Source organism: Pseudomonas sp. SDO52101_S400 (assembly GCF_054071635.1).
Genome location: NZ_JBSVWF010000008.1, coordinates 54,476 through 164,217, shown reverse-complemented (window position 1 = coordinate 164,217; position 109,742 = coordinate 54,476). Strand labels below are relative to the sequence as shown.

106 protein-coding genes, 1 tRNA gene and 1 riboswitch (1 of these 108 cut by a window edge) are annotated in these 109,742 nt (G+C 60.7%); of the genes, 53 read left to right on the top strand and 54 right to left on the bottom strand.

Features of this window, described 5'->3' with window-relative positions; all coding sequences use genetic code 11:
* Positions 1–30: 30 nt before the first annotated feature.
* A complete protein-coding gene (locus ACW9HX_RS06465; protein WP_457379929.1) occupies positions 31–2,232 on the bottom strand; it encodes a hypothetical protein in 2,202 nt (733 codons plus the stop codon).
* Positions 2,233–2,429: 197 nt separating this feature from the next.
* Here ACW9HX_RS06465 and ACW9HX_RS06460 point away from each other — a divergent pair, with 197 nt between their 5' ends.
* A complete protein-coding gene (locus ACW9HX_RS06460; protein ID WP_457379928.1) occupies positions 2,430–3,326 on the top strand; it encodes an NAD(P)-dependent oxidoreductase in 897 nt (298 codons plus the stop codon).
* Here the strand turns inward: ACW9HX_RS06460 and ACW9HX_RS06455 are convergent.
* Entirely contained in the window at positions 3,217–5,499 is a 2,283-nt protein-coding gene (locus ACW9HX_RS06455; protein ID WP_457379927.1) for a putative bifunctional diguanylate cyclase/phosphodiesterase, read from the bottom strand. The two genes, ACW9HX_RS06460 and ACW9HX_RS06455, sit on opposite strands and share 110 nt — an antisense overlap.
* A 164-nt stretch (positions 5,500–5,663) precedes the next feature.
* Positions 5,664–6,017 (bottom strand): YkgJ family cysteine cluster protein, encoded by a 354-nt coding sequence (locus ACW9HX_RS06450; protein ID WP_085605386.1) that lies wholly within the window; start codon positions 6,015–6,017, stop codon positions 5,664–5,666.
* Between the two features lie 303 nt (positions 6,018–6,320).
* Here ACW9HX_RS06450 and ACW9HX_RS06445 point away from each other — a divergent pair, with 303 nt between their 5' ends.
* Positions 6,321–7,670: a spinster family MFS transporter gene (locus ACW9HX_RS06445; protein WP_457379926.1), complete on the top strand. Its 1,350-nt coding sequence runs from the start codon at positions 6,321–6,323 to the stop codon at positions 7,668–7,670.
* Positions 7,671–7,851: 181 nt separating this feature from the next.
* Here the strand turns inward: ACW9HX_RS06445 and rapA are convergent, their stop codons facing one another.
* Positions 7,852–10,698, bottom strand: a complete 2,847-nt coding sequence (rapA, locus tag ACW9HX_RS06440; protein ID WP_457379925.1) for an RNA polymerase-associated protein RapA — start codon at positions 10,696–10,698, stop codon at positions 7,852–7,854.
* A gap of 241 nt (positions 10,699–10,939) precedes the next feature.
* Between rapA and ACW9HX_RS06435 the strand changes: the two genes are divergently transcribed.
* On the top strand, positions 10,940–11,281 hold the full coding sequence (locus ACW9HX_RS06435; protein ID WP_457379924.1) for an aspartate-semialdehyde dehydrogenase: 342 nt from the start codon (positions 10,940–10,942) through the stop codon (positions 11,279–11,281).
* Here ACW9HX_RS06435 and ACW9HX_RS06430 read toward each other — a convergent pair.
* The 3 genes from ACW9HX_RS06430 to ACW9HX_RS06420 form a co-directional block, all read right to left on the bottom strand.
* A complete protein-coding gene (locus ACW9HX_RS06430; RefSeq protein ID WP_457379923.1) occupies positions 11,251–12,462 on the bottom strand; it encodes an aminotransferase class V-fold PLP-dependent enzyme in 1,212 nt (403 codons plus the stop codon). The genes ACW9HX_RS06435 and ACW9HX_RS06430 overlap by 31 nt on opposite strands.
* The gene (locus ACW9HX_RS06425) at positions 12,459–12,929 is read right to left on the bottom strand and encodes a RidA family protein (RefSeq protein ID WP_457379922.1); all 471 of its coding nucleotides are present in this window, start codon (positions 12,927–12,929) and stop codon (positions 12,459–12,461) included. Before ACW9HX_RS06425 ends, ACW9HX_RS06430 begins: the two co-directional genes overlap by 4 nt.
* A gap of 88 nt (positions 12,930–13,017) precedes the next feature.
* Positions 13,018–13,884 carry a LysR substrate-binding domain-containing protein gene (locus ACW9HX_RS06420; RefSeq protein WP_457379921.1) on the bottom strand — a complete coding sequence of 289 codons (867 nt, stop codon included), beginning with the start codon at positions 13,882–13,884 and terminating at the stop codon, positions 13,018–13,020.
* Positions 13,885–14,067: 183 nt separating this feature from the next.
* Between ACW9HX_RS06420 and ACW9HX_RS06415 the strand changes: the two genes are divergently transcribed.
* Together ACW9HX_RS06415 and ccoM are read left to right on the top strand one after the other, a co-directional pair.
* The gene (locus ACW9HX_RS06415; RefSeq protein ID WP_457379920.1) at positions 14,068–14,229 is read left to right on the top strand and encodes a hypothetical protein; all 162 of its coding nucleotides are present in this window, start codon (positions 14,068–14,070) and stop codon (positions 14,227–14,229) included.
* Between the two features lie 145 nt (positions 14,230–14,374).
* Positions 14,375–14,491: a cytochrome c oxidase subunit CcoM gene (gene ccoM, locus ACW9HX_RS06410; protein ID WP_007959205.1), complete on the top strand. Its 117-nt coding sequence runs from the start codon at positions 14,375–14,377 to the stop codon at positions 14,489–14,491.
* Positions 14,492–15,151: 660 nt separating this feature from the next.
* Here ccoM and ACW9HX_RS06405 read toward each other — a convergent pair.
* Complete coding sequence (locus tag ACW9HX_RS06405; RefSeq protein WP_457379919.1) at positions 15,152–16,627, bottom strand: inorganic phosphate transporter; 1,476 nt, start codon at positions 16,625–16,627, stop codon at positions 15,152–15,154.
* A 375-nt stretch (positions 16,628–17,002) separates the two neighbouring features.
* Positions 17,003–17,203: a hypothetical protein gene (locus tag ACW9HX_RS06400; RefSeq protein ID WP_007986337.1), complete on the bottom strand. Its 201-nt coding sequence runs from the start codon at positions 17,201–17,203 to the stop codon at positions 17,003–17,005.
* A gap of 644 nt (positions 17,204–17,847) precedes the next feature.
* On the opposite strand from ACW9HX_RS06400, the gene pcaR reads away from it, so the two are divergent.
* From pcaR to pcaC, 11 genes are all read left to right on the top strand, one after another.
* Entirely contained in the window at positions 17,848–18,690 is an 843-nt protein-coding gene (gene pcaR / locus ACW9HX_RS06395) for a pca regulon transcriptional regulator PcaR (RefSeq protein ID WP_249485080.1), read from the top strand.
* Positions 18,691–18,985: 295 nt separating this feature from the next.
* Positions 18,986–20,332 (top strand): aromatic acid/H+ symport family MFS transporter, encoded by a 1,347-nt coding sequence (locus tag ACW9HX_RS06390; RefSeq protein ID WP_457379918.1) that lies wholly within the window; start codon positions 18,986–18,988, stop codon positions 20,330–20,332.
* 287 nt (positions 20,333–20,619) lie between these two features.
* On the top strand, positions 20,620–21,477 hold the full coding sequence (locus ACW9HX_RS06385) for a CoA transferase subunit A (protein WP_457379917.1): 858 nt from the start codon (positions 20,620–20,622) through the stop codon (positions 21,475–21,477).
* Positions 21,477–22,256 carry a CoA-transferase subunit beta gene (locus tag ACW9HX_RS06380; protein WP_457379916.1) on the top strand — a complete coding sequence of 260 codons (780 nt, stop codon included), beginning with the start codon at positions 21,477–21,479 and terminating at the stop codon, positions 22,254–22,256. The genes ACW9HX_RS06385 and ACW9HX_RS06380 overlap by 1 nt, the downstream gene beginning before the upstream one ends.
* Positions 22,253–23,458: a 3-oxoadipyl-CoA thiolase gene (pcaF, locus tag ACW9HX_RS06375; protein WP_457379915.1), complete on the top strand. Its 1,206-nt coding sequence runs from the start codon at positions 22,253–22,255 to the stop codon at positions 23,456–23,458. The genes ACW9HX_RS06380 and pcaF overlap by 4 nt, the downstream gene beginning before the upstream one ends.
* A 36-nt stretch (positions 23,459–23,494) precedes the next feature.
* Complete coding sequence (gene pcaH / locus ACW9HX_RS06370) at positions 23,495–24,199, top strand: protocatechuate 3,4-dioxygenase subunit beta (protein ID WP_007957831.1); 705 nt, start codon at positions 23,495–23,497, stop codon at positions 24,197–24,199.
* A 1-nt stretch (position 24,200) separates the two neighbouring features.
* The gene (pcaG, locus tag ACW9HX_RS06365) at positions 24,201–24,767 is read left to right on the top strand and encodes a protocatechuate 3,4-dioxygenase subunit alpha (protein ID WP_457379914.1); all 567 of its coding nucleotides are present in this window, start codon (positions 24,201–24,203) and stop codon (positions 24,765–24,767) included.
* Positions 24,768–24,959: 192 nt separating this feature from the next.
* On the top strand, positions 24,960–26,255 hold the full coding sequence (locus ACW9HX_RS06360) for an MFS family transporter (RefSeq protein WP_457379913.1): 1,296 nt from the start codon (positions 24,960–24,962) through the stop codon (positions 26,253–26,255).
* Positions 26,256–26,301: 46 nt separating this feature from the next.
* Positions 26,302–27,666 (top strand): 3-carboxy-cis,cis-muconate cycloisomerase, encoded by a 1,365-nt coding sequence (locus ACW9HX_RS06355; protein ID WP_457379912.1) that lies wholly within the window; start codon positions 26,302–26,304, stop codon positions 27,664–27,666.
* A gap of 12 nt (positions 27,667–27,678) precedes the next feature.
* On the top strand, positions 27,679–28,470 hold the full coding sequence (gene pcaD / locus ACW9HX_RS06350) for a 3-oxoadipate enol-lactonase (protein ID WP_457379911.1): 792 nt from the start codon (positions 27,679–27,681) through the stop codon (positions 28,468–28,470).
* 10 nt (positions 28,471–28,480) lie between these two features.
* On the top strand, positions 28,481–28,873 hold the full coding sequence (gene pcaC / locus ACW9HX_RS06345) for a 4-carboxymuconolactone decarboxylase (protein WP_007957838.1): 393 nt from the start codon (positions 28,481–28,483) through the stop codon (positions 28,871–28,873).
* A 107-nt stretch (positions 28,874–28,980) separates the two neighbouring features.
* Here the strand turns inward: pcaC and ACW9HX_RS06340 are convergent, their stop codons facing one another.
* Positions 28,981–29,787 (bottom strand): methyltransferase domain-containing protein, encoded by an 807-nt coding sequence (locus tag ACW9HX_RS06340; RefSeq protein ID WP_457379910.1) that lies wholly within the window; start codon positions 29,785–29,787, stop codon positions 28,981–28,983.
* Positions 29,788–29,963: 176 nt separating this feature from the next.
* Entirely contained in the window at positions 29,964–31,223 is a 1,260-nt protein-coding gene (locus tag ACW9HX_RS06335; RefSeq protein WP_457379909.1) for an OprD family porin, read from the bottom strand.
* Positions 31,224–31,811: 588 nt separating this feature from the next.
* On the opposite strand from ACW9HX_RS06335, the gene ACW9HX_RS06330 reads away from it, so the two are divergent.
* From ACW9HX_RS06330 to ACW9HX_RS06315, 4 genes are all read left to right on the top strand, one after another.
* Positions 31,812–32,072, top strand: coding sequence for an Os1348 family RiPP precursor (locus tag ACW9HX_RS06330; protein WP_096819482.1), 261 nt, complete (start codon positions 31,812–31,814; stop codon positions 32,070–32,072).
* Between the two features lie 99 nt (positions 32,073–32,171).
* Complete coding sequence (locus tag ACW9HX_RS06325; protein WP_457379908.1) at positions 32,172–32,648, top strand: GNAT family N-acetyltransferase; 477 nt, start codon at positions 32,172–32,174, stop codon at positions 32,646–32,648.
* Between the two features lie 15 nt (positions 32,649–32,663).
* Positions 32,664–33,824, top strand: coding sequence for an aKG-HExxH-type peptide beta-hydroxylase (locus ACW9HX_RS06320; RefSeq protein WP_457379907.1), 1,161 nt, complete (start codon positions 32,664–32,666; stop codon positions 33,822–33,824).
* 15 nt (positions 33,825–33,839) lie between these two features.
* The gene (locus tag ACW9HX_RS06315) at positions 33,840–35,789 is read left to right on the top strand and encodes a multinuclear nonheme iron-dependent oxidase (RefSeq protein ID WP_457379906.1); all 1,950 of its coding nucleotides are present in this window, start codon (positions 33,840–33,842) and stop codon (positions 35,787–35,789) included.
* Between the two features lie 62 nt (positions 35,790–35,851).
* Here the strand turns inward: ACW9HX_RS06315 and emhC are convergent, their stop codons facing one another.
* From emhC to emhA, 3 genes are read right to left on the bottom strand one after another with little or no spacing between them, the layout of a single operon-like run.
* Entirely contained in the window at positions 35,852–37,312 is a 1,461-nt protein-coding gene (gene emhC, locus ACW9HX_RS06310) for an efflux RND transporter outer membrane subunit EmhC (protein WP_457379905.1), read from the bottom strand.
* Positions 37,309–40,458 (bottom strand): efflux RND transporter permease subunit EmhB, encoded by a 3,150-nt coding sequence (gene emhB / locus ACW9HX_RS06305; protein WP_457379904.1) that lies wholly within the window; start codon positions 40,456–40,458, stop codon positions 37,309–37,311. The genes emhC and emhB overlap by 4 nt, the downstream gene beginning before the upstream one ends.
* A gap of 3 nt (positions 40,459–40,461) precedes the next feature.
* Positions 40,462–41,616: an efflux RND transporter periplasmic adaptor subunit EmhA gene (gene emhA, locus ACW9HX_RS06300; protein WP_457379903.1), complete on the bottom strand. Its 1,155-nt coding sequence runs from the start codon at positions 41,614–41,616 to the stop codon at positions 40,462–40,464.
* 267 nt (positions 41,617–41,883) lie between these two features.
* On the opposite strand from emhA, the gene emhR reads away from it, so the two are divergent.
* Positions 41,884–42,516: an efflux system transcriptional repressor EmhR gene (emhR, locus tag ACW9HX_RS06295; RefSeq protein ID WP_457379902.1), complete on the top strand. Its 633-nt coding sequence runs from the start codon at positions 41,884–41,886 to the stop codon at positions 42,514–42,516.
* A gap of 251 nt (positions 42,517–42,767) precedes the next feature.
* Here emhR and ACW9HX_RS06290 read toward each other — a convergent pair whose 3' ends face one another.
* From ACW9HX_RS06290 to ACW9HX_RS06280, 3 genes are read right to left on the bottom strand one after another with little or no spacing between them, the layout of a single operon-like run.
* Complete coding sequence (locus ACW9HX_RS06290; protein WP_457379901.1) at positions 42,768–43,817, bottom strand: alkene reductase; 1,050 nt, start codon at positions 43,815–43,817, stop codon at positions 42,768–42,770.
* A gap of 32 nt (positions 43,818–43,849) precedes the next feature.
* Positions 43,850–45,013, bottom strand: coding sequence for an MFS transporter (locus ACW9HX_RS06285; RefSeq protein ID WP_119427271.1), 1,164 nt, complete (start codon positions 45,011–45,013; stop codon positions 43,850–43,852).
* A 33-nt stretch (positions 45,014–45,046) separates the two neighbouring features.
* Positions 45,047–45,349: an ArsR/SmtB family transcription factor gene (locus ACW9HX_RS06280; RefSeq protein ID WP_007957866.1), complete on the bottom strand. Its 303-nt coding sequence runs from the start codon at positions 45,347–45,349 to the stop codon at positions 45,047–45,049.
* Between the two features lie 171 nt (positions 45,350–45,520).
* Between ACW9HX_RS06280 and ACW9HX_RS06275 the strand changes: the two genes are divergently transcribed.
* Complete coding sequence (locus tag ACW9HX_RS06275) at positions 45,521–46,093, top strand: acyl carrier protein phosphodiesterase (RefSeq protein ID WP_457379900.1); 573 nt, start codon at positions 45,521–45,523, stop codon at positions 46,091–46,093.
* 14 nt (positions 46,094–46,107) lie between these two features.
* Here ACW9HX_RS06275 and ACW9HX_RS06270 read toward each other — a convergent pair whose 3' ends face one another.
* Complete coding sequence (locus tag ACW9HX_RS06270; protein WP_457379899.1) at positions 46,108–46,902, bottom strand: lysophospholipid acyltransferase family protein; 795 nt, start codon at positions 46,900–46,902, stop codon at positions 46,108–46,110.
* Complete coding sequence (gene olsB / locus ACW9HX_RS06265; protein WP_457379898.1) at positions 46,902–47,657, bottom strand: L-ornithine N(alpha)-acyltransferase; 756 nt, start codon at positions 47,655–47,657, stop codon at positions 46,902–46,904. The genes ACW9HX_RS06270 and olsB overlap by 1 nt, the downstream gene beginning before the upstream one ends.
* Positions 47,658–47,810: 153 nt before the next feature.
* Here olsB and ACW9HX_RS06260 point away from each other — a divergent pair, with 153 nt between their 5' ends.
* The 5 genes from ACW9HX_RS06260 (at position 47,811) to ACW9HX_RS06240 (ending at position 51,948) form a co-directional block, all read left to right on the top strand.
* Positions 47,811–48,716 (top strand): acyl-CoA dehydrogenase, encoded by a 906-nt coding sequence (locus ACW9HX_RS06260; protein ID WP_457379897.1) that lies wholly within the window; start codon positions 47,811–47,813, stop codon positions 48,714–48,716.
* Between the two features lie 31 nt (positions 48,717–48,747).
* Positions 48,748–49,827, top strand: a complete 1,080-nt coding sequence (locus ACW9HX_RS06255) for a serine hydrolase domain-containing protein (RefSeq protein ID WP_457379896.1) — start codon at positions 48,748–48,750, stop codon at positions 49,825–49,827.
* Positions 49,824–50,129: an amidase gene (locus ACW9HX_RS06250; RefSeq protein ID WP_457379895.1), complete on the top strand. Its 306-nt coding sequence runs from the start codon at positions 49,824–49,826 to the stop codon at positions 50,127–50,129. Before ACW9HX_RS06255 ends, ACW9HX_RS06250 begins: the two co-directional genes overlap by 4 nt.
* 69 nt (positions 50,130–50,198) lie before the next feature.
* Complete coding sequence (locus tag ACW9HX_RS06245) at positions 50,199–50,789, top strand: YceI family protein (protein ID WP_457379894.1); 591 nt, start codon at positions 50,199–50,201, stop codon at positions 50,787–50,789.
* A 1-nt stretch (position 50,790) separates the two neighbouring features.
* Positions 50,791–51,948, top strand: a complete 1,158-nt coding sequence (locus ACW9HX_RS06240) for a phospholipase D-like domain-containing protein (protein ID WP_457379893.1) — start codon at positions 50,791–50,793, stop codon at positions 51,946–51,948.
* A 150-nt stretch (positions 51,949–52,098) separates the two neighbouring features.
* On the opposite strand, the gene bglX is transcribed toward ACW9HX_RS06240, so the two are convergent.
* Positions 52,099–54,390, bottom strand: coding sequence for a beta-glucosidase BglX (gene bglX / locus ACW9HX_RS06235; RefSeq protein WP_457379892.1), 2,292 nt, complete (start codon positions 54,388–54,390; stop codon positions 52,099–52,101).
* Positions 54,391–54,650: 260 nt separating this feature from the next.
* Here bglX and ACW9HX_RS06230 point away from each other — a divergent pair, with 260 nt between their 5' ends.
* From ACW9HX_RS06230 to ACW9HX_RS06215, 4 genes are all read left to right on the top strand, one after another.
* A complete protein-coding gene (locus ACW9HX_RS06230) occupies positions 54,651–55,259 on the top strand; it encodes a LemA family protein (RefSeq protein ID WP_457379891.1) in 609 nt (202 codons plus the stop codon).
* A gap of 13 nt (positions 55,260–55,272) precedes the next feature.
* Entirely contained in the window at positions 55,273–56,025 is a 753-nt protein-coding gene (locus ACW9HX_RS06225; RefSeq protein WP_457379890.1) for a TPM domain-containing protein, read from the top strand.
* A gap of 30 nt (positions 56,026–56,055) precedes the next feature.
* Positions 56,056–56,673, top strand: a complete 618-nt coding sequence (locus ACW9HX_RS06220) for a TPM domain-containing protein (RefSeq protein ID WP_457379889.1) — start codon at positions 56,056–56,058, stop codon at positions 56,671–56,673.
* Between the two features lie 311 nt (positions 56,674–56,984).
* Positions 56,985–58,202 (top strand): class I SAM-dependent methyltransferase, encoded by a 1,218-nt coding sequence (locus tag ACW9HX_RS06215; RefSeq protein ID WP_457379888.1) that lies wholly within the window; start codon positions 56,985–56,987, stop codon positions 58,200–58,202.
* On the opposite strand, the gene ACW9HX_RS06210 is transcribed toward ACW9HX_RS06215, so the two are convergent.
* A complete protein-coding gene (locus ACW9HX_RS06210) occupies positions 58,192–59,106 on the bottom strand; it encodes a DMT family transporter (RefSeq protein WP_129972890.1) in 915 nt (304 codons plus the stop codon). The genes ACW9HX_RS06215 and ACW9HX_RS06210 overlap by 11 nt on opposite strands.
* Before the next feature lie 169 nt (positions 59,107–59,275).
* On the opposite strand from ACW9HX_RS06210, the gene ACW9HX_RS06205 reads away from it, so the two are divergent.
* The gene (locus tag ACW9HX_RS06205; protein WP_457379887.1) at positions 59,276–59,857 is read left to right on the top strand and encodes a DJ-1/PfpI family protein; all 582 of its coding nucleotides are present in this window, start codon (positions 59,276–59,278) and stop codon (positions 59,855–59,857) included.
* A 22-nt stretch (positions 59,858–59,879) separates the two neighbouring features.
* The gene (locus tag ACW9HX_RS06200) at positions 59,880–60,224 is read left to right on the top strand and encodes a YegP family protein (protein WP_457379886.1); all 345 of its coding nucleotides are present in this window, start codon (positions 59,880–59,882) and stop codon (positions 60,222–60,224) included.
* A 73-nt stretch (positions 60,225–60,297) separates the two neighbouring features.
* On the opposite strand, the gene ACW9HX_RS06195 is transcribed toward ACW9HX_RS06200, so the two are convergent.
* Entirely contained in the window at positions 60,298–61,179 is an 882-nt protein-coding gene (locus ACW9HX_RS06195) for a dihydrodipicolinate synthase family protein (protein WP_457379885.1), read from the bottom strand.
* 25 nt (positions 61,180–61,204) lie between these two features.
* Positions 61,205–61,987, bottom strand: coding sequence for an aldolase (locus ACW9HX_RS06190; protein WP_457379884.1), 783 nt, complete (start codon positions 61,985–61,987; stop codon positions 61,205–61,207).
* A gap of 108 nt (positions 61,988–62,095) precedes the next feature.
* Between ACW9HX_RS06190 and ACW9HX_RS06185 the strand changes: the two genes are divergently transcribed.
* A complete protein-coding gene (locus tag ACW9HX_RS06185; protein ID WP_457379883.1) occupies positions 62,096–62,638 on the top strand; it encodes a helix-turn-helix domain-containing protein in 543 nt (180 codons plus the stop codon).
* Here ACW9HX_RS06185 and ACW9HX_RS06180 read toward each other — a convergent pair whose 3' ends face one another.
* Complete coding sequence (locus ACW9HX_RS06180) at positions 62,639–63,658, bottom strand: DUF4917 family protein (protein WP_457379882.1); 1,020 nt, start codon at positions 63,656–63,658, stop codon at positions 62,639–62,641.
* Positions 63,659–63,813: 155 nt separating this feature from the next.
* On the opposite strand from ACW9HX_RS06180, the gene yiaY reads away from it, so the two are divergent.
* Positions 63,814–64,962 (top strand): L-threonine dehydrogenase, encoded by a 1,149-nt coding sequence (gene yiaY, locus ACW9HX_RS06175; RefSeq protein WP_457379881.1) that lies wholly within the window; start codon positions 63,814–63,816, stop codon positions 64,960–64,962.
* Here the strand turns inward: yiaY and ACW9HX_RS06170 are convergent.
* The 3 genes from ACW9HX_RS06170 to ACW9HX_RS06160 all read right to left on the bottom strand — a co-directional run bounded on the left by ACW9HX_RS06170 (position 64,959) and on the right by ACW9HX_RS06160 (position 68,075).
* The gene (locus ACW9HX_RS06170; protein WP_457379880.1) at positions 64,959–66,125 is read right to left on the bottom strand and encodes a multidrug effflux MFS transporter; all 1,167 of its coding nucleotides are present in this window, start codon (positions 66,123–66,125) and stop codon (positions 64,959–64,961) included. The two genes, yiaY and ACW9HX_RS06170, sit on opposite strands and share 4 nt — an antisense overlap.
* Positions 66,126–66,142: 17 nt before the next feature.
* On the bottom strand, positions 66,143–67,378 hold the full coding sequence (locus tag ACW9HX_RS06165; protein WP_457379879.1) for an aminotransferase class I/II-fold pyridoxal phosphate-dependent enzyme: 1,236 nt from the start codon (positions 67,376–67,378) through the stop codon (positions 66,143–66,145).
* Positions 67,379–67,586: 208 nt separating this feature from the next.
* Entirely contained in the window at positions 67,587–68,075 is a 489-nt protein-coding gene (locus ACW9HX_RS06160; protein WP_457379878.1) for a DMT family transporter, read from the bottom strand.
* A 78-nt stretch (positions 68,076–68,153) separates the two neighbouring features.
* On the opposite strand from ACW9HX_RS06160, the gene ACW9HX_RS06155 reads away from it, so the two are divergent.
* The 8 genes from ACW9HX_RS06155 to ACW9HX_RS06120 all read left to right on the top strand — a co-directional run bounded on the left by ACW9HX_RS06155 (position 68,154) and on the right by ACW9HX_RS06120 (position 73,976).
* Positions 68,154–69,065 carry a LysR family transcriptional regulator gene (locus ACW9HX_RS06155; RefSeq protein WP_457379877.1) on the top strand — a complete coding sequence of 304 codons (912 nt, stop codon included), beginning with the start codon at positions 68,154–68,156 and terminating at the stop codon, positions 69,063–69,065.
* A 20-nt stretch (positions 69,066–69,085) separates the two neighbouring features.
* Positions 69,086–69,823 carry a PA3715 family protein gene (locus tag ACW9HX_RS06150; protein WP_457379876.1) on the top strand — a complete coding sequence of 246 codons (738 nt, stop codon included), beginning with the start codon at positions 69,086–69,088 and terminating at the stop codon, positions 69,821–69,823.
* 35 nt (positions 69,824–69,858) lie between these two features.
* Positions 69,859–70,578: a PA3715 family protein gene (locus tag ACW9HX_RS06145; protein WP_457379875.1), complete on the top strand. Its 720-nt coding sequence runs from the start codon at positions 69,859–69,861 to the stop codon at positions 70,576–70,578.
* A 3-nt stretch (positions 70,579–70,581) separates the two neighbouring features.
* Positions 70,582–70,998 (top strand): fosfomycin resistance glutathione transferase, encoded by a 417-nt coding sequence (gene fos / locus ACW9HX_RS06140; RefSeq protein WP_457379874.1) that lies wholly within the window; start codon positions 70,582–70,584, stop codon positions 70,996–70,998.
* Positions 70,999–71,058: 60 nt separating this feature from the next.
* Positions 71,059–71,697: a LysE family translocator gene (locus ACW9HX_RS06135; RefSeq protein WP_457379873.1), complete on the top strand. Its 639-nt coding sequence runs from the start codon at positions 71,059–71,061 to the stop codon at positions 71,695–71,697.
* 77 nt (positions 71,698–71,774) lie between these two features.
* Positions 71,775–73,124, top strand: a complete 1,350-nt coding sequence (locus tag ACW9HX_RS06130; RefSeq protein ID WP_457379872.1) for a diguanylate cyclase domain-containing protein — start codon at positions 71,775–71,777, stop codon at positions 73,122–73,124.
* A gap of 117 nt (positions 73,125–73,241) precedes the next feature.
* Positions 73,242–73,397 (top strand): KGG domain-containing protein, encoded by a 156-nt coding sequence (locus ACW9HX_RS06125; RefSeq protein ID WP_077045875.1) that lies wholly within the window; start codon positions 73,242–73,244, stop codon positions 73,395–73,397.
* A 75-nt stretch (positions 73,398–73,472) separates the two neighbouring features.
* On the top strand, positions 73,473–73,976 hold the full coding sequence (locus ACW9HX_RS06120; RefSeq protein WP_457379871.1) for a DUF4142 domain-containing protein: 504 nt from the start codon (positions 73,473–73,475) through the stop codon (positions 73,974–73,976).
* 48 nt (positions 73,977–74,024) lie between these two features.
* Here the strand turns inward: ACW9HX_RS06120 and ACW9HX_RS06115 are convergent, their stop codons facing one another.
* Entirely contained in the window at positions 74,025–74,435 is a 411-nt protein-coding gene (locus ACW9HX_RS06115; protein ID WP_457379870.1) for a low affinity iron permease family protein, read from the bottom strand.
* Between the two features lie 216 nt (positions 74,436–74,651).
* Between ACW9HX_RS06115 and tam the strand changes: the two genes are divergently transcribed.
* The gene (gene tam, locus ACW9HX_RS06110) at positions 74,652–75,422 is read left to right on the top strand and encodes a trans-aconitate 2-methyltransferase (protein ID WP_457379869.1); all 771 of its coding nucleotides are present in this window, start codon (positions 74,652–74,654) and stop codon (positions 75,420–75,422) included.
* 41 nt (positions 75,423–75,463) lie between these two features.
* On the opposite strand, the gene ACW9HX_RS06105 is transcribed toward tam, so the two are convergent.
* Positions 75,464–76,192, bottom strand: a complete 729-nt coding sequence (locus tag ACW9HX_RS06105; RefSeq protein WP_457379868.1) for a class I SAM-dependent methyltransferase — start codon at positions 76,190–76,192, stop codon at positions 75,464–75,466.
* Positions 76,193–76,710: 518 nt separating this feature from the next.
* Here ACW9HX_RS06105 and ACW9HX_RS06100 point away from each other — a divergent pair.
* Positions 76,711–77,079 (top strand): DUF6124 family protein, encoded by a 369-nt coding sequence (locus tag ACW9HX_RS06100; RefSeq protein ID WP_457379867.1) that lies wholly within the window; start codon positions 76,711–76,713, stop codon positions 77,077–77,079.
* Between the two features lie 220 nt (positions 77,080–77,299).
* Here the strand turns inward: ACW9HX_RS06100 and ACW9HX_RS06095 are convergent, their stop codons facing one another.
* The 16 genes from ACW9HX_RS06095 to ACW9HX_RS06020 form a co-directional block, all read right to left on the bottom strand.
* A complete protein-coding gene (locus tag ACW9HX_RS06095) occupies positions 77,300–77,707 on the bottom strand; it encodes a type II toxin-antitoxin system HicB family antitoxin (RefSeq protein WP_007957951.1) in 408 nt (135 codons plus the stop codon).
* A gap of 34 nt (positions 77,708–77,741) precedes the next feature.
* Positions 77,742–77,903 carry a type II toxin-antitoxin system HicA family toxin gene (locus ACW9HX_RS06090; protein ID WP_457379934.1) on the bottom strand — a complete coding sequence of 54 codons (162 nt, stop codon included), beginning with the start codon at positions 77,901–77,903 and terminating at the stop codon, positions 77,742–77,744.
* 538 nt (positions 77,904–78,441) lie between these two features.
* Complete coding sequence (locus tag ACW9HX_RS06085; protein ID WP_167443763.1) at positions 78,442–78,609, bottom strand: hypothetical protein; 168 nt, start codon at positions 78,607–78,609, stop codon at positions 78,442–78,444.
* Positions 78,597–79,331 (bottom strand): zeta toxin family protein, encoded by a 735-nt coding sequence (locus ACW9HX_RS06080; RefSeq protein ID WP_457379933.1) that lies wholly within the window; start codon positions 79,329–79,331, stop codon positions 78,597–78,599. The genes ACW9HX_RS06085 and ACW9HX_RS06080 overlap by 13 nt, the downstream gene beginning before the upstream one ends.
* Positions 79,332–79,672: 341 nt before the next feature.
* A tRNA-Gly gene (locus tag ACW9HX_RS06075) sits at positions 79,673–79,746 on the bottom strand.
* 170 nt (positions 79,747–79,916) lie between these two features.
* Entirely contained in the window at positions 79,917–80,801 is an 885-nt protein-coding gene (locus tag ACW9HX_RS06070; RefSeq protein ID WP_457379866.1) for an alpha/beta fold hydrolase, read from the bottom strand.
* A gap of 317 nt (positions 80,802–81,118) precedes the next feature.
* Positions 81,119–81,811 carry a pseudouridine synthase gene (locus ACW9HX_RS06065; RefSeq protein WP_457379865.1) on the bottom strand — a complete coding sequence of 231 codons (693 nt, stop codon included), beginning with the start codon at positions 81,809–81,811 and terminating at the stop codon, positions 81,119–81,121.
* 33 nt (positions 81,812–81,844) lie between these two features.
* A complete protein-coding gene (locus ACW9HX_RS06060) occupies positions 81,845–82,063 on the bottom strand; it encodes a cysteine-rich CWC family protein (protein ID WP_007957955.1) in 219 nt (72 codons plus the stop codon).
* A 5-nt stretch (positions 82,064–82,068) separates the two neighbouring features.
* The gene (locus tag ACW9HX_RS06055) at positions 82,069–83,556 is read right to left on the bottom strand and encodes a sensor domain-containing diguanylate cyclase (protein WP_457379864.1); all 1,488 of its coding nucleotides are present in this window, start codon (positions 83,554–83,556) and stop codon (positions 82,069–82,071) included.
* Positions 83,557–83,724: 168 nt separating this feature from the next.
* Positions 83,725–85,497: an allophanate hydrolase gene (gene atzF, locus ACW9HX_RS06050; protein WP_457379863.1), complete on the bottom strand. Its 1,773-nt coding sequence runs from the start codon at positions 85,495–85,497 to the stop codon at positions 83,725–83,727.
* A 24-nt stretch (positions 85,498–85,521) separates the two neighbouring features.
* Positions 85,522–89,154 carry an urea carboxylase gene (gene uca / locus ACW9HX_RS06045; RefSeq protein WP_457379862.1) on the bottom strand — a complete coding sequence of 1,211 codons (3,633 nt, stop codon included), beginning with the start codon at positions 89,152–89,154 and terminating at the stop codon, positions 85,522–85,524.
* A 280-nt stretch (positions 89,155–89,434) separates the two neighbouring features.
* Positions 89,435–90,076, bottom strand: a complete 642-nt coding sequence (locus tag ACW9HX_RS06040) for an urea amidolyase associated protein UAAP2 (RefSeq protein WP_457379861.1) — start codon at positions 90,074–90,076, stop codon at positions 89,435–89,437.
* Between the two features lie 11 nt (positions 90,077–90,087).
* Positions 90,088–90,813 (bottom strand): urea amidolyase associated protein UAAP1, encoded by a 726-nt coding sequence (locus tag ACW9HX_RS06035; protein WP_457379860.1) that lies wholly within the window; start codon positions 90,811–90,813, stop codon positions 90,088–90,090.
* A gap of 13 nt (positions 90,814–90,826) precedes the next feature.
* The gene (locus tag ACW9HX_RS06030) at positions 90,827–91,615 is read right to left on the bottom strand and encodes an ABC transporter ATP-binding protein (protein ID WP_457379859.1); all 789 of its coding nucleotides are present in this window, start codon (positions 91,613–91,615) and stop codon (positions 90,827–90,829) included.
* Positions 91,612–92,427 carry an ABC transporter permease gene (locus ACW9HX_RS06025; protein ID WP_457379858.1) on the bottom strand — a complete coding sequence of 272 codons (816 nt, stop codon included), beginning with the start codon at positions 92,425–92,427 and terminating at the stop codon, positions 91,612–91,614. The genes ACW9HX_RS06030 and ACW9HX_RS06025 overlap by 4 nt, the downstream gene beginning before the upstream one ends.
* A gap of 18 nt (positions 92,428–92,445) precedes the next feature.
* Complete coding sequence (locus tag ACW9HX_RS06020; protein WP_457379857.1) at positions 92,446–93,513, bottom strand: putative urea ABC transporter substrate-binding protein; 1,068 nt, start codon at positions 93,511–93,513, stop codon at positions 92,446–92,448.
* 63 nt (positions 93,514–93,576) lie between these two features.
* Positions 93,577–93,677, bottom strand: a riboswitch (guanidine-I (ykkC/yxkD leader).
* Positions 93,678–93,960: 283 nt separating this feature from the next.
* On the opposite strand from ACW9HX_RS06020, the gene ACW9HX_RS06015 reads away from it, so the two are divergent.
* Together ACW9HX_RS06015 and ACW9HX_RS06010 are read left to right on the top strand one after the other, a co-directional pair.
* Positions 93,961–94,224 (top strand): hypothetical protein, encoded by a 264-nt coding sequence (locus ACW9HX_RS06015; protein ID WP_457379856.1) that lies wholly within the window; start codon positions 93,961–93,963, stop codon positions 94,222–94,224.
* Positions 94,225–94,402: 178 nt separating this feature from the next.
* Positions 94,403–94,804, top strand: coding sequence for a hypothetical protein (locus tag ACW9HX_RS06010; RefSeq protein WP_096819427.1), 402 nt, complete (start codon positions 94,403–94,405; stop codon positions 94,802–94,804).
* A 51-nt stretch (positions 94,805–94,855) separates the two neighbouring features.
* On the opposite strand, the gene ACW9HX_RS06005 is transcribed toward ACW9HX_RS06010, so the two are convergent.
* Positions 94,856–95,968, bottom strand: coding sequence for an enoyl-CoA hydratase/isomerase family protein (locus ACW9HX_RS06005; protein ID WP_457379855.1), 1,113 nt, complete (start codon positions 95,966–95,968; stop codon positions 94,856–94,858).
* A gap of 132 nt (positions 95,969–96,100) precedes the next feature.
* Between ACW9HX_RS06005 and ung the strand changes: the two genes are divergently transcribed.
* A complete protein-coding gene (gene ung / locus ACW9HX_RS06000) occupies positions 96,101–96,793 on the top strand; it encodes a uracil-DNA glycosylase (RefSeq protein WP_457379854.1) in 693 nt (230 codons plus the stop codon).
* A gap of 120 nt (positions 96,794–96,913) precedes the next feature.
* Here the strand turns inward: ung and ACW9HX_RS05995 are convergent, their stop codons facing one another.
* The 5 genes from ACW9HX_RS05995 to ACW9HX_RS05975 are packed head-to-tail and all read right to left on the bottom strand — an operon-like array spanning position 96,914 to position 102,281.
* Positions 96,914–97,948, bottom strand: a complete 1,035-nt coding sequence (locus ACW9HX_RS05995; protein ID WP_457379853.1) for an AbrB family transcriptional regulator — start codon at positions 97,946–97,948, stop codon at positions 96,914–96,916.
* Complete coding sequence (locus ACW9HX_RS05990; protein WP_025110679.1) at positions 97,941–99,455, bottom strand: tripartite tricarboxylate transporter permease; 1,515 nt, start codon at positions 99,453–99,455, stop codon at positions 97,941–97,943. Before ACW9HX_RS05990 ends, ACW9HX_RS05995 begins: the two co-directional genes overlap by 8 nt.
* A gap of 1 nt (position 99,456) precedes the next feature.
* Positions 99,457–99,915, bottom strand: a complete 459-nt coding sequence (locus ACW9HX_RS05985) for a tripartite tricarboxylate transporter TctB family protein (protein WP_457379852.1) — start codon at positions 99,913–99,915, stop codon at positions 99,457–99,459.
* Between the two features lie 56 nt (positions 99,916–99,971).
* Positions 99,972–100,949 carry a Bug family tripartite tricarboxylate transporter substrate binding protein gene (locus ACW9HX_RS05980; RefSeq protein WP_457379851.1) on the bottom strand — a complete coding sequence of 326 codons (978 nt, stop codon included), beginning with the start codon at positions 100,947–100,949 and terminating at the stop codon, positions 99,972–99,974.
* Between the two features lie 39 nt (positions 100,950–100,988).
* Positions 100,989–102,281, bottom strand: a complete 1,293-nt coding sequence (locus tag ACW9HX_RS05975; protein ID WP_457379850.1) for an OprD family porin — start codon at positions 102,279–102,281, stop codon at positions 100,989–100,991.
* 237 nt (positions 102,282–102,518) lie between these two features.
* On the opposite strand from ACW9HX_RS05975, the gene ACW9HX_RS05970 reads away from it, so the two are divergent.
* Both ACW9HX_RS05970 and ACW9HX_RS05965 read left to right on the top strand, forming a co-directional pair.
* Positions 102,519–103,190: a response regulator gene (locus ACW9HX_RS05970; RefSeq protein ID WP_457379849.1), complete on the top strand. Its 672-nt coding sequence runs from the start codon at positions 102,519–102,521 to the stop codon at positions 103,188–103,190.
* Entirely contained in the window at positions 103,183–104,568 is a 1,386-nt protein-coding gene (locus tag ACW9HX_RS05965; protein ID WP_249485008.1) for a sensor histidine kinase, read from the top strand. The genes ACW9HX_RS05970 and ACW9HX_RS05965 overlap by 8 nt, the downstream gene beginning before the upstream one ends.
* Positions 104,569–104,571: 3 nt before the next feature.
* On the opposite strand, the gene ACW9HX_RS05960 is transcribed toward ACW9HX_RS05965, so the two are convergent.
* Both ACW9HX_RS05960 and ygfZ read right to left on the bottom strand, forming a co-directional pair.
* Positions 104,572–105,393, bottom strand: coding sequence for an HDOD domain-containing protein (locus ACW9HX_RS05960; RefSeq protein WP_457379848.1), 822 nt, complete (start codon positions 105,391–105,393; stop codon positions 104,572–104,574).
* 35 nt (positions 105,394–105,428) lie between these two features.
* Positions 105,429–106,370, bottom strand: coding sequence for a CAF17-like 4Fe-4S cluster assembly/insertion protein YgfZ (gene ygfZ / locus ACW9HX_RS05955; protein ID WP_457379847.1), 942 nt, complete (start codon positions 106,368–106,370; stop codon positions 105,429–105,431).
* 149 nt (positions 106,371–106,519) lie between these two features.
* Here ygfZ and ACW9HX_RS05950 point away from each other — a divergent pair, with 149 nt between their 5' ends.
* Positions 106,520–106,774, top strand: a complete 255-nt coding sequence (locus ACW9HX_RS05950) for an FAD assembly factor SdhE (RefSeq protein WP_007957989.1) — start codon at positions 106,520–106,522, stop codon at positions 106,772–106,774.
* A complete protein-coding gene (locus ACW9HX_RS05945; RefSeq protein ID WP_457379846.1) occupies positions 106,758–107,210 on the top strand; it encodes a protein YgfX in 453 nt (150 codons plus the stop codon). Before ACW9HX_RS05950 ends, ACW9HX_RS05945 begins: the two co-directional genes overlap by 17 nt.
* On the opposite strand, the gene nadB is transcribed toward ACW9HX_RS05945, so the two are convergent.
* Positions 107,179–108,795 carry an L-aspartate oxidase gene (gene nadB / locus ACW9HX_RS05940; RefSeq protein ID WP_457379845.1) on the bottom strand — a complete coding sequence of 539 codons (1,617 nt, stop codon included), beginning with the start codon at positions 108,793–108,795 and terminating at the stop codon, positions 107,179–107,181. The genes ACW9HX_RS05945 and nadB overlap by 32 nt on opposite strands.
* A gap of 557 nt (positions 108,796–109,352) precedes the next feature.
* Between nadB and rpoE the strand changes: the two genes are divergently transcribed.
* Positions 109,353–109,742, top strand: the 5' portion of a protein-coding gene (gene rpoE, locus ACW9HX_RS05935; RefSeq protein ID WP_003172477.1) for an RNA polymerase sigma factor RpoE. 192 nt of this gene lie beyond the right edge of the window; 390 of the gene's 582 nt are visible here — the first part of the coding sequence; the start codon lies at positions 109,353–109,355; its stop codon lies beyond the right edge, outside the window.

The window sequence follows — 109,742 nt, the reverse complement described above, 5'->3', positions numbered from 1 at the left end:
TGCTCGCGATGGGGTCGCCTCGGTCTGGTGTCAGACCGAGTAAGTCTTGCCAGTGTGGTTATTGAGGGAAATAACCTTGGTCTTGCCGATCCGGTGACGGTAGATCTCGCGCAGGTACTTGATCGACTTCTTCACGCAATCACGCGACAGACGGATGTCGTTGATCGAGACAAACTTCTCTTTGTCATTGATCAGCTCGCGGTACTTCTTCTCGTACATCGGCTTGATCGCGTACCAGTTGGTATCGAGGATCTTCGCCGGGTTCTCGAATTCGTTGAGCAGTTCGTCGATACGGTCTTCGTCGAATTCTTCATTGATGATGAAGTCGAGGATCGAGTTGTCCAGAGTCTCGTCGAAACGGTACGGGTTCTTCGCGAAGCAACGCTTGATGAACGCCACGATCAGGGTCAGGAAATCGTCCGACAGGCACGGGCTCTTGGCGATCAGGGTGGTCAGCGACAGGTTGGCCGAGGCGCCGATCACCAGCGCGTAGCGCTTGAGCGTGGTGTTGGGGAACAGGCTGTTGAGGTGGGTCTTCAACCGGTTCAGGTCCATGTACGACAGCTTGTAGTCTTTCGGCAGCGAAACGATCGAGACCACCGACGAGCAGTTCTTGAAGAAGTGCAGGTCGTGCAGCGCAGCCGCGTCGTAGCCGGAGTTCTTGTACTGCTCGAGCGAGGCGCGATAACGCTTGGATTCGATCGGCAGCAGGCTGATGCCTTCGATGGCCTGGGTGACCTTGTTGAAGTGCGGCAGATCGATGGAGCGGAAGAACAGGTCGTCGATGTTCAGGCGCTGTGGCTCTTTGTCGAACACCTTGAATTTGTCACTGCTCGGCGGTGGCGTTTCCGGCACCACCGATTCAGCGTAGGCAATGGCGACCGGGCCGGCCAGGCTCATGAACAGGTCGTTGGCATCCAGGCGAATGGTCTCGCCGATGTCGATGCCGGCGCGACGGAAATAGTTCTGGTCGTAGTCGGTCGTAACCGCCTGGGCCGTCAGAATGTTGAAGATCTGCTGCGAGATGTACTGGTTGGCGTGCTTTTCCATCGCATTGACATCAATGTTCTGGATGTTGCCGTCATCGCTTTCTTCGGCGTAACGCATGATGTCGTTGGAGATCAGCATCATCGCGTTCCATGGGCGGATACGGCCCATGACGCTGGCTTCGCTGCTGTCTTCGTTGGCGAAGTTGTACGAGAAATCCCATTCTTCCGACAGGTATTTGCAAAGCAGGCGACCGGCGTTGATGTGCAGCGCCTCGGACATTTCGCTGCGGTGGTCGGAAATGTTCGGCAGCACGCAGATGCCGCTGGTGAAGATCGGCTCGAACACGAACGAATGACCGCTCTTGCCGTCATGTTCGTCCATCGGCTTGGTATCGAACGTCTTGTTCATGTACGAGTGCTGCTGGGCCAGGCCGAATTCCGAGGCCATGCCCGAACCGGTACCGCCGCCGGCACTGAAGATCGAGAAATACAGGCGCGACTGGTTGGCCTTGATGCCGCAACTGTCGATCAGGTACGAGTGAATCATTTTCCAGTCAGGGCTGGAGAAACGCTGGGTGTCCTTGTTCAGGATGATCTTCGCCAGGTACTGGCCGAGGATCGGCGCGTTACCGGCGCCACCGGCGTGGACTTCGGACAAGTCCATGATCTTCATTTTGCTGTAGTCGCGCAGGAAGCCGCTCTTCTCGCCCTTGCGCGAGAAGCGAATGCGTCCGGCAATGTCTTTGTCCAGATCGCCGAGCATCACCAGCGGCTCGACCAGGAACACCGGTTTGGTCGACTTGTTCGGGCCGATCCGCAGGTTCTGCTTGATCCACTGGGCCGGGCTGTAGCCTTTGTCGGAGGCCAGGCGACGGTCAGCTGCGCGGTCTTCGTTGTTGAATTCGTTGAGGTAGAACTTGCGTGCGTTGTACACCAGCTCCGCCACGTCGAGGGCGATGTTGGAGCCACAGCGACCGAGGCCGATCAGACACACCGACGGGAATTCCTGATCGTTGTGCTGTTCGTTATCGCCTTCCAGGTGCGGCGGGCGTGGGAACACAAGGTCACGCAGTCCGTCGAGATTATCGAGGATGCGGTCGGTGTTGGTTTCGGTGAAGTACAGGTATTGCTGGGTGCCCAACGGGCGCGAAGGAGGCAATGGCTTCATCGGGGCAGGGCTGTTCGCTGCCGGGCTCAGGGTCAGATCGGATACCGCAGTGGCCGGATTGTTTTTAGAAGTCATTGTGCGCCATATGCCTGGACTGGTTGGTTCGGCGACCTGTGTCGTCGAGCCTCACGGAATGGGAATCTCGCGTCTTTTTACTGCGCGTATTTGGCCCGTGCGTCAGGGTTCTGGCCTGAGTGCCGCGCGGGGGAATCCTTTCCTGATCGTTGATGAATCGGCCATTATTCGGCGATCTTTAATCAAAAGGAGGCTAAATGATGTCAACGCTACCTTCGTTGGGGTTTGCCGGAATCGGTCTGATGGGCCTGCCGATGTGCCGGCGTCTGCTGGCAGCGGGTTATCCGCTGACCGTGTGGAACCGCAACCCGGACAAATGCGCGCCGCTGGTCGAGGCCGGCGCCCGGCAGGTGGCGACGCCCTCCGAGCTGTGCCGGCACGCCGATGTGGTGATGCTGTGCCTGGCCGATACGGCGGTGGTGCACGAGGTAGTGTTTGGCTCGGCCGGGATCGCCGAGGGAGCCCAAAAAGGTCAGTTGCTGGTGGATTTCTCCAGCCTCGAACCGACTGCAACCCGTGAGATGGCGGCTGAGCTGGCCGGCAAGACTGGCATGACCTGGCTCGATTCACCGGTTTCCGGCGGCGTGGTCGGGGCCGAGGCCGGCAGTCTGGCGATCATGGTCGGTGGTGACGCCGCGGATCTGCAGCGTGTGCGCCCGGTGTTGCTCGCCCTCGGTCAGCGCGTCACGCACATGGGCGGCGTCGGCGCCGGTCAGGTGACCAAAGCCTGCAACCAGATGATCGTCGCGTGCAATGCGCTGGTGATTGCCGAAGTGGTCGCGCTGGCCGAGCAGTCCGGGGTCGACGCCAGCCTGATTGCCGAGGCACTGGCCGGTGGTTTTGCCGATTCGAAGCCGCTGCAGATCCTCGCCCCACAAATGGCTGAAAGCCGTTTCGAACCGGTGAAGTGGCACGTGCGCACGCTGCTCAAGGATCTCGACACGGCGGTGAAGTTTTCTCGCGAAGTGGGCTCGGCCACGCCGATCAGCGGATTGGCCGCACAACTGATGCGCCTGCATGGGGCACAGGGCTTTTTGGCGAAAGATCCTTCGACACTGGTGAAAATGTACCGCGAGCCAGACTCAGCGGATTGACCGGGTGGGCGTGTTTGCGCTGATTGATCTCTTCGAGAACCGGGCGCAGTTCCTCCAGCGGTACCGGACGGCTGAGCAGGTAGCCCTGAATGAAGTCGCAGCCCGAACGCTCGAGAAATTCGTACTGCTCCAGGCTTTCCACGCCTTCGGTGACCACCTGCAAATGCAGGGTGTGGGCCATGACGATGATCGCCTGGACAATCTCCATGTCGGCGGTGGCCTTGGGAATGTCGAGGATGAAGGAGCGATCGACCTTCAGGGTGTTGAGCGGCAAACGCTTGAGGTAGGCCAGCGACGAATAGCCGGTGCCGAAATCATCGATCGACAGCGACACGCCCAAGGCGCGGATCTGCCGTAACAGCACCAGCGTGTTGGCGATGTTGCCCATCAGGGCGTTCTCGGTCACTTCCAGTTCCAGTCGTTCGGGAGCGACTCCGGCGCTGCGCAAGGCGTATTCGATTTCATTGGCCAGTTCTTCCCGGGACAGATTCAGCGGTGAGCAGTTCCAGGCGATCTTCAGGTCATCGCAGCCATGACGTGACAGTTCGCCAAGGTCTTCACAGGCCTTGCGCAACACCCAGTTGTCCAGTTCGGCAATCAGGCCGTTGTTTTCGGCGATCGCGATAAAACGATCCGGGGTCAACAGGCCGTGTACCGGGTGCTGCCAGCGAATCAGCGCCTCAAGCTTGGTGACCTTGCCGGTCTTAAGTTCGAAGATCGGTTGGTAATACAGCATCAGCCCGTTCTCCTCACGCAGGGCATGACGCAGTTCTTCCTCCAGTTGCAGTTCCAGGCTGGCACGGTTTTTCAGGTTGGAATCGAAAAAATGCACGCCGTTGCGCCCGGCGCCCTTGGATTGATACAGCGCCAGGTCCGCGTGTTTGAGCAGTTCATCGCAGGTGGTGCCGTCTTCGGGGAACAGGCTGATACCGATGCTGGTGGTCATCACCATGCGCCGCCCGGCCAATTCGATCGGTTCCTTCATCTTGAGCATGATGCGCTGGGCCAGGTTGCGTGCTTCTTCGCGGTCGCGCAGGCCGATCAGGATGCAGAATTCGTCCCCGCCGAAACGGGCGACCACGTCTTCATGGCCGCGTACCGAGCCTTTGATGTGCTGGGCGATGACTTTGAGCAGTTCATCGCCGGCATCGTGGCCGAGGCTGTCGTTGATGCGTTTGAAGTGGTCGATGTCGAGAAACATCACCGCGAGCATGCCGCCCTCGGTGGATTTCTGGCTGAGCTTTTCAGCGAAGAGCTGGTTGAAACCGCGACGGTTGATCAGGTTGGTCAAGGCGTCGTAATTGGCCGCCTGTTGCAGCGACATCCGCGCCTGGTCGAGCTGGCTGAGCAGCATGTTGACCCGACGCAAGTCCTGTTCCTTGTTCTGCAGTTTCTTGTCGGCCAGTGCGGCGCTGATGGCGCTGCCGAGGATCAGCAGGGTGATGAAGGCGACGGTGAGCCCCAGTTGCAAGTGGCTGGAATCGACCTTCAGTGTGGGAATGCTTCCCTCCGGGACGACCAGTTGCAACGCCGCCATGCCGGTGAAATGCATGCTGATGATGCCGGCCCCGAGAATCAGTGTGGCCACGTATTTGAGCATCTGATTGTGCAGGCCGCTGCCTTCACGCAAATTCCCGGCCACCCACAGCGCAGCGAAACTGGCACCGATGGCAATCAGGATCGACAGTCCGAACAGCGTCGGTTCGTAGTAGGCGGTGGCGGCGGATTGCATGGCGGCCATGCCGACGTAATGCATGCCGGCAATGCCCAGGCCGATGACGATGGCGGTCTTGAGGTATTGCAGCAGACTGGGTTGGGGCTCGCTCAGAGTGTGCATCGCCAGCCAGGAGGCCAGCACGGCGATTACCAGGGAAAACAGGGTGATGGACTGGTCATACTGGATGTCGATCGGTGTCTGGAACGCCAGCATGCTGATGAAATGCATGGCCCAGATGCCACCGGCCAGGCAGGTGGCCCCGATCCAGCGCCAGATCCTGCGCGATCCGGAGTCTTCGGCATGGCCGACGCGTTCCGCCATGTCGAGGGTAGCGAAACTCGCGGCGCACGCCACCAGATAGGCGATCAGCACCAGCAAGGGATTGTGTGTGCAATTGAGAATGACCTGCCCGCTCTCCGGCAGCTCGGCAACAAACTGCAAACCAAGCCACTCCATAGCATGCCCCGTCTCTGAGTGCTTCCTTACTGCGTCATCAACGCAGGCGAATGAATGCAGTATAGAGGCCGATTTCGGGGCGCAAGTGGTGGTGGCACATTGGTTCTAATGATTTTGGCATGAGCGTCATAGCGATTGGCGCTAAGCGTCAAAAACACCGGAACTCAGGCGACTTCGTTCCAGTGCGGTTGCAGTGGCGGCAGGCCGAAACGGGCTCGCGCCTTGTCGCAGTCGGTGTTTTGCTCACCGTTTTCCCACGACGCCTCGAACTCGCGGCAGGGGCTGGAACGCTTTTCGTAGATCGTGCAGGCCACCGATTTTCCGACTTCGCCTTCCAGCGCGGTGCAGCGTGGCGCCTTGCGGTCGGTACCGATCATCGCCACCCGGCTGGGCGTGATCTGGGTGACCAGTTCATCGGGCACGGTCCCGCCGGAGGAGGCGCATTCACCCCAGAAAAAAGAAACACGAAAATGGGAACAGCAGGCACCGCAATTCAGACACGGACTGACTTCGGACATGGGCGGGGGCATCAAAGGGATTGATCGGCTGGATCCGGACGGATCCGGCGGCCATTCTAGGCTTTGCCACGGCGTTGGGAAGGGGGGCGCGAAAGTATTTTTTCATTGCCGGATTTTTCCGCTAAACCCCCGGTTTTCGGGGGAATCGAAGCATTTCAAGGGCTTACGTTTCGTTACAGTGCCATGGCCCGGTATCAGGCTGACGAATGATCACAGACAGTCCCGACGAGCGTGACTAGATTGCAGGTTCCGGGCTCGGATGCGTCGGCAGTGAAGCCCTATAACAATAAAAGAGACGGACCCATGCAGAACTCGACCCAAGCGGCGAATGCCTGGCGCATTCTGTTCCTGCTGTTCCTCGCCAACCTGTTCAATTTCTTCGATCGCACCATCCCCGCGATCATCATCGAGCCGATCCGCATGGAATGGCACCTCAGCGACTTTCAGCTGGGGATCGTCGGCACCGCGTTCACAATCGTCTATGCCATTGCCGGCCTGCCGCTGGGGCGCATGGCCGACACCGGCTCGCGCAGCAAACTGATGGGCTGGGGGCTGGCGACCTGGAGCGCGTTGACGGCGGTCAACGGTCTGGTCGGCAGTTTCTGGAGTTTTCTGCTGGTGCGCATGGGCATCGGCATCGGTGAGGCCAGTTACGCGCCGGCCGCCAACTCGCTGATCGGCGACCTGTTCCCGGCCCACCGCCGGGCACGGGCCATGGGCATCTTTATGCTGGGCTTGCCGCTGGGGCTGCTGCTGGCGTTTTTCACCATCGGCGCGATGGTCAAGGCGTTCGACAGTTGGCGCGCGCCGTTCTTTATCGCTGCCGTGCCGGGATTGCTGCTGGCAGTGTTCATGTTCTTCATCAAGGAACCCAAGCGCGGCGCGGCGGAAACGGTGCAAGTGTCGCAGGAGAAAGTCGACAAGCCGATCCGCCGCATTCTCGCGGTGCCGACTTTTCTGTGGCTGGTGATGGCCGGGTTGTGCTTCAACTTCGCCACCTATGCCTGTAACTCGTTTCTGGTGCCGATGCTCCAGCGCTATTTTCTGCTGCCATTGCAGGAAGCAGCTGTGGCCACGGGGCTGATCGTCGGCGTGACCGGACTGATCGGCCTGACCCTGGGCGGCTGGATCGCCGACAAGATCCATCAGCGTGTGGCGAACGGGCGGCTGTTGTTTGCAGCGTTCAGCCTGATCATTTCGACCGTGTGCACCGCCTGGGCACTGCACGCCGGGCGGATCGAGATCGGTGTGTTTGTCGCGTTGTTCAGTGTCGGCTGGCTGTTTGCCTATAACTTCTACACCTGTGTGTACACGGCGATTCAGGACGTGGTCGAGCCGCGCCTGCGGGCCACGGCGATGGCGCTGTTCTTTGCCGGGTTGTATTTGCTGGGCGGGGGCCTGGGGCCGGTGGTGGTTGGTGGTTTGTCCGATCACTTCGCGAAATCGGCCATGGTTTCGGCGGGCGCTGAACAGATGACCGAAGCGTTCAAGGCTGTCGGTCTGCATGATGCGATGTACCTGATCCCGGTGGCGCTGTTCCTGACCATGGTGTTTCTGTTTCTGGCGGCGCGGTGTTTTGTGCGAGACGCGAAGCGGATGAAGGCGGGATTGGTGGCGGTGGTCGAGCCAGAAGGCTCAGCGGTGACGGCATGACCGCCTTCGCGAGCAAGCCCGCTCCCATATTCGACCGCATTTCCTCCTGAAGGAAACCGGCCAACTGTGGGAGCGGGCTTGCTCGCGAAGAGGCAATCAGCAGCGCAGCATAAATAGCAGACAAACAAAAAGGCCCGCATCGCTGCGGGCCTTTTCATGTGTGGCGGTGGAGCAGGGCGGGTTAACCCGCCACCAGCACCCGGATCGCTTCCAGTCGCAGCGCAGCCTTGTCGAGCATGGCCAGGCCTTGCTCGCGCTGTTTGCGCAGGGCAACCAGTTCGCTGTCGCGTACGGTCGGGTTGACCGCCTGCAACGCGGTCAGGCGTGCCAGTTCTTCGTCGGTGTCGGCTGCCAGACGGCGGCGGGCCTCGGCCACGCGCTCGGCATGACGTGGAGTGACCTTGTCTTCACCGGCGTTGATCCGTGGCGTCAGCTGATCGCGCTGGGCCTGGATGAACTTGTTGGCGCTGGCGCGTGGCACGCTTTCCAGCTGATCGTTCAGGGTTTCGAACGCCACACGGGCCGACAGGTCGTTGCCATTGGCATCGAGCAGGCAGCGCAGGGCGGCCGGCGGCAGGTAACGGCCCAGTTGCAACGAACGCGGCGCAACCACTTCGCTGACGTACAGCAGTTCCAGCAGCACGGTGCCTGGCTTGAGCGCCTTGTTCTTGATCAGCGCGACGGCGGTGTTGCCCATCGAACCGGACAGCACCAGATCCATGCCGCCCTGCACCATCGGGTGTTCCCAGGTGATGAACTGCATGTCTTCGCGCGACAGCGCCTGGTTGCGGTCGTAGGTGATGGTCACGCCTTCGTCGTCACCCAGCGGGAAACTGGCGTCGAGCATCTTCTCGCTCGGCTTGAGGATCAGGGCGTTTTCCGAATGGTCTTCGCTGTCGATGCCGAATGCGTCGAACAGGGTTTCCATGTAGATCGGCAGGGCGAACTGATCGTCTTGCTCGAGGATGTCCTCGACCAGCGCTTCACCTTCGCCGGCGCCGCCGGAGTTCAACTCCAGCAGACGGTCACGACCGGTGTGCAGCTCGGCTTCCAGACGTTCACGCTCGGTGCGTGCTTCGTCGATCAGCGTCTGCCACTCGCCATCGTCAGCCTCTTCAAGCAGCGGCAGCAGGCGCGGGCCAAACTGATGCTGCAAGGCGTTGCCGGTCGGGCAGGTGTTGAGGAACGCGTTCAACGCTTCGTGATACCACTGGAACAGGCGCTCTTGCGGGCTGGTTTCCAGGTACGGCACGTGCAATTCGATGATGTGTTTCTGGCCGATCCGATCCAGACGACCGATCCGCTGTTCCAGCAGGTCCGGGTGCGACGGCAGATCGAACAGCACCAGGTGGTGAGCGAACTGGAAGTTGCGACCTTCACTGCCGATTTCCGAGCAGATCAGCACCTGCGCGCCGAACTCTTCGTCGGCGAAGTAGGCGGCGGCGCGGTCACGCTCGAGGATGTTCATGCCTTCGTGGAACACCGTGGCCGGGATGCCGGAGCGCACGCGCAGGGCGTCTTCCAGGTCCATCGCGGTTTCGGCGTGGGCGCAGATCACCAGCACTTTGGTGCGCTTGAGCATTTTCAGCTGATCGATCAGCCACTCGACGCGCGGGTCGAATTTCCACCAGCGTTCTTCTTCGCTGGCGTCCGGCTGGGCCTGGAAGCTGACTTCCGGGTACAGCTCGGCGTGATCGCCCAGTGGCAGTTCGAGGTATTCGTCCGGGCACGGCAGCGGGTACGGGTGCAGTTTGCGCTCCGGGAAACCCTGTACAGCGGCGCGGGTGTTACGGAACAGCACACGGCCGGTGCCGTGACGGTCGAGCAGTTCACGCACGAGGCGGGCGCTGGCTTCGGTGTCGCCATCGTTGACGGCGGTCAGCAGAGCTTCGCCTTCGTTGCCGAGGAATCCGTGGATGGTCTGGTGCGCGGCAGGCGACAGGCGACCCTTGTCCAGCAGCTCCTGAACGGCTTCGGCCACCGGGCGATAGTTCTCGCTTTCGGCGCGGAAGGCGGCCAGGTCATGGAAACGGTTTGGGTCGAGCAGGCGCAGACGGGCGAAGTGGCTGTCCTGACCGAGTTGTTCCGGGGTGGCGGTGAGCAGCAGCACGCCCGGGATCGTTTCGGCGAGTTGTTCGACCAGCGAATATTCCGGGCTGACGTTGTCTTCGTGCCAGACCAGGTGGTGTGCCTCGTCGACCACCATCAGGTCCCAGCCGGCAGCGAACAGTGCGTCCTGAGCCTTTTCATCGTCGACCAGCCACTCCAGCGCCACCAGGGCCAGTTGGGTGTCTTCGAACGGGTTGCTGGCATCGCTTTCGATGAAGCGTTCTTCGTCGAACAGCGCGACCTCAAGGTTGAAGCGGCGACGCATTTCCACCAGCCACTGGTGCTGGAGGTTTTCCGGAACCAGGATCAGCACGCGGCTGGCGCGGCCCGACAGCAGTTGGCGATGGATCACCAGGCCGGCTTCGATGGTCTTGCCCAGACCCACTTCGTCCGCCAGCAATACCCGTGGCGCGATGCGGTCGGCGACTTCACGGGCAATGTGCAATTGGTGAGCGATTGGCTGTGCACGCACGCCACCCAGGCCCCACAGCGCGGACTGCAACTGGCGGCTGGTGTGTTCCAGGGTGTGATAGCGCAGGGAGAACCACGACAGCGGGTCGATCTGCCCGGCGAACAGACGGTCGCTGGCCAGACGGAACTGAATGAAGTTCGACAGCTGGGTTTCCGGCAGGGTGACGGCTTCGTTCTCGGCGTTCAGACCGTGATAGACGAGCAGGCCATCGGCATCCTCGACTTCGCGCACGGTCATCTTCCAGCCTTCGAAGTGGGTAATGGAGTCGCCCGGCGAGAATCGCACGCGGGTCAGGGGCGCATTCCTTAGCGCGTACTGGCGGGTTTCGCCAGTGGCCGGGTAAAGCACGGTCAACAAGCGGCCGTCCTGTGCCAGAACGGTGCCTAAACCAAGCTCTGCTTCGCTGTCACTGATCCAGCGTTGCCCCGGTTGATACTGCTGCGCCATGCTGCCTGACTCCCACCTTGAAAAAGCGGGCTATCTTAACGGAATGAGGCCCTGAGGCCAAAGGATTAGGCGTCGCGTGCGGCTATTAAATGCCGACGGCCAACTGAAGGAAGATTAGGTCATGCGTCGGTTTTACGAGCGCTTGCGGCACAACCGAGTGCCAATCCGGTCACAAGTTTGCGACCGATGGCTCAAGGCACCGATGCCGCAGCCGATAGCCTGCTGACAGGAGACCCTTCATATGCTGCCACCGATGCTCCCCTTGAGCGCCGTGCCGATCACTTCCCAGCAGGACCCGATCCGCCAGCGGCCGGACATTCCTCCGGTGGTGCCGGTGCAGGAAAGCTCCAACGAAAGCACCATCGACCTGCAAAAGCGCGATCCGGAAGAAGACGGTTATCTGCTGCGCGAAGAACAACGCCGCCAGCAGGAGCGCGACCGTCGCCGGCGCGAAGCCGACGAAGATCCAGAAGAACACCTCGCCGTACCGGGCACCGAACTCAATGCCGACAACACCGTGCCGGTGGTGCCGCTGATGGAAGACCAGCCGCGTCAGGGCTTGTGGGTCGACATCGAGATCTGAGGCCGCACGGCCAGTTCAGCCAGATTCGTCAGCAATATTTCGATTTCTTCTTCGGTATTCAGATAGCTCACTGACACCCGCGCAATATTCGCCAATCCGCGCGCCTGCATGTCCAGTGGCGTGTAGGCCACGCCGTTGGCGCCGATATTGATTCGCCGCTCCGCCAGCGCGTGCTTCAGCGCTACGCAATCCCAGCCTTCGAGCGTGAAGGCGATCAGTCCGGATTGTTCGTTCGCCGTCCCTGAATCGCGCAACGTCAGTCCGGGAACTGACTGCATGCGCAGGCGCAGCTTTTGGCTCAACTCAGCGATCCGCTTACGGATTGCCGTTGCTCCGATGCGCTGATGTTCCTCCAGCGCATTGGCCAGCCCGGCGAGCAGCGCCAATGACACTTCACTGGTCTCGAAACGCCGGGCATCGTCACGCAAGGTAAAGCGCTGGCCATCCCACGGCGCCGACAATACGTCGCGCTGCACCGGCAACAGTCGTTGCAGGAATTCTGGCCGGATATACATCAGCGCCGTACCGCGCGGTCCGCGCAGGTACTTGCGCCCCGCGCCCTTGAGCACGTCGCACTGCAAGGCTTGAACGTCACAAGGCAATTGCCCCAGTGCCTGTCCGGCGTCGATGAAATACGGAATGCCGTGACGCCGGGCTACCGCTCCGATCTGCGTCGCCGGGTTGATCAGGCCACCATTGGCCGGCAGCCAGGTCAGGGCGATCAGGCGCACATGGCGGTCAATCATCTGCGCCAGCGCTTGTGGATCGACGGCGCCAGTGGCGTCGCACGGGATCACTTCCAGCCGTGCGCCGGCCTTCACCGCTTCGGCAATGCAGGCCAGGTTGCCGGCCCACTCATGGCGCCCGACCAGAATCCGCTCGCCCGGGTGCCACGGCCCCAGCGCGTTGAACGCCTGGCTCCAGGCCGCCGAGCCGCTGCTGGCGAAAGCGATATCTTCAGGTTGGGCATTGAGCAGGGCGGCTGCGGCAGTGCGCGCGCGTTCCTGCACCTGAGTGTCCGCCGTCTCCATCGGCCCGCCGAGGGCTTCGCGTTGCAGCTGCCCGATCACCGCGTCGAGGGTGGCCTGGCTCGGCAGCGAGGCCCCGGCGTGATTGAAGTGGATCACCTGCGCGCAGCCGGGCGTGGCTTGGCGCAGGCGCAGGACTTCGTCGACGTTCACGGCTTGAGCTCGAAAATGGCGTCGACTTCCACTGCCACGCCGGCCGGCAGGCTCGACACACCGACGGCAGTGCGCACATGACGGCCCTTGTCGCCGAGGACGTTGACCAGCAGGTTCGAGGCGCCGTTGGCGATCACGCCCTGGCGCGGGAAGTCCGGGGCGCTGGCGATAAACGCACCGAGCCGGATGATTCGCACCAGTTTTGACAGATCATCGCCCAAGGCATCGCTCAACTGGGCCAGCAGGCCTAATGCGGCGAGTTCGGCGGCGTTGACCCCGTCTTCGTCGGAGATTGCTTCGCCGAGGCGCCCGAGGAATGCAGGTTTGCCATCGAGCATGGGAATCTGTCCGGCGATGTACAGCTGGTTCTGACTGATCACGTGGCTGACGTAGTTGGCCCCCGGCTGACTGGGCGCAGGCAGTTGCAGGCCGAGTTGCTGGACGCGTTGTTTGATCGAGTCGCTCATGTGAAGTCCTCCTGAATGAGGACTCCAGCATGTTGGCGCAGGAGGGGGGCGACAAACGGATAGATTTGATTCGACGTATCCAAAAAACTCATGCGTCGACGATTTGCTCCAGCCATTGGCTGAACGCCTGTGCCGCCGGGTTCGGCGGACGCTCAGGAGTGACCAGCCAATAGCCAATTTCACCTGACATCGGTGGGGTGTCAAAGGCCGGCACCAGTGCGCCTTCCTTGAGCCGACGATCAATCAGGCACTGTCGGCCCATGGCGATGCCCTGGCCGGCCACCGCCGCTTCGACCACGATGTTGTAGTCGTGGAGCATCACGCCGGGCATCTGCGCCAGGTCGATGCCGCTGTGTTGCTGCCAGTCGATCCATTCGAACGGCTGGTGCGATTTGGCCATCAACAACGGGCCGTTTTGCACGCCGCGGGCCTTGAAGGCCGGGCTGCATACCGGCGTCAGGGTTTCCGTCATGAACCGGCGAGCCTGGACTTTCGGCCAGCCGCCCTTGCCGTAGCGGATTGCCAGGTCCACCTCGCCACCGTCGACATCGGCCAGTTGTACGGCGGGCAGCAGCTCGACGTGGATGTTCGGGTGTTTGGTGTTGAAGTCCGCCAGGTGTGGTGCCAGCCACAAGGTCGCGAAGGAAGCCAGCAGTCCGATGCGCAGAGAGGTGGGGCGCTCGCCGCGCAAGTCGTGGGTGGCGGCGGCAATCGCGACGAGGGCGGGTTCGATCTGTCGGTAGTATTGTTCGCCGGCCGGCGTCAGGTCGATCGCCCGGGTTCGGCGCACGAACAGAGGCTGAGCGAGGAACTCCTCGAGTTTGTGCACCTGATGACTGATCGCACTTTGCGTCACCGACAGTTCGTCGGCAGCCTTGATGAAGCTCAAGTGACGGGCCACGGCCTCGAAGGCGCGCAGGGCCATCAGCGGCGGCAGATCCTGATGCAAGGGCACGGCAGATATCCTCGGAACAGTGCAAAACGCAGAGTGTGCGGGCAAAAGCGCTGACTGGTACACGATTTGTTGTATAGCGCCTGCGTCGACGGCTGGTCAGCGCTGGCGCCAGGCCGCATTATTGGCGCAGTCCTGTCGGCGATCCGGCAGTTGTGATTCAGTCCAAGTGATGCACCGAACGCCATGAGCCAAGACGACAAACTGATCGACCTCAGCACCGAACGCGCCAAGCGGGTTCATGACCTCAACGAGAAGCGCCTGAATGAAGTGCGCCAGGCTTTCGAGCAGGCCATGCCTTTGGGCAAATCGAAGAAAAAGTCGAAAAACAAACCGAAAAAGCGTTGATCTCCCCTGCATCCGTTGATGCAGGTCAGTTATTTCCCCTCCTTTCTCCCGCGTGTTGACCGGCATTGATCCCGGTCAATTCCTGCGCCTGCCTGATTGGTTAACTTAGTTCCATCGCAGCAAAGCAGGGGCCAGGAGGCCAGTCATGTTTTTCGATAACGTGGTGTTTGCCGGGGTCCTGACTGTGGGGCTGATGGTTCTGTTTTTTGCAGGGTTTGGATTTTTTATCTGGAAGGATGCGAATAAGCGCAAGAAGCCTTAGTCCTTCTGGGTTTGATGAGCACGCAAGGCATTTTGGGCAACTTCGGTTGCCCTTTTTTTTGTCTTCTTGGCGGCCTTTGGGCCGACCATGCTCTTGGGGTTTTGGGGGTATATCCGTTTCTTCGGGTGCTGCCGCTGGCGGTTCCGCCCTTACGGCGGCTCACTTTTTCAAACGCCAAAAAGTAAGCAAAAGGCTGGGCCCCGGCGTTCGGCACCTCGCTTTGGCTCGGTGTTCTTTCGTTACGGGATTCATCCGGGGGCATCGCCTCCGGTTTGCTTCGCTGCACCTCCTCTCGATGTGTTTGGCTTCGCCAAACGGCGCTACGCGCCCACCCCCGGATAAATCCCTCCACTCAGCCTTCCGATGGGGCCGGCACGTCAAAAGCGGTACTCGAGCTAACGCTCATCGTGTTGAGTGGTGGAAAGCCAAAGCCAAAGCCAAAGCCAAAGCCAAAGCAGGTGCGGGATGTGGGCTTTTTAAGACCGGAGCTCACCTCGGTATGTCACGTCGGCGTACTTCACCCAAACACCTCGATCGGCTCCCTCTCCCTCCGGGAGAGGGCTGGGGTGAGGGCGCTCTTGATCTTCAGCACCTCTTCACCGCGACCAACAAAAAAGGCGTGATCCTCTCGAATCACGCCTTCTTCACTACATCAATCTATCAGCTACCCAGCGCCTTCGACGCCAGCCAGAACAACCCGGCCGAAAGTGCCACGGTGGCCGGCAGGGTCAGGACCCAGGCCAGCAGGATGGTTTTCACCGTGCCGCCTTGCAGGCCGCTTTTGTTGGCGACCATGGTGCCGGCCACGCCCGAGGACAGGACGTGGGTGGTGGACACCGGCAGGCTGAAGATGTTGGCCAGGCCGATCAGGCTGGCGGTGGTGATCTGGGCCGACATGCCTTGCGAATAGGTCATGCCTTGCTTGCCGATCTTCTCGCCAATGGTCAGTACCACGCGTTTCCAGCCAACCATGGTGCCCAGGCCCAGGGCCAGGGCGACCGCCAGAATTACCCAGAACGGGGCGTATTCGGTGGTGGTGGTCAGGTCTTTGCGCAGTTTGTCCAGGTCGGCTTTTTCACGAGCCGCGAGGCCAGGCAGTTTGCTGACTTTCTTCGCGGTGTCGTCCAGGCAGAGCAAGTAGCGACGCACTTCGATACGGCTTTCCGACGACAGCGAGTGGTAGTCCGCTACACCCTTGAGGGTGTCGAGCAAGGCAGCGATGGTCGGTTCGGTCTGTTGCGGGTTGCAACGGAATTTCTCCGGCAGGTCGCCTTCCACGCTTTTGCCCAGCGCCAGGAACTCGCCCAGGGTATCGGCGTTACGCTTGTAGAACTGGCTCAGGTGCAGGGTCGCATCGCGAGTACGTTCGATCTGGTAGGTGGTGCTGTTCAGGTCGAGTACGAACTGCGCAGGCACGATACCGATCAGTACCAGCATGATCAGGCCGATGCCTTTCTGACCGTCATTGGAGCCGTGCACGAAGCTCACGGCCATGGCCGAGATCACCAGGACCAGGCGGTTCCAGAACGGTGGGTGTTTCTTGTCGTCGATCTTGCGGCGCTGTTCAGGCGTCTTGTGCATTTTCGACAGTGGGCGCCACCATTTCAGGCCGATCAGGATCAGCGCGGCGATCAGGAAACCGGCCATCGGCGAGAACACCAGCGAAGCACCGATATCGATCGCTTTCTGCCAGTTGACGCCGTCGGCCAGTGGGATCTCGTTGATCAGTGCGTTGGCCAGGCCGACACCGAGGATCGAACCGATCAGGGTGTGGGAACTGGAGGCCGGGATACCGAAGTACCAGGTGCCCAGGTTCCAGGCGATGGCGGCGGCGAGCAGCGAGAACACCATAGCCAGACCATGGCCGGTGTTCACATTGATCAGCAGTTCTACCGGCAGCAAGTGGACGATGGCATAAGCCACGCCAACACCGCCCAGCAATACGCCGAGGAAGTTGAACACGCCCGAGAAGAACACCGCCAGGTGAGGCGGCATCGCTTTGGTGTAGATAACAGTGGCTACCGCGTTAGCGGTGTCATGAAATCCATTGATGAACTCGAAGGCGAGGACAAATGTCAGGGCGAGCAGGAGGCTCACAAGCACCCAGGCATCCAGTCCGCTGAATAAATCGATCATGAAGGTTTTCTGACCCGGTCATAAGGGGGCGCGATTATGCCAGAAAAGACTGGAAATCGATCCCCTACCTGCTCATCGGTAACCTTCTTCGCCAAATTAATTTGTATCAAGGTGCATTACCCAAGCTTTTTGCATGGTTTTGCAAGGCTTTGATTAGATTGAAAAAAATCTGATAAGACGGCTGATTGGCCGGTGTGCTGGAGGGCGCAGAGGCTTGTATGAAATATCTGAGAAACGTGTCTGACATGCTCCTAACCTGTGCAATACAGAGGAGTTGGCCGCTGCCCGCGGGTAGCGGGCGCGCAAGGCATCGTCAGTCCACCGTGCTTGTAACCCGGTGAGTACGCTTACCCTCGAAAGATTCAAAGGACGGCATCAAGGCTCTTCGGCTTTGAGTTCCTTTTCCATCTTCTGCAGTTCTTGCTGGAAGACCTGATCCTGAACGGTGGCACGTTTGCGCCAGGGTTTGCGTTCCGGTTCGGGCTGGGCGGCGTAGGTGGTGACTTCCCCGCCGTAAACTTCCTTGTAACGTTGTTCCTGGCGCTCAAGTTCCGCGCGCAGTTCGTCTTTCGTCACAGTGCTACCTGTATGAGTTGAGATAAATGTCTGGTGAAACGCACTGCAACGAATCGATTGAGCCGGTTTGCCAACAAGATGTTGCCTGAGCAGGCAGCGGTGTTATCGGCAGGGCGGTCAAGACTTCCATGTTACAGGCGGCTGCGGCACCAGATTAAAACTGACGCAGCATCAGTTTCCTGTTTCAGCGAGCGCGCTGGCGGTGCATGGGTGATGAACATCAGGCGCTGGCCGGGGCTGAAGACAATGGACATTGCCTCAGCGAATGGCGTCGACGGCAAATAAAAGTGCGGCGCCACTGAGGTGCATTATAGCGGGCGATTCGGGATTGACTATCTTTGCCAAGTTAAAAACGGTTCCGGATGTGTGATTGTTTTGTGACTCGCAACTTTTACCGGTAGTTGCTTCGTTGTTGCCGGGTGATGTGTTTCTGGCGTCATTTAGCCGAACAACTAAAGGGCCGGGGCATGAGTGATACCACGTTGGAAATTGTTCTGAGTCGCCCCCGTACAGGTCGAAGCAAGCGTTTGCGATTATCGGTCGACGGTTCGATAATCGCCCGGTGTTGGCGATCTGGCGCTTGTGCATCTGTCTGCGAGCCGCTTGTATAGCCTTTGATCCGAACAAGAAAAAAAGGACCTGACATGAACGATCAAATGCGCAATTCCTTCACCTCGGTAGCGCCGCCGATCGTCGCCTCGCCGGCCAAGCGCATCCAGGCCCTGACCGGCGATCCGGATTTCATGACTTCCCTGGCCCGTGGCCTGGCGGTGGTCCAGGCCTTTCAGGAGCGCAAGCGCCATTTGACGATTGCCCAGATCAGCCACCGTACGGAAATCCCCCGTGCCGCCGTGCGCCGGTGCCTGCATACGCTGATCAAGCTCGGCTACGCCACCACTGACGGACGCACGTATTCGTTGTTGCCCAAAGTGCTGACCCTCGGTCACGCCTATCTGTCCTCGACGCCGTTGGCGGTATCGGCCCAGCCTTACCTCGACCGCATGAGCGAGCAACTTCACGAGGCCTGCAACATGGCCACGCTGGAAGGCGACGACATTCTCTACATTGCCCGCTCCGCCACGACGCAACGCCTGATTTCGGTGGACCTGTCGGTGGGCGGGCGTCTGCCGGCGTATTGCACGTCCATGGGGCGGATTTTGTTGGCGGCGCTGGACGATACGTCGTTGCGCGAATACCTCGATCACGCTGAACTGGTGGCCAAGACCAGCCGCACGCTGCACACCCCGGAAACGTTGCTCGAGTGTTTGCAAGAGGTGCGGCAGCAGGGCTGGTGCATCGTCGATCAGGAACTGGAGCAAGGCCTGCGCTCGATTGCGGTACCGGTGTATGACGCCTCCGGCCAGGTGGTCGCAGCACTTAACGTCAGCACCCACGCCGGTCGCGTCAGCCGTACCGAACTGGAACAACGTTTTCTGCCCGGCCTGTTGAGCGCCAGCCGCGACCTCAGTGCGCAGTTGTTCGCCTGATGAAGCTGTTCGATAAACGCACAGAGTTGCGTTTATCGAATTGACGCTAAAACCCCCGGATCATTAATGTCGCGGCAGCGTCATCCGGCGCTGTTGTGAATGAGCCCGCCGGAATGTCGACTCCCATAATAATGACAAGAGGCAACTTCCCATGCGCACGTTCCCCGACTGTCGCCGCCCCTGTTCCTGTTGCCGGTTTTAGCGCAACGCCTGATTCCCTCCTTATATGCTTGTGTCCGTGCCAGTCTTTGGCCGGTCGCCGTTCGACTGCGTTTTTTTGCGTGGAATAAAAATAATGAACCAGCCTCAGTCCGCTGTGGGTCACTGCCTCGACGTGCAGTCCTTTATCAACGCCCAACCGATCTCGCGCTATCAGTGGCGGGTGGTGATCTTGTGTTTCCTGATTGTCTTTCTCGATGGCCTCGACACCGCTGCCATGGGATTTATCGCGCCGGCCCTGTCCCAGGACTGGGGCATCGACCGCGCCAGCCTCGGCCCGGTGATGAGCGCCGCGCTGATCGGCATGGTCTTCGGCGCACTGGGCTCCGGGCCGCTGGCTGACCGCTTCGGGCGAAAAGTCGTACTGGTCGGTGCGGTTTTTCTGTTCGGTGCTTTCAGTCTGGCCTCTGCCTACGCCACTAACGTCGACCAGTTGCTGGTACTGCGTTTCCTCACGGGGCTGGGGTTGGGCGCCGGTATGCCGAACGCCACCACGTTGCTGTCGGAGTACACCCCGGAGCGCAAGAAATCGCTGCTGGTGACCAGCATGTTCTGTGGTTTCAACCTCGGCATGGCTGGCGGCGGATTTATCTCGGCCAAGCTTATTCCGGCGTTCGGCTGGCACAGCCTGTTGCTGATCGGCGGGATTCTGCCGCTGATCCTCGCCGTGGTGTTGCTGCTCTGGCTGCCGGAGTCGGCGCGTTATCTGGTGGTGCGTAACCGTGGCGCCGACAAAGTGCGCAAGACCCTCGCGCCCATTGATCCTGCCACCGTCGCCCAGGCGGCGAGTTTCAGCGTGCCGGAACAGAAAACCGTCAAGGCACGCAACGTGTTCGCGGTGATTTTCTCCGGCACTTACAGCACCGGTACGTTGCTGCTGTGGCTGACCTACTTCATGGGCCTGGTGATCGTGTACCTGCTGACCAGTTGGCTGCCGACCCTGATGCGTGACAGCGGCGCGAGCATGGAACAAGCAGCGTTCATCGGCGCGTTGTTCCAGTTCGGCGGAGTGTTGAGCGCGGTCGGCGTAGGCTGGGCGATGGACCGGTTCAATCCGCACAAGGTCATCGGCATTTTCTACCTGCTGGCCGGGGTGTTTGCCTACGCGGTCGGGCAGAGCCTGGGCAACATCACGCTGCTGGCGACGCTGGTGCTGGTGGCGGGCATGTGCGTCAACGGCGCGCAATCGGCGATGCCGTCGCTGGCAGCGCGGTTTTACCCGACCCAGGGCCGGGCGACCGGTGTGTCGTGGATGCTCGGGATCGGCCGCTTCGGTGCGATTCTCGGTGCGTGGATGGGGGCGACCCTGCTGGGCCTGGGCTGGAATTTCGAACAGGTGCTGACGGCGTTGGTGATCCCGGCGGGACTGGCCACCACGGCGGTGGTAATCAAGGGCCTGGTCAGTCATGCGGATGCGACTTGAGTTGAGTCATTTTGATCCACGCTGAATGTTCCGGCGCCTTCGCGGGCAAGCCCGCTCCCACATTGGAATGCATTTCAAAATCTGGGAGCGGGCTTACTCCGGGCGGCGCTCCGACGAAGCTTTTGATGTTGATTGATAGGTTGATAACAATCTGTTCGATAAACGAACACTCAGTCGATTATCGGATTGTTTGGCGAAAATCAGCGGCTTAATCTTCAGTGACTCCGGCGCACAACCTCGCGCCTTTTTATCACTGGCGATCCACTACAAAAACGGGAGCCCGCTCCATGGCTGAGATCCTTTCGCTGCACGACGCGGTGAAGCAATTCGTCAACGACGGCGACACCGTCGCGCTCGAAGGCTTCACTCACCTGATCCCTACGGCGGCGGGTCATGAAATCATTCGTCAGGGCAAGAAAGATCTGACCCTGGTGCGGATGACGCCTGACCTGATCTACGACCAACTGATCGGCGCCGGCTGTGCACGCAAGCTGATCTTCTCCTGGGGCGGCAACCCTGGCGTGGGTTCGCTGCACCGTCTGCGCGACGCGGTCGAGAAGCAATGGCCGCACGCGCTGGAAATCGAAGAACACAGCCACGCCGACCTGGCCAATGCCTACGTCGCCGGCGCCTCCGGCCTGCCGTTCGCGGTGCTGCGGGCTTACGCAGGTTCCGACCTGCCGAAGGTCAACCCGCTGATCAAATCCGTCACTTGCCCGTTCACCGGTGAAGTGCTGGCGGCGGTGCCGTCGGTGCGTCCGGACGTGACCGTGATCCACGCCCAGAAAGCCGACCGTCAGGGCAACGTGTTGCTGTGGGGCATCCTCGGTGTGCAGAAAGAAGCCGCACTGGCCGCCAAGCGTTGCATCGTCACCGTCGAAGAAATCGTCGACAACCTCAATGCGCCGATGAACGCCTGCGTGCTGCCGACCTGGGCCTTGAGCGCGGTCTGCCATGTGCCCGGTGGCGCGCATCCGTCCTACGCCCACGGTTACACCGAGCGTGACAACCGTTTCTATCAGGCGTGGGACCCGATCGCCCGCGACCGTCAGACGTTTACCGCGTGGATCAACGAATACATCCATGGCTGCGCTGACTTCAGCGAGTTCCAGGCCAAGTTGGCCGCTGCTTCGGAGGCCAAGTAATGACTTACACCACCAATGAAATGATGACCGTCGCCGCGGCCCGTCGCCTGAAGAACGGCTCGGTGTGCTTCGTCGGCATCGGCTTGCCGTCGAAAGCCGCCAACCTGGCGCGTCTGACGTCGTCGCCGGATGTGGTGCTGATCTACGAATCCGGACCGATTGGTGCCAAGCCGAGCGTACTGCCGCTGTCGATTGGTGACGGTGAGCTGGCAGAAACCGCCGACACCGTCGTGCCGACCGGTGAGATTTTTCGCTACTGGTTGCAGGGCGGGCGCATCGACGTCGGTTTCCTCGGTGCGGCGCAGGTCGACCGTTTCGGCAATATCAACACCACCGTGGTCGGCGACTATCACCAGCCGAAAGTGCGCTTGCCGGGTGCCGGTGGCGCGCCGGAGATCGCGGGTTCCGCGAAAAGCGTGCTGATCATCCTCAAGCAGTCGGCGCGTTCGTTTGTCGACAAGCTCGATTTCATCACCTCGGTCGGCCATGGCGAGGGCGGCGACTCGCGCAAACGTCTGGGCCTGCCGGGCGCCGGCCCGGTCGGGATCATCACCGACCTGTGCATCATGGAACCGGAAGCCGGCACTCACGAATTCGTGGTCACCGCACTGCACCCGGGCGTGACCCGCGAGCAAGTGGTCGCCGCCACCGGTTGGGCGATTCGTTTTGCCGACAGCGTTGCAACCACCGCTGAACCGACCGAAGTCGAACTGACTGCGCTGCGCGATCTTGAAGCGCGTACTGCCGCCGCCCACGGCCAGGCACCGGGAGAAGCATGATGCGTGACGTTTATATCTGCGATGCGATTCGTACGCCGATTGGCCGTTTTGGTGGCGGGCTGTCCGCGGTTCGCGCCGACGACCTGGCCGCCGTGCCGATCAAGGCCCTGATGGATCGCAACCCGTCGGTGGACTGGAGTGCGATCGACGAAGTTTTCCTCGGCTGCGCCAACCAGGCCGGTGAAGACAACCGCAACGTGGCACGCATGGCGCTGCTGCTGGCCGGTCTGCCGGAAAGCGTTCCCGGCGTCACCCTCAATCGCCTCTGCGCGTCGGGCATGGACGCTATCGGCACCGCGTTCCGCGCCATCGCCAGCGGCGAAATGGAGCTGGCGATTGCCGGCGGTGTCGAGTCGATGTCCCGCGCGCCGTTCGTGATGGGTAAGGCTGATGCCGCGTTCTCGCGCAACATGAAACTGGAAGACACCACCATCGGCTGGCGTTTCATCAACCCGTTGATGAAGGCGCAGTACGGCGTCGACGCCATGCCGCAGACCGCCGACAACGTCGCCGACGACTATAAAGTGTCGCGCGAGGACCAGGATGCTTTCGCCCTGCGCAGTCAGCAACGGACGGCCGCCGCCCAGGCTGCCGGCTACTTCGCCGAGGAAATCGTCGAAGTGCGGATCGCCCACAAGAAGGGCGAAACCGTGGTCAGCCAGGACGAACACCCTCGCGCCGACACCACGCTTGAAGCCCTGACCAAACTGAAACCGGTCAACGGCCCGGACAAGACCGTCACCGCGGGCAACGCTTCGGGCGTCAACGACGGTGCCGCTGCGCTGATTCTGGCCTCGGCGGATGCTGTGAAAAAACACGGCCTGACCGCCCGCGCCAAAGTGCTGGGCATGGCCAGTGCCGGGGTAGCACCACGGGTGATGGGCATTGGCCCGGTGCCGGCGGTGCGCAAACTCACCGAGCGCCTCGGCGTGGCGGTCAGCGATTTCGATGTGATCGAACTCAACGAAGCGTTTGCCAGCCAGGGTCTGGCGGTGTTGCGTGAACTTGGGCTGGCGGACGACGCCGCCCAGGTCAACCCGAACGGCGGCGCGATTGCCCTCGGTCATCCACTGGGCATGAGCGGCGCACGTCTGGTGCTGACTGCCCTGCATCAGCTGGAAAAGACCGGTGGCAAGAAAGGTCTGGCGACCATGTGCGTCGGTGTCGGCCAGGGTCTGGCCCTGGCCATCGAACGCGTCTGACGCAAGCCGTGACGAAAAAGAACAGAGGAAAGCGAAATGACTGACAAGCCTGGTTACCGCCGCCCGCAGGAAGGCACCCAGCCGCCGTACCTGCACCCGAATTATCAATCCACCAATCTGCGCTCGCCGTCCAAGCCATTGGTGTTTCTGCCGCATTCGTTGTCGGAAATCACCGGTCCGACCATCGGTGCCGAGCGTGTTGCTGACACCGACAACGATCTGACTGCCCAGCATCAGGGTGAACCCCTCGGTGAGCGGATCATCATTCACGGCCGTGTGCTCGATGAAGACGGTCTGCCGGTACCGGGGATTCTGGTGGAAATCTGGCAGGCCAACGCCGCCGGCCGCTACAACCACGCCCGCGACCTGCACGATGCACCGCTGGACCCGAATTTCACCGGCACCGGCCGCACCGTGACCGACGCCGACGGTTGGTATCAGTTCCAGACCATCAAGCCCGGCGCCTATCCGTGGGGCAACCACCACAACGCCTGGCGCCCGGCGCACGTGCATTTCTCGCTGTTCGGGCCGAGCATCCTGACGCGTCTGGTCACGCAGATGTATTTCCCGGGCGACCCGCTGCTGCCCTACGACCCGATCTACAACTGCGTGCCGGACACCTCGGCCAAGGAACGCCTGATCGCCGCTTTCGATCTGGAAAAAACCATTCCGTCCTACGCCCTCGCTTATCGCTGGGACATCGTGTTGCGCGGCCGTGAAGCCACGCCGATGGAGAAATAAGATGACCCTGACTGCGACCACGTCCCACACCGTCGGGCCGTATTACCACATCGGCCTGACCTGGCTGAACCGTGAAAACCTCGCCAACGAACTGACCCTCGGCCAGCGCGTGGCAATCACCGGCCAAGTGGTGGACGGCAACGGCGACGTCGTCAACGACGCCATGCTCGAAGTCTGGCAGGCCAACGCCGCCGGCAAATACGATCACCCGGAAGATGAGCAGGCCAAACCGCTGGACCCGAATTTCGAAGGTTTCGGCCGGGTGCCGGTGGATGCCGAAGGGCGCTTCCGTTTCACTACGATCAAACCGGGCACGGTCGAAGGCCTGAAAGGCTCGACCCAGGCGCCGCACTTGGTGGTGCTGGTGTTTGCTCGCGGTCTGGTGAAGCACTTGCTGACGCGGATTTACTTCGAAGGCGATCCTGCGAACGTCAATGATCCACTGCTCGAATGCGTACCGGCCGAGCGCCGCACCACGTTGCTGGCGAAACCGGATGCTTCGGGTGTTTATCAGTGGAATGTGATCCTGCAGGGCACTGATGCGGAAACCGTGTTCTTCGATTACTAAAGGCATCACACATCCCCTGTGGGAGCGGGCTTGCTCGCGAAGAGGGTGTTTCAGTCGACAGTGATGTTGGCTGATCCAACGCTTTCGCGAGCAAGCCCGCTCCCACAGGGATTTGCGGCGCTTGAGTATCTGTGGAACGGGACTGTTGCGAAGTATGTCTAGACTCTCACTGTCCCCATCGAGTGAAAAACAATGACAACCATCACATCCCATTACACCGGCGAGGAACGCAGCAAGCGCATCTTCGCTATCGTCGGCGCCTCGTCCGGCAATCTGGTCGAATGGTTCGACTTCTATGTCTACGCCTTTTGCGCGATCTACTTCGCCCCGGCGTTTTTTCCTTCCGACAACCCAACGGTGCAACTGGTCAACACGGCCGGAGTGTTCGCTGCCGGGTTCCTGATGCGCCCGATTGGCGGCTGGATCTTCGGACGTCTGGCAGACAAGAAGGGCCGCAAGACATCGATGATGATTTCGGTGCTGATGATGTGTTTCGGCTCCTTGCTCATCGCCTGTCTGCCGACCTACAACAGCATCGGCGTCTGGGCGCCGCTCCTGCTGTTGTTCGCGCGCCTGCTGCAAGGCTTGTCGGTGGGGGGCGAGTACGGCACCACCGCCACTTACATGAGTGAAGTCGCGCTCAAGGGCCAGCGCGGGTTCTTCGCCTCGTTCCAGTACGTGACCCTGATCGGCGGGCAACTGCTGGCGGTGCTGCTGGTGGTGATCCTGCAACAGTTCCTCACGGAAGACGACCTGCGTGCCTACGGCTGGCGAATTCCGTTTGTGGTCGGTGCGGCGGCGGCGCTGATTTCGCTGTTCCTGCGCCGTTCGCTGAAAGAAACCGCCAGCAAGGAAATGCGCGAGAACAAGGACGCCGGCAGCATCCGTGCGCTGTTCCGCGATCACAAGGCGGCGTTCATCACTGTCCTCGGCTACACCGCAGGCGGTTCGCTGATTTTCTACACCTTCACGACCTATATGCAGAAGTACCTGGTGAACACCGCCGGCATGCACGCAAAGACCGCCAGCTACATCATGACCGGCGCGCTCTTCCTTTATATGTGCATGCAGCCGCTGTTCGGCATGCTCGCCGACAAGATCGGCCGGCGTAACTCGATGCTCTGGTTCGGAGCCCTCGGCACGTTGTTTACCGTGCCGATTCTGTTGAGCCTGAAAAGTATCAGCAGCCCGGTCCTGGCCTTCGTGCTGATTACCGTGGCACTGGCGATCGTCAGCTTCTACACCTCGATCAGTGGCCTGGTGAAAGCCGAGATGTTCCCGCCGGAAGTCCGCGCCCTTGGCGTCGGCCTGGCCTACGCGGTGGCCAACGCGATCTTTGGCGGTTCGGCGGAGTATGTAGCTCTGAGCCTCAAGGCCGGTGGTATGGAGAATGCCTTCTACTGGTACGTCACGGTGATGATGGCAGTGGCGTTCCTGTTCAGTCTGCGCCTGCCGAAACAGGCTGCGTATCTGCACCACGATCTCTAAACCGATGTGCGCGGGCCGCGATGGCCCGCGCCGGCAAGGACTGTTTATGACTCAGCGACCGGGCAATCAATTGTTCGATGCCTACTTCACTGCCCGCGAAATGCGCGAGGTGTTCTGCGATCAGGGCCGGGTGCAGGCGATGCTCGACTTCGAAGCCGCACTGGCCCGGGCCGAAGCGAGAATCGGGGTGATTCCGGCGAGTGCTGTGGCATCCATCGAGAATGCCTGCCGCGCCGAGCTGTTTGATTTCGCGGCGTTGGGCGACGCCATCGCTACGGCGGGCAATTCGGCGATTCCGCTGGTCAAGGCGTTGGGCAAGCGGATTGCCGCAACCGATGTCGAGGCCGAGCGTTATGTGCATCTGGGCGCCACGAGCCAGGACGTGATGGATTCCGGGCTGGTGCTGCAATTGCGTCAGGCGCTGGTACTGATTGAAGATGAGTTGGCGCAATTGGCCGACGCCCTCGCCATTCAGGCGCAGCGCCATGCCGCCACACCGCTGGCGGGAAGAACCTGGCTGCAACATGCGACGCCGGTGACCCTCGGCATGAAAATCGCCGGTTGGCTCGGCGCCGTGACCCGCAGCCGCCAGCGTCTGCGGGAGCTAAAGCCACGGCTGTTGGTGCTGCAATTCGGCGGCGCTTCGGGCACCCTCGCGGCGCTCGGCGAACAGGCATTGCCGATCGCACGGGCACTCGCCGAAGAACTGAATCTGGCCCTGCCGGAACAACCGTGGCACACCCAGCGCGATCGCATTGTCGAGTTCGGCGCCGTGCTTGGCTTGATCGCCGGCAGCCTCGGCAAATTCGGCCGCGACATCAGCCTGTTGATGCAGACCGAAGCGGCGGAAGTGTTCGAGCCGTCGGCGCCGGGCAAGGGCGGTTCCTCGACCATGCCGCACAAGCGCAATCCGGTGGGGGCAGCGGTGTTGATCGGCACAGCGACCCGCGTGCCGGGTCTGGTCTCGACGCTGTTCAGCGCCATGCCCCAGGAACACGAGCGCAGCCTCGGCCTGTGGCACGCCGAATGGGAAACCCTGCCGGAAATCTGCTGCCTGGTGTCGGGTGCGCTGCAACAGGCACGGCTGCTGGCCGACGGTCTGGAAGTCGATGCCGCGCGCATGGCCCGCAACCTGGAATTGACCCAAGGCCTGGTGCTGGCCGAGGCGGTGAGCATCGTGCTCGCGCAACGGGTCGGCCGTGACACCGCGCATCATCTGCTCGAACAATGTTGCAAACGGGCGGTGGCCGAACAACGCCATCTGCGGGCGGTACTCGGCGACGAGCCGCAAGTGACGGCCGAACTGAGCGCAACCGAACTGGATCATCTGCTCGATCCCGCCCATTACCTCGGTCAGGCGAAGGTCTGGGTCGAGCGTGCGGTGGCCGAACACAACGCATTGTCTGACTGAAAGGAGAGGGCTGTGGCTTTCGTACAACTCGCCGATGGCGAACTGCATTACTCATTGGAAGGCCCGGTCGATGCGCCAGTGCTGGTGCTGTCGAACTCGCTGGGCACCGACCTTCACATGTGGGACGCCCAGATGCCGGCATTCACCCAGCACTTTCGCGTGCTGCGCTTCGACACCCGTGGTCACGGGCAGTCGCTGGTGACACCGGGGCCATACAGCATCGAGCAACTGGGCCGTGACGTGTTGGCGCTGCTGGATGCGCTGCACATCGAGCGTGCGCATTTCTGTGGTCTGTCGATGGGCGGCTTGATCGGCCAATGGCTGGGGATCAATGCCGGCCAGCGTCTGAACAAACTGATCGTCTGCAATACGGCGGCGAAAATCGGCGATCCGTCGGTGTGGAACCCGCGCATCGAAACCGTGCTGCGCGACGGCCCGGCGGCGATGGTCGCGTTGCGCGATGCGTCGATTGCCCGTTGGTTTACCCCGGACTTCTCGGCGGCCAATCCGGCAGCGGCCAAGCAGATTACCGACATGCTGGCCGCGACCAATCCTGAAGGTTACGCCGCCAATTGTGCGGCGGTGCGCGATGCGGATTTCCGTGAGCAACTTGCATCGATCAAGGTGCCGCTGCTGGTGATCGCCGGTACCGAAGATGCGGTGACGCCACCATCCGGCGGGCATTTCATTCAGGAACATGTGCGCGGCGCCGAGTACGCCGAGTTTTATGCGGCGCACCTTTCCAACGTTCAGGCCGGCGACGCGTTCAGCGACCGTGTGCTGACATTCCTGCTGGCCGCTTGAGGGGATTTCCGTGGACGAGAAACAACGTTACGACGACGGCATGCAAGTGCGCCGCGCGGTCCTTGGCGATGCCCATGTCGATCGCAGCCTGACCACGCTGACCGAGTTCAATTCGGAATTCCAGGAGATGATTACCCGCCACGCCTGGGGCGACATCTGGACCCGCCCGGGGCTGCCGCGCCACACCCGCAGCCTGATCACCATCGCCATGCTGATCGGCATGAACCGCGAGGGTGAACTCAAGTTGCACCTGCGCGCAGCGGCCAACAACGGCGTGAGTCGTGGCGAGATCAAGGAAGTGATCATGCAGAGTGCGATCTACTGCGGGATTCCGGCGGCGAATGCGACGTTCCATCTGGCCGAGTCGGTGTGGGATGAGCTGGGTGTCGAATCCCGGGATTGATGGTGCCTGAGCGGACGCCATCGCTAGCAGGCTAGCTCCCACAGTGATGAAATGCGGTCTATTGTGGGAGCTAGCCTGCTAGCGATGGCGGTATTTGCCGCGCCGGTTCAAACCCTGGCAACAATGAATATCCGCTTGAACGGAAACAGCGTATGCCCGTTTTCCTCCTGCGGATAATGCGCATGCACCTGCCTCAGGTAGTGATAAAGGAAGCGCGCCTGTTCCTCCGGCTTCAGCCCCTGCATCACCGGCCGCAGCGCCGACACTTTCACCCAGTCATAAATTGGCGACTTGCCGTCGACCACCTGCAACTGCTCGGTTTCCCAGATATCCAGCGAAGTGGTCAGCGGCGCGAGCAAACGGTAGTAATCCTCCAGCGACAGCAACGGTCGCGCCGCCATGCGTTGGCGCAGTTGTGGGCTGCCCAGCGGTTTGCCCCCGGGGCCGGCATCTTCGAGGGTATCGAGCATCAGGCGATACCAAAGTGCATCGCGCCAGTCCGGCATGTGCGCGGCCAGGCATCCGCCGGGGTGGAGCTGGCCAAGCAGGTGCGGCAGCAATCGCGCGTGACCGTCGATGAAGTGCAGCACGGCGGCCGCCAGCAGCAGGTCCGCCGGTTGCTCCGGTTGCCAGTCGAGCAGATCGCATTGTTGCCATGACGCTTTGATCGGCAGACAGCGGGCTTCATCGAGCATTTTTTCTGAGCTGTCGATACCCGTGAGCTGCGCACGGGGCCAGCGTTCTGCCAACAATTGCGTGGCGATGCCGGTGCCGCAGCCGAGGTCATAAATATGCTGGGGGTTGTGCAGTTCGACGCGGTCGAGCAATTCATTGACCGGGCGTTGCCTGAGACGGGAAAACTGCTGGTACGCCTTGGCATCCCAGTCGGGAGCCGAGTTGAGTCGGGTGATCATGAGGTGGTCCTCCAGTGATCAGCAGTGTCTTCCGATGACAGCCTGGCTCGAGTCTTGGGGACCAACATCAACAGATAACGGAAGCGGGAAGGGTGGAGCGCCTGAGTCCTTCAGGTGCTCCCACTTTACTGGACGGCTGGCGACGTGCCATGAATCCTGACGGGTGGCACCGCGACCTAGAGCAGGCTGATCGGGTAGCTGATGATCAAGCGGTTCTCGTCGAACTCGTTGTTGCTGAAGTCGCGGCGCATGGTCGAGTTGCGCCACCGCACGTTCAGGTTCTTGAGCGTGCCGCTCTGCACGGTGTAGCCCAGTTCCGATTCGCGGCCCCATTCCTTGCCGTCGGTGATGGTGCCGGTGTGCACGTTGTCGCCGCTGATGTAGCGGTTCATCAGGGTCAGGCCGGGAACGCCGAGGGCGGCGAAGTTGTAGTCGTGGCGCAGTTGCCAGGAACGCTCCTGGGCGTTGTCATAGCTTGAGTTGTAGCTGTCGTTGGCGAGGGTGCCGCCGCTGGTGCCGTTGACTCGCATCCAGGCGCTGTCGCCAGTGAGTTTTTGCAGGCCGACATAGAAGGTGTTGCCGCCGTATCGGGCGGAGAACATCCCCGACCAGGTCTTGTTGTCGAGCTCGCCGGCCCGGGCGCTGCCGTCATCCTTGCCGTAGAAGAAACCTAGGTTGGCGCCGAGAGTCCAGTCGCCGAGTGGCTGGCTGTGGATCAGGTTGACGTATTGCTGGCGGTAGATGTCCTTGAGTTCGGCGTTCCACAGGCCGATCTGGGTACGCTTGTCATTGAACGCGTATTCGCCGCCCTGAAAGTTGAAGCGGTCGGAGGTGAACGCCGCTTTGCCGAACATCGACATGTCGCTCATGCTGCTGTCGTCACGCGGGCTGTTGGCGCGGAACTGGCCGCCGTACAGGGTCAGACCGTCGATTTCTTTCGAGGTGATTTGGCCGCCGCGAAAGGTCTGCGGCAGCGAGCGACCGTCATCCGAACGCAGTATCGGCAACACCGGCATCCACTCGCCGACCTTGATTTCGGTCTGTGACAGCTTGGCCTTGAACGCCACGTTGGTGCGGCCAAAGCTGTCCGCCGGGCGACCGTCATGGTCCAGCGGCAGCGCCTGCGTGCCGCCGGTGCCTTTGCCGCCATCGAGCTTCACTGAGTACAACCCCAGCACATCCATGCCGAACCCGACGGTGCCCTGGGTGAAACCGGACTTGGCGTCGAGGATGAAGTTCTGCGTCCACTCTTCAGCCTTGCCCTGGGCCTTGGTCGGGTTGGTGAAGTTGCGGTTGATGTAGAAGTTGCGCAGGTTCAGGTCGGCCTTCGCTCCTTCAATGAAACCCGATTCTTCAGCGGCTGCGGGCAAAGCTGCGCCGGCCAATGCGAGGGCGATCAGGCCGGGTAATGCGCAAGGTGTAATGGAGCGTGTCATGGGCTCGGGTCTCTCTAATTATTTGGGATGCAGCAGCTCGTAGCCGCAACCAGGGGTTGCAGACAAAAAAACTTACTTGATGAAACGAGGGGGCGGGATCAGCCCGAGCGGGGAGGACGCGTGGTCATGAGGGTGAACCTGTTTTTATTGATTTTGTGGGTGCAGGCAATGGTGAGGGGGATCGGCACGGGGATTCAATCGGGGCAAACAGGGTTTTGTGCGATTATCGAACGCTATTCGGTGATGGTCTTATGTTCTGTCCACCCCGCATTCTTAATGAAATCCCGTGTTTATGTTTCGTATTAACGAGCTGTTCTGGCTGCGTTCTATTAATGACGATTGAGGATGTGCTTATTTCTTTAGTTGTAGGAAATTACCTACGGCAATAGTTGTAATAAAAGACTTTTCAATCATCGCGGATTCAACTTGATAATTGGCATTATCGCTTATCGTGAAAAGGTTTAACGGGAAGCAGAGTTGTAACTGGCAAAGGAAACAGGCATTGCTATATTCAAAATTCTCGAAAGGGGCAGGGAGGTTAATTGTCACTCTCGAGAGGACTAATTATTGATGACAAGGAGAGATAACATGCCTGCAAAAGTGAATCAGGAACGTCTCGCGACGGTGGTGGGTCGTGCCCTTATTGATAAGGACTTTGCGGAACAGTTGCACAAGGATGCTGAGGGCGCGGCCAAGGGCATTGGTGTGCATTTGAGCGCAACCGAACTGAGCGCCGTCAAGAATATTGATGTGGCAAAACTGGGCACCGCGGGGGCGGGTATTCGCGACAAACTGGGAACGGCTGCGATCTTTGACCAGCAACAACAGATTCAGGCACGGATGGATTAATGCCCGGTGGGCTGTTTGGCGTGTCATGGAGCGGCGATCCGGTTCTGTGCACGCCAAATGGCTCGATTGCAAAGCGCTTGCACAGGGAGTGAGCGACGTATGTCAGTCACCTTGATTCCCATGGACGACGCGGACTTTTTGACGTTCACCGAAAGGGCGGTGGATGAGTACGCCCAGGGCATGGTTGCCTCGGGAGAGTGGAGTCAGGCAGAGGCTTCGCACCGATCCGCCAAGGCTTTCGCGCAGTTGCTGGACCAGGGGCGGCTGACTGAAAACCATCAGCTCTGGGTGATCCGGGACAGCCAGCGACGCATCGGTGAATTGTGGATCGCTCGACGGCACGTTGGCACGAAGCCGATTGCCTTCATTCTGGATATCTACATCGAACCCGGCGAGCGTCGTCAGGGGCATGCCCGGCAATCGATGCTGGCCGCCGAAACCTGGGCGCGTCAGAACGACTGCGAGGAAATGCGTCTGCATGTGTTTGGTCGCAACCTGCCGGCTCGTGGTCTTTATGAACAATTGGGCTATGACATCGCCAGTCTGACCATGGCGAAACCATTGCCGCCTGCCTGAAAGGATGGTTGAAAAATGGATATTGGAAGCCACGGCGAATTTGATTCGACAGTTGAAGATCTGTTTAAAGGAAACACATTTCTTGCAGATGCCAGACATTCCAGGTTTGAAATGTTACTTGAGCATGTCAGTCGCAATCGATTTACGACGTTCATGGTTTTATATGCCGAGTTATTCAAGTTGTTTTCCGGGGAGTCGCGGTTTTCGGTGTTTTTCGATCAGGCGGTGGAACTTGTATTGCTGCCACCCCGTGAACAGGCTTCGATTATCAATGACCCGGTTTTTCAGATATGGACCGGGCAGGCTTTTCGATTAACCAATCACTTTCTGGTCGGCAAATCAGAGAGTACTGCTGAACTGGAAAAGACATTGCTTGAATTTCCCGACATGCTCGACCGGGTCAAGACCCGGAGAAAGTCGGGCGCGGATCAGAACGATCCGCCGGTCTACCGGTTCGACGCCGACCCGCTGATCATGCAGGCCACGCCGCCCAGTTATGAATTCCCGGAAGACGAGGCGACCCGCAAGCGTCTGGAGCGCGGCGGTGTTTCCAGTCGGTTCTTTGCTGACGTGGTGAAGATTGCCCTGCTGCGGATCGAGCACACCTGGCCGGCCTGCCGTGAACAGATGAAGTCTTTGATCAAGTCGATTTGCTTCCTGCCGGACGGTTCCTTTCGCAGTTGTTCGGCTTCGCGCTACACCGGCGTCATCCTTCTGGCGAGCCGGGACGACTCGATCCTCGATCTTGAGGAGTCTCTGGTGCATGAGGCGACTCATCAGTTGCTTTATCACGTCGTCGAGGTGTCGGCGGTCGTCGATCCTGATGCTTCGCAGGAGGCGTCATTCAGCTTGCCGTGGTCGGGCCAGAAGCGTGACCTGTATGGCTACTTTCATGCGTTTTACGTGTACATCGCGCTGGTCAAGTACATGGAACGGGTGCGGTCGCGTTCCGACGAGGAATTGCAGCGGGCGCAGAACCGCCTGCTGTTCATTCTGCGGGGGCTGATCCGGGCCTTGCCGGACCTTCAAGGCAGTGAGGATTTCACGCCCCACGGGCGCCAGTTGCTGGAAAACCTTGCCGCCGAGGTGCGGGCCATGGAGAGCAAATACGCCGGGCGGCTGGCCGCTGCGGCGCCATTGACCACGACGCCGCCGGTATTGGGTGCAACGGCCTGAGCCCGGGAGGCAATCATGACGATGTTCGATGCTTCGCGGTTTCCCGAGGCCGGGGTAGGGCTGGAGTATCACTTGCCCCGGCACCGGGTTGCGGATCATGCAGTCGATCCGGCCCTCGAACGGATCCTCGCCGAAGGTCTGCCGTATTTCGATTACCTGGAGTTTCAGCCGACCCACAGCATCCTCGAGCCGCGACTGCTCGAAGTCGGGGAGCAGACGCCCAGTCTGCTGCATTCTTCCAGCCTGTCTCTCGGCAGTGTGGGGATCGCAATGGATCGCGAGTTTCTGCAGATGACCCGACGGCTGTGCGACAGAACCCGATCACCCTGGCTGGCCGAGCACATTTCCTGGTCGCGGTTTCATGGCGGCGACACGCAACACTTCATTTTGCCGACCCTGGCTGCGGAAGTGGCCGACACGGTGGTCGCCAACGCCCTGGAGCTGCAGGCGCTGACTGCGACGCCGCTGGTGCTGGAAAACGCGCCACGTCTGTTTTCATTGGCTGACTCCCTCGAGCAGTCGGAAGGCGAATTCATTTCAAGCGTGGTGCAGCGCAGCGGTGCGGGGTTTCTGCTGGATCTGGACAGCGCCATCACCACCGCCAAAGCGCTGGGTTACGACTTCAAGGATTATCTGCGTTCGTTGCCGCTGGATCGGTTGATTGAAATCCACACCGGGCATCCGCGTCGGGATTGGGACCTGTTGACGCAGCTGTTTGCGGTGTCCCCGGTCAGGGCGGTGACGCTGGAATGGGACATCGCCGACAGGGCCGACGATGCGCAACTGGAGGTCCTGATTCGCGACATCAAGCGTCTCAAGCCCAGGGATATGTTCTGGCAGGGCCGCGAGCCGCCGCCAGCGCCGGACACTCAGGCCCTCGAGCCCGGCTCGTTGCTCAAACTCAGGGACAACGTGTGGTTCAGTGTCGGGTCTTCATCCTTTGTGCTGCGGGATCGGCAGTCGGGCCTGAGTCTGGATTTCTGCCTGACGTTGCTGCCGCTGTTGAACCACTTCATGACCCCGCATTCGCTTGAGAGTGCGCTGATGCTGCCGGGCGTTCTGAATAGCCCGGAGCAGGGCAGTCATCTGGCTTTTTTGCAGGCGCTGGTGAGTCACGGGATTGTGCAGTCTGTCGCAGGTCCACCGGACAGAGCGCACAGGCAACCGCTCAAGCTCTGGTCCCGCTGGGAAGCGGCGCTGGAGTTTTACCTCAGCACTCGCACCGGTTTGCAGACGCCCTACGTCAGCGTCGTCGAGCTTGAGGCCGAGCTTGAACAGAAAGCCTCGCAGCAGCGTCAGCCGTCATCCTTCAAGGACTATCACTCTCACCCCTTCATTGCCCTGGAAAACCCGTTGATGGTGCCCGGCGAGACACTCGCCGAAAAGAGGCTGCTGGATTCGCTGTGCGCCCGGCGTACGTCTCGGGCGTTCAGCGGCAGGCCGTTGACCCCGACGCAATTGTCTCTGCTGCTCTATTACACCTGGGGCGTGACGGCGATGGAGCCGAACGGCATGGGCGACTATTTTCTGAAGAAAACTTCGCCCTCCGGCGGCTCGCTGCAAGCCACCGAGGTGTACGCGGTTCTGATGAATGTGCAGGGTTTCGAGCGGGGGCTTTACCACTACTCTGTGCGCCGTCACGGACTGGAATTGTTGTCACGAGAGGATCCTCGGGCCTGGATCAGCGAGGCCAGCGGCGGACAGCCCTGGGTTAAGGATGCTGCCGCGGTGTTCGTATCCACCGCGCGGGTCGAACGGTTGGCCTGGAAGTACGAGTTCAGCCGTGCACTGCGGGTGGCGCTGATGGATGCCGGGCACCTGAGCCAGACATTTTCCCTGGTGGCTACCGCGCTGAACCTCGGGTGTTTCACCACGGCGGCTCTGCGCGATGAAATGTTCGAAAACCGCCTGGGGCTCGATTATCTGGAAGAACCGGTGTTCCTGCTCAACGGTGTCGGTGGCTGAAGGCATTGTGCAGACAACAAAAAGCCCACCGAATGGTGGGCTTTTTGTTTATCGCTAGATGGTCAGAACAGCTTCATCTTCGGCGCTTCTTCTTTCAGCGGCTCGTTCTGCGCAGTTTGCGCATTCCAGCCGCCACCCAGTGCCTTGTACAGGTTGACCGCGCTGGTCAACTGCGCGAGGCGGTCGGTGATCAGGGCCTGTTGGGCGCTGAACAGCTGACGCTGGGCATCGAGGAAGGTCAGGTTGCTGTCGACGCCGATGCGATAGCGACGCTCGGCCAGACGGTAGTAGTCCTGGTTCGCGGCGACGAAATCACGCTGGGCCTGCAACTGCTCGGTGTAGGTCTGGCGCGCGGCCAGGCCGTCGGCGACTTCCTGGAAGGCCGTTTGAATGGACTTCTCGTAGTTCGCCACACCGATGTCTTTCTGGATCTTGGCGTAGTCGAGGCTGGCGCGCAGGCTGCCGGCGTTGAAGATCGGCAGGTTGATCTGCGGCTGGAACAGCCAGGTGCCCGAGCCGCCCTTGAACAGACCGGACAGGTCCGGGCTCAGGCTGCCTGCGTTGGCAGTCAGGCTGATGCTCGGGAAGAACGCTGCACGGGCCGCGCCGATGTTGGCGTTGGCCGCCTTCAGGTTGTACTCGGCCTGAAGGATGTCCGGACGACGTTGCAGCAGATCCGACTGCAGACCGGCCGGCACATCGCTGAGCAGGTCATCCGACAGCGGTTTGGCCGCTTGCAGGTTGGCCGGCACGCCGGTGCCGAGCAGCAGGGTCAGGCTGTTTTCGTCCTGGGCCACCTGGCGGGTGTAGCGCGCCAGTTGTGCACGGGCGTTCTCGACCGAGGTGCGCGACTGCGCCAGGTCCAGCGCCGAGGCCACACCGACTTCGTTGCTGCGGCTGGTCAGCTTGTAGCTTTCCTCGAAGGCGCCGAGGGTTTCCTGAGTGAGCTTGAGCAGTTCCTTGTCGGCCTGCCAGGTCAGATAGGCGTTGGCCACGCTGGCCACCAGGCTGATCTGGGTGCTGCGGCGCGCTTCTTCGGTGGCGAAGTATTGTTGCAGCGCTTGTTCGCTCAGGCTGCGAACCCGACCGAACAGGTCCAGTTCGTAGGCGCTGATGCCGACGGTGGCGGTGTACGAACTGGTGATGTTCGCTTCACCGGTCTGCGACGCACGGGCCGGAACCCGCTGACGGCTGCCGCTGGCATTGGCCGAGACCGCCGGGAACAGGTCGGCACGCTGGATGCGGTACTGAGCCGCGTAGGCGTCGATGTTCAGCGCCGCGACACGCAGGTCGCGGTTGTTTTCCAGGGCGACCTGGATCAGCTGTTGCAGGGCAGGGTCATGGAAAAACTGCTTCCAGCCCTGCTCGGCAGCGGCCTGCGCCGGTGCCTGGGCCGGCGAGTACGCCGGGCCCTGCGGGAATTGCGCGGCCACCGGTGCTTCAGGCTGCTGATAATCCGGTATCAGCGAGCAACCGCTCAGCACGAAGGCGGCGACTGCGATGGAGAGTAGCGACTTGCTCATTGGCCAGCCTCTTTAGGAGTTTCTATGGTGTCATCCTCGCCAGCGATTTTGCGCTGACCCATGGACGACACAGTGACGAAGAACAGTGGGACCCAGAAGATCGCCAGGATCGTGGCCGTGAGCATACCGCCAATCACACCGGTACCGATTGCGTGTTGACTGCCCGAGCCTGCGCCTGTGGAGATCGCCAACGGTACTACACCGAGGACGAAGGCCAGCGAGGTCATGATGATCGGTCGCAGACGCATGCGGCAGGCTTCGATCGCCGCGTCGCGCAGACTGCGCCCTTGCTCGTGCAACTCTTTGGCGAACTCGACGATCAGAATGGCGTTTTTAGCCGCAAGACCGATGGTCGTCAACAGACCCACCTGGAAGTACACGTCGTTCGACAGACCGCGCAGGCTGGTAGCCATCAGCGCACCGATGATCCCCAGCGGTACCACGAGCATGACCGCGATCGGAATCGACCAGCTTTCATACAGCGCCGCCAGACACAGGAACACCATCAGCAGCGACAGAGCGTACAGCGCTGGCGCTTGCGAGCCGGACAGACGTTCCTCGTAGGACAGACCGGTCCAGGAAATACCGACACCCGGTGGCAGTTTCTTGGCAATCGCTTCGACTTCGGCCATTGCTTCACCGGTCGAGTAGCCCGGCGCCGGAGAACCGAGGATCTCCATCGCTTCTACGCCGTTGTAGCGCGCCAGTTTCGGCGAACCGTAGATCCACTCGCCCTTGGCGAACGCGGAGAACGGAACCATGGTGCCCGCGCTGTTGCGCACGTACCACTTTTTGAGGTCTTCAGGGCTCATGCGAGCACCGGCCTGACCTTGTACGTAAACCTTCTTTACCCGACCGCGGTCGATGAAGTCGTTGACGTAGCTACTACCGAAGGAAATCGACAGGGTGCTGTTGATGTCGGAAAGGCTCAAGCCCAGGGCGCGGGCCTTCTCGTCATCGATTTCCAGGTGGTATTGCGGCTCGTCGTTCAGACCGTTCGGACGCACCTGGTAGAGCACCTTGCTCTGCGCAGCCATGCCGAGGAACTGGTTACGGGCTTGCATCAACTTGTCGTGACCGATACCGGCGCGGTCTTGCAGGAACACGTCGAAACCGGTGGCGTTACCCAGCTCCAGTACGGCCGGCGGGGCGAAGGCAAACACCATCGCATCACGGAAGCTGAAGAAGTGCTGTTGGGCACGCTGAGCCAAGGCAAATACGCTGTTGTTGGCATCACGCTCGCCCCATGGCTTGAGCATGATGAACGCCAGACCGGAACTCTGGCCGCGACCGGCGAAGTTGAAGCCGTTCACGGTGAACACCGAGGCAACCGCACTGGATTCCTTTTCCAGCAGGTAGGAACGCATATTGTCGATGACGACTTGAGTACGTTCGGCACTGGAACCGGCCGGAGTCTGCACCTGGGCGAAGAGAACGCCCTGGTCTTCTTCCGGCAGGAACGCGGTTGGAATGCGGGTGAACAGCCAGATCATGCCGACCACAATCAGCAGGTAAGCCAACAGGTACGGTGCCTTGCGTTGCAGGATGTTGCCGACGCCGCGCTCGTAGCTGCGAACGCTACGGTCGAAGTTGCGGTTGAACCAGCCGAAGAAACCGCGTTTCGGCATACCGTGCTCGCCTTTCGGAATCGCCTTGAGCATGGTGGCGCAGAGCGCCGGGGTGAAAATCAGCGCGACCATTACCGACAGGGCCATGGCCGAAACGATGGTGATCGAGAACTGTTTGTAGATCACACCGGTGGAGCCGCTGAAGAACGCCATCGGCAGCAGTACCGCCGACAGTACGAGTGCGATACCGACCAGGGCGCCCTGGATCTGGCCCATGGACTTCTTGGTCGCTTCCTTCGGTGACAGACCTTCTTCGGCCATCACCCGCTCGACGTTCTCCACCACGACGATGGCGTCGTCCACCAGCAAACCGATGGCCAGCACCATACCGAACATGGTCAGGGTGTTGATGCTGAAGCCGGCGGCCGCGAGGATCCCGAATGTACCGAGCAATACCACCGGCACGGTCATCGTGGTGATGACGGTGGCGCGGAAGTTCTGCAGGAACAGGAACATTACCAGGAACACCAGCACGATCGCTTCGACCAGGGTTTCAACCACACCCTTGATCGACTCGGTCACCACCGGGGTGGTGTCGTAGGGGAACACCACTTCCATGCCTTGCGGGAAGAACGGCTTGAGGTCGTCAATCGTCTTGCGCAGGGCTTTGGCGGTGTCGAGGGCGTTGGCGCCGTTGGCCAGTTTTACCGCCAGACCGGAAGCCGGTTTGCCGTTGAACTGAGCCGCGATACTGGAGTTTTCACCACCCAGACCGACGTCGGCGACGTCGCCGACACGCACTTGCGAGCCATCCTGATTAACCTTCAGCAGGATCGCCTTGAACTGCTCGGCTGTCTGCAGGCGGGTCTTGCCAATGATCGTGGCGTTCAGTTGCTGGCCTGGAAGCGCCGGCAGACCACCGAGCTGACCGGAGGAAACCTGAACGTTCTGGGCCGAGATCGCGGCGCTGACATCGGCCGGGGTCAGGTTGTACTTGTTCAGCTTGGCCGGGTCGAGCCAGATGCGCATCGCGTACTGGGCACCGAAGACCTGGAAGTCACCGACACCGGCGGTCCGCGAAATCGGGTCCTGCATGTTCGACACGATGTAGTTGGACAGGTCGTCCTTGGACATGCTGCCGTCACGCGAAACCACGCCGATCACCAGCAGGAAGTTCTTCACTGCCTTGGTCACGCGGATACCCTGTTGCTGCACTTCCTGCGGCAACAGCGGGGTGGCCAGGTTCAGCTTGTTCTGGACCTGAACCTGCGCGGTGTCGGAGTTGGTGCCTTGCTCGAAGGTCGCGGTGATGGTCATGCTGCCGTCGGAGTTACTTTCCGAGGACACATAACGCAGGTTGTCGATACCGTTGAGCTGTTGTTCGATCACCTGCACCACAGTGTCCTGGACCGTTTGTGCCGAAGCACCTGGGTAGGTCACGGAAATCGCAATGGCCGGTGGCGCAATGCTCGGGTACTGGTTGATCGGCAACTTGAGGATCGATAGAGCCCCGACCAGCATGATCACCAGGGCAATTACCCAGGCGAAAATCGGACGGTCGATAAAAAATTTCGACATGAGTTACTCCCCTTTGCCGCCGTAGGCTTTGTCAGCTGCCTTGGCGGGTGCCGGGTTCTTGGCTACGTTGGTGGCTTCGGTCGGGTTGACCTGGACACCCGGGCGCACGAATTGCAGCCCTTCGGTGATCAGGCGATCGCCGGCCTTCAGGCCGTCTTCGATCAGCCACTGGCTGCCGACGGTACGGCTGGCCTTGAGCTGACGCAGTTCAACCTTGTTGTCTGCACCGACGACCAGTGCGGTCGGCGTGCCTTTGAGGTCACGGGTCACGCCTTGTTGCGGCGCCAGGATGGCGGCGGCGTTGACACCGGCCTGCAACTGGGCGCGGACGAACATGCCTGGCAACAGCGTGTGATCCGGGTTCGGGAACACGGCACGCAGGGTCACGGAGCCGGTGGTCGGGTCGACCGACACTTCGGAGAATTCCAGCTTACCGTCGAGCTTGTACTGGCTGCCGTCTTCCAGGGTCAGTTTGACGGCGGCGGCATTGTCGCCGGCTTTCTGCAGGCGGCCGCTTTCCAGTTCACGGCGCAGTTCCAGCAATTCGACCGAAGACTGAGTGACGTCGACGTAGATCGGGTCCAGTTGCTGGATGGTCGCCATTGCATCGGCCTGGCCACTGCTGACCAGCGCGCCTTCGGTGACCGAAGAACGGCCGATACGCCCGGAGATCGGCGCGTAGACCTTGGTGTAGCGCACGTTGATCTGAGCGGTCTGCAACGATGCTTCCGATTGCAGGCGGTTGGCCACGGCGGTGTCGTATTCCTGACGGCTGACCGCCTGCTCGTCGACCAGTTGCTTGTAGCGGTCGGAGATCGACTTGGTCGAACGCAGGTTGGCTTCGGCGCTTTTCAGGGTCGCTTCATAGACCGACGGATCGATCTGATACAGCTGCTGGCCGGCTTTGACATCGCCGCCTTCCTTGAAGAGACGCTTGAGAATGATGCCGTTGACCTGCGGACGGACTTCAGCGATGCGGAACGCGCTGGTGCGCCCCGGCAGCTCGGACGTCAAGGTGAACGCTTGTGGTTGCAGGGTGACGACGCCGACCTGAGGAGGTGGTGCGGCGGGAGCCGCCTCTTCCTTTTTACATCCGCTGAGCAGCGATGCCAGGGCGACGGCAGTGACCAGAGCGGTAACAGCTGGCTTGAATTGCATGAAGATCCTCGGGTCAGGCGCGCGAAAAGCGCACAAGAAGTGTGGAAGGGTAAAAAAAGGATACCGGGTGGATAAGTAGCTTGCTAAGGAATATACTTACGTTCATGGTTGTTTGTAAATACCTTTGCCGCGTACCTACCTGGTTACAAAAGTCGTCGCAAGGTCTGAAATTGTAGGCCGGGGGAGTCGATCCGCGAGAGATCCACCCCTTTTTATTCAGCGGATATTCAGCCATCCCTGAAACATCCTGTTTGAGGTTTTACTGCCATGGTCCGTCGTACCAAAGAGGAAGCTCAGGAAACTCGAAGCCAGATTCTGGAAGCCGCTGAAAAAGCTTTCTATGAAAGAGGGGTAGCGCGTACGACGCTGTCCGACATCGCGACGATGGCCGGCGTGACGCGCGGCGCCATCTACTGGCACTTCAGCAATAAGGCCGACCTGTTGCAGGCGATGCTCGATACGCTGCATGAGCCGCTGGATGAGCTGGCCAAGGCCAGCGAAAGCGAGGACGAGCCAGACCCGTTGGGCTGCATGCGCAAATTGCTGATTCATTTGTTTCAACAAGTTGCACTGGACCCGAAAACCCGGCGTATCAACGAAATTCTGTTTCATAAGTGCGAGTTCACCGATGAAATGTGCGACCTGCGCCAACAGCGTCGGACGGCCAGCCTCGATTGCAATGTGCGGATCGCGCTGACGTTGAGTAATGCAGTCAATCGTGGGCAGTTGCCGCAGGACCTCGACACCGCCCGCGCGGCCATCAGTATTCACGCGTTTATCGATGGCATCCTGTATCAATGGCTGCTGGCCCCGGACAGTTTCGAGCTGTATGCCGAAGCCGAGCGCTGGGTCGATACTGGGCTGGATATGCTGCGTTGGAGCCCCAGCCTGCGCAAATGAAACAAAATGCGTATTTTGATCAGGTTATGTCAACGAAGGAGGCGGATGAAGATCCCTGTTCGTTCGCCTCGCCGCAGTGGATTGCTTTTATATACCTCAACCCATCGAGTTGATATGTAGCGAACTACGTATTTTGTAGGGATTTTGTGTCGAGCCTGTGAACGAATGTGAGCGGCCCACCTGTCCCGCGACCCATGAAAAAGCCCCCGATTCTCACGAGTCGGGGGCTTTTTGCGTTTCTGCGGTGTGGCTTACAGCGTCGGGTAGTCGAGGTAGCCGACCGCGCCTTTGCCGTAGAAGGTTTCCGGGTGCGGTTGGTTCAGCGGCGCATCCGCCTTCAAACGGGCTGGCAGGTCCGGGTTGGCAATGAACGGGATGCCGAATGCCACGGCGTCAGCCTTGCCCTCGGCCAGCCACGCGTTGGCGCTGTCCTTGGTGAAGCGCTCGTTGGCGATATAAGCACCGCCGAAGGCCTCTTTCAGTTGTGGGCCAAGGCTGTCGGCGCCTTCTTTCTCGCGGGAGCAGATGAAGGCGATGCCGCGCTTGCCCAGTTCGCGGGCAACGTAGGTGAAGGTTTCGGCCAGGTTGTCGTCGCCCATGTCGTGGGAGTCGGCACGCGGTGCCAGGTGTACGCCGACACGGCCGGCGCCCCAGACTTCGATCGCCGCGTCAGTCACTTCCAACAGCAGGCGGGCACGGTTTTCCAGGGAGCCGCCGTAATTGTCGGTGCGCTGGTTGGTGCTGCTTTGCAGGAACTGGTCGAGCAGGTAACCGTTGGCGCCGTGGATTTCCACGCCGTCGAAACCGGCGGCTTTGGCGTTTTCCGCACCGACGCGGTAGGCGTCGACGATGTCGGCGATTTCAGCGGTTTCCAGGGCACGTGGCGTCGGGTAGTCGGCCAGTGGGCGAACCAGGCTGACGTGGCCTTTAGGCTGGATGGCACTCGGGGCGACCGGGGTTTCGCCATTCAGGTACGACGGGTGGGAAATCCGCCCGACGTGCCACAGTTGCAGGACGATCTTGCCGCCGGCGGCGTGTACAGCCTTGGTCACGTTAGTCCAGCCGCGCACCTGGTCGTTGGACCAGATGCCCGGGGTATCCGGGTAGCCAACGCCCATCGGGGTGACCGAAGTGGCTTCGCTGAGAATCAGGCCGGCGGAGGCGCGTTGTACGTAGTACTCGGCCATCAGCGCGTTCGGTACGCGGCCTTCGTCGGCGCGGCAGCGGGTCAGCGGCGCCATGATGATGCGGTTGGACAGCTCGAGATCGCCCAGTTTGATCGGATCGAAAATTGTTGCCATGAGATACAACCCTCGTGAGGTAAGTGAGTGAATCAGTTAGCGGTTGCCAGCTCGGGATTGCCGTTCCGGCGGAATGTGATCAGGGTTACCAGCAGTGCCAGGATCGCCAGCGCCGCAGCGGCAAGAGGCACGCTGGTCAGGCCGTAGCCGTGGGCGATGACGCTGCCGCCAACCCAGGCGCCGAGGGCGTTGCCGACGTTGAAGGCGCCAATGTTCAGGGTCGAGACCAGATTCGGTGCGGCCTGGCCGTAGGTCACGACGTTCACTTGCAGGGCAGGCACGGCGGCGAAACACGCGGTGGCCCAGAGGAACAGGGTGATTTCGGTCGGGATCAGCGCGATGCTGGTCCAGGTCAGGACGGTGGAGGTCACGGCCATGGCGATGAACACGCCGATCAGCGTCGCGGCCAGGCCTTTGTCGGCCATCTTGCCGCCGATAATGTTGCCGACTGTCAGGCCCAGGCCGATGAGCATCAGGGTCCAGGTCACGCCACGGGGCGAGACGCCGGTGACATCGCCCAGCAGCGGTGCGACGTAGGTGAACAGGGTGAATACCGAAGCGGCGAACAGCGCGGTCATGCTCAGGGATAGCCAGATCCCGGCGCCTTTGAGCGCGGCCAGTTCGGCGCGCATGTCGAGTTTTTCTTCGTCACGCTTGGCCGGCAGGAAGCGGATCAGGCCGATCAGCGCGATCACACCGATCACGGTCACTGCCCAGAAGGTCGAACGCCAGCCGGCTTCCTGACCGAGCGCGGTGCCCAGCGGCACGCCCAGCACGTTGGCCAGGGTCAGGCCGGTGAACATCAGGGCTACGGCCGAAGCGCGTTTGTTCGGCGCCACCAGGTTGGCCGCGACCACCGAACCGATGCCGAAGAACGCACCGTGGCAGAGGGCGGTGACGACTCGGGCGAACATCAGCACCTCGTAGTCAGTGGCGATGGCGCAGAGCAGGTTGCCGATAATGAAGATGCCCATCAACGCTACCAGTGCAGCCTTGCGCGGCAGTTTGGCGGTGGCCATTGCCATGAACGGTGCACCAATCGCCACGCCCAGGGCGTAACCGGTCACCAGCCAGCCGGCTCCGGGAATCGACACACCGAGGTCGGCCGCCACATCGGGCAGCAGGCCCATGATGACGAACTCGGTGGTGCCGATGGCGAAGGCGCTCAGGGCGAGTATGAGGAGCGAGAGGGGCATCGTTTGGTCCTTTTGGCTGGCTGACGTTAAGGGTCAGAGCTCTTTGCTGAGAGTGCTGAGGAACGCCTGGATCACGTCCTCGTTGCGTTTGAAAAAGTGCCACTGGCCGGCCTTCTGGCTGCTGATCAAACCGGCGCGTTGCAGGGTGGCCAGGTGAGCGGAGACAGTTGATTGCGACAGGCCGCAGCGTTGATCGATCTGACCGGCGCAGATGCCGTACTCGTGGTTGTGGATCTGTTCCGGAAACTGGGCTTTCGGGTCTTTCAGCCAGTTGAGGATGTCTCGCCGTACTGGGTGTGCCAGGGCTTTTATTATTTCGTCGAGGTCAATGTTCATGGCTGGTTGCTCGTGATGTGTGTAGCGCTATATCGCGATGAGGCGAACTTTAAATCGGTATTTCGCGATATACCAATATGAATTCGATCTGACGACCGCATAAATCGGTATATCGGGTTATAACGATATGTGAGGTGTAAACAAACGTGGGCGCGGTGCTAAGCTGCGCCCATGAACTATCTCGCACATTTACACCTCGGTGGCCAGCGTCCCGGTCAATGGCTCGGCAGTCTGTATGGCGATTTCGTCAAAGGACGGCTGCAAGGGCAGTTTGATCCGGAGATCGAAGCGGCGATTGCCCTGCATCGTCAGATCGATGTCTTCACCGATCGCCACCCGCTGGTGGATGCTTCACTGGCTCGTTTTACCTCGACCCGACGCCGTTACGCCGGCATCGTCCTCGACGTGTTTTTCGACCATTGCCTGGCCCGGGACTGGACGCTGTACGCCGACCGACCGCTGGGGCAATTCACCACTGACGTCTACCGAGTGCTGTCCAGCGAGCAGCAATTGCCCGAGCGTCTGGCGAAAATCGCCCCGCACATGGTGGCCAATGACTGGTTGGGTTCGTATCAGGAATTCGAAGTGCTGGAGCAGGTGCTGCGCGGGATTTCCCGGCGCCTGAGCAAGCCTGAAGAACTGGCGGGGGCGATGCAGGAGTTGCGGCGTCTGTATGAACCGCTCAGCGACGACTTTCGTTTGTTCTACCCACAGCTGCAGGACTTTGCAGGCCGGCAGCTGTAGGCAGATGAGGACGATCAGGCAGCGATCAGTTCACCTGCACGGCGCGGTTCGGCCGGTTTGGCCACCTCGCCGAACAACGCTTTCTGCACCGCTTGCTGGGCTTCGTACGCCAGTGCCGCACGTTCCCGACCCTGGCAGGCGATCGGCTTGAGCAGGTGAACTTCCACATCGCCGCAATCGTTGCTGAACAGGCGCATCAGGTGCGACAGCAGATCATCGTCGCCAATGAACGGTGCTAGCGTATCGATTTCGCCATCGCGCAGATAACGGATCGCTACCGGTTGCAGCATCACTTCGGAGTCAATCGCCGCCGACAGCAGACGACCATGAAAGGTACGCAGCGAGCGGCCGTCGGTGGTGGTGCCTTCGGGGAACATCAGCAGCGGATGATCGGTTTGCAGGTGACGGGTCATCTGCTTGCGGATCAACTGGCTGTCGCCCGAACCGCGACGGATGAACAGGCTGCCGGCCTTCGCCGCCAGCCAGCCGGCCACCGGCCAGGTGCGCACTTCGGCCTTGGACAGAAACGACAGCGGCGTGAGCATCCCGAGCAGCGGAATATCGGTCCACGACACATGATTGCTGACCCACAGCATCGATTGTTTCGGCAACTCACCGTGGACGGTCACGCGAAAGGGCAGGGCATTGCTCAGGCGCGCCATGAAAAACCGCGACCAGCGCTGCCGGCGTTGCATCGAATGGGCCAGACCCAATCGCTCGAAAACCCCGAAGACACTGGCCATGCTCAAACCCAGCGTCACCACCAGCAGCACCCGCGCGATCCGCGCGTACACCCGCAGCCGGCTCATCACACGGCCGCCTTGAAGTGCTTGGCGTAGCGCGGGCAGAGTTCGTCGCGCTTGAGCAGGATGAACACGTCGGCGACCTGGAAGTCTTCGTCCCAGCACGGCTCGCCGCAGATCTTCGCGCCCAGGCGCATGTAGGCCTTGAGCAGCGGTGGCATTTCGGCGATCACGTTCGACGGAATGTCGAGGCTTGGCAGCGGATTCTTCGGCTCGGCGCGCAGGTGTTCGGTGCACAGGTAACGTTCGCGCAGGCGCTGCATGATCGCGTGGGCCTGCACGCCGCCGTCCTGCATCGGGATGCTCGCGCAACCCATCAGGTAGCTGTAGCCGCCCTGGTTCAGGACTTCGGCCAGTTCGCCCCAGAGCACGGCGATGGTGCCGCCGTTGCGGTAGGCCGGGTCGACGCAGGTGCGGCCGATTTCCAGGATCGGGCCTTGCAGACCGGCGAGGCCGTGCAGGCTGAATTCTTCTTCGCTGTAGAACTTGCCCAGGCTGCTGGCGGCGGTGTGATCGAGCAAGCGGGTGGTCGCCACCAGGCGGCCGGTGTTCAGGTCACGCACGCCGATGTGGCTGCAGTGAACATCATAGTCATCCATGTCCAGACCCAGTTCCGCGCCTTTCAGCTTGGCGTTGAACTCGCCGCTGAACACGTTGAAACGCAAGGCCTGGGCTTGCTGCAGGGCCTCGGCGCCGATCAGGCGTTCGGCTTGCAGGCGGCGTTCATTGCCGGTGTCGCTGATGCGGGCGATCTGAGTCATTTGAATCTCCGTACGGGCCTTTAACCCGTCGTGGGTTACAGCCGATCGACTTTCTTTATGCAGCTGTGTTGTGCAAAGTCAGGCTATGTAGCCCCGGTGTCATCGCCATGAATGTTTGGTGATGCTTATATGACAGCCCACGAGGAGCCTCTGATGACCTGGTCGACCCTGCTTGAATGCCGTGAACGCCTGCCCGCCGTTGCCGACCTGGCGGAGGGTTTCGCCACGCTGCTGCATCAACTGGGCAGCGTGACGCCGTTCGAACTGGCGGTAGCAGGCGGGCGGCGGATGGCGACGCCGGGGCTGGCGTTTCTGGTGGGTTATCAGGCCGCGTTGCGCATGCTTTGGCCGAGCGCGCCGCCAAGCCTCGGCGCTTTGTGTGCGACCGAACAGCGCAGCCTGCGCCCGGCGGACATGCAGACCCGGCTCACGGATCTGCACCTCACCGGGCAAAAGGATTTCGTCACCGCCGGCGATGCGGCGGACTGGCTGCTGATCGCCGCCCGCAGTGAACAACCCGGCGAATCGCCGCGCCTGAGTCTGGCGGTGGTGTACCCCGGCGAATCCGGTGTGCGCGTGGAAAAACTTCCGCCACTGCCGTTGATGCCGGACGTCAGCCATGGCCGCTTGTATCTCGACGATGCAATGTGCGAATTGCTCGCCGGGGACGGTTGGGACGCGTACGTCAAACCGTTCCGCACCCTTGAGGATGTCTATGTGCTGAGTGCGATGACCGCGTGGCTGTACGGCGTCGGTCAGGACAGCGGTTGGCATCAACCGCTGCAATTACGCTTGCTGGCGTTATTGGCCGGGTGCGCGGAAGTGAGCCGCCAGCCGCCGAACAATCCCGCCGGGCATGTGTTGCTCGGTGGCTTGTTTGCGCAGTTCGACGGGCTCAAACCGGAGGTTGATCAGGCACTGCGCGACGGCAATCCGGAGTGGTCGGCGATGTGGCAACGCGATCAATCGGTCATGCAACTGGCCGCAGGTGCGCGGGCCAAGCGTCTGGCCAAGGCGTTGGCAGCAAGTCAAAACACATCTGTCATGAACGCCGGCTAGTCTTGTCAGGTTCATCCCCAGAGCCCTCACCATGTTCAAAGGCCTGTCCCTGTTTCTGCTGCTGATCAGCTTCACGTCTCACGCCGAGCAATGGCCGACCGAGCAATGGCCGAGCGGCCCGAAACTCACCGGCCCGGCCGTCGATGCACTGGAGGCCTACGCCTTTCCCCACCGCGATGACAACACCCGCCAGGGCATCCGCACCGATGCCTTGCTGGTGATCCGCGACGGTCAGCTCATCTACGAACGTTACGCCGCCGCGACCACCGCCGACACGCCGCACCTGACCTGGTCGATCAGCAAAAGCCTCATGGCCACGGTGCTCGGTGTGGCGTACGGCGAAGGCTTGTTCAAGCTCGATGACCCGGCCGTGACGTTTTACCCGGCGCTGGAAAAACACCCGGCCATCACGATCAAGGATCTGCTGCACTGGGCCTCGGGCATCGACTGGCAGGAAGATTACGAATACGCCCCGCTGAAATCCTCGGTGGTGGCGATGCTCTACACCCGCGGCCACCGTGACATGGCCGCCTTCACCGCCGATCACGACAGCTATGCACCAGCGGGCCAGGCATTCCGCTATTCCAGCGGCGACAGCAATCTGTTGGCGGCGGCACTGAGAACCATCGTCGGCCCGCAGCGTTATCCGGACTATCCATGGACAGCGCTTTTCGATCCCTTGGGCATCCGTCATGCCACGTGGGAAACCGATGCCACGGGCACTTTCGTCGCCTCTTCCTATGCCTATCTGACGGCCCGGGACCTGGCGCGAATCGGACTGTTGATGGAGCGGGACGGACGCTGGAACGACCGACAGTTGCTGCCCAGGGATTGGGTCGCCTTCAACCGCCAACCCTTCGCCGGCTACAAGGCGAATCAGGACGAAGCCGTGCCCGGCGGCCACTGGTGGCTCAATCGCCCGGTGGACGGCGCCGCCGCTCCGTGGGCCGACGCGCCACCCGACACCTTCGCCGCTCTCGGTCACTGGGGCCAGGCGCTATACGTGATCCCGAGCGAAAAACTGGTGATCGTGCGCTACGGCGATGACCGCGACGGCAGCTATCGCCACAACGAATTGCTCAAGCGTGTGCTTGGGGCGGTGCGGCCATGAAGTTGTTCAGACGAATCCTGCTGGTGCTGCTCGTCTTGCTGCTGGGCTGGGGCTGGCACGAACGCGAGAATCTGTGGGCGTTCCCGGACATCATCAGCGCCTACACCGCCAAGGAATATTGTTCCTGCCGCTACGTGATGAACAACGATGCCGAGTATTGTCGGGGCTACGTGAAGCAGTGGTTGCCGACCGGCAGTTTCAACGATGACGCCGTCAGCAAGACCATCACCGTCAGTGGGATGGGCCGCAGCAACACTGCACACTGGCAGGGCCAGCGCCAGGGGTGTCGCCTGCAACCGTGATCTAGCGGTTTGCAATAGCGCTACGGCCAGTTAAGGTTCGTGCAGGTTTATCGGCCCCACGAGTCTTCAATGTTCAACCGTTCTCTGTGCAACGCCTTCGCCGGCCTGCTGCTGGGCGCTGCTGCGCTGCCGGCCCAGGCCAACTGGTATCTGGACGGCGAGTCGTCGCGGCTGTCGTTCGTCAGCACGAAAAACGCCAATGTGTCCGAAGTGCAGCGCTTTCTGGTGCTGCACGGCAAGGTCGACCCCGATGGCCGCGCCGAAGTCGAGGTCGAGCTGGACTCGATCAACAGCGGCATCCCGCTGCGCGACGAGCGCATGCGCAAGGAGTTGTTCCAGATCGAGCAATTCCCCGAGGCGACCATCACCACGCAAATCGACCTGCGCCCGATCAACGATCTGGCCCCCGGCGCGCAGCTTGAATTGCGCCTGCCGCTGACCGTCAACCTGCACGGCAAACAGCACGAATATCCCGCCGAATTGCTCGCCACGCGCCTCGATGACCGACGTTTTCAAGTGGTGACGCTGGAGCCGCTGGTCATCAACGCCGAGGATTTCGATCTGCTGCCGGGCCTGGAACGCCTGCGCAGCATGGCCGGCCTGTCAGCCATCAGTCTGTCGGTGCCGGTGGGTGCGGTGCTGATCTTCACGGCCCGCTGACATGCGCGGCGCAGTGTTCCCGTGGCGGGACGGCAACCGCTTCGAGCTGTTGATCGACGGCCCGCAATTTTTCCCGCGCATGCTGGAGGAAATCGCCCGCGCCCGTGAGCAGATCGAACTGGAGCTGTACCTGGTGGAGGCCGGCGCCTGTGCCGAAACCGTGGTTCAGGCGCTGGTGCTGGCAGCCGAGCGGGGCGTGCGGGTGCGTTGTCTGTTCGACGATTACGGCAGCCTCGCCTTCACCCTGACCTTGCGTCAGCGCCTGACCCTCGCCGGTGTTGAACTGCGTTTTTACAATCGTCTGAACTGGCGGCGCTGGGTCGGCAATTTCTATCGCGATCACCGCAAGCTGTTGCTGGTCGATCAGCGTCTGGCGGTGGTCGGCGGCACCGGGGTGACCGACGAATTCTGGACACCGGGCCACGACACCAGCGAATGGCACGAAGTGATGGTGCACATCACAGGCCCCTTGGTGCTCGACTGGCAGTTGCTGTTCGACCGCCAATGGATCGCCAACCGCCATCGTCGAGCCTGGAAACCCCACGCGAATTTCGGCCTGCCACGTTTGCCACGCGTGCCCGACACGGGCGAGGGCATGGGGCGTGTGGCTTACGCCGATGCCCGCCAGCATCGCGACATTCTGCAATCGCTGTTCCGCGCACTGAACAGCGGCCAGAAGCGCATCTGGCTGGCGACGCCGTACTTTCTGCCGACCTGGAAAATCCGCCGCTCCCTGCGCAAGGCCGCCGCCCGTGGTCTCGATGTGCGCCTGCTGCTGACCGGGCCGCGCACCGATCACCCGTCGGTGCGTTATGCCGGGCATCGCTACTACCCGCGCCTGCTCAAGGCCGGAGTGAAGATCTTCGAATACCAGCCGTGTTTCCTGCACCTGAAAATGGTGCTGGTGGACGATTGGGTGAGCATCGGTTCGTGCAATTTCGATCACTGGAACCTGCGCTTCAACCTTGAAGCGAATCTGGAGGCGCTGGATCCGTCACTGACGGCAGCGGTGGTGGCGAGTTTCGAGAAGGACTTCGGCCTGAGTCAGCAGGTGAGTCTGGAGGAATGGCAGCGCCGGCCGTTGTGGCGGCGGGTGAAGCAGCGGGTGTGGGGATGGGTGGATCGGGTGGTGGTCAACTTGCTCGACAGACGCGGATAACTCTGATTTCGAGCATTCCATAAGTCAAATGTGGGAGCGGGCTTGCTCGCGAAGGCGGAGTGTCATTCAGCACAGATGTCGCTGATACATCGCCTTCGTCGGATCGCCGCCCGGACCAAGCCCGCTCCCACATTGGTTTCGCAGTGTTACTTAAAGCAATTCAAAGCTCTGCTGCGTCACGTCCTGGGAGTCCAGGCCGATCTGCACGTTGAACTTGCCAGGCTCTGCCGCGTATTTGAGCTGCGCGTTGTAGAACTTCAGGTCATCTTCGCTGATGGTGAAGTGCACGACTTTCTGCTCGCCGGCCTTGAGCATGATTTTCTGGAAGTTCTTCAGCTCCTTGACCGGACGGATCATCGAACCGGTGACGTCCTGGATGTACAGCTGCACCACGGTTTCGCCATCACGCTTGCCGGTGTTTTTCACCGTGACACTGGCGTCGAGCTTGCCGGTGGCGTTCAGGGTGGTCGACGACAGCGCCATGTCGCTCAAGGCGAAATCGGTGTAGCTCAGGCCGAAACCGAACGGGAACAGGGGACCTGTGGTGTCATCGAAATACTGCGAGGTGTAGTTGCCCGGTTTGCCCGGCGTGAACGGCCGGCCGATGCTCAGGTGGTTGTAGTAAGTCGGGATCTGACCCACGGAACGCGGGAAGGTCACCGGCAGTTTGCCCGAAGGGTTGTAGTCGCCGAACAACACGTCGGCGATGGCGTTGCCGCCCTCGGTGCCGCTGAACCAGGTTTCCAGGATTGCGTCAGCCTGTTCTTTTTCCTGAAGGATCGTCAGCGGACGGCCGTTCATCAGCACCAGCACCAATGGCTTGCCGGTGGCTTTCAGGGCGCGGATCAGCTCACGCTGGTTTTCCGGAATGTTCAGGTCGGTACGACTAGACGATTCGTGGGACATGCCACGGGACTCGCCCACCGCCGCGACCACCACGTCGGCGTCCTTCGCTGCTTTCACCGCTTCGTCGATCAGCACGTTGGCCGGGCGCGGGTCATCGACCACTTCCGGCGCATCGAAGTTGAGGAAGTTCAGGTAGTCGAGGACTTTCTTGTCGCTGGTGATGTTGGCGCCACGGGCGTAGATCAGGTTCGACTTGTCGCCGATCACGTTGCTCATGCCGTCGAACAGGGTGACCGATTGTGCCGGACGACCGGCGGCAGCCCAACTGCCCATCATGTCGATCGGGGCCTTGGCCAGCGGACCGACCAGGGCGACTTTAGCGGTCTTCTTCAGTGGCAGGGTTTCGTTCTGGTTCTTCAGCAACACCAGACTGCGACGGGCGACGTCACGGGCGTCGGCGCGGTGCAGACGGCTGTCGGCGTAGGTGTCGGCCGGATCGTCTTCGGCCTTGCCGATACGCAGGTACGGGTCCTTGAACAGGCCCATGTCGTACTTGGCGGCGAGGACTTCACGCACCGCGTTATCGATGTCTTTCTGTTCGATCTCGCCGGACTTGAGCAGCCCTGGCAGTTCTTTGCCGTACAGGGTGTCGTTCATGCTCATGTCGATGCCGGCCTTGATCGCCAGCTTCGCCGCTTCGCGACCGTCGGCGGCCACGCCATGCTTGATCAGTTCGAAAATCGCACCGTGGTCGCTGACCGCCAGGCCCTTGAAGCCCCAGTCCTTGCGCAACAGGTCGTTCATCAGCCAGGTGTTGGCGGTGGCCGGGATGCCGTTGATCGAGTTCAACGCCACCATCACGCCACCGGCGCCGGCATCAATCGCGGCGCGGTATGGCGGCAGGTAGTCCTGGTACATCTTCACCGGGCTCATGTCGACGGTGTTGTAATCGCGACCACCCTCGACCGCGCCGTACAGGGCGAAGTGCTTGACGCTGGCCATGATGCTGTCGGCCGCGCTCGGCGTGTCGCCTTGATAGGCCTTGACCATCACTTTGGCGATGCGCGACGTCAGGTAGGTGTCTTCACCGAAACCTTCGGAGCTGCGGCCCCAGCGCGGGTCGCGGGAGATGTCGACCATCGGCGCGAACGTGATGTCGAGGCTGTCGGCGGCGGCCTCTTTGGCGGCAACGCGACCGGACTGACCGATGGCGTCCATGTCCCAGCTCGATGCCAGGGCCAGCGGAATCGGGAAAATCGTACGATGACCGTGGATCACGTCGTACGCGAAAAACATCGGAATCTTCAGCCGACTGCGCATGGCCGCGTCCTGCATCGGACGGTTTTCCGGGCGGGTGATCGAGTTGAACGTGCCACCGATGTTGCCGGCGGCGATCTCTTTGCGGATCAGTTCGCGAGGCATTTCCGGGCCGATGCTGATCAGGCGCAACTGGCCGATCTTCTCGTCGAGGGTCATTTGCTTCATCAGGTTGCTGATGAACGCGTCCTTGTTTTCCAGGGGTACCGGGGTCGTGGCGGCCAGTACTTGATGACTGGCCAGGCTGACGAACAGGCCCAGCAAACACAGCTTCTTCATGAATAGTTTTCTCAAGGGCCTAAACGGCGTTACAACGCCGGCCAGCCAAAATTTAGGGAGCGACTATTGTTGTTCGGGTGCTGATTCAGAAAACGACAGCCGAATGTACGTCGAAAGTTTCGGCGACGTGATCGCGCAGGGCCTCTTTTTAGCCCATCGGCCCGCCGCAATCCAGTGGCGCGGGCGATTATGCCCCAACCGCCGGCTGAGAATGTTTCGCGAGTCATTATTCATGAAATGTGCAAGGGAGCACCCGTCCGATGAATGTCAGTCCTGTCTACCGCTCGCGTTTGCAGGTCGCCACCTTGCTGGTGCTGGCCACGTTGTTGACCGCTTGCGGTATCAACAATATTCCCACCCTAGACGAACAGGCCAAGGCCGCCTGGGGCCAGGTGCAGAACCAGTACCAACGCCGCGCCGACCTGATCCCCAATCTGGTGGAAACCGTGAAGGGTTATGCCAAACATGAGGAGGAAACCCTGACGGCGGTGGTCGAGGCCCGTGCCAAGGCGACCTCGATCCAGGTCGATGCCAGCACCCTCGACAACCCGGAAAAACTCAAGCAGTTCCAGCAGGCTCAGGATCAACTGACCGGTGCCTTGAGTCGGTTGATGGTGGTGTCCGAGCGCTATCCGGACCTGAAGGCCAACCAGAACTTCCTCGCTCTGCAATCGCAACTCGAGGGGACGGAAAACCGCATCGCCGTGGCCCGCCGGGATTTCATTCTGGCGGTACAGAAGTACAACACCGAGATCCGCACTTTTCCCGGTCGCCTGTGGCACAGCGTGATGTATAGCAATTTGCCGATCCGCGAGACCTTCGAAGCCACCAGCCCCGGCGCGGACAAGGCCCCGGAAGTGAAGTTCTGAGCCGGGGATGCCCATGCGTGTGTTGAAGATGGGTCTGGTGCTGATGCTGTGGCTGTTCGCCGTCAGCGCCCGGGCCGAGTTGACCTTTCCGGCGCTGACCGGGCGGGTGGTGGACGACGCGCAGATGATCGAGCCCTCGGTGCGCGCGCAACTGGACCAGCAGTTGCAGGCCCACGAACAGGCGACCGGCGAGCAGTTGGTAGTCGTGACGCTGCCGAACCTGCAAGGCGCCACCATCGAAGACTATGGCGTCGAACTGGGCCGGCACTGGGGCATCGGCCAGAAGGACAAGAACAATGGCGCGCTGCTGATCGTCGCACGGGACGAGCGCAAATTGCGCATCGAAGTCGGCTACGGGCTGGAGGATCGCCTGACCGATGCCCAGAGTTCGGTGATCATTCATCAGGTCATCACACCGTCGTTCAAGGCCGGCAATTTCAGCAAGGGCATCAGCGACGGCGTGGCGGCGATGCTGGTGGTGCTGGGCGGCAATCCGCTGGACGAACCCTCCACGGTGTACGAATCGGCTGGCGATCCGTCGGATGATTTCGTCACGCGCCACCCGGCGTTGTTCGTATTTCTGGTGATGTTGTTCATCCTGACTGTTTTTGTCTGCCAGATGCTCGGTATCCTTCCCGCCGGCCGGGGCGGCTCCGGAGGAGGGGGCGGCTTTGGTGGCGGTGGATTTGGCGGCGGCGGTGGAGGCGGGGGCTTCAGCGGCGGCGGTGGCAGTTTCGGCGGGGGCGGGTCTTCCGGCGGCTGGTGATAACAATAATGAGAGCAGGCACTACACGACATGGCATTACTGACTGAACACGAACAACGCAAGGTCGCCGAGGCCATCGCCCGGGTCGAGCGCGACACCGACGCCGAACTGGTGACGGTGCTGGCGGCCCGCGCCGACGACTACGCGTACATCCCGCTGCTCTGGGCCAGTCTGCTGGCGCTGGTGGTGCCGGGCATCGTGCACTACCTGACCGGCTGGCTGACGATGCACAGTCTGCTGCTGGTGCAGTGGGTCAGTTTTGTCGTGCTGTGCCTGGTGTTTCGTCTGCCCAAAGTCACTACCCATCTGATCCCGCGCCATGTCCGGCACTGGCGCGCCTCGAACCTGGCGCGGCGGCAGTTTCTCGAACAGAACCTGCACCACACGGTGGGCGGTACCGGCATGCTGATTTTTGTCTGCGAGGCCGAGCGGTACGTGGAAATCCTGGTGGACGAAGGGATATCCAAAAAACTGGATAACAAGACTTGGGATTCGATTGTCGCGGTGTTTACCGAGCAGGTGCGGCAGGGGCAGACGTTGCAGGGATTTGTCACCTGCATTGAAGCGTGCGGCGAGTTGCTCAAGGTGCATGTGCCGGTGACGCAGGTGAGGAATGAGCTGCCGAATCGGTTGGTGGTGTTGGGGTAGTTTCTGCAATTTTTGTAGGACTTGAGATCGCAGCCCTCACCCCAGCCCTCTCCCAGGGGGAGAGGGAGCCGACCGAAGTGTCTGCCGCTATCTATCGACCTGAAATACCGAGTCGAATATGGATTCAACGCCAATCGTTCAAGTCGACGTATCTCCTCAATATCCCCCAATCGGCTCCCTCTCCCTCCGGGAGAGGGCTGGGGTGAGGGCCGCTTTTAAACGCCGTTCGGTAAATAAGAGCGTGTCCCCAATCCCCATCCCCCCTAAACTACCCACCATTCCCGATTTGCCTGTCTGAGGCCGTTTTCTGCATGTCTGCCATCGCCGTTTCCACCCCCGACCACCACGCCCAGTTCATCGAGCTGCTGCAAACCAGCCTCGAACAGAACGGCTTCATCAAACTGGTGCTGGCCAAGTACGTCGGCGAAGAAGCGGATCTGCAGCGGATCATCATCAAGCCGGTGACGGTCAAGGCGCAGCCGTGCCTGTCGTTCGTTTATCGCTACAAGACCCGCGACATCACCAAGAACCTGCCGCTGGATGAAGCGGTAGCGACGATTGCCGGGCTGTTGCCGGCGGCGTTCAAAAATGCGCATTTGCTGACACTGACTGACGAAGCCCAGCTCGAATACAGCAAAAAGGGCAAGAGTTCGCTGTTCATGAGCAAACCCCAGCAATTGCGCGAAGTGCCGTCCGCCGAGCATAACCGCGAGAAAAACCGCTTCCTTGAGTTGAGTCGACCGTTCCTCAAGGACCTGGGCGTGACCAACGCGCAACATGAGCTGATCCCGGCGATGTCGCGCAAGTGGAAGCAGATCAACAAGTTCATCGAAGTCTTCAGCCACGCCCTGACGTCCTCGCCGCTGGCCCTGGACAAACCGGTGCGGGTGGCGGATTTCGGTTCGGGCAAGGGTTACCTGACGTTCGCCATTCATGACTATCTGCGCAACACCTTGAAGGCCGAGGGCGAAGTCACCGGCGTCGAACTGCGCGAAGAAATGGTCAACCTGTGCAACGCCGCCGCTGCGAAACTTGAACACCCGGGGCTGGTGTTCAAATGCGGCGACGTGCGCAGCGTGGCGCCGAGCGAGCTGGAGGTGATGATCGCCCTGCATGCATGCGACATCGCCACCGATTACGCGATCCACACCGGCATCCGTTCCGGCGCCTCAATCATCATGTGCTCGCCGTGTTGCCACAAACAGATCCGCTTGCAGATCCAGAGCCCGGCGCTGCTCAAGCCGATGCTGCAATACGGTTTGCACCTGGGCCAGCAGGCGGAAATGGTCACCGATAGTCTGCGTGCGCTGTTCCTTGAAGCCTGCGGTTACGAGACCAAGGTGTTCGAGTTCATTTCGCTGGAGCACACCAACAAGAACAAGATGATCCTCGCCGTGAAGCGCGCCGAGCCGGTGGACCCGGCCCAGTTGCTGGTGAAGATTCAAGAGCTCAAGGCGTTCTACAACATCAGCGAGCACTGCCTGGAAACCCTGCTGCTCGCCGATGGCCTGTTGCCACTCAAGGCTTGAGCTGAACCCCGGCCGGTAACGTGCCCGGTTGAGCCGGGCGCACCGCGGTCTTGCGCCCGAGCATCACCGTCGCGATCACCCCGCAGGCGAACAGCCAGGTGATCGGCTCCACGTGTTCACCGAAGAACAGCGCGGAAAACGCGATGGTGAAGAAGATCTGCAACAACTGGATCTGACTGACCCGGGCAATGCCACCCATGGCCAGCCCGGCGTACCAGGCGAAGAAACCCAGGAACTGCGAAAACAGCGCGACGTAACCAAAGGCCCACCAGGTTTTCGTCGACACTGCGCCCTGATGCTGCAACGCCAGATACAGCACCGGGCCGATCAGCAATGGCGTCGACAGCACCAGCGCCCAGCAGATCACTTGCCAGCCGCCCATCTCCCGGGCCAGACGCCCGCCTTCGGCATAACCCAGACCACCCACCGCAATCGCCCCGAGCATCAGCAAATCCCCGGCCTGAATGCTGCCGGCGCCGGTGTACAACGCATAGCCCAGCACCAGCGCACTGCCCAAAGCGGCGCAGGCCCAGAAGGCTTTCGACGGACGTTCATGGGACAGCCACGCCGCGTAAAGCGCCACGCACAGCGGCTGCAAGCCATTGACCAGCGCACCGTGGGACGCCGGCAAGGTCTGCATGGCCCACGCCGAGAGTACCGGGAACCCGAGAATCACCCCGGCGATCACCAGGCTCAGGCCTTTGACTTGCTTCCAGGTCGGCCATTTTTCCCGACGCCACAACAACAGCGCTGCTGCCGGAATTGCCGCGAACAATGCGCGGCCCAAGCCATTGAGCAGCGGGTGAAGCTCCTGCACCACGATGCGGGTGAAGGGCAGGGTAAGGCTGAAAATCACCACGCCGAGCAGGCCGAGGGCCATGCCGGTGTTTTCGCGCGAAGACATGATGGCAACCAGATTCGAAAGTGGCAGGGAGTTGGCTTCATCTAGCCACAAACCTTGCGCATCGTGCTGCTACAGCTAGGCGCAGAGTTATCCATACAGTTTGCGAACGCCATCGCGGTCCTTGGACTACTTTGAATACTCCTGTGCATTCACCAGAGGAGTCCTGTCCATGGCCGCGAAAAAGATTCTGATGCTGGTCGGCGATTACGTCGAAGACTACGAAGTGATGGTGCCGTTCCAGGCCCTGCAAATGGTCGGGCACACCGTGCACGCCGTGTGCCCGGACAAGGCCGCCGGCAAGACTGTGCGCACGGCGATCCATGACTTTGAAGGGGACCAGACTTACAGCGAGAAACCCGGGCATCTGTTTGCCCTGAACTTCGATTTCGCCAAGGTCGATGCCAAGGATTACGACGCCTTGCTGGTGCCCGGTGGTCGTGCGCCGGAGTACCTGCGGCTGAATGACAAAGTCTTGGAACTGGTGCGAGCCTTCGACAAGGCCGGCAAGCCGATTGCCGCCGTTTGTCATGGAGCGCAGCTGCTGGCGGCGGCGGGAATTCTCGAAGGGCGCGAGTGCAGCGCCTATCCGGCCTGTGCCCCGGAAGTGCGTCTGGCTGGCGGCACCTACATCGACATTCCGGTCACGGACGGCCATGTCCAGGGCAATCTGGCCACGGCTCCAGCCTGGCCGGCGCATCCGAAATGGCTGGCCGGTTTCCTCGGTTTGCTCGGGACTAAAATCACTCTGTGATCCATCGAAAAGGAGAAACAGCATGTCCGGATGGTACGAAGTCAGTAAAAGCAGCAACGGCCAGTTCAGGTTCGTGCTGAAAGCGGCGAATGCCGAAACGATTCTGACCAGCGAGCTCTACACCACGCGCAGCGCCGCCGACAACGGCATCGCCTCGGTGCAGGCCAACAGTCCGCTGGACGAGCGCTACGAGAAAAAATCGACGAAGGACGGGCATCCGTATTTCAACCTCAAGGCTGCCAATCACCAGATTATCGGCAGCAGCGAATCCTATTCGTCCGAAGCGGCGTGCGCCAAAGGTATTGCAGCGGTCAAGGCCAACGGGCCGACCAAGGTGATCAAAGACAAGACGTTGCCGGTGCTCTGATTTCACCTTCAGCACAAAAACCTGTGGGACCGGCAGCTTGCCGATCCCACAGGTTTTTTGTCGTGCTTGAAGATCAGCGCAGGACTTTGAGAATAGCCTGCAACTGAGTGCGCCCGGCCTCGCTCAACGGGAATACCGGCAAGCGTGGGTCGCCGACTTCCAGCCCGGTGTCACGCAGCCCGGCCTTGATCGTCGCCGGCAATCCGCCCTTGAGGATGAAATCCAGCAACGGCAACTGGCGGTAGAACAACTCCCGCGCCTTGCCCAGATCCCCCGCCAACGTGGCTTCGTACAGATCCAGGTTGAGCTGCGGGATCAGGTTCGGTGCCGCCGTGCACCAGCCCTTGGCCCCGGCTGCAAAGGCTTCCAGCGCCAGCGGGTTGCAGCCGTTGTAGAACGGCACCTGGCCTTCGCCCAGCAGTTGCAGCTTGTGCATGCGCTGGATGTCGCCGGTGCTCTCTTTGACCATGGTTACGTTTTCCACGCCGTTGACGATGCGCAGGATCAGTTCCACCGACATGTCGGTGCCGCTGGTGGCCGGGTTGTTGTAGAGCATGATCGGCACGCCGATGCTGTCGCCGATGGCGCGGTAATGGGCGAGGATTTCCGCCTCGGTCAGCTTCCAGTAGGACGCCGGCAGCACCATCACCACGTCGGCGCCGTGGGCTTCGGCAAAGCGTGCACGACGCACGGCTTTGGCGGTGGTCAGGTCGGACACGCTGACCACGGTCGGCACGCGTTTGGCGACGTGCTTGATGCTGAACTCGGCGACCTGGTCCCACTCCGAGTCGCTCAGGTAAGCGCCTTCGCCGGTGCTGCCCAGCGGTGCGATGGCATGGACGCCGCCGTCGATCAGCCGGTCGATCGAGCGGCCAAGGGCCTCCAGATCAAGACCTTCGCCGTTGGCGCCGAACGGGGTGATGGTGTAGCCGATGATGCCGTGAATGTTGGACATGTGTGTTCTCCGTCGCAGTGGCGAATCAGTTCAGGCAATCGGCGTGTTGACGCAGGTTCTGCCGGGCGTAGTAGTTGAATGCAGCGGCGTGGCGTTTGGGTTTCGACACCCAGTCATGCGCCTCGCGACCCAGTTCGGGGATGATCGGTTTGATCGTCCCGGCAGCCATTGCCAGCAATTGCAGCTTGGCGGCGCGCTCGATCAATTGCGCGATGACACAGGCTTCCTCGATGGTCGTTCCGGTGGACAACTGACCGTGGTGGGAAAGCAGGATCGCCCGTTTATCGCCCAGTGCGCCGGCAATCAGTTCGCCTTCTTCGTTACCGACCGGCACACCCGGCCAGCCTTCAAGGAACGCGCAATCGTCGTACAGCGGACACAGGTCCATGTGGGAAATCTGCAACGGTACTTCCAGCATCGACAGCGCGGCAATGTGCGTCGGATGGGTGTGGATGATGCAGTTCACGTCGGGCCGGGCGCGGTACACCCAGCTGTGGAAACGGTTGGCCGGGTTGGCCATGCCGTGACCTTCGAGCACTTCCAGGTCTTCGTTGACCAGCAGCAGATTGCTCGCGGTGATTTCGTCGAACCCCAGCCCCAGTTGCTGAGTGTAGTAAGTGCCCGGCTGCGGGCCACGGGCGGTGATCTGCCCGGCGAGGCCCGAATCGTGACCGCTTTCGAAGAGGATCCGGCAGGTCAGGGCCAGCTTTTGCCGGTCCGTCCACGTATTATCTGCCAGGGTGTTTTGCATCTGTGTCAGCGCTTGCTTGACCAGTTGGTCTTTGGGTAGTGCTAATGTCTTGGCCATATCCGTGTCCTGTGGTGGTTGCCATGGATGACACTTAAGAGGCTATATGACACTTTGTGTCATTGGCAAGGACAAATCGTCTTTCCTTTGCTGGATTAATCGCTCCGCATGTCTATCCGTTTGAAATTATTGAGAAAAAAACTTGGCGTAACCCTTGAGGCACTGGCCGAGAAATCCGGCATGACCAAGAGTTACCTATCGAAAGTCGAACGCGGGTTGAACACGCCGTCGATTGCCGCCGCGTTGAAACTGGCGAAAGCGCTGAACGTGAAAGTCGAGGAGTTGTTCTCCGAAGACAACGTCAGCCTCGACAGCTACAGCCTGGTGCGCAGCCACGAGCGCCAGTCACTGGCGGCCAACGATCACAGCCCCGGCTACGCGGTGCTGGCCCATCAGGTCAGCGAACGCAGCCTGCTGCCGTTCATCATTTATCCGCCGAGCGAATTCACCGACAAGACCTTCAAGGAACACTTGGGCGAGGAGTTCCTGTTCGTCCACGAAGGCCGGGTCGAAGTGGACTTCATGAACGAACGGGTACTGCTGGAGCGGGGCGACGCGCTGCATTTCAATGCGCAGAAACCGCACCGGATCCGCTCGGTGGGTGAGGTGCAGGCGCAGTTGCTGGTGGTGGTGCACAGCAGCGAGGAATGATCAGTCCTCGACTGGCACCGACAACTTCGGATGGCCCAGCGCATGGCTCTTGGAATCAAAGAAGCGCAATTCGGCGCCCGTGCCTTCGAACACTTTCGCGTAATGCCGCTTCTGGTGCTGGATGAACGCCGCGCTGCGCGGATAGATCGAGATCGCCACAGTCTTCGGTTTCGCCAGGCGCAAGGCGCGGACGATGTGGCTGTCCTGCTCGCCCAGGGCGTGGCCGAAGATGCACAGGCTGTCGCTGTGATCGAGTAACTGGTCGTAGCAGAACGACAGGTAATCGGAACTGCGGATGGTCTTGAGCTTGTCCGCGCTCGGCCCTTCGTTGACGAACAGCGGCACATCATCGAGCGTCTTGATCGTGTTGTTGATCGCAAAACTGCCGAGCAGCGTGCCTTCGGTGGCGGTCAGTTTGCGGGCGCTGCTGTCCTGGTTGCGTACCAGATGCAGGCCGCCGTGCAGGTACAGCAAACGTGGTTTGTCAGTGCTGCTTTCGCACAGATCGAAACTGGCGTCGGGGCCGTTGAACAGGTCGTCGATGGCCTCGCCCTGGTGTTGCAGGGCCCAGTAGTTGAGCAGGTCGTAATTGGTGGTGAACACCGTGCGATAACTGGCCAGTTCACGGTTCAGAATGCTCAGGGTCGACGCTTCGACCAGTCGCCACGGAATGTGCAGATCGTGGACGGCATTGATCAGCGCTTCCTTGATCGCGTAGTAGCGGTTGCGCGGCGCGGCCGAGCTGACAGCCAATGCCTTGTTGACCCGACTGGTGGTTTTCAGGGCGCCGAGCACTTGCTCGAAACTGCGCGTCTGCATCGCATCGAACACGCTCAGTTCCGATGGGCTCAACGGTTTTTCTTCCACCGTGCGGGCATTTTCGAACAGCGAGTCGTAGCCGAAATCGTCCCACACCGCGCGGCTGGCACCGTTGCCCACCAGCAAACCGCTGAAGCCGGTGGTGGCGCGCAACGCGTTCCAGTCTTCGAGTGTGGTGTCGACATCCAGAAAATCGGTCATTGCAGGGCACGTCTCAAAACAAAGGGGCAGATGGGCGGCGACTTTATCACGAGCGGGCATTGAGCCAGATCAACATCCGCCGTGACCGATCGGTCGATCCTGTATGTATCCGTCGAATCGCAGGAGTCGATTCGGCCCCTGTCAGGAGATGCGCCATGAGCAGCACTTTTTTCATTCCCGCCGTCAACATCATGGGCAGCGGCTGCCTCGACGAAGCCATGAATGCCATCCGCAACTACGGTTTTCGCAAGGCGCTGATCGTCACCGACACGGGCCTGGCCAAGGCCGGCGTGGCGACGATGATCGCCGAGAAGCTGGCGATGCAGGACATCGACTCGGTGATTTTCGACGGTGCCAAACCCAATCCGAGCATCGCCAATGTCGAGGCCGGGCTGGCGCTGCTCAAGGACAGCCGCTGCGATTTTGTCGTGTCACTCGGCGGCGGTTCGCCCCACGACTGCGCCAAGGGCATCGCCCTGTGCGCGACCAACGGCGGGCAGATCCGCGACTACGAAGGCGTCGATCAATCGGCCAAGCCGCAATTGCCGCTGATCGCCATCAACACCACCGCCGGCACGGCCAGCGAGATGACCCGTTTCTGCATCATCACCGACGAAACCCGCCACGTGAAAATGGCCATCGTCGATCGCAACGTCACGCCGCTGCTGTCGGTCAACGACCCGGCGCTGATGGTCGCCATGCCGAAAAGCTTGACCGCCGCCACCGGTATGGACGCGCTGACCCACGCGATCGAAGCCTACGTGTCCACCGCTGCCAACCCGATCACTGATGCCTGCGCGTTGAAGGCGATGACCCTGATCAGCAACAACCTGCGCCTGGCCGTGCGCGACGGCAGCGACCTGGCGGCGCGGGAAAACATGGCGTATGCGCAGTTCCTCGCCGGCATGGCGTTCAACAACGCGTCCCTCGGTTACGTGCATGCGATGGCGCACCAGTTGGGTGGCTTCTACGATCTGCCCCACGGCGTGTGCAACGCGGTGTTGTTGCCCCATGTGCAGACGTTCAACGCGTTGGTCTGCGCCGAACGCCTCACCGATGTCGCCCATGCCATGGGCGCCGACATTCGTGGTTTCAGCCCGGAAGAGGGGGCCAAAGCTGCGATTGACGCGATCCGCTGCCTGGCCAGAGACGTCGACATCCCCGGTGGCTTGCGTGACCTCGGCGCCAAGTGCACCGACATCCCGGTGCTCGCCGCCAATGCCCTGAAAGACGCCTGCGGTTTCACTAACCCTCGGGCGGCGGATCAACGGCAGATCGAAGAGATTTTCCGCAGCGCGTTTTAAGCGGGCTGGCGATCGGGCGTAAACCTCGTACAGAGCACCGCGCCCAACGCCAGCACGCAGCACAGCAACGACAGCGGCCACGCTTGCGGACCGGCCAGCAGGCTGGCCACGGCGCCGATCAGCGCGGCCATCAACTGGTGGATGAAACCGCTCAGGGCCATCGCGTAGGCGCCGGCAATCGGCGCCCCGTCGTTGGCCCGTGACAGGCTGATCGGGTAATTCAGCGATTGCCCGAACACGGCCACGCAATAGGGCAGCCAAAGCAACCAGGTAATGGCGCTGGCCAACAGACTGCCAGCCAGCATCACCCCACTGCCGGCCATCACCAGCCCCACACCCAACACCATCAGCCGGTGCTGACCGGTGCGCAGGACGAAGCGGTTGACCGCCAGTGCACCGAGAAAATACGCCGCGCTGATCGGCCAGCCCAGCAACCCGTATTCCGTCGCCGACCAATTGAACGGGCCTTGCAGAATCAATGGCGCAGCGCTGTTGAACGCGATGATCACGCCATAGCCCAGACCGCCCGCGAGTGCCGGCAAAAGAAACGCCCGATGGGTCAGAATCGTTCGGTAGACCGCCCACGGCGAAGCGGTTGCGGGCGCTTCGACAAGTGTTGGAAAGTTCAGGCGCGAGACAATCGTGGCCATCAACAGGCTGATCGCGCCCAGCAGATAAAAGATCGCCTGCCAGCCCAGCGTCACCTGAATGAGCGAGCCGGCGTATTGCCCGATGCCGAGCGCGACAACGAACGAAATCGAAATCCACGACAGCGCCTTCGCCAGCAGGTCGCCCCGGAAGCTGTCACGAATCAGCACCCGGGCCATCACCGAAATACCGCTGGCGCCGACCCCCTGAACCAGTCGCAGTAGCAGGAACGACTCCAGTGTCGAGCCCAGCGGCAGCGCCAGATTCGCCAGGCCATAAATCCCCAGCGCTGCCAGCAGCACAGGCTTGCGCCCGATGCGCTGTGCCAGACTGCCCCAGAACAGCATCGGCAGCGCCATGCCGATCAGGTACAGCGACAAGCCCCACGCCACTTGCGTTGCATCGGCCCCAAGGTGCCCCGCGATCTGCGGCAACGCCGGCAGGTAAATGCTCATGCCCAGTTGGGCGAGGAACACGGTGGAGCAGGTGATGAGCAGAATGAGGCCGGGGTTCATAAGTCGTCCGTGAAGGTTCAGCGGTCGCGATCGCTACCGTGAGTCAGTAACAGGTCGGTGATCAAATCACAGAAGTGGTGGATCAGTGTCGATTCCATATCGGCGCGTAGCGTAACGCGGATCGCGGCTTTGCCCTGGGCTACCACCGGGAAAAACACGGCGCTGGTGAAGAAACCGTGTTCGGCCAGTTCGATGGCGATTCGATTGGCCATAGCGGCCTCGCCGCAGTTGATCAGGCGGATGGCCATCGGGCTGCCGTGCTGTTCGGTGCTCAAGAGGCTGTCGAACAGGCGAATATTGGCCTGAAGTCGAACCTGCAAGACCCGCAGTTCCGCACTGCGATGCAGTTGGATTGAAGCGAGGCCCGCGCCGATGGCTGCGCAGTTGAGGCTTTGCGACCAATTGCTCGGTCCGCCATAACGCTGGATCAACTTCTTTTGCCGTTGGTTGCCGAGCATCACCAGACCGCCGCTGGCCCCGAACGATTTGGCCAGCGAAGCGACGATCAGGCAGTCCTCTTCCAGCACCGATATTCTTGGCCGTACCAGGCCGGCGCCGTTGCTGCCGACCGCCGACAGCGCGTGGGAATCGTCCAGATACAGGAACAGGCCATAGCGTTCCTTCAGATACAGCAGACCGTCCAGATTGGCCACGCCACCCATGCTGTAGGCACCGTCGGCAATGTAGGCGACGGTTGAATGGCGCTGGCACACTGATTCGAGAAAATCCATGTCGTTGTGTGGACAGGTCAATACCTGGGTTTCGTCCGCACAACTGGCTTTCAGGTGATGCATCGAATAGTGGGCCAGGCGATCGAACACCATCACCGGTGGACGGTTTTGCGTGAACACGCCACTGGCCAGCAGCGGCAGGATGCCGGCGCTCGCGGCGCTGCAGGACAGACTGCTCAGACACACCGCGCCAAACAATTGCGACAGCTCGCTTTCGTATTGATCGAGCAGTGCCAGCTTGCAGCGGTTTTTCGAGTTGGCAACACGCAGCGTGCCGGTTTCCCGCAGGGCCGTTATGGCGCCTTCAAGCAGCGCAGGATGGTGATCGAGGCCCAGATAGGACGTGGTGCAGAAGTGATGAAACTGGCGCCCATGCTGATCGAGCAAGTGGTTGCAGCCTTTGACTTCAACATTGAGGGCGGCGATTTTTCCCGCTTCGGCGGCCTCCCAATCGTGGTCGGCCAGGGCGATGACTTTGCGGTAATTGGAGAAGGTGTTGGCGGATTCCGGCAGGTGGTTCATAAGCAGCTCTCCTTGAGCGTGGCAATCCATGGGGTGTTTCAATTTGTGTGTGTTGCCAGACTTTACAGAGTGCTACGGCGGGCCAGAATCGGCTGTATCCGATAGCGCTGAGAGTTGTTGGAGTTTTGCTTGTAGGGCGGCGCCTTGCCGGGTTGTAAGGCGATGAAACGCCTGACAACCCTTGTAATGAAGGGCTTACTTTTGCCTGTTATCCAACGGCTGTTGCGCTCTTTTCCAGCGCCGGGGAGAACTGGATCAACACCACGCCCGCCATCAGCAGCACAGCGCCGAATACCCGTGGCAATGTCAGTTGCTTCTCCAGCAGCCCGAACAAGCCGAAGTGATCCAGCACCATCGACGCCAGCACTTGCCCGGCCAGCGCCAGTGCGACAAAACCTGATGCCCCGAGCTTCGGCACCAACACCACAGCCAGTGCCACAAAACACACTCCGAACGCTCCACCGGCCCACATCCACAGCGGCGCCTTGGCGATGAACGCCAGCGACGGCAGCGGTAGCCGCAGCGCGACAATCACCGGCAACAACACCAGCACGCTCACCAGCAAGGACGCCAGGGTCGCCCACAACGGATGCCCCAGACCTCGGGCCAGATTGGTGTTGATGGCACTTTGAAAAGGCACGACGGCCCCGGCCAATGCCGCCAGCAGCAACAGACCGGCCCAATGCAATGTACTCATGATCGTTCTCCAGCAAGGTTTTGCTGGACTCTAGGGTATTCGTCGCGCAGATTTAAATTCTGTTTTGTCATCCGGAACATGCATCAGATGAATGATCTGCGGCGCATCGATCTCAACCTGCTGGTGATCCTCGACGCCTTGCTCAGCGAACAACACGTGACCCGCGCCGCCGAGCGTCTGCACTTGAGCCAGCCGGCGGTCAGCCACGCGCTGGCCCGTTTGCGTGATTTGCTCGGTGACCCATTGCTGGTGCGCGCCGGTTCTGGACTGGTGCCCACCGCTCGGGCGCTGGAACTGGTGGCGCCGCTGGCCGAGGCTCTGGCCCAGGTGCAATCGCTGCTGGCGCCGAACACCTTCGACCCGGCCAGTGCACGCCGAACCTTTCGGCTCGCGATGTCGGATTACGGCGCGGCGATCATCCTGCCTGGCCTGATTCGCACGCTGCGCAAGGAAGCGCCGGGCATCGATCTGCAAATCAGCCACGCCAGCCGCGAAGGCATGGTGGAAGGTTTGCTCAACGGAGACATCGACCTCGCGGCCGGTGTGCTCCCGGAACTGCCCGGTGAGTTGCGCAGCACGCCGCTGTTCGAGGAACGCTACGTCTGCCTGCTGGATCGCCAAAGCCTTCCCGTGGAAGGAGTTCTCGACCTGCAAACTTACCTCTCCCGACCCCACGTCCTGCTGGAAATGCGCGGCAGCGGCACACCGGAAATCGAACGCACCCTGACCGCCCTGCGCGAACGCCGCCGCGTCGCCATCAGCCTGCCGCACTGGAGCGTTGCGCCGCAGTTCATCAGTGGCACGGATCTGATCCTCACGGTGGCTTCGCGGGCGTTGAAGGATGTGGATGACGACTCGTTGATCGTCGTGCCGCCGCCGTTCGAGATCACACCGTTCACCTTTGTCTCGGCATGGCACAAGCGGCGGGGCGGGGATCAGGCGTTGAACTGGTTGAATCGGCGGATTGAGCAGGGGATAGTGCGCGGCTGAAAAACATCTAGGAGTGGGGCGTGACAGTGAAGTCTGGGGTGGTGGGGTGTCTGGCGCTTTGCGGGGCGTTGCTGGCGGGGCAGGTGTTGGCTGATTGTGTGCCTGCGCCGGTGGCGAGTGAGCTGGATTTCTCCGTGTGCAAGGAGTGGCCGGCGTATCCGGGGTTGAACATCAGCGCGAATACGAAATTTGAGCGCAGCTTCGTGCCAGGCGGCACCGACACGAGCGGCACCTATGATTTGAATTTATCTGTCTTGAAAAGCGACCAAACGGAACCGGTTGCCACTTATCAGCAAGCCTCCGCTTTCTTCTCGGGTGGGGTGGCATTGCGAGAGCTTTCGCTCGATACCGCGCGCTACAAGCTCACACCAGAGGTTCGGGCTTTTGGCGTTCGCGTGCAATTCACCAATTCCTCTCGCCTCAACCCGCTTGAAGAAACGCACCTCTCTCTTTATGTAAGAGAAGGCAAAAAGTTACGTCCTGTCCTGAGTCAATTGGTGGTTTATGAGTACGGCGGTGAATGGGACGGTGATTGCACCGGCGAGCGATATGAGACGATCAGAACGGTAGAAATCGCCAAGACCAGCTCCCATGGTTATGCCGATCTGATCGTCAAAACCCGACAGACAGGGACGACCAATGTCGTCAAAGGCGATGCTTGTGAAGACAAGATCAGTGTCAGCAGCCCAGAACTGACAACCCTTCACTACGACGGAAAATCATACGTATTGCCTAAAGGTTTCCAGGCGATCGAGTGATACAGAACCAACGCGACTTTTATCAAGGAAGAACAATGCTCACCCCGACCCGACTTTTCATCGCCCTCGGTTTTCTGGCCATTACCACTCAGGCCCACGCCGCCTGTGAGGTAAAGAAATTCGACGGTCACTCCCTGTCACGCTGCAAAGTGTGGCCAGCCTTTCCGGATAAGGCGATCTCGGCAAAATCCACCTTCGTGTCCGACTCCGAAGGCGATCACGACGGCGTGTTCGACCTGGAACTGTCGTTGCTCAACGCTTCCGACGCCAAACCGCTGGCAACTTACGTCAAGCCAGGCGCCTACAACTCCGACGCGATCAGCTTCGATGACTTGAGAATCGATACCGCTCGCTATCGTCTGGCGTCGGACGTTCGCGCCTTTGGCCTGCGTTCGGATTTCGCCGACCACCTCTCAAGAGCCAATCCCTACGCGAAAACCGATCTGGCGCTGTATGTACGCGAAGGCGCTAAATTGCGACCAGTGCTGGAAGGTCTGGTCATTCGCAAGGAATTTGGCGAGGGTAGCGGTGAGTGCGATACCAAGGACACGAAAATCCTTAGAAGCGTGGAAATCGGCTCGTCCAGTCATAACGGTTTCGCTGATCTGATCGTTTCCTCGAGTGGTGTGGTGTACACATCGACTCAGTCAGGCAAAGAGTGTGTTTCCAAAACCACCAACCTGAAAAACACCCAAATCACCCTGACCTACGACGGCAAGCAATACACCATCCCCGAAGACCTCCGAGGTTACTGACCGATGCTCACCGGCCTCAACCACCTGACCCTCGCCGTCACCGACCTGGACCGCAGCCTCGCGTTCTACCGCGATGTGCTGCGCTTGCAGGTCGAGGCCACGTGGGACGCCGGTGCCTATTTGTCGCTCCCGGGCCTGTGGTTGTGCCTGTCGCTCGATGCGCAACGCCAACCCGAGCCCGCCGCCGACTACACCCATTACGCCTTCAGCCTCGGCGCGGCGGATTTTGCGCTGTTCGTGCAACAGCTTCGTGCCGCTAACGTGCAGGAATGGCGCGACAACCGCAGTGAAGGTGCGTCCTTCTACTTCCTCGACCCGGACGGTCACAAGCTCGAAGCGCATGTTGGCGATCTGGCCTCGCGACTGGCCGCGTGTCGGCAAAAGCCTTACGCAGGGATGCGTTTTTTCAACGAGTCGTGAATATTCACAAAACGCTGGGATAGACTGGCGGCCACGTTTTCCGGCACTTGCAGGTTCTCCATGACTCCATCGTTGCTTATGGCCGTGCTGGCCTCGGGTTTCATCTACGGCATCACGCCGGGGCCGGGTGTGCTGGCGGTGTTCGGCATCGGTGCTGCGCGGGGGCGGCGGGCCGGGGCGGGATTCCTGTGCGGGCATTTGCTGGGCGATGTGATCTGGTGCAGCTCCGCGTTGATCGCGATTGTCGGCGCCCGGGAAATTGGCAGCACTGCGTTCGATGTGCTCGGCGTGCTGAGCGGCCTTTACCTGTTCTGGCTCGGCTGGCGCGCGGTGCGGGCCAAACGCAGCAACGGTGATCAGCCACAGGGCGCGGCGCGCCAACCGTTCTGGCACGGCATCCTGTTCGGCCTGACCAACCCCAAGGCCTACCCGGTGGCGGTGGCAACGTTCACCGCGCTGCTGTCGAGCCGCGCCGAACTGCTCAACTGGTCGATGCTGCCAATGCTGATCGCCCTGAGCTTCCTCGGCGGATTGCTCGCCTACGCTATTCTCATTGGCATTGTCGGTGCCCGGCAGGTACGTACGCTGTATCAGCGCCATGAACTGGCCATCACCCGGTTGTGCGGGGTAATGTTTATCGGTTTTGCCATCAACGCCTTGGTGCATGCGTTACCGGGGCTGATGCCGAGCAAGGCTTGAATGTGATCGCTGGGATGCGAGGTTGAGGTCAGGGACGGTTGATCAGTGCTGCATTACCCGGACACCCACGCTGAACCATGGAAAGTCGAAATTCTGCACCGTTGGCGAGTTATATCGATCTGTTGCTGGACGCCGTGTGCGCAGTCGACAAGCAGGGTCGTTTCGTTTTTGTCAGCGCGGCCTGCGAGCGGATTCTCGGCTACACGCCTGACGAACTGATCGGCCAGCCGATGATCGACTACGTTTATCCCGCCGACCGCGAACGCACCCTGTCCGCCGCCAGCGACATCATGGGCGGCGAGCCCAAGCACAATTTCGAGAACCGCTACGTGCGCAAGGACGGCAGCGTCGTGCATATTCTGTGGTCGGCTCGCTGGTCTGAAGTCGATCAACTGCGCATTGCCGTGGCTCGGGACATCACCGAGCGCAAACTCGCCGAATCCCGTCAGGCGGCGTTGTATGCGATCTCCGAAGCGGCGCATGCGGCGGAGGATCTGCTGGCGCTGTTCAAGCGCATCCACATGATCATCGGCGAGTGGCTGCCGGCGCTGAATTTCTCCGTGGCGCTGTACGACGAACATTGCGCGCAACTGAATTTCCCTTACCACGTCGACGATGACGAGTTGCAACCGGAGCAGCCGGGCACCGTGACCGGTCGGCTGTGCACTGAAGTGATCCGCAGCGGTCAGCCGATCCTGCTGACCCCGGATTGCCCGCACGCACCGCCGGGTTTCGAAGCGTTGGTGGCGGGGCAGCAATCGCCATGCTGGCTCGGCGTGCCGCTGAATTCGAAGAACGGCACCATCGGCGCGTTGATCGTCAAAAGCCTGGCCGGTGGCGAGCGCTACACCGAGCGCGACAAGGAACTGTTGCAATACGTCTGCGCCCAGGTCGCCACGGCCATCGAACGCCAGCAATTGCACGCCCGCCTGCGGCGCATGGCGCAATACGATCAGTTGACCCAATTGCCCAACCGCGAATTGCTGCGTGATCGGCTCAAGGCTGCGCTGGCCGGCGCACGGGAGCAGTCCGGGTTCATGGCGCTGCTGTATGTCGATCTGGATCGCTTCAAACAGGTCAACGACACCTTTGGCCACGCCGTTGGCGACATGCTGCTGCAAACCGTGGCCAACCGCCTCAAGGGCTGCGTGCGCGACACCGACACGGTGGCGCGTATTGGTGGCGATGAATTCGTGGTGCTGCTGCACAGCGTTCACGCCGCCGAAGACGCTGACAGCGTGGCGGAAAAAATCCGACAGATTCTGGTGCAGCCGATGCGTCTGGACGGGCACAACCTGCACATCGAACCGAGTATCGGCGTTGCCCGTTATCCCGAGCATGGCAGCGAAGAACAGCAACTGTTCCGCCACGCCGACCAGGCCATGTACGCCGCCAAACGGCAGAATCACCGGGCACGGGATATCTGACTGACATCATCCGTTCGTCGCGGCAACGGCAACTTTTCTAAACCTTTGGCGGTCAGGAAATTCTCAATCCAGGCGGGCAGCAGCTCGCCTACGATCAATACCAAGAGGTAGAGAATCATGCCTAACTCAAGAAACTCGAACTCGGGAAACTTCGCCAACGATCGAACCAAGGCGTCTGAAGCCGGTCGCAAAGGTGGGAAAACCACCACCACGACGGTCGACAAAGAGCCAAAAACCGACATGGGCCGCAAGCCTGCTCAGAAATCGAAGTAGTCGGCGAAGGTTGTTTTGATTGAGAGGCGGGGGCGCAAGCTCCCGCTTGAATTTCGAGAGAAGGAGGGCGCGACCATGAACCGGATGGCCACCCGAGTACGCAACTTCAGTTTTGTCACCCTGCTGGGGCTGTGCGCCGGCAGTGCTTTCGCCCAGTCGCCCGCCGACTTCATCAACGAAGCCTCGGCCAAAGGCATGGCCGACATCGAGGCCAGTCGCCTGGCGCACAGCAAGGCCGAGTCCAAAGAGGTCAAGGATTACACCATCGTCGTCATCAACGACCGCACCACCGCCAATCAGCACCTGGCGAAAATCGCCAAGAAACTGGACCTGCCGGTGGCGCCCCGTGAAGAAGTCGCTGATAAGGCTAAAGCGCTGATGCCGGAAGTCAAAGAAGGCACGAGCTTCGATCAGGCTTACGCCGCCAGTCAGGTCAAGGCCACGGAAGAGGCCATCGAGCAGATCCAGCAGGAAGCCCAGACCACCGATGTGCCGGAGATCAAGGCGTTTGCCGACGAGACCCTGCCGAAACTGCAAAACCACCTGCAAATGGCCCGGGCGCTGCAGGCCAGCCGCTGATATCGGGTTAAACAAAAACGGCGCTCAACGCGCCGTTTTTTGTGGTGCTCAGCAATCATTCAAATCCTGTTTCGGCTTGCTCTTTTGGCCGAGTCCCTCCAGTTCAAACACTTCATTTTCACCCAGTGAACGATAGTGCCTGCGCAGGGCCTCCAGTTGTTTGAGGTCCAGCGACTCCAATCCGAGCATCGCGTTTTGCGCCTCCTTGTTCACCCGCAGCAACTCATCAAGTTTCAAATGCAGGATGTCGGTGTCACGGTTCTGGGTGTTCTGGATCAGGAACACCATCAGAAACGTGATGATCGTCGTCGAGGTGTTGATGATCAGTTGCCAGGTGTCATTGAAATGGAAAATCGGCCCGCTCAAACCCCACAGCGCAATCAGAATCAAAGCTCCCATGAACGTCTTGGGGCTGCCGGCCCAGAGGGCGAGCGTCTGGGAAATCTTTGCGAATTTCATGGCGGTGTTCCTTGAGGGGAGGGAGCTTGAAATTCAGACAGCGGGGGAGCGAGGAAAATTCTGCTTACAGTTTTCTGAGTCCCTGTGGGCACGGCGAAGACAGCGCTCCCGGCGATATCGGACATACGTAGGGGAATGCAGATAAATGCGATCGCTGTATCGTGACGGCAGCTGCTTTTCCACGTTTCGCCAAAACATCCAAGACAGGAGAACGCAATGACCTGGTCCGCCAAGCAATACGTCGCTTTCGAAGATGAACGCACCCGCCCGGCCCGTGACTTGTTGGCGGCGATTCCCACGCCCGAGGCGCGCTCCGTGGTTGATATCGGATGTGGTCCCGGCAACTCGACCGAGCTTCTGGTGGAGCGTTTTTCGGGGGCGAAAGTGCAGGGGCTCGACAGTTCGCCGGACATGATCGACGCCGCGCGCAAGCGTCTGCCGCAGTTGCAGTTCGAGGTAGCGGACATTGATAAGTGGGCCGATGAAGGGCCTTTCGATGTGATCTTCGCCAACGCCGTTTTGCAGTGGGTGCCGGATCACGCGACGCTGCTGCCGGCACTGGCGGGCAAATTGGCATTGGGCGGCAGTCTGGCGATCCAGATGCCGGACAACCTCAACGAGCCGTCCCATCGGTTGATGCGTGAAGTCGCTGCCAACGGGCCGTGGGCCAGCAAACTGGCAGGCGCGGCGGGGCAACGGACCGAGATGGCGGATGCCAGCGCCTATTTCTCGATGCTGCGCCCGCATTGCGCCCGGGTCGATGTGTGGCGCACCACGTATCACCATCAACTGGCGGGCGGGGCTTCAGGCGTTGTCGAGTGGTTCAAGGGTAGCGGTCTGATTCCGTTCCTCAGTCCGTTGACGGAAGCGGAGCGGGCGGAGTATCTGGCGCACTATCTGGCGGAGGTCGCGAACGCTTATCCGGCGTTGGCGGATGGTTCGGTGTTGTTGCCGTTTCCACGGTTGTTCATTGTCGCCACACGTTGAAATGAAAAAGGGCCGATTTGATCGGCCCTTTCTTTTTGCGGTCAGCGCTGTACGGCGACCAGCATCATCATCGGCCGCTCGCGCTCTTCGGCGAGGGCCGGTTGTGCGACCACTTCAGCATCGCTCGGGCCCCATTCATTGACGTGTTGAATCGTGAACCCGGCGTCGATCAACGCGTTGAGTAGTGTCCCGACCGTGCGATGTTGCTTGATCACGCCGTCGGCCAGCCAGTTCGTAACCCGCTCGCCTTCCATCTGATAGCTGTCCAGCGGCCAGCGCTTGTTGCCTTCGCTGTCGATCAGCCAGCCTGGATTGCGCGGCGCCATGAAAATCGGGTGCTCGATGGAGAATACAAAATGCGCACCGGGTTTAAGCGCTGCATGCAGTTTGGCGAACAACCCCGAGAGATCCTTGATGTAGTGCAGGGCCAGTGAACTGTAGGCCAGATCGTAAGTGCACGCAGGTAAGTCGAGGTATTCCAGGTCGGCACGTTCGTAGCGGATGTTCGTGGCAGAGGTCGTTTCCTTCGCCCGTTCGAGCATTTTCTCCGAGACATCCAGCCCGAGCACTTCGGCAGCGCCTTGTTCGCTGGCCCAGCGACAGAACCAGCCATAGCCGCAGCCCAGATCCACCACCTGCAAACCGTGGAGGGAGGGAAGCAAGGCTTTCAGCGCCGGCCATTCCGGCGCGGCGTCGAGGCCACCGATGGAGCGGTTCATCTGGCTGTAGCCCTGGAAAAATTCGGGGTCGTCGTAGATGTTCTGGGTCATGGTTTGGTGCTCGTTTGAATTTGATTTGAGTGGCTCAACGGCCACGATTTGAAGTCCCTCGAAAGGTGATGGCGCGTATTCGTCGATGGCCGCGCAGGGGGAGGGTGGTGGGTGATGGGGAAATGCTAGCGGGTCGTGGCTGAGGTGAAAACGGGTGGAGTGTTGGGGATCTGTAAACGCGGTTTTTCGATTCGGGATGTTTAAAGAGTTGGTCCTGTTTACTGAACCTTCCCACACGCTTTTCAGGTTGTCCGTCGGAAGTGCGGGCTCTAGCCTTTGAGGGTCGCTGATGAATCAGCGATCGGGATTGGAACCCCGAGGAGAGTTGGAACGCACAATCGTTATTCATGACGTATGCTGCGCACCTTGAATGTGTGCACTCTGTTATGGCGGCTGTGCGCGGGAGACCTTCAGGTCTGCCGGGTTGTCTCTCCCCGGGTTCCAACCTGCGTACAGCTGCCTCCTTTCGCGTGGAACCGAATGGGTCAGCTCCAACTTGTTTTTGGAGAGATGCAATCATGTTCAAACCTACACCGAACCCACCTGAAGTCGAAACCGACCCAACGTCCCCGTACGTCTCGATCGACTGCAGAAAACTCAACGACGCCGCCAACCGCGCCCTCGATCACTACCTCTGCCCCGGCGCCCATGTCATGGGCACGAACAACCAACCCGACCCGATGTACTTCGCCAACCCGGCCTACGACACCGAATCCCTGCTGGCCAACGCTAGCGAATCACTGGGCTCGGCATCCGAGATGCTCAACAACTTCGCCGCCACCCTCGACCCCGCCCACCGCAGAACCGCGATAGGCATTGCGCAGTTGGTGATGCTGGGGGAATTGGCGGTGAATCAGGCGCTGGATCATGTTGAGGTGAAAGGCTGATGCTTTATTTTGGTGAAAATGCTAAGCCGGATAAGAGCAAAATATAGTGAAACCTAACGGTATATAGGGAGACCCGTTATACGTCGGTAGATTTATGTAGAAGCAAGCAATTGTGAGGCTGTCTTAAATCTCGGCGTCGCTGAATCGAAGAGTAATTACTCCGATGCGACGTTTCAGCGGGTAAGAAAAAACCGGTCTACAAGACCGGTTTTTATCCGCTTCAACGTTGCTGCAAAACCTTGAGCGCCGCCGACGCCAGGAATCCGGAGCGGCTTTTCTCTTCCGGATGGTGCAACACGTACTCATCGATTCGATTGAGCAGGTAGCCCGGCAATGTGATGTTGAGTTTCTGAGCTTTGCCCAGGTATTTGGTCACATCGATATCCACCACCGCCCAAGTGCAGCCGGCGTATTTAGGGTTGGCAGCATGCAGCGTGACCTTGTTGGCTGGCGGGATAGGCGAGCCGTCTTCGGCCAGAATCTCGAAATGGCCTTCAATGGCTTCGCGGGCCATCGCCATTGCGTCATCCAGATCATCTCCAGCGGAGAAGCAGCCTGGAATATCCGGCACCTCCACTCCCCAGGCATGTCCTTCATCACCCACTGAAATCGCGATCGGGTAAAGCATGTGTCGTCCTCCGCGGCGCAATTGACCTGATAAGTCAAAGCAGCGCCTGCTGCAAAATACTGATGGCCGTTTTCTTGAGCAGATCCTTCTTCGGGTGAGGCACTGTGACCAGACCAGGTTTGGTCGGATGCTTGAAGTGATGATGACTGCCCCTTACCCGCACCAGATACCAACCGTCTGCGACGAGCTGGCCAATTTAAAAACAGCTATTCACAACACCTCCCTGTGGTGTGCTTGGTAGGTACTATACCCACGATTTTTTATCGATCAACACTATAACCACCGAGCGGTCATCGTCCTTTGATGGGGCTGGTGCTCACGAAGGAGTCTAGGCGGGGATACTTCAGCTGGATTGGGAGTGTATTGCAGGCCGTTTCCATGAAATCCAATGGGTTGGCGTTGAGGCTCAACCGGTGTGGGTTCCTGGCTAAAGTAAGTTTCTGAGGCGAACTCCAATTCCAATATTTTGGGGCTTATCTCGATTTTGGCGTAATAACCCACAATTAAAGAGAGTTAAGCGCTGCTGAGATAAGGTCTGCTCCCTGAGTGGGGCTGGGCTCTTATTCTCTCCAAATCACAAACATAAAAAATCGGCCATCAAGACCGTTTTTTTACAGGCCGCACTCCTGCTCCTATCGTCCAAAAGCTTGCACGCCGGAGCCCGTAAAACACGTCAACGGCAGAATGAAAAAGCCCGGCACTTGGCCGGGCAATTTTGGAATCCACTAACGTAATCAGGCTTGCTTTTCACGTGCAGCCAGCATCACTTCATTCTGTTTTTTGGTGGCTTCGGTCAGCACTTCACTGTAAACGCGCTTTTTTTCTTCCGATTTCGCATTACGAATGAAGTCTGCGAATGGACTCGTGGACTCCTTTGGGGATCCGAGTTTCATGGAAAACATGGGGTTGCTCCGTCATTTATCCCAAGCATGGCCATCAGGTCGTGTCTCGTATGCTTCTCTGGGATATGGTAGTCGATCTTGTCAACGCCAGCCTTGTAGAGGCGGCCAGAATTATCAATGTGCTTCACAAGCAGATCGACATGAAGATCCTTGCCAAACTCTAGCTTAAGCGTGTTTACCACGTCACGTGCTGCAAAATATTGGTCGACGAAATGCTCCGGTCGAATTCTGCGTCCTTCGGCTTCCTCACGAGCCCTGACAAAGGACCAGGCAAGCCTGGGGTCTTGATAGACATAGAGAATTTGTACAAATCTCCCCTTGTCCAGGCAACGCCGCACATTGTTCCTTGCGATTTCTATATTCGAAAGCGTCCCGTCGAGCAGGAAAGATTGTTTTCGATCCAGGGCAAGATCAATCAGCTTTCCTACCAGAATTGAAACGGCGCCTTGGAAAAGCCAGGCATTGCCACCTTGATAGGCTTCAAATTCGTTTCTGAGGTCGTCTGGATCGATTCGCAGGATCGGCGTATCAGAGAAAAGGTTCAGCAGGGCTAATGATGCCTCTGTCTTGCCAGCGCCCGGCGATCCAGCCATGAAAACTGAAACAGGCTCTTTTTCGGGCGGATACCGGGTCTGATCCGTGAGTCGCTTGCCAATAACCTTCTTGTTTGATCGTGCGAACCTGATCGCATCGTCCCAGATGGCCTGTTCTCCATCCGTCATTCCAAGCCTTTTGTCTTCCTGCACTGGATGTGAACCCTCTTCGATTAAAAGGCCATTTACGGTTTGCGCTCTGTATTTACCGCAGTGTAGTGGTTTCCAATTGGTCAGAATCTTGATGGGAAACCGTACTCATGGATCATTCCTTTGAGCAAACTGTGCTTCTTGTGGTTGGAGAGAATGAAGAGTAGAGAGGGATACCGTATCTGCAATCAACGGTGTGTTTCAGAATTGTTCTTTGCCGAACAAGCAGTTGACCTCAAAACGCAGACACAAAAAAACCGGCCATCAAGGCCGGTTTTTTTCATCCCCCGTCAAACCACAACGCAGGACATAAATTCGATTGGAGCGGGTGAAGGGAATCGAACCCTCGTTATCAGCTTGGGAAGCTGGAGTAATGCCATTATACGACACCCGCTCAGAGCGGCTGACTTTGTACCAGACTCGGCCACGGATTTGAAGTTTTCTTTGCACACGTACAGCGGAAAGTCCTGAAACAGAGCCAAGATCGGTCAATCGCGGGTAAGCGCTGCGGGCTGGAGGACGGCTAAAACTCAGCCCCGCAGGCTTGCTCGCGACGACACTGTTTCAAATGGCCAATGCATGGTGATCCTGAACAAACTGGTAACGCGTTCGGCTGGCCTGTTGCGCCGGTTTCAGGAAACCGAGCAGGGCGTTCTGGCTGTCCCGGCAAGCGGACTTGTGTTCCATATCGAGGAAGTGCCCGGTGGCCTGCAGGGTGGTGAAGGTGCTTTGCGCCAAGTGGTTGCCGAACAGCCGGGCATCTTCAGCGGCGGTGTATTCGTCCCATTCGCCGTTCATGAACAGCACCGGTACGTTGATTTTCTTTGCCGCGTTCAGATAGCACTGACGGTCGCTGTGCAGCACGTCGTTGATGTGGAAATGCATCTGCCCGTATTCGTGCTCGGCCAGGCTGCTGACGTGGCGATAGTTGAAGCGCTTGAACAGCGACGGCAGGTGTTTGCCGATGGTGTTGTTGACGAGGTGGCCGACCCGGTCGCCGTCGCGTTTGCCGAGGCATTCGACGCCGCGTTCGAGGTAGTCAAGCATGTGCGCGTTGATCACCGGCGAGAACGAGCTGATCACGGCTTTTTCGATGCGCCGGGGCTGGTGCGCGAGAGCGACCATGGTCGCGGCGCCGCCCCAGGAGAACGATAAAACATGTTCGGCGGCGAAGTGGTCGATCAGCTCCAGCAGGATCAGACCTTCGACTTCTTTCGTCAGATGTTTCTCGTGGCGATTGTGGATTTTCGACCTGCCAGCGTAGGGCTGGTCGTAGCAAACCACGTTGAATTGCGGGTGCAGATTTTTCACGGTCTGTGCAAACGACGCAGTCGTGGCCATCGAGCCGTTGACCAGGATGATGGTCTTTTCTGCGGCGTCTGCGCGATAGAACTCCGTGTAAACCCGATACTGACCCTGTATATCCAGCACAGCGATTTCTGGCCTCATGTCATAAGACTCCTGGCAAGCAAGCGGGTATGCGCGCAACTAGAGATTGCACGAGCTTTGTGACAGGTAGGCATACGCCTGGAATTTTGGAGCCCATGTCGATCCGTTACGGCAGGTCGACGGGTATTGTTATTGGCGGGCAATCTGCCGGCTGAGGCGGAGCCCTTGAGGGCTCTCTACCGGCAAAAGGTTTCTTAGAAGTTATGTGTGACTCGTCGGTCACAATTTGGCCGACGTCCTGATTCAAGCAGGGGGATCCGGATCGCGCAAGTGCCGTTGGTAAATTGTTCGACAACTTCTGCTGAGCGGTCGGCTGCTTAGAACAAATGAATCTCTTCGGTGCGCAAGGCGCGGTATTCGCCCGGTTTTAGCGCATTATCCAGGTGCAGCAGGCCCATGGATTCGCGGTGCAGGCGCAGCACTTTGTTGTTGAAGTGGCCGAACATGCGCTTCACCTGATGGTAGCGACCCTCGACGATGCTCAGCCGCGCCGTTCGCGGACCGAGCAGCTCCAGCTGCGCCGGTTGAGTGGTCAGGTCCTCGAAGGCGAAGTAGATCCCCTCGGCGAACTTGATCGCATATTCCGGGCCGATGTCCTGTTCGGTCTCTATGTAATAGACCTTCGGCAGTTTGGTCTGCGGCTGGGTCAGGCGCCGCGACCAGGTGCCGTCGTTGGTGATCAGCATCAGCCCGGTGGTGTTGAAATCCAGACGCCCGGCGATGTGCAGGTCGTCCTTGTCCGGTTCGTGGATCAGGTCGAGCACGGTCGGATGCTCGGGATCGCGGGTGGCGCTGACACAACCCTGTGGTTTGTAGAGCATGAAGTAGCGCGCCGGTTTGCCGCTTTGCAGCACTTCATCGTCGACTTCGACGCGGCTGAATTCCAGGACTTCGCTGTGGGGATCGCTGACGACTTTTCCGTCAATACGCACGCGCTTTTCCACCAGCAACAGACGAACCTGCTTACGGTTGAAGCGGGGCAGATTGCTCAGAAAACGGTCAACACGCATGGTCAAAAATCGGCAGGTAGCGGGGCGCGCATCTTACGGGATCGACGGCTTGGCCGCTTGCAGTTGCGCCTCGACCTGGGCACAACGGGGGCACAGGCAGGATTTGTCGCGCAGTTCCGCCGGCAGGGCTTCGAGCACCGCCGGGTCAATGGACACGCCGTAGCACCAGCAGGCGCGGTCGGCGGTGCGAGGATCAGCCAGGGTGCAATCGTTGCGAGCGCCGCAGGCCGGGCAGAGGTCAGGTTTGTTCATGGGCATCAGGCATAAGTCGATTGGTGCATTTCCACGCAGGTGCGATTGCGGCCGGTCTGTTTGGCCCGGTACATCGCATGATCGGCCCGGGACAGCAGGCTGTGCAAGGTGTCGTCCGGTTGCAGGGTGGTGGCGCCGATGCTGACCGTCAGATTCATGGTGTGACCGTTGTAGGCATATTCATGCTGTTCGACGTGCTGGCGGATCTTCTCGGCAATCTTCTGACCAGTCTCGCCGTCAGTGTCCTTCAGTAGAACGATAAATTCCTCTCCGCCCCAACGGCAGACGATATCGGAATGCCGCAGGCAGCTTTGCAGGTCCCGGGCGAATCCGATCAGCACCTGATCGCCGGCCATGTGCCCGTAGGTGTCGTTCAAGACCTTGAAGTGGTCCAGATCCAGCAGCAGCGCGGTCAGCGGTTTCGGCTCGCGGTGAGCTTCGTGCAGGGCTTGCACGGCGAGCAAGTCGAAGCCGCGGCGGTTGGGCAGTTCGGTGAGGCTGTCCAGGGTGGCCTGGGCGTGGATCTTGTCCTGATAGCGCTTGATCAATCGATTGACCAGCGCCAGCACGATCAGCGTCACCAGCAGGCAAATCAGCAGGTTGAGGTACAACGACTGGCGAATTTCGCTCATCGCCCCGTCTTCGCGTTTGTCGACGAACAGGTACCAGTTCAGCTCCGGAATAAACCGCACGTTGAGGAAATGTCCCTGACCGTGGGCGGAATATTCGTAGCTGCCGCTGTGGGGTTTGGGCAACTGGGCGATCAGGCTTTTCATGCTGTCGAGATCCGTCAGGCTTTTCCCGACACGCGCACCTTCCGGCCCGCCCTCGGCGCCAGTCAGTACCAGCCTGCCGAAGGTGTCGACGAAGTACACACTGCGTTGATAGCGCTGCTGGTATTTGTCGATCAGCTTGATCACCGCATCCACCGTCAGACCGACGCCGGCGGCGCCGATGAAGCGATCGTTGTAATCGAAGACCTTGTAGTTGATGAAGAAGGTCATGTTGTCTTTGTTGGCCAGATCCGGGTCGACGTTGATCTCGTACGGGTCTTTCATGTCGCGCACACGGAAGTACCAGGCGTCGCGCGGTTCGTCGATTTTCACCTGCTTCAACACACCCTTGGCGTGGTAGTAGGTGTGGGTGCTGTTGGAGACGAAGAACGCGGTGTAGGCGCCATAGTGGGTCATGACCTCGTCGAGATAGCGGATCATCTGGTCACTGTCTTTTTCGCCGTTCACCACCCAGTCGCGCATGAAGGTGTCGCGGGACATCATCGAGGAAATCAGGATCGGTCTGACGAGGTCTTTCTGGATTTCCGAGTACACCGTGTCGGATGTCAACGGCAGTTCGGTGTTGACGATGTTGTCGCGGATCGACGCCCGCGAGGCGTAGTAGCTGAGCAGAGAGGTGGCGAGAAAACCTGCGCCGAGCAGGGCGACCAGGGTCAGGACCAGCGAACGTTGGGAGTGAAACGCAGATCTGAGCGGCATTGGCAATTCCGTTGACAGTGACCCGATTGGCAGCATTCTAGTGGCACGGCGGGGAAAAGACTGCGGGATTTGTGCCTGAAATGCAGGGGGATCAGTCGGGCAGGGGTGTCAGGAGAATGGCTTGCTCATCCAGCCCCCTCCCGGAACGAGAGGGGGCCGCTGTTCGGATCAGTTTCCGGTTTGCAGATACGCTCGCCACCCACCCAAATGGCTGATGTCGGTTGCGCCTTCCAGGCCGTAGGGTTCGCAGATGAATCCGCTTTCCCATCGGCCATCCGCCAGTTGCACCTTGCCCAGGCCCAGCGGCGCCGGGATGCCGGTCAGGAACGAGCCCAGCTCACTGCTCGGCAACTCCCAGACCTCCACGGCGATGGCCACGCCGCCTTCGGCCACGCGCAGCATTCCTGGACGCAACGGTGGGCCGCCGGCGAGGGCATAGAGTTTGTAGTCCATCGAGCTGTGGGTAGCCTCGATCAGGCGTGCGCCGCGCTGGCGCAGTTGCCAGTTCAGGGCCAGTCCGTCCAGATGCGCGCCGCAGACCACCAGTCGCGCACGATCATGCCGCGCCGGATTGTTAGGCGTCGGCAGCCCGGGATCCTGCTGGCGCTGCAAGGCATCGGCCACTCCCAGCAGATACTGATCGGTGAACGCCCGGCCAAACAGCGTCACACCCCACGGCAGCCCGTTGGCCATGAAACCGCTGGGCACGGCGACGGCGGCGTAGTCGAGCAGGTTCATGAAGTTGGTGTAGTAGCCAAGTTCGGAATTGCGCAGCACCGGTTCCACGTCGAGTTCCGCCAGCGTCACCGGACGACCGATGGTGGGCGTGAGCACGCAGTCGAGCCCTTCCAGTGCTTTATCGCAAACGGCTTTCAGCGCTTGCAGGCGATATTGCGCACGGAAGGTCTGCACGCCGCTGACGGCCGGTGCTTTCGCCAGCACCGCGCGGATCACCGGCAGCACCGCCGCGGGATTTTCTTCCATCAACTTGCCGGCCACGCTGTAGCGCTCGGCAACCCATGGCCCTTCATAGAGCAACCGCGCTGCTTCGAGGAACGGCGACAAGTCCAGCTCGACAGCCTCACCGCCCGCAGCCTTGAGCCGGTCGATGGTATCGCCGAACAACAACGGGCCTTCCACGCAGCCGAAAAATTCCAGGTCCTGGGCACGCGGTACACCGAAGCGAAACGGCCGTGGCACACCGAACGCAGAACCGTCATTCCAGGACGGATTGCTGCGGCTGTACTCGTCCCGTGGATCGAGGCGCGCAGTCAGTGCCAGCAGTTGGCTGGCTTCCCGCGCCGTTGCGGTGAACGTGGTGACGCAGTCCAGCGTGCGACAGGCCGGCAGCACACCGGCGGTGGAAATCAGGCCTTTGCTGGCTTTCAGGCCCAACAGATTGTTCAACGCCGCCGGCACCCGGCCGGAGCCGGCGGTGTCGGTGCCCAACGCGAAACTGGCCACACCGAGCGCCACGGCCAGCGACGAACCGGCGCTGGAACCACCCGACGGATACTCCGGCAACACGCTGTTCGGGCAGGCGCCGTAAGGCGAACGGCTGCCGTTGAGGCCGGTGGCGAACTGGTCGAGATTGGTCTTGCCCAGCGGGACCGCTCCCAGCGCCAGCAGTTGTTCGACGATGGTCGCCGAGCACTCAGGCACATAGGCGAACGCCGGGCACGCGGCGGTGGTCGGGATGCCGGCGAGGTCGATGTTGTCCTTGATCGCGAACGGCACGCCGTACAACGGCAGGCTGTCGAGATCGCGACCATCGAGGGCGGCCAGGTAAGGCTCAAGGTCCTCGGCGCTGAGCAGGTGGATGAACAGGTGATAGTCCGGGTTCAGCGCCGCCGCTTTGTCCCGCAGCGCCAACAGTAATTGCCGGGGAGTTGTGTCGCCATTGCGGTAGGCCTGGCGCAGGGCATCGAGTTGCAGATTCATGGGGTGATCCTTTGGCAAATGGTTTCAGTCGAGTTCCAGCACCACGACCCGTTGTCCGGCACGCACGGCCGATCCCGGCTGCACGCGAATGTCCTGCACCACCCCGGCCGTGGGCGCGAGCACGGGGATTTCCATCTTCATCGATTCCAGAATCACCAGCACATCACCGGCCGCTACACGGCTGCCGACCTCGACCTGCACCTGCCAGAGGTTGCCGGCGATGTGGCTGTCGACACTCTGCTGACCGCTGGCCAGTGGAGTTTCTTCACCGCTGTCCGGCACGGCCTCTTCGCTGTCGAAATGCGCCTGGCCGCTGGCGATCCAGCGTTCGCGCTCGGCCTGGAAGGCGCCCTGTTGCTGCGTCCGGAAAGCACTGATGCTTTCGGCTTCGCGTTGCAGAAAGGCCTGGTAGTCGGCGAGGTTGAGCTGGCTGTGTTCGATGTTCAGGTCGAAACGTCCGAGGGGAAAATCCCGGCGGATGCGTAGCAATTCGTCGGCACTGACCGGGTAAAAACGGATCTGATCGAAAAAACGCAGCAGCCACGGCTTGCCGTCGAACGCCGCGACCTCGCGATAGCGGTTCCACATCTGCAAGGTGCGCCCGACAAACTGGTAACCGCCGGGCCCTTCCATGCCGTAAACGCACATGTAGGCGCCGCCGATGCCCACCGAGTTCTCGGCGGTCCAGGTGCGTGCCGGGTTGTACTTGGTGGTCACCAGTCGATGGCGCGGGTCGAGCGGGGTGGCGACCGGTGCGCCGAGATACACATCACCGAGGCCCATCACCAGATAACTCGCATCGAATACCGTGCGCTGCACTTCATCGAGGTTCGGCAGGTCATTGATGCGGCGGATGAACTCCAGGTTGCTCGGGCACCACGGCGCGTCCTTGCGCACGGTGGTCATGTATTTCTCGATAGCCAACTGGCAGGCCGGATCGTCCCAGGACAAGGGCAGATGGACGATGCGCGACGGCACTTGCAGGTCCTGGGCGGCGCAGACCGCATCCCATTCACCGGCGACGATCCCGAGCAGATCGGCCAGCGGCAGTTGTTCGGGCTGATAGTGGATTTGCAGCGAACGAATGCCCGGTGTCAGATCGATCACGCCGTGCAGGTTTTTGCTTTCCAGCGCCTGCATCAGAGCATGGGCGCGAAAGCGCAGAACGAGGTCCAGTTCCGGTGCGCCGATTTCCAGAAGCAGATGTGTATCGCCGGACACACGCCCCACAAGCCGTTTGTCGCCCTGACCCAACTCCAGAACCACAGGCGAAACCAGACCCTGTGGGAGCTGGCTTGCCAGCGATGAAGTTGATGCGGTGTCTGGTCGGGCCCCATCGCTGGCAAGCCAGCTCCCACAGGTATCCCATTTGAGGGCGAGATCGCGTGCGGTCTTGAGATCGACGGGCACGAACTGCACTTTGTCCCCGGCCTTGAGTTGACCCAGTTGCCAGAGATCCGCCTCGATCACCGTCACCGGGCACACGAAGCCGCCAAGGCTCGGGCCATCCGGGCCGAGGATTACCGGCATGTCGCCGGTGAAGTCCACGGCGCCGATGGCATAGGGATTGTCGTGAATGTTCGATGGATGCAGCCCGGCTTCACCGCCGTCGGCGCGCACCCATTCGGGCTTCGGCCCGATCAGGCGCACGCCGGTGCGACTGGAGTTGAAATGCACTTCCCATTGGGTTGCGAAAAAGCTGTCGATGTAGCCCTCGGTGAAGTATTCAGGCGCGCCGTGGGGGCCGTAGATCACGCGGATCCGGCGCACGGCGGGCAGTTCGCTGACGTGATGCGGGGCCAGCGTTTGCCCGGCGCTTCGGTCGCTCAGTGGAGTCAGGTGCAGCACGTCGCCGGCACGCAGGGCTCGCCCGCCATGACCGCCGAACTGACCGAGGGTGAAGGTGCTTTTGCTGCCCAGATAGTCCGGCACCTGCAAGCCGCCACGCAGGCACAGGTAGCTGCGGGCGCCGGCGGCCTGCAAACCGCCGAGATTCAACTGGCTGCCTGCCTCGATCAACAGCGCGGTGTTCATCGGCACGGTCTCGCCGTCGAGTGTCAGCGTCAACGGTGCACCCGTCACCGCCACTACCGCGGCGCAGTTGAAGCGCAGCAGCGGCCCGTTCATGGTGATTTCCAATGCCGCCGCGCCATCGATGTTGCCGAGCAGGCGATTGCCCAAACGCAACGCGCGGCTGTCCATCGGCCCCGAGGGTGGCACGCCGACCGCCCAGTAGCCGAGGCGACCGGGGTAGTCCTGGACGCTGGTCTGGGTGCCGGCGCTCAGCACTTCAAACGTGTTGGCCCGGTACACCAGGCCTTCCAGGCAACGGGTCCAGGGCTGACCGCTGGCGAACGGTGTATCGAGCAGAATCTGCCGCAGGTAATCGCGGTTGGTTTCCACGCCGTACAGCAGGCTGTCGCCGAGGGCCTGATGCAGATCGGCGCGGGCCTGTTCGCGGGTTGGCGCCCAGCTGATGACTTTGGCGATCATCGGATCGAAGTAGGGCGGGATCTCACAACCGGCCTCGACCCAAGTGTCGATACGCAGTTGTATGCCGTTGGCCGAAGGAAATTCCACGGCGGTCAGCAACCCGGGGCTCGGCTGGAAATCGCGCCCCGGATCCTCCGCATACAGCCGTGCCTGAATCGCGTGGCCCTGCGGTTTCAAGCCTTCAAGCAAGACGCTCAACGGCGGCAGATCTCCCGCCGCCAGTTCGATCATCCAGCGCACCAGATCGACGCCCCACACCTGTTCGGTAACGCCGTGTTCGACCTGCAGCCGGGTGTTCACTTCCAGAAAGTAGAAGCGCTGCGCATCGCTGTCGAAGACGAATTCGACGGTGCCGGCGCTGCGGTAATTCACTGCTTTGGCCAGTTTGATCGCCGCCGCGCACAGCTCGTCTGCCATGCCTTCGGGCAGGTTCGGTGCCGGAGTTTCCTCGAGGACTTTCTGGTTGCGTCGCTGCACCGAGCAGTCGCGCACGCCGAGGGCGATCACTTCGCCATGGCCGTCGCCGAACACTTGTACTTCCAGATGCCGCGCACGCTGGATGTACTTCTCAATGAACACCCCGGCGTCGCTGAAATTGTTCTGGCCGAGGCGCTTCACCGCCTCGAACGACTCGCTCAGTTCGCTGGCGTTACGGCACACGCGCATGCCGATGCCGCCACCGCCAGCGGTGCTTTTGAGCATCACCGGATAACCGACCTGCGTGCCGGCAGTCAGCGCGGCGTCGAGGCTGTCGAGCAGCTCGGTGCCTTCGAGCATCGGCACGCCGTGCTGTTTGGCCAGGGCCCGTGCGGTGTGCTTGAGGCCGAACACTCGCAGTTGTTCCGGGGTCGGGCCGATGAAGGTAATGCCATGGTTGGCGCAGGCTTCGGCGAACGCCGCGTTCTCGGAAAGAAAGCCGTAGCCCGGATGGATCGCGGTGGCGCCAGTGGTTTTGGCGATGGCGAGAATCTTGTCCACGGCCAGATAGGTGCCGGCCGCTGCGCCTTCACCGAGGCTGTGGGCTTCGTCCGCTTGCAGAATGTGCAGGCTGGCGGCATCGGCTTCGGAGTACACCGCGACGCCTTCGACGTGCAGTTCACGCAAGGTGCGCAGAATGCGGCAGGCAATCGCGCCACGGTTGGCGATCAGGATTTTTTTGAACATGGCAAAACCCCTGAAGGGGATGCGGGCCGTCCCGCAGTTTTTCGATGAGCGCCAGGGTCGTCCCCGACGGCAAAATCACAATTTCGAAAGTCACCATTGACCTTGTGGGAGCGGGCTTGCCCGCGATGGCGGTGTGTCAGTCATCATTAATGCTGGCTGAGCCGACGCCATCGCTGGCAAGCCAGCTCCCACAGGGTTTAGGGGTGTTTGGGGGATTTCAGACACTGGCCGGAACGGGCCTGGCACAGGGCGAAAAGCCAACGGCGCAGGTGGACGAATTTCAGTTCCATACCAGCAGCTCCGCAGGCGTCGGGTTGTAGGCGTTGCACGGGTTGTTCAGTTGCGGGCAGTTGGAGATCAGCACGATCACGTCCATTTCGGCGCGCAGGTCGACGTACTTGCCCGGCGCGGAAATCCCGTCTTCGAAAGTCAGGCCGCCGTCGGCGGTGACGGGCACGTTCATGAAGAAATTGATGTTCGGCCCGATGTCACCTTTGCCCAGGCGCCCGTCGTGGGCGCAGGCGCGCAGGTAGTTGTCGCGGCAGCTGTGCATGTAGCGTTTTTCCAGGGCGTAGCGCACGGTGTTGCTCTCCTGCGCACAGGCGCCGCCGAGGGTGTCGTGGCGGCCGCAGGTGTCGGCGATGATCGTCAGCATCGGTTTGCCGAGATTGGAATACAAAACGCTGCCGGTGCTCAGGTAGACGCTGTTCTGGCGGCGCAGTGTGCGTTGCACGTCGTAGCGCTCACGGGGATTGGCGGTGCTGTAAAACAGGGTGTCCACCGCTTGGTTGCCTTCCAGATCGAGAATGCGCAGGGTCTGGCCGGCCTTGACCTCCATCAGCCAGGGGTCGCCGGCCGGAATGGTGGCGCGGTACACCGCAGCGTCGGGCTGTTTTTGCGAAGTGGCGATAGCAACTGACATGGCGATGATCCTCAGGCGAACAAACGGTCGGTGTTGATAAAGCCGCGCTCGTTCTCCGGGCGCGAGGTACGGCAGTGTTCGGCGACGCTCGGGTCGGCGTTCATCCAGCTGAGCTTCAGCGGTTTTGGTGCGTAGTCGGGCGACGGATCCATCGGGTGTTGCAGGGCGGTAAGGACGACGAGGGTGTCCATCGGTGCGTACAGCTCGATGTAGTCGCCGGCCTTCGAATGGCCCTCGACGAAATGGAATTGCCCGGCTTCATCTACGTTCACCCGGCTGAACAGATTGAGGGTCATCAGCAGGTCGGACAGGCCCAGGCCCCACTTGCCCAGTTCCACCAGCAGGTTGTCGGTGCCGTTGCGAAAGAAACCGTTGCGCAGTTCCTGGTAGCGGCCCTGGCCGTATTTTTCCGCGACCTCTTCAGCGCACAGCACACCGCCGAGGCTGTCGCTCCAGCCGCAGGTGTCGGCAGTGATCGCCGCCAACACGCGGCCCATGTCCGAGTACAGGCAATGGCCGGTGGTGAGCTTGGCGGTGTGTTGGCACTTGAGGCTGTCGGGCAGGTTCAGGCGTTCGGTTTTTTCGTTGGCGTTGAGCAGGGTCAGGCTGACGTTGGCGCCGCCGCGCAGGTCGGTCAGGCGCAGCAACTGGCCGCGTTTCAGGACGAAGGAGCGGTGGCCGCCGCCGGGCAGGGTTTCTTCGGCGAAGGGTGGAAACAGTTGGGTCGAATCGGTCATGGGAGCAGTCCTCTCAGGCAATACGAAGCGTGCCGGCCAGCTCGGCGGGCAGGGCGTCGACGGCGGCGCGACGGGCGCGGCGGTCGCTGTTCAACGGGATGTCGTAGGTGATGCGGGCGCCATAGGCGCCGGGGGCGTGCGGGTCGAGGCGCACCTTGTCGAACACCAGCAGGCGAGTGCCAAGGCTGAAACCTTCGGACAAGTCATGGGTAACCATGAACACCGTAAGCTGTGTCTCGCGCCACAACTCCAGCAGCAGCGCGTGCATGTCCTTGCGGATGCCCGGATCAAGGGCGCCGAAAGGTTCGTCCAGCAGCAACACTCGCGGCTTCATGATCAGTGCCTGGGCAATTGCCAGCCGTTGTTGCATGCCGCCGGAGAGCTGCGCCGGGTACTTGTCCAGCGCATGGCCGAGGCCGACTTTGTGCAGCAGCGCCGAGGCCTGTTCGCGGGCCTCTTTTTTCGCGCTGCCGAACAAGCGTCCGAGCAGCGGCGCGCGCGGCAATTCCAGGCCGATGGCGACGTTGTCCAGCACGCTCAGATGCGGGAACACCGAGTAACGCTGGAACACCACGCCACGGCTGGCATCCGGTTCTTGGGCCAGGGGCTGGCCGTCGAGCAGAATCTCGCCGCGACTGGCGGTTTCCTGGCCGAGCAGCAGGCGCAGGAAGGTCGACTTGCCGCAACCCGAGGCACCGACCAGCGTGCAGAATTCGCCTTCGTTGACGCTCAGGTTCAAGCCTTCGAGCACCACTTGGTCGGCGTATTGCTGCCAGACGTTCTTTACCGTGATGAAGCTCATTTGGCCGCCCCCTCATACCAGGGGTATGCGCGACGGGTCAGGTATTTGAGACCCCAATCCATCAGCCAGGCGAGCAAGGTGATCCACACCACGTACGGCAGGATCACATCCATCGCCAGATAACGGCGCACGAGGAAAATCCGGTAGCCCAGACCATCGGTGGAGGCGATGGCTTCGGCGGCGATCAGGAACAGCCACGCCGAACCGAGCATCAGCCGCAGTGAAATCAGCAGACGCGGTAACAGCTGTGGCAACACGACCCGTAGCATCAGCGTCCAGGTCGAGGCGCCGAGGGTCTGGGCCTTGATCAGCAGTTCGACGGGGATGTCCCGGGCACGCTGTTCCAGATCTCGGGCCAGGGCCGGGGTGATGCCGATCACGATCAGCATCACCTTCGACAGCTCACCGAGGCCGAAGACGATGAACAGGATCGGCAGGATGGCCAGTGGCGGCACCATCGACAGCACCGTCAGCAATGGCGAGAGCGGTGCGCCGAACAGTGGCAGTGTCCCGGCGGCAATGCCCAGGCACAGTCCGGCCAGTGCGGCGATACCGAGACCGATGGCCAGGCGTTGCAGGCTCGACGCGGTGTCTTGCCAGAGCAGGTATTCACCGGTTCGACTGTCGGCATTGAACGCCAGGCGTTTCACCGCATCGGTCATCTGCACCGCGCTGGGCAGCAGTTTGTCGTTGGGGTTGTCCGCCAGACGCTCGGCCGAGCCCATGAAGTAGGCGAACAGCACCAAGGCGAACGGCAGGATCACCAACAGCAGGCGACTCGGGCGATCCGGGTGGCGATTGATCAGGCGCATGGCCAAATCCTCCGTGGCTTACAGCTTGGCGTCGGCGGCCATCTGCGCATAGGTCGGATCGAAACGCAGCTTGAGGTTGCCGGTGTCGCCGCTGGTCACGCCGTTGGCAAAGGTCATTCCGACCGCGCTGGTGTCCTTGGCGCCCTCACCGAGCAAACCGTGCTGGAACGAAAACTCGGCAACTTTGCGCATGGTTTCCGGCAGTTGCTTGCTGGTGGCGAACACCAGGGCTTCTTTCGGTGTGGCGAACAGTTTGGTGGTGTCCAGTTGCGCCTGGAATCCGGCCAGATCGGTGCCCGAAGCTTTGGCCATGTGCTCAAGTGCAGCTTTGCTGGCTGCGTTTTTCGCGTTCATCAACTCGACCACTTCGAACCAGGCGCCGGTCAGCGCCTTGCCCAGGGCCGGGTTGTCTTTGAGGGTGGCGCTGTTGACCACCATCATGTCCATGATTTCGCCGGGGATCTGGCTGGAGTTGAAGACTTCGGTCACGCCGGGTTTGGCTTTGATGTCCGAGAGCATCGGGTTCCAGGTGGTGACGGCGTTGACCTGCTCGGTGTTGAACGCGGCGGAAATGTCGGCATCGGAGGTGTTGACCACTTTCAGGTCTTTTTCGGTGAGATCCACCGAGTCCAGCGCCCGGGCCAGCAGGTAGTGGGAAACCGACAGCTCGACCAGGTTGACGTCCATGCCCTTGAGGTCGGCGACTTTCTTGCCTTCGCCCTTGAGGACGATGCCGTCGTTGCCGTTGGAGAAATCGCTGACGATCAGCGCGGTGCTGTCGACGCCACCGGCGGCCGGAATGGTCAGTGCGTCCATGTTGGTCATGGTGCAACCGTCGAACTGGCCGGCGGTGTATTGATTGATCGATTCGACGTAGTCGTTGAGTTGCACGACATCAATCTTGATCCCGTACTTCTTCGCCCATTTGTCGACGATGCCCTGACTGCCGGCGTATTCCCATGGCATCCAGCCGGCGTAGATCGTCCAGCAGACACTGAAGTGGTCTTTCTGCGCGGCAGAGGATTGGGTGCTGATGAGCGCGGCGAATGCGGCGGCGAGCAGGGCGGGCAAACGTAGTCGGGACATGGTGGCTTCTCCAGTTGATCGAGGACGGACAGGAAGGCAACGCGGCACCGCGAACGGTGGCTTGTCTCCCGGGCTTTTGTCCCGCCGTGTAACCTCAACTGGAGGTCGCCGACTCTCGGACCAGTCACTCGCAGATGCGAGCCGGAACCCTAGTCAGCCATTGCAAATTGTGGTGCCGCGAACCTGTGATGACTCCTGCACGGGTTTGCTAAAGCGAGAGCCGTGCCAAGTCGAGGCGGGCCCTCTGGAACAGGGGGCATGGCGTTGCTGCAGGTGGCGAGCTCGGTGCAAACGCTTTGTGTTGGTGCGCGGTTGCACCGTCATGCAGCGTCCGGCGCCGCTGATCCGATGCCCGAGAGGACTGGGCACTCGTTGCCGATCAGCCAGTCAAAACTGTTGTCAGCCGGTGTGTGCCGACTGCTGTCACAGGTCTTTCAGGAGGCCGCCATGTCTTTCAAGAAAATGCTGCGTCGGGTGCTGCTGGGAGCAGTGCTCGGTCTTGGGCTGTCCGGCTGTTACTACTACGGTGGCGGCTATGACGTTTACTCCCCGCCTTATTATTATCCCGGCTACTACTCGCCCTATTACTACGGTGGCTACTACGGCCCGCGCTACTACGGCGGCGCTCGCTATTACTACGGCGGCTATGGTTATCGCGGCGGTTACGGACGGGGTTATCACGGCGGTGGATACCACGGCGGCCACCACTAATCAGCGGCTGAATGAGCGCGTTTCTGGATGAACAAGGTTTCATAAATCACTTGTTTCAAGTTGTTACAGAAACGCACCAGATTCCGAAAACGCTGTCAGATAATTCGTCAGTCGCCGAATAAAAGACTGACGCCTGCCAGCGTCGCTGGTGTGGCTACCCGCGGTCCAGGAGGCCGCCATGTATCGCCGAATTCTTCTGCTTGCCGTGATGCTTTTTTCGATTGGCGGTTGCGTCCCTTACTCCTACGGAGATGGCTACTACACCTCAGAGGTCTACACCTCCCAATCTCCTTCGTACTACAACAGCGGTGGCACTTATTACAGCGGCGGCAGCACTTACTATTCGGCCCCGCGCTACTACCAGCCAGCACCGCGCTATTACCAACCGGCGCCACGTTATTACTCGGCGCCTCGTTACTACCAACCGGCCCCGCGCTATTACGAGAGTCGCCGCTGGCACGGCGATGATCGCGGACGCTGGGATGGCCACCGTCGCGGTGGTTGGGACGATCACCGGGGTCGTGGCGACTACGACCGACATAGCGGACGCGGCGATCACTGGCGCGGTAACCGCTGGTAACCACCCGCAAAAAAGCGGCGCATTGAGCGCCGCTTTTTTTGTGCCCGGATTTCAGTAACTGGAGAGATCCGCCAGCGGATGCCGCCCCTCCCAGACTTTGTGAAAGTGTGCCTCTACCACTGCATCCGGCACCCGTGTGATGTCCGGCCAATGCCAATGCGGTTTGTGATCCTTGTCGATCAGCCGCGCCCGCACTCCTTCACTGAACTCCGGATGCCGGCAGCAGTTGAGGCTCAGGGTGTATTCCATCTGAAAGACTTCGGCCAGCGACAAGTGGCGCGCGCGGACGATCTGTTCCCAAACCAGATGCGCGGTCAGCGGCGAGCCTTCGCTCATGGTTTTCGCCGCCCGGGCAATCAACAGGTCGTTGCTGTCCCGTTGCAGGCTGATGGCTTTCCAGGCGCAGGTCACGTCGCTGACATCCAGCAGCTCATCGATCTGCCGACGGCGCGGCAACCATTGCGCTTCCGGCATCTGTGCCACGGCTTCCTGCTGCAACGCCTTGAGCAGGCTGTTGAGCTGCATGGCGGTCTGTTCCTGCCAGTTCAGTTGCAGCAAACCGTCGATCAGTTCCTGCTGCTGTTCGTCGAGCAGGAAGCGGTCGGCCAGATCCAGATCGATCGCATCGCGACCGTTCATGTGTGCGCCGGTCAGGCCGAGGAACAATCCGAGCTTGCCCGGCAGTCGAGACAGAAACCAGCTGCCACCGACATCCGGGTACAGGCCAATGCTGATCTCAGGCATCGCCAGACGACTGCTCGGCGTGACGATCCGGATGCTTGCACCTTGCAAGAGGCCCATGCCGCCGCCCAGCACATAACCATGGCCCCAGCAGATCAACGGTTTCGGGTAGGTGTGCAGGCTGTAATCCAGACGGTATTCAGCGTTGAAAAACTGTGCGGCCAGCGGCGGCACTTCGCCGGGGTGGGCGCGACAGGCCTCCACCAGGCTGCGCACCTCGCCACCGGCACAGAAAGCCTTGGCGCCATTGCCGCGCAGCAGCACGCAGACGATTTGCGGATCCTTGGCCCAGGTGTTCAGTTTGTCGCTCAGGGCATGAATCATTGGCAGGGACAGCGCATTGAGCGACTTTTCGGCATCCAGACTGGCCACGCCGATGCGGGCGCCGTCGGTGCCGGTGAGTTCTTCGAAGTGCAGATTCATCGTGACCTCGATCGGGAATTTGAACGATCAGTATGATCGCTGTGTGGGAAAGTGCCGGATCTGCGTCAGATCAATTGACAAGCGTGGTCGGCTTTCCTAGGGTTCGCCCCATTGTTTTTGCCGGGTATGACCATGACTGCTGACGACCGTATCAAACTCGAACCGAGCTGGAAGGAGGCACTGCGTGCCGAATTCGACCAGCCTTACATGGCAGAGTTGCGCACTTTTCTGCAGCAGGAACGGGCGGCCGGCAAGGAAATCTATCCGCCGGGCCCGATGATCTTCAATGCGCTTAATTCGACGCCGCTGGATAAGGTGAAAGTGGTCATCCTCGGCCAGGACCCGTACCACGGGCCGGGTCAGGCCCACGGCTTGTGCTTCTCGGTGCAACCGGGCGTGCCGGCGCCACCGTCGCTGGTCAACATCTACAAAGAGTTGAAGCGCGACCTGAACATCGACATTCCCAACCATGGTTATTTGCAGAGCTGGGCCGATCAGGGCGTGTTGATGCTCAACACCACCATGACCGTCGAGCGCGCCAACGCCAATGCGCACAAGGACAAGGGCTGGCAGTTCTTCACGGATCGGATCATCGAAGTGGTCAGTGAGCGGCAGCCACATCTGGTGTTCATGCTGTGGGGCGCCCATGCGCAGAGCAAGCAGAAGCTGATCGACGCCACCAAACATCTGGTGCTGACGTCGGTGCATCCGTCGCCGCTGTCAGCCTATCGTGGCTTCCTCGGCTGCGGGCACTTCAGTCGCACCAACAAGTTCCTTGAACAGAACGGCGAAGCGCCGATCGAGTGGCGTCTGCCGCCGCTTTGATAGGGTGACCGGGGCCGGCCCCTTCGCGAGCAAGCCCGCTCCCACTTTGGTTTTGCGGCGTTCACATGACCAATGTGGGAGCGGGCTTGCTCGCGAAGAAGGCAACTCGGTTTTTCTGGGTTACTCGGGATTACGGTTCCAATACTTGAACAACGGCTCCGCCAGAAACAGCACAAACAACAGCCGCATCACCTGCATCGCCGTCACCAGCGGTACCGACAGTTGCAGGGTTTCCGCCGTCAGGCTCATCTCTGCGATGCCGCCGGGCATCATGCCCAGAGTCAGAGAGCGCAGGTCCAGATGAGTCATCGCACTTAAACCCAGCGCCGCCAGTGTTGCGATCAGCATCGTCAACGCGGTGCCAATCAGCGTGCGCCCCATGAACGACGGCGCCCGGCGGAAGAACTGCCGGTTGAAGTGACAACCCAGCCCGCTGCCGATCAACCACTGACCAATCTGGCTGCCGCCATTGGGCAGACCAAGGTGCAAGTCCCAACCGATACTCACTGCCGCGCTGACCAACAAGGGGCCGAACAGCCACGGATTGGGCTGGCGCAGACGTTGCCAGCCCCAGGCGAGCAAGCCACCCGCCGGAAACAGAATCGCCAGCCAGCGCCAATCGACGCTGCCGGCGTGTGAAATCGGGGCGCCATCGCCCAGCAGATATTTGAACGCCGCCGGCACACACAGCACCACCACCAGCACCCGCAAGCTTTGCCCGGCCGCGACATGGCTGAGCATCGCGCCGTTGCGTGCGCCGAGGTTGACCATCTCGCCGGAACCGCCGGGCATGCTGGAAAAGAATGCGGTGGCGCGATCTTCACCGGTGCGACGCATCAGCCACACGCCAACCACCGCCGACAGGCTGGTGACCAGCGCCCCGAAGAAGATCAGGCCGAAGTGACTGAGTACCTGCTCCATCACCAGCGGGGTGAAGTGCAGGCCGATGCCGATCCCGACGATCCACTGGCCGCACTTGCGGCCGCCAGGGATTTCGGTGAGCTGCCACGGGGTCAGGCAGCGCACCAGGATGATCGCCAGCAACGAGCCGACCATCCACGGCAGCGGCCAGCCGATCTGGCTGGCGACAAAGCCGCCAAGCAGACCGACCAGCGGGGTTCCCCACCAGGTTTTGAGGGAGGAGCGATCAAACATCGGCAATGGCGCGTTGCGCGGCCGAGCGTTTGCGCCAGATACGGATGATCGGCATCAACAGCATGATCGCCGTCAGAATCCAGCAACCGAAAGTGATCGGGCTCGACCAGAGGATTTCCAGCGCACCGTTGGAGATCGACAGCGCACGCCGCAGATTCTGCTCCATCAGCCCGCCGAGGATGAACCCCAGCAGCAGTGGCGACAACGGGAAGTCCAGCTTGCGCAGGATGTAACCGAAGATGCCGATGCCGATCATCAGGAACAGGTCGAATGTCGTCGCATGCACGGCATAGACGCCGATCCCGGTGATGATCGCGATGACCGGCACCAGCGCCCAGTTCGGCACGGCGAGGATGCGGGTGAACACGCGGATCATCGGGATGTTGAGGATCACCAGCATGACGTTGGCGATGAACAACGAAGCGATCAGGCCCCAGACGATGTCCGGTTGTTGCTGGAACAGCAGCGGCCCCGGCGTGATGTTGTACAGCGACAGGGCGCCGATCATCACCGCCGTGGTGCCGGAACCTGGAACGCCGAGGGTCAGCATCGGCACCAGTGCGCCGCACGCCGCACCGCCGATGGCGGTTTCCGGCGCCGCGAGGCCACGGGCATCGCCTTCACCGAATTTGCCGCTGGCACCGGCGATGCGTTTCTCTGTCATGTAGGCCACAGCACTGGCCAGCGTTGCGCCGGCCCCCGGCAGTACGCCCATGATGAAACCGAGCACGCCACAACGGATATTCACCACGAACACCGACGCCGCTTCCTTGAAGTTGAACATCATCCGGCCGGTGGCCTTCACCGCTTCCTGGCCGTGGTGGGTTTTTTCCAGCAGCAGGAGGATTTCGCTGATGGAGAACAGACCCAGCACCAGTACGACGAACTGAATGCCGTCGGTCAGGTGGATGTTGTCGCCGGTGAAGCGGTACACGCCGCTGTTGGCGTCGATGCCGACGGTCGACAGAAACAGACCGATCAATGCCGCGATGAAAGTTTTCAGCGGACGGTCACCGGCCATGCCACCGAGACAGACAATCGCGAACACCATCAGTACGAAATATTCCGCGGGGCCGAAGGCTATCGCCCATTTCGCCAGCAGCGGTGCGAACAGCACCATACCGCAGGTGGCGATGAACGCGCCGATGAACGAGCTCCATGCCGACAGCGACAGTGCCACACCGGCCAGGCCTTTGCGGGCCATCGGGTAACCGTCGAGGGTGGTCATTACGGTGGAGGCTTCACCCGGAATGTTCAGCAGGATCGAGCTGATCCGGCCGCCGTATTCGCAGCCCAGATACACCGCCGCCAACAGGATCAGTGCCGACTCCGGCGGCAGGCCGAGAGCGAACGCGATCGGGATCAGCAGCGCTACGCCGTTGATCGGCCCCAGTCCCGGCAGCAGGCCGACGACCGTGCCGATCAGCGTGCCGCACAGGGCGGTCACCAGGTTGTACGGGCTCAGCGCAACGCCGAAACCCTGACCCAAATAGCCAAGAGTATCCATATCAGTTCTCCAGAACGTCGAGCAGGCCGAGAGGCAGCGGAACGTCCATCAAACGGTCGAACAGCAGGTAAAGACCGACGGCCATCAGGCTGATGATCACCACGCTCGGCACCCAGCGCCCGCCGTACAGGCGGGCCATCGGTACACCGGTGAGGATGCTGGCAGCGATGAAACCAAGGGGTTCGAAAGTGCCGGCGAACACCAGCAACAGGACCACGCAGATGCCGATCTTGGTCAGGGTTTCACGATCCAGTGGTGGCTCGTCTTCGCTGTGCTTGATCGGTGCCGGGCGAAATACCATGTACAGCAGCGCCAGGCTCATCAGACCGAGCATCAGCAAGGGAAACGCCCGCGGGCCCACAGGTTCGTACGAAAACGCTGCCTGATAAGGCCACGCCATCAATGCCAGGCCGGCACAGACCAGCAACAGCATCGAGGCGAAAATGCGTTGAATAAGCATGAGGGAACTCCTGCCATGGCCCCGGTGAGGGGGCCATGGACGCTAGTCAGAGGCGATCACTGGATCAGGCCGAACTCTTTGGCCAGCACTTTGTAGTCCGCGACTTGCTTCTTCACGTAGGTGTCCAGCTCCGGGCCGGTCATGGCGAACGGGAACAGTTCACGCTGATCACGCAACTTGGCGAAGTCTTCGGAGGCCAGCAGTTTGTCGAAGGCGCCTTTCCACCAGGCGTAGTCTTCATCGCTGACTTTCGGCCCGAGGTAGAAGCCGCGAACCACTGGCCAGACGATGTCGTAGCCTTGCTCGCGAGCGGTGGGAATATCCTTCATTTCCGGTTCGTCGAGGCGGTTTTCGGCGAAGACCGCCAGCAGGCGCATGTCACCGCTCTGGATGTGCGGCATGGAGTCGGAGATGTCGGTGCTGCCGACCTGAATGTGGCCGCCGAGCAGCGCGGTGGCAATTTCCCCACCACCTTCGAGGGCGACGTAGCGCAGATCGCGCGGGTTGATCCCGGCGGCTTTGGCGATCAAGGCAGTCTGCATCCAGTCCTGGCTGCCGACGGTGCCGCCGGAGCCGATGACCACGGCGCTCGGATCTTTCTTCAGCGCTTTGACCAGATCGTCGAGGTTCTTGTAGGGCGAATCGCTTTTCACCGCGATGGCGCCGTAGCTGGTGCCGACGGCCGCCAGCCAGCGTACGTTGGTTTCATCGAAACGGCCGAACTTGCCTTGGGCCAGGTTAAGCAGCGAACCGCTGGACCATGCCACCAGTGTGCCCGCATCGGCCGGGCGCTGGGCCACGACGGCGTTGTACGCCACCGCGCCGACGCCGCCGGGCATGTAGGTCACGCGCATCGGTTTGGTCAGCAGTTTTTCGTTGACCAGCGCGCTTTGCGCCAGTTTGCAGGTCAGGTCGAAACCGCCGCCGGGGGAGGCCGGGGCGATGCATTCCGGACGCTTGGGTTCGGCCATCAGTTGGCCGGCGAACAGCATGACGCCAGCGGCTAGAGCAACTTTACGCAGTGATAAGTTCATCTAAGTCTCCTTGGGAGTTGTTGTTATGGACGTACTGAATTACCAAAGGGCAACGCTATAGCTCACCAGCAGACGCACTTCATCGGCATCGCGAGCGGAGTAGTTGGAACGGTAAGTGGCATTACGCAAACGCACGGCAACGTCCTTCAGGGCGCCGCTTTGTACTACATATTTGATCTCGGTGTTGCGCTCCCACTCTTTGCCTTCGTCCCCGTTCTTGAGCTTGATGTTGTCACCGCTCAAGTAGCGGCTCATGAAGCTCAGGCCGGGGATGCCGAGTTTGGCGAAGTCGAAGTCGTAGCGTGCCTGCCAGGAACGTTCTTCGGCGCCGGCGAAGTCGTTGATCTGCACGAAGTTGACCAGGTACGGGTCGCTGCCATCGACATACGGGAAGGCGCTGTCGCCGGACATGTGCTGATAACCGGCGGTGAATTTGTGGCCGCTCAGGGCGTAACTGACCAGGCCGTTGAGGGAACGGTTGTCGATCTCGCCGCCACGGGCTGCGCCCTGATCATCACTGACGGCGAAGCGCAGGTCGGTGGCGAAAGTGCCCGGGCCCATCGGCCGCGAAGCGACCAGTCCGAAGAAGTGTTGGTTATAGACTTCATCGAGTTGCGCGAAGTGGTAACTGCCGGTGATCTTGTCGGTGAACTTGTAGTCCACGCCGGCAAAGTCGAAATGCTTGCCGGCAACGGTTCCGGCAAAACGACCGTTCTTGTTGTTGAGGGCAATGTCCTCGAAATCGGTGCTGTCGCGGTCCTTGGCCTTGTCCAGGCGTCCGCCGGTGAAGGTCAGGTTCTTGATCTCCTTGGAGGTCAGCAAACCACCTTCGAAAGTCTGCGGCAGGATCCGCCCGTCGTTCGGCTTGAGGATCGGCAATTCCGGAATCAGGCTGCCGATCTTCAGCTCGGTGGCAGAGATCTTCACTTTGCCGGTCAGGCCGAGCTTGGAGTATTCGTCCGCTGCGCGTCCGTCATCGTGGGTCGGCAGCAGGCCGGTGCCGGTGCGGTCCGGGCTCGAATCGAGCTTGACCCCCAGCATCCCCAGAGCATCGACACCGAACCCCACGGTGCCGTCGGTGTAGCCCGATTGCAGATTGAGCATGAACCCCTGGGCCCACTCGTCGCGCTTGGACTGCTGGGCGCTGGTGCCATCGCGAAAGTCGCGGTTGAAATACATGTTGCGGGTTTCGAAGGTGGCGGAACTGTCTTCGATGAAATCGGCGTAGCTCATCGGTGCGAAACCGGCGAGGGCGGCGGCACTGGCAAGGGCGGTGTGGCTGAAACGGGAAGGACGAACAGGCGTAAGAGCCTTGGTCTGCAAGGACGGCATGCGAGGTGTACTCCGTTTATTGTTCTTATTGGTTGAAAACGCTTCGAGGCGTTTTTCTTATCGCTGTGTGGCATCAGCGACGGCAGTCGGAACTGTCCGTGGGCCGACTCTAACGGCCTAACCTTTCGCTAACCTTTCAGCTGACTTTCCCGGATTTCGGGCTTCACAGCGGCGGTTGCGGCTGTAAACTCCGCGGCAAAGAATGGCGTCGGCCATCCCTGAATGAGGTAGAGATCCATGCGTGTTCTGCTCGTCGAAGACCATTTGCCACTGGCCGAAAGTGTCGCCCAGGCGCTCAAGAGCACCGGTCTGACCGTGGACGTGCTGCACGATGGCGTGGCCGCTGACCTGGCGCTGGGCAGCGAGGAATACGCCGTGGCGATCCTTGATGTCGGCCTGCCGCGCATGGACGGGTTTGAAGTGCTGGCGCGCCTGCGAGCCCGGGGCAAGAACCTGCCGGTGCTGATGCTGACGGCCCGCAGTGACGTCAAGGACCGCGTCCACGGGCTCAATCTCGGGGCCGACGACTATCTGGCCAAGCCGTTTGAACTGACCGAGCTTGAGGCGCGGGTCAAAGCCCTGCTGCGCCGTAGCGTGCTCGGTGGCGAACGCCAGCAGCGTTGTGGTGTGCTGGCCTATGACCTCGACACTCGGCGCTTCACCCTCGGCGAAGAACTGCTGACGCTGACGTCCCGCGAGCAAGCGGTGCTGGAAGCGTTGATTGCCCGACCGGGCCGGGTAATGAGCAAGGAGCAACTGGCGTCGCAAGTGTTTGGCCTCGACGAGGAAGCCAGCCCCGACGCCATCGAAATCTACGTGCATCGCCTGCGCAAGAAACTCGACGGCCAACCGGTGGCCATCGTGACGTTCCGTGGCCTTGGCTATCTGTTGGAAAGTCGCGATGCATAAGCCCAGTAGCCTGCGCTGGCGGTTGTTGTGGAACCTCGCGCTGTTGCTGGTGGTGTTGATGCTGGCCAGCGGCCTGAGCGCTTACTGGAACGGTCGCGAAGCTGCCGACACCGCTTATGACCGCACCTTGCTGGCGTCGGCGCGGACCATCGCCGCCGGCCTCTCGCAGCGAGACGGCAGCCTCAGCGCCGACGTGCCTTACGTGGCCCTCGACACATTCGCCTACGACAGTGCGGGGCGCATTTATTACCAGGTCAACGACATCCATCAGAAGCTGATTTCCGGCTACGAGAACCTGCCGGGCCCGCCGCCGGGAACGCCGAGAACCGACAGCTATCCGGCGCTCGCACGTTTTTACAACGCGACGTATCAGGGCCAGAACGTGCGCGTCGTCAGTCTGTTGAAAGCAGTGACCGAACCGAACATGAACGGCATGGCGGAAATCCGAGTCGCCGAAACCGACGAAGCACGCGTCAGCATGGCTCGTAGTCTTGCGGCCGATACCTTGTTACGACTGGGCATGCTGGCGATTGGTGCGTTGTTGCTGGTGTGGTTTGCGGTCAGCGCCGCGTTGCGGCCGATCGAGCGTTTGCGCACGGCGGTCGAGGAGCGTCAGCCCGATGATCTGCGGCCCTTGCCATTGGTGGAAGTGCAGCACGAATTGTGGCCGCTGGTGCGGGCGCTCAATCACTTCACCGAGCGTTTGCGCGGGCAGTTCGAGCGTCAGGCGCAGTTCATCGCCGATGCGGCCCATGAACTGCGCACGCCGCTGGCGGCGCTCAAGGCGCGACTTGAGTTGGGCCTGCGCTCAAGCGAGCCGCAGACTTGGCGTGACACATTGGAATCTTCGGCGCAAAGCACGGATCGCCTGACCCATCTGGCCAACCAGTTGCTGTCGCTGGCTCGAGTGGAAAACGGCGCCCGGGCGATTGCCGAGGGTGGCGCGCAGTTGCTCGATCTGAGCCAGTTGGCCCGGGAGCTCGGCATGGCGATGGCGCCGCTGGCTCACGCTCGCGGTGTGGCGTTGGCACTGGAAGCGGACGAACCGGTCTGGTTGCGCGGCGAGCCGACATTGCTCAACGAACTGCTGAGCAATCTGGTGGACAACGCACTGGCGCACACGCCGTCGGGCGGCAATGTGATCTTGCGGGTCCTGTCGCCGGCGGTGCTGGAAGTTGAAGACGATGGCCCGGGCATTCCGCAGGATGATCGTGACCGGGTATTCGAGCGTTTCTACCGGCGTAACCAGCAGGTTGCCGGTTCCGGGCTGGGGCTGGCGATTGTCGGGGAAATCTGCCGCGCGCATCTGGCGCAGATCACTTTGCACGATGGCGAGCAGGCGGGGTTGAAGGTGCGGGTGAGCTTTATTGCCGGTTGACGGTCAGTAAAACATCGACCGCGATTCTTCCAGGTCGGCACACAGCACTTTGTTGTCCGGATCGATCCCCAGTTTGCGGAAGGCCGGCACGCTGAAAGGGTCGATACGGGCGAGGGGGTGGTCAGTGTCCTTGTGGCAATACAGGCTGGCCACTTGCACCAGATCCACGTAATCGATCTGCGACGAATCGCGTTTCAAGTCTTGATACAGTCCTGGCAACTCCACCAGCCGCTCGGGGAATTCCCAGACTCGAAGCAGCTTGTCGCCCAGCAGCGGATGAATGTGGTCGATCACATGGTTGAGGCTGACCGGGTCGGACAGCAATTCGTAGTGGTCTTCGGCGTAGGTCAGGATCGGTAGTACCCCGATCTGGTGCACCAGTCCGCCCAACGCAGCCTGATCGGGCTTGAGTTGGGTATATCGGCGGCAGAGGGCGTAGCTGATGCCGGCGATTTCCAGGCTCTTGCGCCAGACTTCGCGCATCTTCTGCTCCACCACATCGGAGCGGGCGTGGAAGATCTGTTCCATCACCAGGCCGATCGCCAGGTTACTGCTGTAGTTGACGCCCAACCGGGTGATGGCGGTGTGCAGGTCGGTAACTTCCTGAGTGGCGCGCAGCAGCGGGCTGTTCACCACTTTGATCAGGCGCGCCGACAACGCCGTGTCACGGCCGATCACTTTGCTCAGGTCGCTGACGCTGATATCCGGATCTTCGGCGGCCTTGCGAATCTGCAGGGCCACTTCCGGTAACGTTGGCAGAACCAGGTCATCGTTATCGATGGCCTCAACCAAATCCTGTTGGACCTTATCCGCCAGATCACTCATGTCAATTCTCTAGGGTGTAGCAACAAATGCTGCGATCAACGCTGGATTTCGCGGTCGCGATCCAGTTCGTAAGGCAGGTCGAGCAAGTGCAGCGCCGGCCCTTCGGCCGTGCCCAGATGCAAATCGCCCGCTTCGGCAGCTTCGGCCTGCAACACCGCCAGCAGTTCAATATTCTTTTCGGTACGGGCGGCCAGCACCACTTCGCCGATGGAGCTGCCGTGGCTCGGGGCGAACAGCGGGGTGCCCGGCTCCGGCAATTCGCTGACGTCCAGTTGCACGCGGTACAGGCGACGTTTGAGTTTGCCCAGGTACTGCATGCGCGCGACGATTTCCTGGCCGGTGTAGCAGCCTTTCTTGAAACTCACGCCGCCGACGGCCTGCAGGTTGAGCATCTGCGGGATGAACAGCTCACGAGTGCTCGGCATGACCTGGCCGATCCCGGCGCGGATCTGCCCCAGCAGCCATTGATTGAGTTCTGCTTCGGTCAATTGTGCGGACAGCTTGCCTTTGATGCTGTCGGCCTGATCGGCCGGCACCCAGAGTTCGGCTCGGTTCGGGGATACGCGAATCGCGATCAGGCCTTCGTGGCGAACCACGCTGTCAGTCTCTGCGGGCAGGTCCAGACCCAGGCTGCTCAAGGCGGCATCGCCATGATCCAGGCCGAAACGCACCCAGGAGGCACTTTCGTCGGTCAGTTTCGATTTCGAAAACACGGCGTACTTTTTCAGATCCGCCAGTTGCGGCTCCAGCAGCTCGCCGGCCATGGCCAGCAGCACACCGTCGCCTTCAAGCACGATGCGGAAGCTCGACTGCATCCGGCCTTTCTGCGTGCAGCGGGCGCCGAGGCTGGCCTGGGTATCACTCAGGTAATTGATGTTGCAGGTCAGCTGGCCTTGCAGGAATTTGCCGGCATCCGCGCCGCGAACCGCGAGAACGCCTTCATGAGACAGGGTGCAGAAAAAAGCAGAATCGGCCATGGGTCATCGCAGGATAAATAGACTGGGGCACATCATAAGGGGGTGGTGTTGAAATGGGTAGTTCATAAAGGATCGGTGGTGACCGACCAAAGCCGACTGTTCGCCCTGTGTCGGGCCTGTATACTTGCCGCCTATTTGAGGAGGGCTCCATGGTCGAACAAGTTGAACTGAATCGCCTCTTTTGGCACAGCCGTCGCGGCATGCTTGAGCTTGACGTGCTGCTGGTGCCATTCGTGAAAGAGGTCTACGCGAATCTGAACGAGGTGGATCGCGCGCTGTATGTCCGCCTGCTCGAGTGCGAGGATCAGGACATGTTCGGCTGGTTCATGGAGCGCAGCGAGTCCGAAGACCCCGAGCTGCAACGCATGGTTCGCATGATTCTGGATCGTGTCCAGCCCAAGTAACACGTTCGAATGCCGCTGGCAGGCCTCACGGCATTTGCTGGCGGCATATCTCCTGGCCCAGGCGTTCGCCCTGTGCACACTGTTTCTGCTTGTCCTGCCTTTCTGGGGCAGTCTGCTCGGTGCAGTCGCCTGTCTGATCCATGCTGCGTGGGTGTTGCCCCGGCAGATTCTACTGAGTCATCCCAAGGCATTCTGCGGATTGCGCCGCGATGCCGATGGCTGGCAGTTGTGGAATCAGGTCGATGGCTGGCAGTCGGTGCAGTTGCGCCCCGACAGTCTGGCGTTGCCATTGATTGTGGTGCTGCGCTTTCGTTTGCGTGGCGAGCGTCGGGTCAGGTCGATCTGCGTGCCCCGGGATGCGCAGGCGGCGGATCTGCACCGACGCCTGCGGGTACGCCTCAAGTTCAGCCGGCGTAGGTGGGCGGCACCAGAATAGTATCGAGTGCTTCGGGCAGCAGATCAGGGTAGTCGAGGGTGTAATGCAGGCCTCGGCTCTCTTTGCGCTCCATGGCTGAGCGGATCATCAGTTCCGCCACTTGTGCCAGGTTGCGCAACTCGATCAGATCGCGACTGACTTTATAGTTGCTGTAGAACTCGTCGATTTCGTCCAGCAACAGGCGCACGCGATGCTGAGCACGCTGCAGGCGTTTGTTGGTGCGCACGATGCCTACGTAGTCCCACATGAAGCGCCGCAACTCGTCCCAGTTGTGCGCGATGATCACGTCTTCATCGGAATCGGTCACCTGGCTCGCGTCCCAGGCGGGCAGGGCGCGGGGGATGGCAATGTCGGACAGTTGCTCCAGAATGTCCGCGGCTGCCGAACGGGCATAGACGAAACATTCCAGCAGCGAGTTGCTGGCCATGCGGTTGGCGCCGTGCAGGCCGGTGAAGCTGGTTTCGCCGATGGCGTACAGCCCGGGCACGTCGGTGCGACCCTGTTGGTCGACCATGACGCCGCCGCAGGTGTAGTGCGCCGCCGGTACGACCGGAATCGGCTGTTTAGTGATGTCGATGCCGAATCCGAGGCAGCGCTCGTAAACCGTCGGGAAGTGCGTCTTGATGAACGCTTCGGGTTTGTGGCTGATGTCGAGATAGACGCAATCGACGCCCAGACGCTTCATTTCGTGGTCGATGGCCCGGGCGACGATGTCCCGTGGCGCCAGTTCGGCGCGCGGGTCGAAACGCTGCATGAAACGCTCGCCGTTCGGCAACTTCAAATGCGCACCTTCCCCGCGCAGGGCTTCGGTAATCAGGAAGCTCTTGGCCTGTGGGTGATACAGGCAGGTGGGGTGGAACTGATTGAATTCGAGGTTCGCTACCCGGCAACCCGAGCGCCAGGCCATGGCGATGCCATCGCCGCACGCACCGTCCGGGTTGCTGGTATAGAGATAGACCTTGGCTGCACCGCCGGAAGCCAGAATCACGAACCGGGCGCCGTAGGTGTCGACTTCGCCGGTCTTGCGGTTGAGCACGTAGGCACCCAGGCAGCGGTCGCCGTCCAGTCCAAGGCGTCGTTCAGTGATCAGATCGACGGCTACGCGTTGCTCCAGCAACTCGATGTTCGGGCGCTCTTTTGCCTGGGCCAGCAAGGTTGTGAAGATCGCGGCGCCGGTGGCGTCGGCGGCGTGGATGATACGGCGGTGGCTGTGGCCGCCTTCACGAGTGAGATGGAATTCGAAACCGCCGTCTTCTGTGCCGGACTGTTCATCGCGGGTGAACGGCACGCCTTGATCGATCAACCACTGGATCGCCTCTTTGCTGTGCTCGACAGTGAAACGTACTGCGTCTTCATGGCACAGGCCGCCGCCGGCATTGAGCGTATCGTCGACGTGGGATTCGACAGTGTCGGTGTCGTCCAGCACGGCCGCGACGCCACCCTGGGCCCAAAAGGTCGAACCGTTGGCGAGATCGCCCTTGCTCAATACGGCGATGCGCAAGTGACCGGGCAGGGTCAGCGCGAGACTCAAACCGGCAGCGCCGCTGCCAATCACCAGAACATCGTGTTGAAACTGTTGGCTCATTTCAGGATTCCGCTCAAAGCGACCCGGGTCGGGGTTGGCGCAAGACAGGCGGATCGGCGAGTCGAGACAGCCACACAGCCCACTAGTATATAGAGGGGTGGGGCGGCACAATAGCCGGGCCGATATGGCATTGTGAAACTACCGTGACGGAAAAATACGGACGCTTTGTCGGATGTTTTTTTGCCGGTTTTGGGAAAAAGCGACTGTATCGCAGATGAAACATGCTTTTTCTGCTCACGGTTGCCCAATGTCGGCGTGGCCCGTCTATAAATATTTGGAACTTTTGCCAGAGGCCCAAGATCAATAGACAGTTGCCCGAAACAAGGGACAGTGTCGGCTTCAATGCGGAACCTGCGGTTGGGTTCTAGCCGGCGAGCCGATGAAAAGATTATTCGCGCAGCCGGTTTATCCCGCGCTGCGTTTTTCGTGCGTGCCAAATCAGAGCCCGCAGGAAACTTGCTTGGAGGGGGAGAACTTTTGCGAAAAGCCCGAGTCTATGTTTGCAAGTCCGGTCGTTTAGTCATGCAAGCTTCCTCCGAGTTTATCGAGGAGTGTTCATGCTAACCCAGGAAGAGGATCAGCAGCTGGTCGAGCGCGTTCAGCGCGGCGACAAGCGAGCTTTCGATCTGCTCGTGTTGAAGTATCAACACAAAATTCTCGGGTTGATCGTGCGTTTCGTGCACGACACCCATGAAGCCCAGGATGTTGCTCAAGAAGCCTTTATCAAGGCTTACCGGGCACTAGGAAATTTCCGCGGAGACAGTGCGTTTTATACGTGGCTTTACCGCATCGCCATCAACACGGCGAAAAACTATCTGGTTTCACGCGGCCGCCGGCCGCCGGATAGTGATGTCAGTTCCGAAGATGCAGAGTTCTATGACGGCGATCACGGCCTGAAGGATCTCGAATCTCCTGAACGTGCATTGCTGCGGGATGAGATCGAAGGC

What these genes read in the sequence shown, in the direction of transcription:
- ACW9HX_RS06240 (WP_457379893.1), top strand. Translation starts at nt 50,791, where the DNA reads ATGCGCGGCGCAGTGTTCCCGTGGCGGGACGGCAACCGCTTCGAGCTG.
- ACW9HX_RS06325 (WP_457379908.1), top strand. Translation starts at nt 32,172, where the DNA reads ATGTCAGTCACCTTGATTCCCATGGACGACGCGGACTTTTTGACGTTC.
- olsB (WP_457379898.1), bottom strand. Translation starts at nt 47,657, where the DNA reads ATGACTCAGATCGCCCGCATCAGCGACACCGGCAATGAACGCCGCCTG.
- ACW9HX_RS06120 (WP_457379871.1), top strand. Translation starts at nt 73,473, where the DNA reads ATGAACCGGATGGCCACCCGAGTACGCAACTTCAGTTTTGTCACCCTG.
- yiaY (WP_457379881.1), top strand. Translation starts at nt 63,814, where the DNA reads ATGAGCAGCACTTTTTTCATTCCCGCCGTCAACATCATGGGCAGCGGC.
- ACW9HX_RS06145 (WP_457379875.1), top strand. Translation starts at nt 69,859, where the DNA reads ATGCTCACCCCGACCCGACTTTTCATCGCCCTCGGTTTTCTGGCCATT.
- ACW9HX_RS06275 (WP_457379900.1), top strand. Translation starts at nt 45,521, where the DNA reads ATGAACTATCTCGCACATTTACACCTCGGTGGCCAGCGTCCCGGTCAA.
- ACW9HX_RS06130 (WP_457379872.1), top strand. Translation starts at nt 71,775, where the DNA reads ATGGAAAGTCGAAATTCTGCACCGTTGGCGAGTTATATCGATCTGTTG.
- ACW9HX_RS05960 (WP_457379848.1), bottom strand. Translation starts at nt 105,393, where the DNA reads ATGAGTGATCTGGCGGATAAGGTCCAACAGGATTTGGTTGAGGCCATC.
- ACW9HX_RS06030 (WP_457379859.1), bottom strand. Translation starts at nt 91,615, where the DNA reads ATGAGCTTCATCACGGTAAAGAACGTCTGGCAGCAATACGCCGACCAA.
- emhC (WP_457379905.1), bottom strand. Translation starts at nt 37,312, where the DNA reads ATGAGCAAGTCGCTACTCTCCATCGCAGTCGCCGCCTTCGTGCTGAGC.
- ACW9HX_RS06460 (WP_457379928.1), top strand. Translation starts at nt 2,430, where the DNA reads ATGATGTCAACGCTACCTTCGTTGGGGTTTGCCGGAATCGGTCTGATG.
- ACW9HX_RS06015 (WP_457379856.1), top strand. Translation starts at nt 93,961, where the DNA reads ATGTCTTTCAAGAAAATGCTGCGTCGGGTGCTGCTGGGAGCAGTGCTC.
- ACW9HX_RS06450 (WP_085605386.1), bottom strand. Translation starts at nt 6,017, where the DNA reads ATGTCCGAAGTCAGTCCGTGTCTGAATTGCGGTGCCTGCTGTTCCCAT.
- ACW9HX_RS05975 (WP_457379850.1), bottom strand. Translation starts at nt 102,281, where the DNA reads ATGCCGTCCTTGCAGACCAAGGCTCTTACGCCTGTTCGTCCTTCCCGT.
- ACW9HX_RS06065 (WP_457379865.1), bottom strand. Translation starts at nt 81,811, where the DNA reads ATGCGTGTTGACCGTTTTCTGAGCAATCTGCCCCGCTTCAACCGTAAG.
- ACW9HX_RS06070 (WP_457379866.1), bottom strand. Translation starts at nt 80,801, where the DNA reads ATGAGGCCAGAAATCGCTGTGCTGGATATACAGGGTCAGTATCGGGTT.
- ACW9HX_RS06080 (WP_457379933.1), bottom strand. Translation starts at nt 79,331, where the DNA reads ATGACGGATGGAGAACAGGCCATCTGGGACGATGCGATCAGGTTCGCA.
- ACW9HX_RS06095 (WP_007957951.1), bottom strand. Translation starts at nt 77,707, where the DNA reads ATGCTTTACCCGATCGCGATTTCAGTGGGTGATGAAGGACATGCCTGG.
- ACW9HX_RS06330 (WP_096819482.1), top strand. Translation starts at nt 31,812, where the DNA reads ATGCCTGCAAAAGTGAATCAGGAACGTCTCGCGACGGTGGTGGGTCGT.
- ACW9HX_RS06085 (WP_167443763.1), bottom strand. Translation starts at nt 78,609, where the DNA reads ATGTTTTCCATGAAACTCGGATCCCCAAAGGAGTCCACGAGTCCATTC.
- ACW9HX_RS06170 (WP_457379880.1), bottom strand. Translation starts at nt 66,125, where the DNA reads ATGAACCCCGGCCTCATTCTGCTCATCACCTGCTCCACCGTGTTCCTC.
- ACW9HX_RS06185 (WP_457379883.1), top strand. Translation starts at nt 62,096, where the DNA reads ATGTCTATCCGTTTGAAATTATTGAGAAAAAAACTTGGCGTAACCCTT.
- ACW9HX_RS06465 (WP_457379929.1), bottom strand. Translation starts at nt 2,232, where the DNA reads ATGACTTCTAAAAACAATCCGGCCACTGCGGTATCCGATCTGACCCTG.
- ACW9HX_RS06180 (WP_457379882.1), bottom strand. Translation starts at nt 63,658, where the DNA reads ATGACCGATTTTCTGGATGTCGACACCACACTCGAAGACTGGAACGCG.
- emhB (WP_457379904.1), bottom strand. Translation starts at nt 40,458, where the DNA reads ATGTCGAAATTTTTTATCGACCGTCCGATTTTCGCCTGGGTAATTGCC.
- ACW9HX_RS06125 (WP_077045875.1), top strand. Translation starts at nt 73,242, where the DNA reads ATGCCTAACTCAAGAAACTCGAACTCGGGAAACTTCGCCAACGATCGA.
- ACW9HX_RS06250 (WP_457379895.1), top strand. Translation starts at nt 49,824, where the DNA reads ATGAAGTTGTTCAGACGAATCCTGCTGGTGCTGCTCGTCTTGCTGCTG.
- ACW9HX_RS05985 (WP_457379852.1), bottom strand. Translation starts at nt 99,915, where the DNA reads ATGCTTATTCAACGCATTTTCGCCTCGATGCTGTTGCTGGTCTGTGCC.
- ACW9HX_RS06335 (WP_457379909.1), bottom strand. Translation starts at nt 31,223, where the DNA reads ATGACACGCTCCATTACACCTTGCGCATTACCCGGCCTGATCGCCCTC.
- ACW9HX_RS06285 (WP_119427271.1), bottom strand. Translation starts at nt 45,013, where the DNA reads ATGCCCCTCTCGCTCCTCATACTCGCCCTGAGCGCCTTCGCCATCGGC.
- pcaH (WP_007957831.1), top strand. Translation starts at nt 23,495, where the DNA reads ATGACTGACAAGCCTGGTTACCGCCGCCCGCAGGAAGGCACCCAGCCG.
- ACW9HX_RS06195 (WP_457379885.1), bottom strand. Translation starts at nt 61,179, where the DNA reads ATGTCCAACATTCACGGCATCATCGGCTACACCATCACCCCGTTCGGC.
- ACW9HX_RS06255 (WP_457379896.1), top strand. Translation starts at nt 48,748, where the DNA reads ATGTTCAAAGGCCTGTCCCTGTTTCTGCTGCTGATCAGCTTCACGTCT.
- uca (WP_457379862.1), bottom strand. Translation starts at nt 89,154, where the DNA reads ATGTTCAAAAAAATCCTGATCGCCAACCGTGGCGCGATTGCCTGCCGC.
- ACW9HX_RS06245 (WP_457379894.1), top strand. Translation starts at nt 50,199, where the DNA reads ATGTTCAACCGTTCTCTGTGCAACGCCTTCGCCGGCCTGCTGCTGGGC.
- ACW9HX_RS06270 (WP_457379899.1), bottom strand. Translation starts at nt 46,902, where the DNA reads ATGAGCCGGCTGCGGGTGTACGCGCGGATCGCGCGGGTGCTGCTGGTG.
- ACW9HX_RS06035 (WP_457379860.1), bottom strand. Translation starts at nt 90,813, where the DNA reads ATGACCGATTCGACCCAACTGTTTCCACCCTTCGCCGAAGAAACCCTG.
- ACW9HX_RS06290 (WP_457379901.1), bottom strand. Translation starts at nt 43,817, where the DNA reads ATGGCAACAATTTTCGATCCGATCAAACTGGGCGATCTCGAGCTGTCC.
- ACW9HX_RS06200 (WP_457379886.1), top strand. Translation starts at nt 59,880, where the DNA reads ATGTCCGGATGGTACGAAGTCAGTAAAAGCAGCAACGGCCAGTTCAGG.
- ACW9HX_RS05980 (WP_457379851.1), bottom strand. Translation starts at nt 100,949, where the DNA reads ATGAACTTATCACTGCGTAAAGTTGCTCTAGCCGCTGGCGTCATGCTG.
- ACW9HX_RS06225 (WP_457379890.1), top strand. Translation starts at nt 55,273, where the DNA reads ATGCGTGTGTTGAAGATGGGTCTGGTGCTGATGCTGTGGCTGTTCGCC.
- ACW9HX_RS06220 (WP_457379889.1), top strand. Translation starts at nt 56,056, where the DNA reads ATGGCATTACTGACTGAACACGAACAACGCAAGGTCGCCGAGGCCATC.
- ACW9HX_RS06025 (WP_457379858.1), bottom strand. Translation starts at nt 92,427, where the DNA reads ATGCGCCTGATCAATCGCCACCCGGATCGCCCGAGTCGCCTGCTGTTG.
- rapA (WP_457379925.1), bottom strand. Translation starts at nt 10,698, where the DNA reads ATGGCGCAGCAGTATCAACCGGGGCAACGCTGGATCAGTGACAGCGAA.
- tam (WP_457379869.1), top strand. Translation starts at nt 74,652, where the DNA reads ATGACCTGGTCCGCCAAGCAATACGTCGCTTTCGAAGATGAACGCACC.
- ACW9HX_RS06020 (WP_457379857.1), bottom strand. Translation starts at nt 93,513, where the DNA reads ATGTCCCGACTACGTTTGCCCGCCCTGCTCGCCGCCGCATTCGCCGCG.
- ACW9HX_RS05990 (WP_025110679.1), bottom strand. Translation starts at nt 99,455, where the DNA reads ATGGATACTCTTGGCTATTTGGGTCAGGGTTTCGGCGTTGCGCTGAGC.
- ACW9HX_RS06055 (WP_457379864.1), bottom strand. Translation starts at nt 83,556, where the DNA reads ATGCCGCTCAGATCTGCGTTTCACTCCCAACGTTCGCTGGTCCTGACC.
- ACW9HX_RS06390 (WP_457379918.1), top strand. Translation starts at nt 18,986, where the DNA reads ATGAACCAGCCTCAGTCCGCTGTGGGTCACTGCCTCGACGTGCAGTCC.
- ACW9HX_RS06010 (WP_096819427.1), top strand. Translation starts at nt 94,403, where the DNA reads ATGTATCGCCGAATTCTTCTGCTTGCCGTGATGCTTTTTTCGATTGGC.
- emhA (WP_457379903.1), bottom strand. Translation starts at nt 41,616, where the DNA reads ATGCAATTCAAGCCAGCTGTTACCGCTCTGGTCACTGCCGTCGCCCTG.
- ACW9HX_RS06405 (WP_457379919.1), bottom strand. Translation starts at nt 16,627, where the DNA reads ATGATCGATTTATTCAGCGGACTGGATGCCTGGGTGCTTGTGAGCCTC.
- ACW9HX_RS06385 (WP_457379917.1), top strand. Translation starts at nt 20,620, where the DNA reads ATGGCTGAGATCCTTTCGCTGCACGACGCGGTGAAGCAATTCGTCAAC.
- ung (WP_457379854.1), top strand. Translation starts at nt 96,101, where the DNA reads ATGACTGCTGACGACCGTATCAAACTCGAACCGAGCTGGAAGGAGGCA.
- ACW9HX_RS06320 (WP_457379907.1), top strand. Translation starts at nt 32,664, where the DNA reads ATGGATATTGGAAGCCACGGCGAATTTGATTCGACAGTTGAAGATCTG.
- ygfZ (WP_457379847.1), bottom strand. Translation starts at nt 106,370, where the DNA reads ATGGCCGATTCTGCTTTTTTCTGCACCCTGTCTCATGAAGGCGTTCTC.
- atzF (WP_457379863.1), bottom strand. Translation starts at nt 85,497, where the DNA reads ATGAATCTGCAACTCGATGCCCTGCGCCAGGCCTACCGCAATGGCGAC.
- pcaG (WP_457379914.1), top strand. Translation starts at nt 24,201, where the DNA reads ATGACCCTGACTGCGACCACGTCCCACACCGTCGGGCCGTATTACCAC.
- ACW9HX_RS06190 (WP_457379884.1), bottom strand. Translation starts at nt 61,987, where the DNA reads ATGGCCAAGACATTAGCACTACCCAAAGACCAACTGGTCAAGCAAGCG.
- ACW9HX_RS05995 (WP_457379853.1), bottom strand. Translation starts at nt 97,948, where the DNA reads ATGTTTGATCGCTCCTCCCTCAAAACCTGGTGGGGAACCCCGCTGGTC.
- pcaF (WP_457379915.1), top strand. Translation starts at nt 22,253, where the DNA reads ATGATGCGTGACGTTTATATCTGCGATGCGATTCGTACGCCGATTGGC.
- ACW9HX_RS06425 (WP_457379922.1), bottom strand. Translation starts at nt 12,929, where the DNA reads ATGAGCGACTCGATCAAACAACGCGTCCAGCAACTCGGCCTGCAACTG.
- ACW9HX_RS06060 (WP_007957955.1), bottom strand. Translation starts at nt 82,063, where the DNA reads ATGAACAAACCTGACCTCTGCCCGGCCTGCGGCGCTCGCAACGATTGC.
- ccoM (WP_007959205.1), top strand. Translation starts at nt 14,375, where the DNA reads ATGTTTTTCGATAACGTGGTGTTTGCCGGGGTCCTGACTGTGGGGCTG.
- bglX (WP_457379892.1), bottom strand. Translation starts at nt 54,390, where the DNA reads ATGAAGAAGCTGTGTTTGCTGGGCCTGTTCGTCAGCCTGGCCAGTCAT.
- pcaR (WP_249485080.1), top strand. Translation starts at nt 17,848, where the DNA reads ATGAACGATCAAATGCGCAATTCCTTCACCTCGGTAGCGCCGCCGATC.
- emhR (WP_457379902.1), top strand. Translation starts at nt 41,884, where the DNA reads ATGGTCCGTCGTACCAAAGAGGAAGCTCAGGAAACTCGAAGCCAGATT.
- ACW9HX_RS05970 (WP_457379849.1), top strand. Translation starts at nt 102,519, where the DNA reads ATGCGTGTTCTGCTCGTCGAAGACCATTTGCCACTGGCCGAAAGTGTC.
- ACW9HX_RS06040 (WP_457379861.1), bottom strand. Translation starts at nt 90,076, where the DNA reads ATGTCAGTTGCTATCGCCACTTCGCAAAAACAGCCCGACGCTGCGGTG.
- ACW9HX_RS06415 (WP_457379920.1), top strand. Translation starts at nt 14,068, where the DNA reads ATGAGCCAAGACGACAAACTGATCGACCTCAGCACCGAACGCGCCAAG.
- ACW9HX_RS06135 (WP_457379873.1), top strand. Translation starts at nt 71,059, where the DNA reads ATGACTCCATCGTTGCTTATGGCCGTGCTGGCCTCGGGTTTCATCTAC.
- ACW9HX_RS06455 (WP_457379927.1), bottom strand. Translation starts at nt 5,499, where the DNA reads ATGGAGTGGCTTGGTTTGCAGTTTGTTGCCGAGCTGCCGGAGAGCGGG.
- ACW9HX_RS06315 (WP_457379906.1), top strand. Translation starts at nt 33,840, where the DNA reads ATGACGATGTTCGATGCTTCGCGGTTTCCCGAGGCCGGGGTAGGGCTG.
- ACW9HX_RS06115 (WP_457379870.1), bottom strand. Translation starts at nt 74,435, where the DNA reads ATGAAATTCGCAAAGATTTCCCAGACGCTCGCCCTCTGGGCCGGCAGC.
- ACW9HX_RS06165 (WP_457379879.1), bottom strand. Translation starts at nt 67,378, where the DNA reads ATGAACCACCTGCCGGAATCCGCCAACACCTTCTCCAATTACCGCAAA.
- ACW9HX_RS05950 (WP_007957989.1), top strand. Translation starts at nt 106,520, where the DNA reads ATGGTCGAACAAGTTGAACTGAATCGCCTCTTTTGGCACAGCCGTCGC.
- ACW9HX_RS06230 (WP_457379891.1), top strand. Translation starts at nt 54,651, where the DNA reads ATGAATGTCAGTCCTGTCTACCGCTCGCGTTTGCAGGTCGCCACCTTG.
- ACW9HX_RS06160 (WP_457379878.1), bottom strand. Translation starts at nt 68,075, where the DNA reads ATGAGTACATTGCATTGGGCCGGTCTGTTGCTGCTGGCGGCATTGGCC.
- ACW9HX_RS06445 (WP_457379926.1), top strand. Translation starts at nt 6,321, where the DNA reads ATGCAGAACTCGACCCAAGCGGCGAATGCCTGGCGCATTCTGTTCCTG.
- ACW9HX_RS06155 (WP_457379877.1), top strand. Translation starts at nt 68,154, where the DNA reads ATGCATCAGATGAATGATCTGCGGCGCATCGATCTCAACCTGCTGGTG.
- ACW9HX_RS06210 (WP_129972890.1), bottom strand. Translation starts at nt 59,106, where the DNA reads ATGTCTTCGCGCGAAAACACCGGCATGGCCCTCGGCCTGCTCGGCGTG.
- ACW9HX_RS06215 (WP_457379888.1), top strand. Translation starts at nt 56,985, where the DNA reads ATGTCTGCCATCGCCGTTTCCACCCCCGACCACCACGCCCAGTTCATC.
- ACW9HX_RS06435 (WP_457379924.1), top strand. Translation starts at nt 10,940, where the DNA reads ATGCTGCCACCGATGCTCCCCTTGAGCGCCGTGCCGATCACTTCCCAG.
- ACW9HX_RS06380 (WP_457379916.1), top strand. Translation starts at nt 21,477, where the DNA reads ATGACTTACACCACCAATGAAATGATGACCGTCGCCGCGGCCCGTCGC.
- ACW9HX_RS06005 (WP_457379855.1), bottom strand. Translation starts at nt 95,968, where the DNA reads ATGAATCTGCACTTCGAAGAACTCACCGGCACCGACGGCGCCCGCATC.
- ACW9HX_RS06280 (WP_007957866.1), bottom strand. Translation starts at nt 45,349, where the DNA reads ATGAACATTGACCTCGACGAAATAATAAAAGCCCTGGCACACCCAGTA.
- ACW9HX_RS06355 (WP_457379912.1), top strand. Translation starts at nt 26,302, where the DNA reads ATGACTCAGCGACCGGGCAATCAATTGTTCGATGCCTACTTCACTGCC.
- ACW9HX_RS06360 (WP_457379913.1), top strand. Translation starts at nt 24,960, where the DNA reads ATGACAACCATCACATCCCATTACACCGGCGAGGAACGCAGCAAGCGC.
- ACW9HX_RS05965 (WP_249485008.1), top strand. Translation starts at nt 103,183, where the DNA reads ATGCATAAGCCCAGTAGCCTGCGCTGGCGGTTGTTGTGGAACCTCGCG.
- ACW9HX_RS06260 (WP_457379897.1), top strand. Translation starts at nt 47,811, where the DNA reads ATGACCTGGTCGACCCTGCTTGAATGCCGTGAACGCCTGCCCGCCGTT.
- ACW9HX_RS06340 (WP_457379910.1), bottom strand. Translation starts at nt 29,787, where the DNA reads ATGATCACCCGACTCAACTCGGCTCCCGACTGGGATGCCAAGGCGTAC.
- nadB (WP_457379845.1), bottom strand. Translation starts at nt 108,795, where the DNA reads ATGAGCCAACAGTTTCAACACGATGTTCTGGTGATTGGCAGCGGCGCT.
- ACW9HX_RS06100 (WP_457379867.1), top strand. Translation starts at nt 76,711, where the DNA reads ATGTTCAAACCTACACCGAACCCACCTGAAGTCGAAACCGACCCAACG.
- ACW9HX_RS06205 (WP_457379887.1), top strand. Translation starts at nt 59,276, where the DNA reads ATGGCCGCGAAAAAGATTCTGATGCTGGTCGGCGATTACGTCGAAGAC.
- fos (WP_457379874.1), top strand. Translation starts at nt 70,582, where the DNA reads ATGCTCACCGGCCTCAACCACCTGACCCTCGCCGTCACCGACCTGGAC.
- ACW9HX_RS06105 (WP_457379868.1), bottom strand. Translation starts at nt 76,192, where the DNA reads ATGACCCAGAACATCTACGACGACCCCGAATTTTTCCAGGGCTACAGC.